This is a genomic window from Nissabacter sp. SGAir0207 (genome assembly GCF_005491205.1).
In the GTDB taxonomy this organism is placed as follows: domain Bacteria; phylum Pseudomonadota; class Gammaproteobacteria; order Enterobacterales; family Enterobacteriaceae; genus Chimaeribacter.
Map to the genome: position 1 here is coordinate 1 of NZ_CP028038.1, position 115,343 is coordinate 115,343.

Annotated in this window: 94 protein-coding genes and 10 pseudogenes (1 of these 104 running past the window's edge); 51 read left to right on the forward strand and 53 right to left on the reverse strand. The window is 50.1% G+C overall.

Annotation, left to right across the window (positions count from 1 at the left end; translation table 11 throughout):
- Together C1N62_RS20955 and C1N62_RS20960 are read left to right on the forward strand one after the other, a co-directional pair.
- Window positions 1–2,865: a conjugative transfer ATPase gene (locus tag C1N62_RS20955; protein WP_137765685.1), complete on the forward strand. Its 2,865-nt coding sequence runs from the start codon at window positions 1–3 to the stop codon at window positions 2,863–2,865.
- On the forward strand, window positions 2,862–3,257 hold the full coding sequence (locus C1N62_RS20960) for a hypothetical protein (RefSeq protein ID WP_137765686.1): 396 nt from the start codon (window positions 2,862–2,864) through the stop codon (window positions 3,255–3,257). The genes C1N62_RS20955 and C1N62_RS20960 overlap by 4 nt, the downstream gene beginning before the upstream one ends.
- A 159-nt stretch (window positions 3,258–3,416) precedes the next feature.
- On the opposite strand, the gene C1N62_RS20965 is transcribed toward C1N62_RS20960, so the two are convergent.
- Complete coding sequence (locus tag C1N62_RS20965; protein ID WP_137765687.1) at window positions 3,417–4,607, reverse strand: hypothetical protein; 1,191 nt, start codon at window positions 4,605–4,607, stop codon at window positions 3,417–3,419.
- A 339-nt stretch (window positions 4,608–4,946) separates the two neighbouring features.
- On the opposite strand from C1N62_RS20965, the gene C1N62_RS20970 reads away from it, so the two are divergent.
- The 5 genes and pseudogenes from C1N62_RS20970 (at window position 4,947) to C1N62_RS20990 (ending at window position 9,666) form a co-directional block, all read left to right on the forward strand.
- Window positions 4,947–5,342 carry a TIGR03757 family integrating conjugative element protein gene (locus tag C1N62_RS20970; protein WP_137765688.1) on the forward strand — a complete coding sequence of 132 codons (396 nt, stop codon included), beginning with the start codon at window positions 4,947–4,949 and terminating at the stop codon, window positions 5,340–5,342.
- Window positions 5,339–6,316: a TIGR03756 family integrating conjugative element protein gene (locus C1N62_RS20975; RefSeq protein ID WP_370465625.1), complete on the forward strand. Its 978-nt coding sequence runs from the start codon at window positions 5,339–5,341 to the stop codon at window positions 6,314–6,316. The genes C1N62_RS20970 and C1N62_RS20975 overlap by 4 nt, the downstream gene beginning before the upstream one ends.
- A gap of 8 nt (window positions 6,317–6,324) precedes the next feature.
- A complete protein-coding gene (locus C1N62_RS20980; protein ID WP_137765689.1) occupies window positions 6,325–7,779 on the forward strand; it encodes an integrating conjugative element protein in 1,455 nt (484 codons plus the stop codon).
- 14 nt (window positions 7,780–7,793) lie between these two features.
- A complete protein-coding gene (locus C1N62_RS20985; protein WP_240775848.1) occupies window positions 7,794–8,159 on the forward strand; it encodes a hypothetical protein in 366 nt (121 codons plus the stop codon).
- A pseudogene (locus C1N62_RS20990) lies at window positions 8,159–9,666 on the forward strand (conjugal transfer protein TraG N-terminal domain-containing protein). Before C1N62_RS20985 ends, C1N62_RS20990 begins: the two are co-directional and overlap by 1 nt.
- A gap of 31 nt (window positions 9,667–9,697) precedes the next feature.
- Here the strand turns inward: C1N62_RS20990 and C1N62_RS20995 are convergent.
- Window positions 9,698–10,105 (reverse strand): DUF3742 family protein, encoded by a 408-nt coding sequence (locus C1N62_RS20995; RefSeq protein WP_137765692.1) that lies wholly within the window; start codon window positions 10,103–10,105, stop codon window positions 9,698–9,700.
- A 464-nt stretch (window positions 10,106–10,569) separates the two neighbouring features.
- Here C1N62_RS20995 and C1N62_RS21000 point away from each other — a divergent pair, with 464 nt between their 5' ends.
- The 6 genes from C1N62_RS21000 to C1N62_RS21025 all read left to right on the forward strand — a co-directional run bounded on the left by C1N62_RS21000 (window position 10,570) and on the right by C1N62_RS21025 (window position 17,054).
- The gene (locus tag C1N62_RS21000; RefSeq protein WP_137765693.1) at window positions 10,570–11,127 is read left to right on the forward strand and encodes a hypothetical protein; all 558 of its coding nucleotides are present in this window, start codon (window positions 10,570–10,572) and stop codon (window positions 11,125–11,127) included.
- A 98-nt stretch (window positions 11,128–11,225) separates the two neighbouring features.
- Complete coding sequence (locus tag C1N62_RS21005; RefSeq protein ID WP_137765694.1) at window positions 11,226–11,948, forward strand: hypothetical protein; 723 nt, start codon at window positions 11,226–11,228, stop codon at window positions 11,946–11,948.
- A 424-nt stretch (window positions 11,949–12,372) separates the two neighbouring features.
- Window positions 12,373–13,542: an SAVED domain-containing protein gene (locus tag C1N62_RS21010; RefSeq protein ID WP_137765695.1), complete on the forward strand. Its 1,170-nt coding sequence runs from the start codon at window positions 12,373–12,375 to the stop codon at window positions 13,540–13,542.
- Window positions 13,539–14,789, forward strand: a complete 1,251-nt coding sequence (locus tag C1N62_RS21015) for a nucleotidyltransferase (RefSeq protein WP_137765696.1) — start codon at window positions 13,539–13,541, stop codon at window positions 14,787–14,789. Before C1N62_RS21010 ends, C1N62_RS21015 begins: the two co-directional genes overlap by 4 nt.
- Window positions 14,782–16,566, forward strand: coding sequence for a ThiF family adenylyltransferase (locus tag C1N62_RS21020; protein ID WP_137765697.1), 1,785 nt, complete (start codon window positions 14,782–14,784; stop codon window positions 16,564–16,566). Before C1N62_RS21015 ends, C1N62_RS21020 begins: the two co-directional genes overlap by 8 nt.
- Complete coding sequence (locus tag C1N62_RS21025; protein WP_137765698.1) at window positions 16,566–17,054, forward strand: Mov34/MPN/PAD-1 family protein; 489 nt, start codon at window positions 16,566–16,568, stop codon at window positions 17,052–17,054. Before C1N62_RS21020 ends, C1N62_RS21025 begins: the two co-directional genes overlap by 1 nt.
- A gap of 11 nt (window positions 17,055–17,065) precedes the next feature.
- Here C1N62_RS21025 and C1N62_RS21030 read toward each other — a convergent pair whose 3' ends face one another.
- The gene (locus C1N62_RS21030; protein WP_137765699.1) at window positions 17,066–17,611 is read right to left on the reverse strand and encodes a 3'-5' exonuclease; all 546 of its coding nucleotides are present in this window, start codon (window positions 17,609–17,611) and stop codon (window positions 17,066–17,068) included.
- Window positions 17,612–17,811: 200 nt separating this feature from the next.
- Here C1N62_RS21030 and C1N62_RS21035 point away from each other — a divergent pair, with 200 nt between their 5' ends.
- Window positions 17,812–18,396 carry a DUF2913 family protein gene (locus tag C1N62_RS21035; RefSeq protein WP_137765700.1) on the forward strand — a complete coding sequence of 195 codons (585 nt, stop codon included), beginning with the start codon at window positions 17,812–17,814 and terminating at the stop codon, window positions 18,394–18,396.
- A gap of 16 nt (window positions 18,397–18,412) precedes the next feature.
- Here C1N62_RS21035 and C1N62_RS23230 read toward each other — a convergent pair whose 3' ends face one another.
- The 11 genes and pseudogenes from C1N62_RS23230 to C1N62_RS21085 form a co-directional block, all read right to left on the reverse strand.
- A complete protein-coding gene (locus C1N62_RS23230) occupies window positions 18,413–18,553 on the reverse strand; it encodes a hypothetical protein (protein WP_168195923.1) in 141 nt (46 codons plus the stop codon).
- Window positions 18,554–18,708: 155 nt separating this feature from the next.
- Window positions 18,709–19,599, reverse strand: a pseudogene (locus tag C1N62_RS21040) (Rpn family recombination-promoting nuclease/putative transposase).
- A gap of 93 nt (window positions 19,600–19,692) precedes the next feature.
- A complete protein-coding gene (locus C1N62_RS21045) occupies window positions 19,693–20,466 on the reverse strand; it encodes a nucleotidyltransferase domain-containing protein (RefSeq protein ID WP_137765701.1) in 774 nt (257 codons plus the stop codon).
- A 138-nt stretch (window positions 20,467–20,604) separates the two neighbouring features.
- A complete protein-coding gene (locus C1N62_RS21050; protein ID WP_137765702.1) occupies window positions 20,605–21,636 on the reverse strand; it encodes a tyrosine-type recombinase/integrase in 1,032 nt (343 codons plus the stop codon).
- A 640-nt stretch (window positions 21,637–22,276) separates the two neighbouring features.
- A complete protein-coding gene (locus C1N62_RS21055; RefSeq protein ID WP_137765703.1) occupies window positions 22,277–23,161 on the reverse strand; it encodes a transcriptional regulator in 885 nt (294 codons plus the stop codon).
- 1,374 nt (window positions 23,162–24,535) lie between these two features.
- Window positions 24,536–26,689, reverse strand: coding sequence for a TonB-dependent siderophore receptor (locus tag C1N62_RS21060; RefSeq protein ID WP_137765704.1), 2,154 nt, complete (start codon window positions 26,687–26,689; stop codon window positions 24,536–24,538).
- Between the two features lie 251 nt (window positions 26,690–26,940).
- Entirely contained in the window at window positions 26,941–28,671 is a 1,731-nt protein-coding gene (locus C1N62_RS21065; RefSeq protein WP_137765705.1) for an ABC transporter ATP-binding protein, read from the reverse strand.
- Window positions 28,668–30,434 carry an ABC transporter ATP-binding protein gene (locus tag C1N62_RS21070; protein WP_137765706.1) on the reverse strand — a complete coding sequence of 589 codons (1,767 nt, stop codon included), beginning with the start codon at window positions 30,432–30,434 and terminating at the stop codon, window positions 28,668–28,670. Before C1N62_RS21070 ends, C1N62_RS21065 begins: the two co-directional genes overlap by 4 nt.
- Before the next feature lie 58 nt (window positions 30,435–30,492).
- The gene (locus tag C1N62_RS21075) at window positions 30,493–32,907 is read right to left on the reverse strand and encodes an ATP-binding cassette domain-containing protein (protein ID WP_137765707.1); all 2,415 of its coding nucleotides are present in this window, start codon (window positions 32,905–32,907) and stop codon (window positions 30,493–30,495) included.
- Entirely contained in the window at window positions 32,907–33,872 is a 966-nt protein-coding gene (locus C1N62_RS21080) for an ABC transporter permease (protein ID WP_137765708.1), read from the reverse strand. The genes C1N62_RS21075 and C1N62_RS21080 overlap by 1 nt, the downstream gene beginning before the upstream one ends.
- Window positions 33,869–35,413 (reverse strand): ABC transporter substrate-binding protein, encoded by a 1,545-nt coding sequence (locus tag C1N62_RS21085; protein WP_137765709.1) that lies wholly within the window; start codon window positions 35,411–35,413, stop codon window positions 33,869–33,871. Before C1N62_RS21085 ends, C1N62_RS21080 begins: the two co-directional genes overlap by 4 nt.
- Window positions 35,414–35,779: 366 nt before the next feature.
- Here C1N62_RS21085 and C1N62_RS23235 point away from each other — a divergent pair.
- Both C1N62_RS23235 and C1N62_RS21095 read left to right on the forward strand, forming a co-directional pair.
- Window positions 35,780–36,147, forward strand: a pseudogene (locus tag C1N62_RS23235) (TonB-dependent receptor plug domain-containing protein).
- 428 nt (window positions 36,148–36,575) lie between these two features.
- On the forward strand, window positions 36,576–36,800 hold the full coding sequence (locus tag C1N62_RS21095; protein WP_137765711.1) for a hypothetical protein: 225 nt from the start codon (window positions 36,576–36,578) through the stop codon (window positions 36,798–36,800).
- Between the two features lie 324 nt (window positions 36,801–37,124).
- Here the strand turns inward: C1N62_RS21095 and C1N62_RS21100 are convergent, their stop codons facing one another.
- From C1N62_RS21100 to C1N62_RS21115, 4 genes are all read right to left on the reverse strand, one after another.
- Window positions 37,125–38,159 carry a 2-keto-3-deoxygluconate permease gene (locus tag C1N62_RS21100; protein WP_137765712.1) on the reverse strand — a complete coding sequence of 345 codons (1,035 nt, stop codon included), beginning with the start codon at window positions 38,157–38,159 and terminating at the stop codon, window positions 37,125–37,127.
- A gap of 20 nt (window positions 38,160–38,179) precedes the next feature.
- Complete coding sequence (locus C1N62_RS21105) at window positions 38,180–39,025, reverse strand: fumarylacetoacetate hydrolase family protein (RefSeq protein ID WP_137765713.1); 846 nt, start codon at window positions 39,023–39,025, stop codon at window positions 38,180–38,182.
- A gap of 47 nt (window positions 39,026–39,072) precedes the next feature.
- Window positions 39,073–41,700 (reverse strand): UxaA family hydrolase, encoded by a 2,628-nt coding sequence (locus tag C1N62_RS21110; protein WP_137765714.1) that lies wholly within the window; start codon window positions 41,698–41,700, stop codon window positions 39,073–39,075.
- A gap of 97 nt (window positions 41,701–41,797) precedes the next feature.
- The gene (locus tag C1N62_RS21115) at window positions 41,798–42,523 is read right to left on the reverse strand and encodes a GntR family transcriptional regulator (RefSeq protein WP_137765715.1); all 726 of its coding nucleotides are present in this window, start codon (window positions 42,521–42,523) and stop codon (window positions 41,798–41,800) included.
- 742 nt (window positions 42,524–43,265) lie between these two features.
- On the opposite strand from C1N62_RS21115, the pseudogene C1N62_RS21120 reads away from it, so the two are divergent.
- Window positions 43,266–45,697: pseudogene (locus tag C1N62_RS21120) on the forward strand (membrane-bound PQQ-dependent dehydrogenase, glucose/quinate/shikimate family).
- Between the two features lie 80 nt (window positions 45,698–45,777).
- Here C1N62_RS21120 and C1N62_RS21125 read toward each other — a convergent pair.
- From C1N62_RS21125 to C1N62_RS21135, 3 genes are all read right to left on the reverse strand, one after another.
- Window positions 45,778–46,410 (reverse strand): GNAT family N-acetyltransferase, encoded by a 633-nt coding sequence (locus tag C1N62_RS21125; protein ID WP_137765716.1) that lies wholly within the window; start codon window positions 46,408–46,410, stop codon window positions 45,778–45,780.
- Window positions 46,411–46,478: 68 nt separating this feature from the next.
- On the reverse strand, window positions 46,479–47,405 hold the full coding sequence (locus C1N62_RS21130; protein ID WP_137765717.1) for a Kdo(2)-lipid IV(A) acyltransferase: 927 nt from the start codon (window positions 47,403–47,405) through the stop codon (window positions 46,479–46,481).
- 43 nt (window positions 47,406–47,448) lie between these two features.
- Window positions 47,449–47,715 (reverse strand): hypothetical protein, encoded by a 267-nt coding sequence (locus C1N62_RS21135; RefSeq protein WP_137765718.1) that lies wholly within the window; start codon window positions 47,713–47,715, stop codon window positions 47,449–47,451.
- A 386-nt stretch (window positions 47,716–48,101) separates the two neighbouring features.
- Here C1N62_RS21135 and C1N62_RS21140 point away from each other — a divergent pair, with 386 nt between their 5' ends.
- Window positions 48,102–49,184, forward strand: a complete 1,083-nt coding sequence (locus C1N62_RS21140; RefSeq protein ID WP_137765719.1) for a porin — start codon at window positions 48,102–48,104, stop codon at window positions 49,182–49,184.
- 49 nt (window positions 49,185–49,233) lie between these two features.
- Here C1N62_RS21140 and C1N62_RS21145 read toward each other — a convergent pair whose 3' ends face one another.
- The 6 genes from C1N62_RS21145 to C1N62_RS21170 form a co-directional block, all read right to left on the reverse strand.
- On the reverse strand, window positions 49,234–49,566 hold the full coding sequence (locus tag C1N62_RS21145) for a multidrug efflux SMR transporter (RefSeq protein ID WP_137765720.1): 333 nt from the start codon (window positions 49,564–49,566) through the stop codon (window positions 49,234–49,236).
- Between the two features lie 27 nt (window positions 49,567–49,593).
- Window positions 49,594–50,196: a hypothetical protein gene (locus tag C1N62_RS21150; protein WP_137765721.1), complete on the reverse strand. Its 603-nt coding sequence runs from the start codon at window positions 50,194–50,196 to the stop codon at window positions 49,594–49,596.
- Window positions 50,197–50,222: 26 nt separating this feature from the next.
- A complete protein-coding gene (locus tag C1N62_RS21155; RefSeq protein ID WP_137765722.1) occupies window positions 50,223–50,432 on the reverse strand; it encodes a hypothetical protein in 210 nt (69 codons plus the stop codon).
- Between the two features lie 219 nt (window positions 50,433–50,651).
- Complete coding sequence (locus C1N62_RS21160) at window positions 50,652–51,053, reverse strand: helix-turn-helix transcriptional regulator (protein WP_137765723.1); 402 nt, start codon at window positions 51,051–51,053, stop codon at window positions 50,652–50,654.
- A 50-nt stretch (window positions 51,054–51,103) separates the two neighbouring features.
- Window positions 51,104–54,196 carry an efflux RND transporter permease subunit gene (locus tag C1N62_RS21165; protein WP_137765724.1) on the reverse strand — a complete coding sequence of 1,031 codons (3,093 nt, stop codon included), beginning with the start codon at window positions 54,194–54,196 and terminating at the stop codon, window positions 51,104–51,106.
- A gap of 12 nt (window positions 54,197–54,208) precedes the next feature.
- A complete protein-coding gene (locus C1N62_RS21170) occupies window positions 54,209–55,312 on the reverse strand; it encodes an efflux RND transporter periplasmic adaptor subunit (protein WP_137765725.1) in 1,104 nt (367 codons plus the stop codon).
- Between the two features lie 365 nt (window positions 55,313–55,677).
- Here C1N62_RS21170 and bamA point away from each other — a divergent pair, with 365 nt between their 5' ends.
- From bamA to C1N62_RS21185, 3 genes are all read left to right on the forward strand, one after another.
- A complete protein-coding gene (bamA, locus tag C1N62_RS21175) occupies window positions 55,678–58,104 on the forward strand; it encodes an outer membrane protein assembly factor BamA (RefSeq protein ID WP_137765726.1) in 2,427 nt (808 codons plus the stop codon).
- 191 nt (window positions 58,105–58,295) lie between these two features.
- Window positions 58,296–58,997 carry a response regulator gene (locus tag C1N62_RS21180; RefSeq protein ID WP_137765780.1) on the forward strand — a complete coding sequence of 234 codons (702 nt, stop codon included), beginning with the start codon at window positions 58,296–58,298 and terminating at the stop codon, window positions 58,995–58,997.
- Window position 58,998: 1 nt separating this feature from the next.
- A complete protein-coding gene (locus C1N62_RS21185; RefSeq protein WP_168195925.1) occupies window positions 58,999–60,054 on the forward strand; it encodes an ATP-binding protein in 1,056 nt (351 codons plus the stop codon).
- A 115-nt stretch (window positions 60,055–60,169) separates the two neighbouring features.
- Here C1N62_RS21185 and arnF read toward each other — a convergent pair whose 3' ends face one another.
- From arnF to C1N62_RS21225, 8 genes are all read right to left on the reverse strand, one after another.
- Window positions 60,170–60,553 (reverse strand): 4-amino-4-deoxy-L-arabinose-phosphoundecaprenol flippase subunit ArnF, encoded by a 384-nt coding sequence (gene arnF / locus C1N62_RS21190; RefSeq protein WP_137765728.1) that lies wholly within the window; start codon window positions 60,551–60,553, stop codon window positions 60,170–60,172.
- Window positions 60,554–60,555: 2 nt separating this feature from the next.
- Window positions 60,556–60,870, reverse strand: coding sequence for a 4-amino-4-deoxy-L-arabinose-phosphoundecaprenol flippase subunit ArnE (gene arnE, locus C1N62_RS21195; protein WP_137765729.1), 315 nt, complete (start codon window positions 60,868–60,870; stop codon window positions 60,556–60,558).
- Window positions 60,867–62,504 (reverse strand): lipid IV(A) 4-amino-4-deoxy-L-arabinosyltransferase, encoded by a 1,638-nt coding sequence (gene arnT / locus C1N62_RS21200; protein ID WP_137765730.1) that lies wholly within the window; start codon window positions 62,502–62,504, stop codon window positions 60,867–60,869. The genes arnE and arnT overlap by 4 nt, the downstream gene beginning before the upstream one ends.
- Window positions 62,501–63,409: a 4-deoxy-4-formamido-L-arabinose-phosphoundecaprenol deformylase gene (gene arnD, locus C1N62_RS21205; RefSeq protein WP_137765731.1), complete on the reverse strand. Its 909-nt coding sequence runs from the start codon at window positions 63,407–63,409 to the stop codon at window positions 62,501–62,503. The genes arnT and arnD overlap by 4 nt, the downstream gene beginning before the upstream one ends.
- Window positions 63,406–65,388, reverse strand: a complete 1,983-nt coding sequence (arnA, locus tag C1N62_RS21210) for a bifunctional UDP-4-amino-4-deoxy-L-arabinose formyltransferase/UDP-glucuronic acid oxidase ArnA (protein ID WP_137765732.1) — start codon at window positions 65,386–65,388, stop codon at window positions 63,406–63,408. The genes arnD and arnA overlap by 4 nt, the downstream gene beginning before the upstream one ends.
- The gene (gene arnC, locus C1N62_RS21215) at window positions 65,385–66,371 is read right to left on the reverse strand and encodes an undecaprenyl-phosphate 4-deoxy-4-formamido-L-arabinose transferase (protein ID WP_137765733.1); all 987 of its coding nucleotides are present in this window, start codon (window positions 66,369–66,371) and stop codon (window positions 65,385–65,387) included. Before arnC ends, arnA begins: the two co-directional genes overlap by 4 nt.
- Before the next feature lie 5 nt (window positions 66,372–66,376).
- Window positions 66,377–67,513, reverse strand: a complete 1,137-nt coding sequence (arnB, locus tag C1N62_RS21220; RefSeq protein WP_137765734.1) for a UDP-4-amino-4-deoxy-L-arabinose aminotransferase — start codon at window positions 67,511–67,513, stop codon at window positions 66,377–66,379.
- Between the two features lie 253 nt (window positions 67,514–67,766).
- The gene (locus tag C1N62_RS21225) at window positions 67,767–69,512 is read right to left on the reverse strand and encodes a glycosyltransferase family 39 protein (protein ID WP_137765735.1); all 1,746 of its coding nucleotides are present in this window, start codon (window positions 69,510–69,512) and stop codon (window positions 67,767–67,769) included.
- A 204-nt stretch (window positions 69,513–69,716) separates the two neighbouring features.
- On the opposite strand from C1N62_RS21225, the gene C1N62_RS21230 reads away from it, so the two are divergent.
- A complete protein-coding gene (locus C1N62_RS21230; RefSeq protein WP_168195926.1) occupies window positions 69,717–70,658 on the forward strand; it encodes a formyltransferase family protein in 942 nt (313 codons plus the stop codon).
- 230 nt (window positions 70,659–70,888) lie between these two features.
- On the opposite strand, the gene C1N62_RS21235 is transcribed toward C1N62_RS21230, so the two are convergent.
- The 3 genes from C1N62_RS21235 to C1N62_RS21245 form a co-directional block, all read right to left on the reverse strand.
- Window positions 70,889–71,911, reverse strand: a complete 1,023-nt coding sequence (locus C1N62_RS21235; RefSeq protein ID WP_137765737.1) for a DNA helicase UvrD — start codon at window positions 71,909–71,911, stop codon at window positions 70,889–70,891.
- Complete coding sequence (locus C1N62_RS21240) at window positions 71,896–73,458, reverse strand: ATP-dependent endonuclease (RefSeq protein ID WP_137765738.1); 1,563 nt, start codon at window positions 73,456–73,458, stop codon at window positions 71,896–71,898. The genes C1N62_RS21235 and C1N62_RS21240 overlap by 16 nt, the downstream gene beginning before the upstream one ends.
- A gap of 1,129 nt (window positions 73,459–74,587) precedes the next feature.
- Window positions 74,588–75,463, reverse strand: a complete 876-nt coding sequence (locus tag C1N62_RS21245) for a RepB family plasmid replication initiator protein (RefSeq protein ID WP_240775844.1) — start codon at window positions 75,461–75,463, stop codon at window positions 74,588–74,590.
- Between the two features lie 1,459 nt (window positions 75,464–76,922).
- Here C1N62_RS21245 and C1N62_RS21250 point away from each other — a divergent pair.
- Window positions 76,923–77,621 carry an RES domain-containing protein gene (locus tag C1N62_RS21250; RefSeq protein ID WP_137765740.1) on the forward strand — a complete coding sequence of 233 codons (699 nt, stop codon included), beginning with the start codon at window positions 76,923–76,925 and terminating at the stop codon, window positions 77,619–77,621.
- A 48-nt stretch (window positions 77,622–77,669) separates the two neighbouring features.
- On the opposite strand, the gene C1N62_RS21255 is transcribed toward C1N62_RS21250, so the two are convergent.
- Both C1N62_RS21255 and C1N62_RS23240 read right to left on the reverse strand, forming a co-directional pair.
- Window positions 77,670–78,299, reverse strand: a complete 630-nt coding sequence (locus C1N62_RS21255; RefSeq protein WP_137765741.1) for a helix-turn-helix domain-containing protein — start codon at window positions 78,297–78,299, stop codon at window positions 77,670–77,672.
- A 141-nt stretch (window positions 78,300–78,440) separates the two neighbouring features.
- Window positions 78,441–78,803 carry a DUF2726 domain-containing protein gene (locus C1N62_RS23240; protein ID WP_168195927.1) on the reverse strand — a complete coding sequence of 121 codons (363 nt, stop codon included), beginning with the start codon at window positions 78,801–78,803 and terminating at the stop codon, window positions 78,441–78,443.
- A 698-nt stretch (window positions 78,804–79,501) separates the two neighbouring features.
- Between C1N62_RS23240 and C1N62_RS21265 the strand changes: the two genes are divergently transcribed.
- Genes C1N62_RS21265 through C1N62_RS21275 form a run of 3 tightly spaced genes read left to right on the forward strand, consistent with a single transcriptional unit; the run spans window position 79,502 to window position 81,834 of the window.
- A complete protein-coding gene (locus C1N62_RS21265; protein WP_240775845.1) occupies window positions 79,502–80,374 on the forward strand; it encodes a ParA family protein in 873 nt (290 codons plus the stop codon).
- Window positions 80,364–81,446 (forward strand): ParB/RepB/Spo0J family partition protein, encoded by a 1,083-nt coding sequence (locus C1N62_RS21270; RefSeq protein WP_137765744.1) that lies wholly within the window; start codon window positions 80,364–80,366, stop codon window positions 81,444–81,446. Before C1N62_RS21265 ends, C1N62_RS21270 begins: the two co-directional genes overlap by 11 nt.
- A gap of 58 nt (window positions 81,447–81,504) precedes the next feature.
- The gene (locus tag C1N62_RS21275) at window positions 81,505–81,834 is read left to right on the forward strand and encodes a hypothetical protein (protein WP_137765745.1); all 330 of its coding nucleotides are present in this window, start codon (window positions 81,505–81,507) and stop codon (window positions 81,832–81,834) included.
- A 59-nt stretch (window positions 81,835–81,893) separates the two neighbouring features.
- Here C1N62_RS21275 and umuC read toward each other — a convergent pair.
- Together umuC and C1N62_RS21285 are read right to left on the reverse strand one after the other, a co-directional pair.
- Window positions 81,894–83,086, reverse strand: a pseudogene (umuC, locus tag C1N62_RS21280) (translesion error-prone DNA polymerase V subunit UmuC); the annotation flags it as partial.
- Window positions 83,087–83,421: 335 nt separating this feature from the next.
- A pseudogene (locus C1N62_RS21285) lies at window positions 83,422–84,630 on the reverse strand (MFS transporter).
- A gap of 138 nt (window positions 84,631–84,768) precedes the next feature.
- Between C1N62_RS21285 and C1N62_RS21290 the strand changes: the two are divergent.
- Window positions 84,769–85,419, forward strand: coding sequence for a metalloregulator ArsR/SmtB family transcription factor (locus tag C1N62_RS21290; protein ID WP_137765746.1), 651 nt, complete (start codon window positions 84,769–84,771; stop codon window positions 85,417–85,419).
- Window positions 85,420–85,698: 279 nt separating this feature from the next.
- Here the strand turns inward: C1N62_RS21290 and umuD are convergent.
- Together umuD and C1N62_RS23245 are read right to left on the reverse strand one after the other, a co-directional pair.
- A pseudogene (gene umuD / locus C1N62_RS21295) lies at window positions 85,699–86,079 on the reverse strand (translesion error-prone DNA polymerase V autoproteolytic subunit).
- Between the two features lie 634 nt (window positions 86,080–86,713).
- Window positions 86,714–86,863: a hypothetical protein gene (locus tag C1N62_RS23245; RefSeq protein ID WP_168195928.1), complete on the reverse strand. Its 150-nt coding sequence runs from the start codon at window positions 86,861–86,863 to the stop codon at window positions 86,714–86,716.
- 304 nt (window positions 86,864–87,167) lie between these two features.
- Here C1N62_RS23245 and C1N62_RS21300 point away from each other — a divergent pair, with 304 nt between their 5' ends.
- The 17 genes and pseudogenes from C1N62_RS21300 (at window position 87,168) to C1N62_RS21380 (ending at window position 100,754) form a co-directional block, all read left to right on the forward strand.
- The gene (locus C1N62_RS21300) at window positions 87,168–87,731 is read left to right on the forward strand and encodes a single-stranded DNA-binding protein (protein ID WP_137765747.1); all 564 of its coding nucleotides are present in this window, start codon (window positions 87,168–87,170) and stop codon (window positions 87,729–87,731) included.
- 176 nt (window positions 87,732–87,907) lie between these two features.
- Window positions 87,908–88,447, forward strand: coding sequence for a conjugation system SOS inhibitor PsiB family protein (locus C1N62_RS21305; protein WP_137765748.1), 540 nt, complete (start codon window positions 87,908–87,910; stop codon window positions 88,445–88,447).
- 1,694 nt (window positions 88,448–90,141) lie between these two features.
- Window positions 90,142–90,936 carry an ATP-binding cassette domain-containing protein gene (locus C1N62_RS21310; RefSeq protein ID WP_240775846.1) on the forward strand — a complete coding sequence of 265 codons (795 nt, stop codon included), beginning with the start codon at window positions 90,142–90,144 and terminating at the stop codon, window positions 90,934–90,936.
- Between the two features lie 2 nt (window positions 90,937–90,938).
- A pseudogene (locus tag C1N62_RS23645) lies at window positions 90,939–91,436 on the forward strand (ATP-binding cassette domain-containing protein); the annotation flags it as partial.
- Between the two features lie 93 nt (window positions 91,437–91,529).
- Window positions 91,530–91,811: pseudogene (locus C1N62_RS23650) on the forward strand (DUF3577 domain-containing protein); the annotation flags it as partial.
- Between the two features lie 57 nt (window positions 91,812–91,868).
- Window positions 91,869–92,468 carry a single-stranded DNA-binding protein gene (locus C1N62_RS21325; RefSeq protein ID WP_137765750.1) on the forward strand — a complete coding sequence of 200 codons (600 nt, stop codon included), beginning with the start codon at window positions 91,869–91,871 and terminating at the stop codon, window positions 92,466–92,468.
- A gap of 62 nt (window positions 92,469–92,530) precedes the next feature.
- Window positions 92,531–92,773 carry a DUF4160 domain-containing protein gene (locus C1N62_RS21330; protein WP_137765751.1) on the forward strand — a complete coding sequence of 81 codons (243 nt, stop codon included), beginning with the start codon at window positions 92,531–92,533 and terminating at the stop codon, window positions 92,771–92,773.
- Window positions 92,757–93,005, forward strand: coding sequence for a DUF2442 domain-containing protein (locus tag C1N62_RS21335; protein ID WP_137765752.1), 249 nt, complete (start codon window positions 92,757–92,759; stop codon window positions 93,003–93,005). The genes C1N62_RS21330 and C1N62_RS21335 overlap by 17 nt, the downstream gene beginning before the upstream one ends.
- Before the next feature lie 130 nt (window positions 93,006–93,135).
- Window positions 93,136–93,783: a PilL N-terminal domain-containing protein gene (locus C1N62_RS21340; protein ID WP_137765753.1), complete on the forward strand. Its 648-nt coding sequence runs from the start codon at window positions 93,136–93,138 to the stop codon at window positions 93,781–93,783.
- Window positions 93,780–94,547 carry a DUF2275 domain-containing protein gene (locus tag C1N62_RS21345; RefSeq protein WP_137765754.1) on the forward strand — a complete coding sequence of 256 codons (768 nt, stop codon included), beginning with the start codon at window positions 93,780–93,782 and terminating at the stop codon, window positions 94,545–94,547. The genes C1N62_RS21340 and C1N62_RS21345 overlap by 4 nt, the downstream gene beginning before the upstream one ends.
- A 10-nt stretch (window positions 94,548–94,557) precedes the next feature.
- Window positions 94,558–95,283 carry a TIGR03759 family integrating conjugative element protein gene (locus C1N62_RS21350; protein WP_137765755.1) on the forward strand — a complete coding sequence of 242 codons (726 nt, stop codon included), beginning with the start codon at window positions 94,558–94,560 and terminating at the stop codon, window positions 95,281–95,283.
- Window positions 95,262–95,891, forward strand: coding sequence for a lytic transglycosylase domain-containing protein (locus tag C1N62_RS21355; RefSeq protein ID WP_137765756.1), 630 nt, complete (start codon window positions 95,262–95,264; stop codon window positions 95,889–95,891). Before C1N62_RS21350 ends, C1N62_RS21355 begins: the two co-directional genes overlap by 22 nt.
- Before the next feature lie 2 nt (window positions 95,892–95,893).
- Window positions 95,894–96,400, forward strand: coding sequence for an integrating conjugative element protein (locus tag C1N62_RS21360; protein ID WP_137765757.1), 507 nt, complete (start codon window positions 95,894–95,896; stop codon window positions 96,398–96,400).
- The gene (locus C1N62_RS21365; protein ID WP_137765758.1) at window positions 96,397–96,954 is read left to right on the forward strand and encodes a restriction endonuclease; all 558 of its coding nucleotides are present in this window, start codon (window positions 96,397–96,399) and stop codon (window positions 96,952–96,954) included. The genes C1N62_RS21360 and C1N62_RS21365 overlap by 4 nt, the downstream gene beginning before the upstream one ends.
- Entirely contained in the window at window positions 96,951–99,050 is a 2,100-nt protein-coding gene (traD, locus tag C1N62_RS21370; RefSeq protein WP_137765759.1) for a type IV conjugative transfer system coupling protein TraD, read from the forward strand. The genes C1N62_RS21365 and traD overlap by 4 nt, the downstream gene beginning before the upstream one ends.
- A complete protein-coding gene (locus tag C1N62_RS21375; protein ID WP_137765760.1) occupies window positions 99,043–99,816 on the forward strand; it encodes a TIGR03747 family integrating conjugative element membrane protein in 774 nt (257 codons plus the stop codon). The genes traD and C1N62_RS21375 overlap by 8 nt, the downstream gene beginning before the upstream one ends.
- Window positions 99,817–99,998: 182 nt before the next feature.
- On the forward strand, window positions 99,999–100,754 hold the full coding sequence (locus C1N62_RS21380) for an alpha/beta fold hydrolase (RefSeq protein WP_137765761.1): 756 nt from the start codon (window positions 99,999–100,001) through the stop codon (window positions 100,752–100,754).
- Between the two features lie 627 nt (window positions 100,755–101,381).
- Here the strand turns inward: C1N62_RS21380 and C1N62_RS21390 are convergent.
- The gene (locus C1N62_RS21390) at window positions 101,382–101,870 is read right to left on the reverse strand and encodes a DUF2938 family protein (protein ID WP_137765762.1); all 489 of its coding nucleotides are present in this window, start codon (window positions 101,868–101,870) and stop codon (window positions 101,382–101,384) included.
- Between the two features lie 73 nt (window positions 101,871–101,943).
- On the opposite strand from C1N62_RS21390, the gene C1N62_RS21395 reads away from it, so the two are divergent.
- A complete protein-coding gene (locus tag C1N62_RS21395) occupies window positions 101,944–102,342 on the forward strand; it encodes a helix-turn-helix domain-containing protein (protein WP_137765763.1) in 399 nt (132 codons plus the stop codon).
- A gap of 21 nt (window positions 102,343–102,363) precedes the next feature.
- Here C1N62_RS21395 and C1N62_RS21400 read toward each other — a convergent pair whose 3' ends face one another.
- Window positions 102,364–102,894 (reverse strand): GNAT family N-acetyltransferase, encoded by a 531-nt coding sequence (locus C1N62_RS21400; protein ID WP_137765764.1) that lies wholly within the window; start codon window positions 102,892–102,894, stop codon window positions 102,364–102,366.
- Window positions 102,895–103,509: 615 nt separating this feature from the next.
- On the opposite strand from C1N62_RS21400, the gene C1N62_RS21405 reads away from it, so the two are divergent.
- Together C1N62_RS21405 and C1N62_RS21410 are read left to right on the forward strand one after the other, a co-directional pair.
- Window positions 103,510–104,376, forward strand: a complete 867-nt coding sequence (locus C1N62_RS21405) for an AraC family transcriptional regulator (RefSeq protein WP_137765765.1) — start codon at window positions 103,510–103,512, stop codon at window positions 104,374–104,376.
- Window positions 104,377–104,456: 80 nt separating this feature from the next.
- Complete coding sequence (locus tag C1N62_RS21410) at window positions 104,457–105,107, forward strand: LysE family translocator (RefSeq protein WP_137765766.1); 651 nt, start codon at window positions 104,457–104,459, stop codon at window positions 105,105–105,107.
- A 198-nt stretch (window positions 105,108–105,305) separates the two neighbouring features.
- On the opposite strand, the gene C1N62_RS21415 is transcribed toward C1N62_RS21410, so the two are convergent.
- The 3 genes from C1N62_RS21415 to C1N62_RS21425 all read right to left on the reverse strand — a co-directional run bounded on the left by C1N62_RS21415 (window position 105,306) and on the right by C1N62_RS21425 (window position 107,580).
- Window positions 105,306–106,160 carry an NAD(P)-dependent oxidoreductase gene (locus C1N62_RS21415; RefSeq protein WP_137765767.1) on the reverse strand — a complete coding sequence of 285 codons (855 nt, stop codon included), beginning with the start codon at window positions 106,158–106,160 and terminating at the stop codon, window positions 105,306–105,308.
- A gap of 78 nt (window positions 106,161–106,238) precedes the next feature.
- Entirely contained in the window at window positions 106,239–107,249 is a 1,011-nt protein-coding gene (locus tag C1N62_RS21420; RefSeq protein WP_137765768.1) for an alpha/beta hydrolase, read from the reverse strand.
- A gap of 16 nt (window positions 107,250–107,265) precedes the next feature.
- The gene (locus C1N62_RS21425; RefSeq protein WP_370465622.1) at window positions 107,266–107,580 is read right to left on the reverse strand and encodes an EthD family reductase; all 315 of its coding nucleotides are present in this window, start codon (window positions 107,578–107,580) and stop codon (window positions 107,266–107,268) included.
- Window positions 107,581–107,812: 232 nt separating this feature from the next.
- Here C1N62_RS21425 and C1N62_RS21430 point away from each other — a divergent pair, with 232 nt between their 5' ends.
- Window positions 107,813–108,424 (forward strand): TetR/AcrR family transcriptional regulator, encoded by a 612-nt coding sequence (locus C1N62_RS21430; RefSeq protein ID WP_137765769.1) that lies wholly within the window; start codon window positions 107,813–107,815, stop codon window positions 108,422–108,424.
- 142 nt (window positions 108,425–108,566) lie between these two features.
- On the opposite strand, the gene C1N62_RS21435 is transcribed toward C1N62_RS21430, so the two are convergent.
- The 3 genes and pseudogenes from C1N62_RS21435 to C1N62_RS21445 all read right to left on the reverse strand — a co-directional run bounded on the left by C1N62_RS21435 (window position 108,567) and on the right by C1N62_RS21445 (window position 112,499).
- The gene (locus tag C1N62_RS21435; RefSeq protein WP_370465623.1) at window positions 108,567–109,529 is read right to left on the reverse strand and encodes an alpha/beta fold hydrolase; all 963 of its coding nucleotides are present in this window, start codon (window positions 109,527–109,529) and stop codon (window positions 108,567–108,569) included.
- Window positions 109,530–109,587: 58 nt separating this feature from the next.
- Window positions 109,588–110,792, reverse strand: a pseudogene (locus C1N62_RS21440) (MFS transporter).
- 618 nt (window positions 110,793–111,410) lie between these two features.
- Window positions 111,411–112,499: a Gfo/Idh/MocA family protein gene (locus C1N62_RS21445; RefSeq protein WP_137765770.1), complete on the reverse strand. Its 1,089-nt coding sequence runs from the start codon at window positions 112,497–112,499 to the stop codon at window positions 111,411–111,413.
- A 98-nt stretch (window positions 112,500–112,597) separates the two neighbouring features.
- Between C1N62_RS21445 and C1N62_RS21450 the strand changes: the two genes are divergently transcribed.
- Window positions 112,598–113,503, forward strand: coding sequence for a LysR family transcriptional regulator (locus C1N62_RS21450; RefSeq protein WP_137765771.1), 906 nt, complete (start codon window positions 112,598–112,600; stop codon window positions 113,501–113,503).
- A gap of 322 nt (window positions 113,504–113,825) precedes the next feature.
- On the opposite strand, the gene C1N62_RS21455 is transcribed toward C1N62_RS21450, so the two are convergent.
- The gene (locus C1N62_RS21455; protein ID WP_137765772.1) at window positions 113,826–114,491 is read right to left on the reverse strand and encodes an SOS response-associated peptidase family protein; all 666 of its coding nucleotides are present in this window, start codon (window positions 114,489–114,491) and stop codon (window positions 113,826–113,828) included.
- 379 nt (window positions 114,492–114,870) lie between these two features.
- Here C1N62_RS21455 and C1N62_RS21460 point away from each other — a divergent pair, with 379 nt between their 5' ends.
- Both C1N62_RS21460 and C1N62_RS21465 read left to right on the forward strand, forming a co-directional pair.
- Window positions 114,871–115,206, forward strand: a complete 336-nt coding sequence (locus tag C1N62_RS21460; protein WP_137765783.1) for an RAQPRD family integrative conjugative element protein — start codon at window positions 114,871–114,873, stop codon at window positions 115,204–115,206.
- Window positions 115,206–115,343, forward strand: partial view of a TIGR03758 family integrating conjugative element protein gene (locus C1N62_RS21465; RefSeq protein WP_137765773.1) — the 5' portion only. Its footprint extends 105 nt past the window's final position; the window shows 138 of its 243 coding nt (coding positions 1–138); it begins with the start codon at window positions 115,206–115,208; its stop codon lies off the right edge, out of view. Before C1N62_RS21460 ends, C1N62_RS21465 begins: the two co-directional genes overlap by 1 nt.

The window sequence follows — 115,343 nt, forward strand, 5'->3', positions numbered from 1 at the left end:
ATGTTCGGACTCTTTAAAAGGAAATCCCCTGAAAAAAACCGTCACTTAACTGACGTTTCTGGGCAGACCGGTCCGGAGCCCGTTGCCCGTCCCGGTAAAATGTCTCAGGCCGATGAAAAGCGCGTTTATTCACACAATCCGTCTATCGTTGATTATCTGCCGTGGGCAGAGTTTCTGGACGCGGAGCAGTGCCTGCTGCTTGATGATGGTTTCTCCGTGGGGGCCGTATATGAAGTGACGCCGGCGGCAACCGAAGGCCGTCCTGACGAGCGCCTGGAGCAGATCCGCGACGTGGTGGAAGATGCGCTGCAAGACAGCTTTGACGATCTGGCGAGCAATCCCTGGATCGTGCAGTTCTACTGTCAGGATGAGAATAACGTCGATGCCTACCTTGATCGGCTGCGCGGCTACGTCAGGCCGCACGCACAGGGCAGCGAGTTTACTGAGGCGTGGCTTAAGGAGACTGAGCAGCATATGCGAGGGATTGCGCGTCCTGAAGGTCTCTTTGAAGACAAGCTGATCACCGGCCAGCCGTGGCGCGGGCAGCAGCGGCGCACGCGCATGGTTATCTACCGCTGGGCGACAAAAAACAGCGCTGATTTAATGTCACCCATTGGCATGCTGAATCAGGCGTGTGAGCGCCTCTGCAGCGCCTTTTCCAGCGTGAACATCCACTGCAAGCGTCAGAACGGTCTGCAGGTTCACGCCTGGCTGCTGCGGATGTTTAATCCTGCGCCCGAGGGCATTAATAAAGAAGCGTTTTACCGCGCGGCGGCCTATGAAGACAGCCGCGACACGCCTGCCGGCATGATCCCCGTAGAGAATGATTTCGCCGAAACCCTGTTGTTCACACCGCCACGTTCTGACGTTGAGAACGGCGTGTGGTGGCTGGATAACATTGCCCATTCAGCCATTTCGGTGGAGCGCCTGCGCAAACCCCCTGAGCCTGGCACGCTCACCGGCGAAAAGAGCCGTGGTGAAAAGAAAATTAACGCGCTGATGGACACGTTCCCCGAAGGCACCATGCTGTGCATGACGGTTGTTGCAGAGCCGCAGGACACGCTGGAAGAGAAGTTTAACCGCCTGGCGAAAAACGCCATCGGCGAGAATACCGAGTCGGGGCGTGTCCGTCAGGACGTCGCGGCGGTCAAGGAGCTGCTGGGAAACCGCCACAAACTTTACCGCGCCGCCATCACCTTTGTGCTCCGGGCAAAAGACATGCCCGAAATGAACCGTAAGCGCATCGAGCTCAGCACCGTACTCCTGAACGAAGGGCTGCAGCCGGTGCGCGCTGAACATGAAACCGGCCCGCTTAACACCTGGCTGCGAGCGCTGCCTATGTGTTTTAACCCGCAGCACGACAAAAAAAACTGGTATACCCGCCTGACGTGGGTTCAGCACCTTGCCGGGCTGCTGCCCGTCACCGGCCGCGAAACCGGGACCGGCAACGCCGGATTCAGCTTTTTTAACCGTGGCGGCGACGTGCTTGATTTTGATCCCCTGAACAAGGATGACCGCTCTCAGAACGCGCACATGCTGCTGTTCGGACCGACCGGCGCAGGTAAGTCCGCTACTCTCTGCTCAATGCTCTGTCAGCTGATGGCCGTGCACCGCCCGCGTCTGTTCATCGCGGAAGCCGGTAACAGTTTCGGGCTGACCGCTGACTACTTTGAAAGTCTGGGCCTTACGGTCAACAAAGTCAGCGTCAAACCCGGCAGCGGCGTATCGCTGCCCCCCTTTGCTGATGCGCATAAGCTATTTGACGGCGATGCGCCCGCCCCGGCGATTGATGAGAGTGACCTGCCGGATATTGAAGACGATCCGGATGATGATGAAGAGAACGGTAAGCGCGATATTCTGGGCGAAATGGAAATTTCTGCCCGAATGATGATCACCGGCGGCGACCCGAAAGAAGACGCCGCGCTGAAGCGTGCCGACCGCGCCATGATCCGCGAAGCGCTGATTATGGCCGCGCGTGTAACCCTGGAGGAAGGCCGCCAGATGCTGCCGGGCGACCTGCAGAATGCGCTTAACGCCATTTCACTGGAGACTGAAAATGGCAGCGGGCAGGTACGTAATGAAACCCGCAGGGCAAAAGCGGCTGAAATGGCCGAATCCCTGGGCATGTTTACGCAGCAGGGGAGCTTTGAGGCCGAACTCTTTAACCAGGAGGGCTCTCTGTGGCCAGAGGCGGACGTTACGCTGATTGACCTGGCGCACCTTGCCCGTGAAGGGTACGAGGCGCAGATGGCGCTCACGATGGTGTCGCTGACCAACACCATCAACAACATTGCCGAACGTGACCAGTACCTTGAGCGCGACATTGTTTTTACCGTAGATGAGGCGCACGTTGTGACGGTTAACCCACTTCTCGCCCCCTATATGACCAAAGTGGTCAAGATGTGGCGTAAGCTTGGCGCATGGCTGTGGCTTGCCACACAGAACCTTGAGGATTACCCGAACGCGGCCGGCAAGATGCTGAATATGGCGGAGTGGTGGATCTGTCTGACGATGCCGAAAAAAGAGGTGGAGGATATTGCCCGCTTCCGGACGCTTTCAGAAGAGCAAAAAGCCGTGCTGCTTTCCGCCAGTAAGCTCTCACGGTGCTATACCGAAGGCGTGGTGCTCTCGAAGAAAATTGAAGCGCTGTTCCGCGCTGTTCCGCCCAGCCTTTACCTCGCGCTCGGGATGACGGAGAAAGAAGAGAAAGCCGAACGTAAAGCACTGATGCGTAAACATAATTGTTCTGAGCTGGATGCGGCTATTCTCGTAGCGAAAAAACTGGATCGTCTGCGTGGATTGATGGCGGAAGATGCGGCCGGGATGCCCGAACACAATGATAAGAGAGAGATGCTGACCGCATGATTAAGCTCAAGTATGCGCAACCTCTGACCCAGCGCCCTGCGCCGGACGAAACGCCAACCCCTGCTATGTTCAGCCTGCATCCGCAGGGTGAGCCCGCGATGACGGCAACGACGGCTGAGCGACTGACAGCAATGGAGAACGCGCTGAGATCAAGGCTGCAACCGCCGGTCACGATCACCTGTAACCCACATCGTATCGGTAAGAGCAGCTGCGTGTCGGTTCATCTTGAGGACAGCAGAGGCAAGCGTGCGGACATTCTGCTGACGCAGGAAGGTCGCGCCGGACTCCCACTGGATCACGAATTTGACTCGCCGCGCTGGCACGTAAACGTGCCTGACGCAGCAGATATGGTTTTCCTGACGCTATGGATCAACAACATTTTTTCTGACTGAGATCAAAGTCAGCAGTGAACCGGTCTAAGGGCCGGTTTTTTTTTCGTTTAATGATCTGAAAAACAGTGTGCACAGCGGCGGAATACGGGTTTTACGGAATGCCCTGACAGGGACGAAAAAACCGCCTTGCGGCGGTGACTTTTCCTGATTGGTTTACTGCTATCTCAACTGGTTGCAGTAAGTCATGTTTGAGAGATCCTGACAGCGGTAGATATTGGTCCGGTTCTGAACGGGAACGGAAACAGAAGGTTGAGTGTAGGATTGTGAACTCTGTAAGGCGTTACGCTGAAGCTGCTGAGCGGTCTGATTAAGCTGAGCAAAAGACGCATTCAGCGCATCAAGATTATTTTGCTGAATCTGCTGCTGACGTATTGCTGCCATGCGTTGGGCCTCAGCGTTAGCCAGTCGACTCTGTTGCTGATTCCTGAACGTCATAGCTGCACGCTCAAATTCGTCTTTCAAATAGCTGTACGGCATGTCATTACAAAATTCGTTGATATCCTCGCTATCGGATCTCTTACATAATGTAGCTTTAACCTTATCTATTTTGGGGAGTGCCTGATAATAGGCGGCGGGTGAAGATGCCAGCTTATTATCTACGCCATTGAGCTCATTAGTAATGAATGTATTAATACTTTCAGCATCTTCATAACGGCCATTCGCTAATGTAATGGTTCTTCCATCTGACATTTTCGCCCCTTCAAATAAAACCCGATCTGAGGAAACTATTTTTATCCCTTGGGCTATTTTATTGGTGTAATCATTTGTTGAAATAAAAGAAATTGCCTTTCCAGACGGATAGCGCTTTACATACATTGCGGAACCATCTATCTGGTTTCTTAAAAGAGTGTATTGAATGTTAGTATCAGATTTTTTAGTATAATAACCTTCTAGTGGGGCTGTATATCCATTAACACTGGTAAGATTCAGTAGCTTACCTTCCTCACCTTTATCGTTTGATAGACCAATAAAGTAAGACGAGTCCGTTAGGTTATGTTTATAATATACCTGATCATGTGAACCCGGTGTTATTAAAGTAACCATGTATAATTTTCCCATAGGGGGAGATGCCACAACTAAACCTAAACCAGATGCTGCTCCATTTACACATGACCCGTACCATTTTATATCATAAGCATTAGGATCTACTGTTGATAACCACTCTCCTTGCATGAAACACTCATCCTTTAAGTTCTTAGGCTGGAATTTCTTAATTTGCATTGTTGGCTTTATAACGTTTTCAGGAATATTATTAAAATCACTCACTAAATTTGCTGAATCATATTCAGGCATTTTATTAGCGCAGCCAGAAACTAAAATAGCCAATGAAAGGATAGCTAATTTTTTCACTGTATTTTCCATGTAGTTAGAGAAGAAGTTTCAAAGAACCAATTTATCACATAAGAATTTTCTTGGTTAGCTATTCTGCTTAAGCTAAAGATGTGATTTTCTAACGCCTCTGACTAAAGACAAATGTACTCAGTAAAAAGTACAGTTGCCGGTGTTCGCTTGGCATAAAACCACCCACATCGCTGGCTACCATGACTGTGATGACAATAAGCTGAGTCAACGTTAACTGCAGGTTGATCCGAGCCTGAGTAATTTTCAAAATCGGGAAAAGAGTTTACTGCTGAAAGCCTGACCACGCGATGCCACTCTGACGGCCTGTTACCGTAACGGAGATCCGCTATGCGACTCAGGCTATTACACACACTTTTCCTGTTTATACCGCTTCAGCTGATGGCCGGCACCGTTGTGTATACCGATGCTGAACATCCCCCTCAGAATCTGACTGATGACAGCTCGGTTGTCTGGCTTGATGGTCCCGAACGTCTGCAGGACTCCATTTTCGGCCAGCTGGCTGCCGATCCGCAGCTGGCCGCTCAGCAGGCCCGCGAAATCATTCAGTCGCCGCAGTGGCCCGGGCAGCAGGAGCAGATTGCTCAGGCATACCGGCAGGTTGTGCATGCCTGGGAGATCGGGCTGCATAAGTTCCCCGCCGTCGTTTTCGATGATCGGGATGTGGTTTATGGCACATCCGACGTTGCCCGGGCTGCCACGCTTCGCAGTCAGGGGGGTAAATGATGCGTTTATCACCCCGAACACACTTCAACGCCGCCGGTGTTGCCACCGTGCTGGTAGTAGCTGCAGCTCCGGCCACGGTATCTGCCATTAATACTGCCGGCATCATTGCCAGCGCCATCACCCAGGACTGCATCAGCTGGCGCGTCAGCGGCATCTGTTACTGGCTGATGTGTACGCCCTTTGGCTGTTCGGTGAAAACCTCCGTTAAGGTGACGCACTTCATTCCAGAAGTGGTGGTGTCCACCTACACCGGCCCGGGCGGGAATCCTTGGACAGAAATGGCGTTTATGAGCGGCGCGTCCGGTACAATCGATAACGCGCTGACCAGCGGAGCACCCGCCGGCGGCGGTAACGCCGCCGATATCAAGACTCCCGGGCAGCGCAAGTCGAACATCAAATTCAAGTACGCCGATGCGATCGGCCACCCTGCCACCTCCGTCATTGGCGGCAGCATTCCCGGTTACTCGTGCGATACCGCCGCCACGCCATTCAATCCCTACTTTCTGAGCACGCTGGATTCACTTGTCTGGCGATCGGGGTTGCCTGAATCGCTGTATCCCGAGGCGCTGGTTCCCGGCCAGCGCGAACTGGGCAGCCAGGTCAGCGCTAACATGTGGGGCAATATTTACCCCCGCTCCGGCTTCGTCAGCCAGACAGACGATGACAAAGCCTCCGCCGTGGTCGCGCAGCGGGTCGCCGACATTATCACCCGCTCCGGGCAGCCTCACGTTTATCAGGTACTGAAGGGCACGCACAAAGCCGGCTACTGGCCGCCAGGAGAGGTGAAAGAAAACACGGGCACGGCGAATCATAAATGGCAGCGCCTGTCGCCCACGCTTTCCGCTTCCTGCGCCGTCTTTCCGGACGGCGCGTATCCGATTGCTCAGGACGGCAACGAAGCCTATGCGCTATGGCAGCCCTACAGCTGCTGCAAGCGCCGCGGCCAGACCTTCCTCTATTCAACTGACTTCTGAGAGGCACAATGTCACCAGTTCAATTTAAATCTGCCGCGCTTGCGCTGTGCATCGCGTCCGCAGCGGCATCCGCGCAGGCGGCTGATGATAACCAGTCCGGCGCATTCGGTATTTCACTGCCCTCCGTGAACAACAGCGCCATAGGCTACGGCAAGGACGTCAGCGGCGCGGTCTCAGACAAGCTCTACTATACGCTCGGCGGCGGCTCTGTGATTTCGCAGCCGGCAACGCGCAGCAGCATGCGTAAGCTCGGCATGAATGTTGGCTGGAGCAGCGATCTGATGTGCGGCAACTTCGACCTGAAAACGACGGTCGGTAATCAGCTCAACGGGGTAACAAATGGCTTTAAAAACCTCATGGGCGACGTGGTGCAGAACGCCACCGGTGCCGTCGCCAGCCTGCCGGCAATGATTATCCAGCGTGCCAATCCCGGCCTGTACGACATGCTCACAAACGGCGTGCTGCAGGCAAACGTCTCTTTTGATAAAGCCCAGCTTAACTGCCAGAACATGTCGAAGCGCATGATGGATTTTGCCGGCAACAACAAATGGACGCAGGGTGCGGTAATGGATGAATACCGCTCGCTTGTTAACAGTGGAGACGCTGATGCTGTCCGCGTGAATAACTCAGCGGACAAGCTGCAGGGCAACTCAGGCCAGAACTGGATCGGCGGACAAAAACGGGGCGGTCAGGGGCAAAAGGCCATCCGGCCAACGCATGACTTAACGGCCGCAGGGTTCAATATGATGAACAGCCTGCCAGTATTGAGCTCTGACACGGTCAGCAGTAGCAGCTGTAACGGGGGAGCCTGCGGAAAATATGCGAGTGCTGAAGAAGCCGCTAAAGCCGTGGTTCAGGTTGTGGGAGACAGCTCCCTGCGCACCTGCAGCGATGCATCTCAGTGTACCAGCGGCGATGACGACCAGAAGCCGGGTGCCACTCAGGCCGGCACCGGCTTTGCGCCCATCCTGGAAGAGACCACCAAAGAGAATACCGAACAGCTGGTAAAACTCGTTAACGGCACCGAGCAGCCCAACGCGACGAACCTGGCAAAACTTAAAACAGGCAGTTTGCCCATCACTGCAGGTGTTATCAGAGCACTTCAGCGGGATCCTGACAACGCCGCCCTGACCGCCCGCCTCGCCGGCGAGCTGGCGATGGCGGATACGGTTGAAACCGCGCTGATTATGCGCCGCATGATAGTTACCGGCATGTCTGAGCCTAACGCTGCCGCGCAGAATGCGGCCATTGAGGAAGGCGATCGTCGCGTTGCGGCCATCGATCGCGAGATCACAGCTTTGCGAAATGAAATGGAGCTCAAGCGCGAGCTGTCCCGCAACTCCGTGCTCACCATTATCGATCGGGAAAACGGGCGCGTTAACAGTAACCCGCAGACGCAGAGCGATGACAGCACCGACAACCGTATTAACCGTCTGTCCGTTCCTGAGACGGAAAACAACTGATGAGAGCACAGCCTATGAAAACCGAAAACGGGGCGAAACGCGCCTCATTTTTCCGCCGGCACCCCGCGCTGTTTCGCGTGCTGTGTACTATTGGCGCTCTGCTGGCATTCCTGCTGGCCGGGCTCATCGTCGCGGACCGCGCTATTAAGGAACCTGTGCAGGCCGCTGCATTCCGTGACTGGATGGAGCAAGCCCGCTATGTCTGGCTGATATGGCGCCTGGCGGTTTATGGTGCGCTGGCGTGGGGTTTTGTGAAAGTTTTCCGGGCGCCAGGCTTCGGCCCGCAACACCGCCAGACGCTGATCCGCATTGCGGCTGTCAGCCTTATTTTTGCCGTTGTCTGTGAACTGGTGCTGCTCGGCGGCACGGGAGCGTCCTGATGCTGACTAACAGCTACCTGGAATATTTCCTTACCCTGCTCGGCTGGGTGGTTAACAACGGACTCTGGAATATTCTCATCACGACCGGCCTGTTTGCCGCGCCTGTGGCTTTCCGGCTTATCGGCATCTGGATGAAAGTGCGTGAAGAAGGTGAAGATGAGGGGAATAAAGGTGCCCTGTCCATACCCCGCATGGAGCACGCGGTTTACACGTCTTTTCTGGTGATGATTGCCTGCTGTATGCCGCTGATGAACGTCGATATGAGCACGATAAAATATGACACGTCGCGTGCGCAGAGCTGCGGGACGTGGACGCCAAAAGCGCCCGATGACACGGGATATTCACCGGTCATATCGAGCATTAACGATCAGACAGCTGCCGCGCCGGTCTGGTGGTATCTGATTCACAAGCTGGCAAAGGGCATTACCCAGGCGTCTGTTGCCACTATTCCCTGCCGTCCGGACATGCGTCAGCTCCGCTTCGAGGTGCAGCACACGCGGATTAACAACAAATCTCTCGCGGAGGAGCTGCAGGACTTTACCAACGACTGTTATTCGCTCGCGCTGTATATGTGGAAACGTCAGGATCAGGGGCAGACGAAAGACAAAGCCACGCTGCGTGATATTGAGTGGATAGGCAGCAAAACTTTCCTCAGTAATTATTACGGCAGCCTGCAATCGAAAACGCCCCGGGCTGAATTTGCCTGGAATGAAAGCCGCGACAGCGGAAGGCCGGATACAGGCCGGGGCGGCTATCCGACCTGCAGCGAGTGGTGGAATAAATCGGATACCGGGCTGGAGGCCCGCGTCGTCGATCAGGCGGACCCGGGGTTATGGACCCGTCTGACAGCTGCCATGAAAATGATCGGGGGCAACTCAGCGGACTATAAAGAGGCCATTATCCGTCGCCTGGTCAGCCCTGAGAGTCTGACCGTATCACAGGGCGGACACGTCTATGCCGGCTACGGAGGCAACGCCGATTTCACGCTTGATAACTCCGTAGCCCGCGTGGCTGCGATCGGCGGCACCGCGTTAGGCAGTCTGGCAGCGTTCCCGGCATTTGATGCCATGCGCCAGGCGCTGCCAATGGTCCAGGCCGTATTGCTCATGGCCGTAGTAGTGATTCTGCCGCTTATCCTGGCGTTCTCAGCCTATGAAATTAAGACAGTCATTACGCTCACGTTTGTGCTATTTGCGCTGAACTTCCTGACGTTCTGGTGGGAGCTTGCACGCTGGCTGGACAGCTGGCTGCTGACAGCGCTATACAGTTCTGATACTCACAGCAGCTTTAACATGGCGGGATTTCAGAACAGTTCGGATGACCTGATCATGAACTTTGTTATGGCCACGATGTTTTTGATACTGCCTGCAGTGTGGATGGGGGCGCTGTCATGGGCGGGCATTAGAATTGGGGGGCACTCGATGGGGCATTTAGAAATGGCACAGCTAAGGTCGAGCAGAGTGGGGGAGAAGCAGTTAATAAAATGAAAAACACCGTAAAAATGTAATGATATAATTAGCTTGGGGGCGGCTCAGTCCTCAAGCTTTATCCTCTTCCTCGTCATTAGAGCCAGCTGATGAAAGAATTGAATCATCAGCACCATAATAATAACCGTAACCATCACGACCATTTCTGTACTCAGGGCCGAACGAAGAGGTGGCTTCATCAGAAGCATTGGAAGCCGTGCTATTAAGTTGTATGTAGCGAACCATATACACAATCCCAGATACCAACAACATAGTCGCGCCCAGAGCGAATCCTGCAACGATGGCCAGCGTCATTAGTAAAAGAACAGAAAAGGGCACAACAGATTTTCCTATCGATGCAGGTATCTTTTTCCGGTCGGCCCAGGCGACGAAGCGATTATCAGCATCATAGTAGACACGAGATAAGCGCTTCCAGACAGATGCAGCTTTTGTTCCGCGAGCATATGCGGTTGAACTCATATGTACCTCAAATGAATTAGCTTTAAACTGACGATACCTAAAGTTCACCAGAATTGCACATTGAGTCAAACGACAAACTTGTAGTTACAACATACAATTAAGTATCACTTCAAAACGACGCCGAGCAGAACCTGAAGCCCCGCGCCCCTCTCAACCCAGACCTGCGCCGTACCTGCACCCCGTGCCCCCTCTGACCAGCCGCCGCCCGGCCCGGAGGGCCGGTAAGTCGTTTAAGGCTTTGGTTTGAATGATGTAACTACTGGGTTTTTCGTTGCTGTGAGTGTTGCCGCGGGTTCTTTCTTTCGTCTGCGACCGTCTGACTTCAGTCCGCCTGAAAGGTCGCTGCTTAAACGGCGGTCGGGCAGGATGGTGTCCCGATGGGGAGCCCGGGCAACGAACGGTGCTGTCATGGCGCCAGCCCGTAAAGTAGTATTAGACCACCTGAAAAAACTTTTGGATGCTCCGTGACTTTAGAAGCGGCCTATCTTGAACAGTCCACGCCCGGTCATGAAACGGAAGAGGTTAAGGTTATCGACCTGAATCCTTTTAACCTTGATGGAGAAAAGGACCGGAGGTTGCTGATCCGTAAGAACGGCGAGCCCGTTCTTCTTTTGCAGCTCTATATTCGTGCTGATGATGGATGGCTTATTGGCAGCGCCTTCTCTGAATTTCTCCTGAATGATACTCACATGGCCATCATCTGTGGCGATCACTTTCATATTTTTGATTTGGTCACACACTCTTTCAGGAGTCATCCTCTGGGAGATTACGCTGGCCACATTTATTCAGTCCCTGATGTCAATTCTGTAAGGCTGCACGAACGGATTCTGGTCGCCACCTACGCCCACGTTTTACTCATTGATATTCATGCGGGTATTGTGTGGAAATCCAATCGGTGCGCCATAGATGGCGTGGTCGTTTCATCAATAGAGAATGATATGGTGCTCGGTCAGGGTGAGTGGGATCCACCGGGAGGCTGGCGACCTTTTAAACTCAACCTCAGGACGGGTTTACCAATTTGAAGATGGGGATACTCGCGAAGGATTGTCCGAATCAGGGGCTTGATGTACGGCCCCTCATTGCAATATTTCCCAATTAAATTCAAGGTGTTATATCTCGCATGGCAACCAGATTTAAGAAGACCTCATGGGGTAAACAACTTCTATATGTATCGACCTTCGCAGGGGTGCTTATTATGGGCACGGCTTTGCTTTTTTCCCGGCTCATCGATGGCGCAGCTTTCGTGACGTTGATCATCGCAGGGGGACTTGGAGTATCAATATATGCATTGTTGCCTTCAATCGCCGAGTTCTCAATTGGTGGCAATACCGTTAAGTTTCAGGAAAAGTTAGACGAAGCGCAGCGAATAACAGATGAGCTTCGCAAGATACGGAATATAGCCGTCACTACGACGCTTCGGTCTCTTAAACTGAAGCCAGTATCAAATTTTATTCTTTATCAGAACATCATCGAATTCAGGAATGTTTATCAGGTCATCTCTGACACAGACATGTTTGCCGAAGAGTATCAGATGCTCGTCACCGAAACTGCACTAACTCTGCGAGAACATGTCGGGGGCTATATAGATCACGATTTACCCCATCAGGGTCCAAAATGGTTGGACTGGAAAGATGAAAGCATAAGGCAATACATATTGTCTCTTGAGAACAAGACCGACATCCCCCTCGGGGAGAAAATGAGCCTCCTGTTTGCTCAGCAGTACCTCCTACTTTCAGATTTTATCTATAAAGTTAATCAAGGTGAGCTGCCAGAGCTGAAAATTGTCAGTCAGGACGGCGAATGGAAAGTGATAATGAAAGGTTCCACCTGGAAGGAAGCGTGATCCGGAGAGCATAAAGTTGCTAACAGTAACGCTATTGGAACATTTCCTGCTGCGGGCAAGAGAGTTACGGCGCAATCCAAATAGCGCATGAGGTTATGAGCCTTCAATCCCTGAATCATTAGTTAAATTGGCAACTTCGCGGTAATGATGGTGCAAAGCCCGCTTAATCAACCATTGCACTTAGTATAATCAAGGTTTATTTTATAAAACCGATTACTTATTCTAAAAAAAACAACATATGCCAACCATCCTCTCATCGATCATCAATATTATGCTTTCTAGAGCCGTGTAATTGACTTAACTCAATACAATAACATCTTTTATTAAATTAACTTATGCATCCATTGAAAGTGATGAATTAAACACCACTTCAGATTTGCATTTAGTCGAACAGTATTTTCTTATTTCCTCTGGAGGCAATCGCTTGAGCGCAGAAGAATCCCCCAAGAAAAAAGGTGGAAGATATAACACCAAACCGGAAGTAAAACAGATGGTATGGGTAAAGATGGCAGGGCACTGCGAGCTTTGTGGAACAGACCTGACGCATGATTTTCGCGTGGGCACATCCATGCAGTGGGCCGAGGTAGCACATATACTGCCAGCCAGCCCCAAAGGGCCCAGAGGACGAGAAGAACATAGTGATGAACAGGCTAAAAATCTCACTAATGACTTCTCAAACCTGATGCTTTTGTGTCCAAATTGCCACGAAAAAATAGATCGCGACGACGAGGGATATCCTGAAGATGATTTGAGTGGTCTGCATGAAAGCTGTCTTGCACGAATACGCCTTGCGGCTTCTCAGCCTGCTGAAGGGCGGGCAATAGCGTTGATTGTTCAGAGTCAGCATTTAGCATCTACCAGTAATATCCCGGCAGGAGAATTGCTGACAGCGATGTCGTCCGAAGGGCTTACCGCGTTTGGTAGCCCAATCAACGTCACCTTCAGAGAACCTGGTTCCCGCGGCAGGGATGATATTTACTGGCAATTGATTAAGGACGATATCGATCAGAAGATTTCAGGGGAATTAGCCCGACGCGGAGGCAATTTCGGTGATATGCCGGCATTAGCCCTTGTGGGTCTTGCAGATATCCCTGCGCTGATCATGCTCGGACAAGCTATCGGAGACCGTTCTAACCGATATTTGTTTTCCAGAAGTCGCACGCACGGGCTTCACTGGCCATCGAAAGCTGCATCACCTCCTGATTACATCTTCGCTGCAGCTCCTTCGGGTGATGGGCCGTTGGCACTGGTTCTTTCGATATCGGCGACTATCCCTGAACGGGATATTGAAGCAGCGCTGCCGGGTGCACGAATTGCATCGCTCACGATTCCAGAGCCCTCTTATGCAATGGTTTCAAACCGCAATGTGATCAATGCATTCCGCGATGAACTTCAAAAGCATTTGAGCCAACTTGAAGCATCAACAGACCAGCCAATTAATTTATTTGCTGCGATCCCAGCAGCCCTTGCTATTGAATTCGGTGCTTTACTGACGACACAGCATCAGCATCCTTATGTGATTTTTGATAGAGATAATTCAGACCAGTTCAGGCCAATGCTGACCATCGGCCATCCTCAGGAGCCACAAAAATGAATAATGAAAAGACTACTAAACACAGCAGCTGGGAATTTTTCCTTCTTCGCGCAGCAAGAGCGATCTCGCTGACAGGCCCGCAATATATAAAAATCAATGACCGATACGAACAACTGCAGAAAATCCTTTCAGCTTCCAATGATCCTATTCTGCAGAAAGCACATATTTTTCCGCAGGGATCTATGCGCCTCAAAACCACCATCAACCCCGTGGCTGGCGCACCAGCAGACCTGGGTACAATTGATGCAGATGCCATCGTCTGGCTCCCTAATGCAAAAGGAGTATCAGCAGACACAGTTCTTGAAGCGATAGAAAAGCGGTTTCAGGAAGGCAGTCGGGTTCACGAGGACATACAGCCACTGCGAAGAGGGGTACGTATTGTTTATGCAGACCAGAGCCCTGGCTTTCACATCGACGTTACGCCGGCCCGACCTCGCAGCTGGAATGATGAAACTGACGGTCACGGCATGCTTGAAGTACCAGATAGAGAAACCGGGTGGAAAGCGAGCAGCCCTATCCCCTATGCAGACTGGCTCCATGATGCTTCCGAGTGTCAAATCATGCTTGAACATTACGTTGCGCTTAATAAAAGTCAGTCTGTTGCAGATTCCGCGACGATAGACCCGCTTCCCGAATATGAAGAATATCAGACGGAAGATCCGCTAAGAGCCAGCATTAAGCTTCTGAAGCGCCATCGAGATGAATGGGCTATTAGCACTAAAAATGAAAAATCGCGCCCAATTTCAGCTGTCATCACAACACTCGCTACTCATGCCTGGCTGAATGTAGCATCACAATCGCGGCAAAGGCCATTCACGCCACTTGAAGCCATTCTTGAAATCGTCAGAACAATGCCGGACTTCATTCAAAGCAATGGGCAGGAATACATGGTCTGCAATCCAGAGGATAGCGGCGAAAACTTTGCAGAAAAATGGAATCGACCCGGAGAAGGGACTGCATACCAAAGAGCGTTTTTTGAATGGCATAAAAGTGCCTGCCAGGCACTCAGCCTTGGGCTTGGAACTTATTCATCCGTCGAAACATTTGCTACGGCAGTTAAAGAAAGCTTCGGAATCGGGCGTTCATTTGTTGATGAAGTAAATGCCAGCATCCCCGCTAACTGGACCATGCCGGGCCGGCCTTCAGGTATGAACCGGAACTCGGCATCGATGGGGGCGCTGTTTGGAAGTGTGGCTGGAAGCGATCAATCTCAGGCTGATACGAAACCGGTAGGTCGACTTGGCTGATATTACAGATACAGATGATGCGGTTGCAGAGGGAATTGCCTCACTTGAGGCAATCCTAAACACAGGTCATGCTGCAGGTTTACTGCAGCAAACCAAAGCGCGCTCAGATGAAACCGTAGCGTACCGTTTCCCGCTTCCAACAGATTATCTGGGCATAGAAAGGGCTTTGCACATAGGATTTCCAAAGGGATTCCCATCAGCAGGTCTAAATCTGTATGTGGATCCCTCTCCCTGGCTTGTTTGGCCACACGCAACAAAAGCAGGTCTATGTCTTCACGGTTTTAAAGAAGAACCAGTGACAGGATCACCCGACACAGTCGTTCGCGACAGCATAAACCGGCTGAAGAGAATATTGTCTTTATCCATCCAGGGTGCAAACGCAGATGAGCGTAATCTCGAATTTCAGAATGAGATAACCTCTTACTGGATAAGACAACACGGTAGGTCTGTAAGGAATGTATTGCTCGTTGGACGACCAGAATCTGCTTCTGAACTATTCGCACTCAGTGATTCTCGATACATCGTTCCCTCAGGCCTGGAGTCAGTCTGGTTATCATCAGATATAAAAGCTCTTGGTTGCCATGCCCGCCGGATTATGGGAAGACAAGTCACAATTTGCTCTCCGCACGTAGGCGGTTTTTTTGTAAAACTCAAAAGTTATCCTGGACTCAGGTTTCCAGCGCCGGCAGAGCTGTTGTCGTGGATCCTTCCTCATGTATCTGAGGAGGATGCGAATAAACTTTCTACCTGGTTTAGCACCACTAGCGCACTTATTTCCAGATGGCTGATTATGGAGTTACCTGGCAAAGCCGGCGCGCCTTTATACACGCTGAATATTTTTGCAAGAGTAGATACCAGTCATCGTAGCCCAATCTTCGGTTCGCGCTCCGCACATCGAAAACCTTTGGCGATAGCCGGGCAACCTCCTGCAATTATCTATTCCTCCAGATTAAACGTCATTGACCGTGCAGATTTCTATGCGCGAGATTTAAGCGGCAGCATCAGAGGGCTGGAAGATGCACACGTAGTGTTCATCGGGTTAGGATCGCTGGGTGGGACTGTTGCATCGCAACTTGCAAGGTCGGGGCTTAAACATCTGACACTAATCGACCCAGATACTTTTGAGTCTGCAAACATGGGAAGGCATGTGCTTGGTATGGATGATTTAGGTAAATTCAAAGTCAACGCACTTAAAACCAAGCTCATGAGGGACCATCCAACTTCTGAGGTCACCGCTTTTAATACGTATGTGCAATTTGCTTTGGAAAACAAGCCTGATCTTCTTCAGAGTGCTGATTTAGTTATCATCACAACAGCGGATTGGGAGTCTGAAGCTAGTTTGTGGGAACTGAAAGCAAATGGTCAATCATGGGCATTGATTCAGGGATGGAGTGAACCTCATACGCTTGTGGGTCATGCATTAGCGTCACCACAAGGTGACTATGATGGCAGGCATTTATTCAGTGACAACGGCGACTTTAGTCACAAATATACAGAGTGGCCAGAAGGAGGTGTTGTTCCGCTACCTGCCTGTGGGGAAAGTTTCATTCCCGGGAATGCTGCGGGTATGAATATCATCGCAACAATGATAACGCAGGCATCGATTCAGTATCTGAACGGCATTAAAAAGGGGTCGCTTTGGTTAACGAGCATAAACTGTCCTGCTGATGCACAGGTGCAGGGTGGGACGTATATCGGCCCTGACTTACCGGCAGGAACCATTCAAACTGTTCTGGAGCGGGTTTGGCCCGAATCTAAACATGAGGATGGAAAATAATGGAGGTTACCTGGGGTTGGAAATGGCCCGAAGTTGAGGGCGTTTTACTGGTATCACGCTCCGCGGCTGATATTTTTCGCTGTAACCTGCAAAAAAGCGGGGAGCATGAGCGAGGGGGGCAGCTTTTCGTCGACCCCACTCATCCGGGAGGAATCATTTTGTCTCTTGCAACAGCACCACACAAAGCAGACAAAGCAGGGCGAACATGGCTTGAGTTAAACCCTGAACGCTGCAAGAAGGAGATTCAGGAAGCGAATGCTCTTGGGCTACGATTAATCGGATACTGGCATACGCATCCTCAGGTAATACCACAAATATCGGGGACAGATATTTCGAGTTTCTCCCGTTTTGCGCAACGTTACTCTAATGTACTTCCACATCCTGTCGCCATTATCGTTGGCACCTCTCAAGATACTTCAGGAGTTAAAGCCTGGTCATTCAGAGAGGGGGGATATATAGAAGCTGTCAGAATGGACTGTCCTATCTAGCAGGATCACGATTAACGGCCTGACCTCGCCAGTAACAAAGAAAAAAGTTCAGCCTGGAAACGGGCATCATCAAGCGCGTTATGTGTGGGCTGAGTGCGCGGTTCAAGAAGTGCAGACATATGCGATGATTTTGTTTCTGACCACGCGCACCCCATAGCCCCCATGTAGTAGGCTTTAATGTCTATAGCTGTGAAACCAAAGGGGTTATTGCCGATATACCTGTGAAAATAAAAATTTATAAATGACCAGTCAAATGGAGCATTCAGACCGACAAAAATGATTTTCCGATGTTGGGCATTTAGTGAGGCAAGCCAGTCTTTTAGCTTTAACATGGCCTGTTCTGGAGCAAGGCCGTCGTTCTGGAGTCGGTTGATATCAAGCCCTGTTACAGCCAGAGATTCAGCATCATGCTTCTCGCTATCTGGTTGTAGCTCAAGATACAGTGCATTCTGTGGGGCACTCACCAGACAAGCCCCAATAGACAGGAGGCTGTAAATGCCTGGGATAGGGCCTGACGTTTCAATATCAACTGACACATATATCTCGGAATTACTCATTGATATCCTCTGATAAAGAATTTGGTAATCGGGGAAGGTGCTGATCTTCCATCTAAGACTGAGTAATCATGTTAGTCAATGCTCTTAAAAGTTGATGAAATTACTTGCCCGGCAGATTACGATCCCCACGGGATAACATTCATTTACTGGAGCCGAGAGAAGTTGGTTTCAGCCAAGAATTATGATTAAACGAATTGTATATGGAAAATTCTAATCTTTACGTAGACCACCTTGCATGGTGTGGGCTCATTGCCTTAAATATGGCCCGCAGAGCCGGAACAGTTAATTCTCCCGCACAGGAGAACCTCTTTCTGTGCCGGTGGCTGGCCACCGCTGAAAAGAAGCGGCTGTTTCGCCGTGAACTGGCGAATGATATCCGGTGGTTGCTGAAAGAAGGCAGAGAAAAGGGGCTGCTGGCAGATTTACCCGGGAAACTGGAGTACCTCTGGCGCGCCAGCAGTGGTGACCTGCTGGAACAGAATGACCTGTTCAGGCTGCAGCACGTTATGCACGCGATTACTCTGACAGGCATTAACTACGGCGTGCTCAACGAAAGCGAGTGGGAAGGGCGTTATGCGGTAAAACTCAGTCCAACTATACCAGGGGTGTTTATCAGAAAAAGCGACCTGGATACGGGCTTTGGAGAGGATGGACGCCAGGTCAAAACACTGGCCGTACGGATCACCGCTGATATTCCAGCAGTTGATGCACTCCTTGCACGAGCTGGATGGCAACGGGAGTCAGACACTTCTGTTCCCCTTCTTCATCAACTGCGTGCATGCTGATCGAAACATAAATCAGTTATCGGTGAAGAATTCTGGCAAGAATCTCGTCTGACAGTCCGGTCAGCTCTTTAATGGCCTGAAGGGGATAACCGCTTTTAAGCATCTTGCCTGCGATTTCCAGCCTTTCTTCAAATTTACCTTCCTCGCGCCCTTTCATTTCACCGAGCTGCAGGCCTTACTGGCGACCGATTTCGATGCATTTCTGTTCCAGCTGCTGTGCAACTTTCACCAGTGCTCTCTCATGTTGCGGCACTTTCCGTGTCTGAAGAGCAGGAATACAATCAGTTTAAATTTTACCTCTGCTGGACTTAATTAATGTATGATTTTTGCCAGTTCTTCATCTGTGAGGCCAGTGATCTCCTTTATAAACTTTAATTCCATACCTTTTTTCAGAAGCTTATCTGCAATTTCCAGCTTGCCTTCCTGACGCCCTTTTTCAATACCTTTCTGTTCCAGCTGCTGTGCGATTGTCATCAGAGCCTCCTCATGCTGTGGCACTCTCTGCGCCAGATTACGTACAAAGGCTTCAGCGTCATCAGTTTCGCCTGCCTGTATGAGATAGTTTATCAGCGATACGAGTTGCTGTCCCGTCAGATGTCCAGTCAGCAGCGTGGCGGCAAGCCGGTCAAGAAGCGCCGACTAATCCCGGCGATGAATATGCTTCTGCAGCAGGGTCAGAGCCGCCATGCTGCGATGCGTCATTATCTCGTCGTCGGGGATGACAGTAACGTCGACCAGGGGAAAGGCCGTGCCGTACAACCTTGCAGCCATGTCCGGATCGCTAAACTCACGCAGCCAGTCTGTAGAATAAGGGTAAGGGCTGCGTCTGCCGGTATAAAACAGAACAGGTACTACAAGCGGCAGCTTTTTATTGCCCGCATCCAGATGTCGCTGCATAGCTGCTATAGCATAACGCATCAGGCGAAAAGCCATGTGCCGGTCAGGGGTAGACTGATGTTCAATAAGAACGTGAATGTAGCCGTCACCCTCTGTCGTTTTGACGCTATAGAGTACGTCACTGTAATAGGCTCGAAGATCTTCTTCCACAAAGCTGCCCGACTCAAGTTTGAGGGTGCTGAGATCACATATCGCACGAAACTCTGCGGGCACGTGGAGTTTGATAAAGTCGCGTGCAGTATCAGGGTGGGTAAGAAACGCCTTGAATGCCGCATCGTGCGGTACCGGCGTAGTTTTGTTGCTCATCGTTCTTTTTTTCCCGTTCCCCATGCGTTCTTACAGGCTGAGTTGATTTGTCTTCTGAAAACTTCACGCCTGACCCGTTGCATATTCAGGTTATCAACGCTGACGCGTATGGAATTCTGCATTAAGCCAGTAGGCAAAAGTCGTGATCCTGCTGGCAAAATTCAATATGTCGCCCTTTGGACGGTAACTGATGCTCAGCAGATAGTCCATTTCCTCAGTAAGGGCCGGGTACCTGTCACTAAATTTTTCACACAGATCTTCCAGGGTAACCGGCCAGTCCTGATCGTTCTCTTCACGGAGTATGTTTGTCGCACGAATGGCCTTACGTGCAGCCGACCGCTGCAGGGCATGACGCTGCGCGGTTTCCAGAGCCGGTTTCATCAGGGCAACGTAGCCATTCAGTACGGTCAGAAAATCACCGTTAACGGCGACGGCAATGTCCCTTGAGGGTCTGAAAGGTTTAAAGTGTTCTCGAAGGTCTTCACCATACAAGCAGATGCAGTGATGTTTCAGCCAGTAGCCCCAACGATTCGCACTGGCAGGCAACATCACTTCATCCAGCACGCCCGGGTCGATATCAACTTTACTGATGACTGAATATTGCTGTTCCAGCTCTGCCTTAAAAGCATGTATTTTGTCTGCTGTGGCGTCGTCGAGTTCCCGGGTGAATATCACCGTCAGATCCAGGTCGGATAACGCTTCTCTGCCTGTGCCATCAGCGAGGCTACCATACACATATATACTGTGGATCTGGTCAGGCATGCCTTTACTCAGCTGCTGCACCACGTCAGAAACTACTGGGGCGAAAGCAGGCTGAAAGCTGCTTAAGACAGGTTCGGTGATGAATCCGTTTTTATCAACCGCCATTCGTTCTCCTTCGTGCTATTAACGACATCCTCAACTGAAGCCAGCAGCGGTAGAAGAATAATACCAGCCGCATCAAAAGATTTCATTCAGGGTGAACGGCATACAGGTTCAGTCGGCGCCTGTGCAGAAGGTATCCTGCTAGTCATCATCACTTTCCATGAGCGCTACCATAGCTCCCTTATGAGCTTCCACCATTCTGATATAGCGCATTACCGTCTGGGTCTGGGTCCAGGTACCCTCCTGCATGATCTGCGCAATCGAGATGCCCTTTCTGGCCATATCCTGCGCGGCACCGACGCGCGCGCTGTGGCCACTCCAGCTGGAATAGCGTCCCTTGTTGGTTTTAAGGGGAGTTTTCGCACCCGCCTGAAGTCTGGCGCGCCGCCAGATATCTTCCAGGCAGGGTGCACTCATGGGTACTTCAGTGACTGAGATAATTTTGTTAGACCGGTGTATGGGGCAAAACAGAACCGCATCGGGTTCGTCGGCCAGACCCGCTGCGTGTATCCAGTCCATAAGCCGCTCAGATGAGCGTGAACTGAGTGCCTTAACGATCCCACCAGACTGCAGGATGGTTTTGGTCCAGCCCACGTCGAGGATAATGCGACCGTCGGCCGCGCGCGAGATATCCCGTACCCGCAGGCGGGACAGCTCACTCATACGCAGCAGGGTGCCGTAGGCCACGTGCATGAAGGCGAGATCCCGCAGATGCTGAAGCCGTGATGAATGCTTCCACGCAGCATCGAGACGATTCAGATCCGGGCGGCAGAAAGGCACTGCCTGCCCGGTGCGCTCGCCAGAGACAACGGCAGTACGGTTAATTTTCTTTTTGGCGCGAACCACGTCGGGCGATACCGTCGGCGGTACTAGTCCGGCGTTACGGTGTAACATAGACATAAGCGCGGCGTGCACCGATATCGTCGAAGTTGACCGGCCAATCGCCTGCAGGTGAAACAGGTAGTCCTGCATGTCCTCGGGCGACATGGGCAAAAATGAACGGCTGTTTTCCTGCGACCAGCGCCAGCAGACCCGCATCACGCTCAGCAGCTGGCGCCACGTGTTAGGCGAGAAGGCTTCGCGGTGACGGACGAACGCGGCCAGCTTCTTGGTAAGATCGTCACCGGCGCTGCCGCTGAGGGCCACACCGTTAAAACCGGAGAGTTCGTTCATGTCTGCTCAGTATTTGCCCGTTTTGATCACAGCATCGCTACGTGAATTCTGCAGAAAGAGCAGGGCACATGCCCGCCAGATTTCACGTAGCGCTGCCGGAGATTTAACCGCTTACGCCCGCAGCTTATCAGCAGGGCAGCATTCAGCTCTCGCCGTCTCGTATAAATGGCCATAAAGCTCAGGATCCGGCCCGGATCCGCATGATACAGGGGTTTCTGGCGTTTGTCTGGCCTTATATAAGCCTAATTATATAAGGTTAAAAGAGGTCAAATTCAATAAAACATTTTAGTGAGGTCAGGACAGACGTATTGTCGATGATAATAATTATATGGAATTAGAACATGATTTATGTTCGAAATTAATTTATGAGGAAGGGTACATACCGATAGAATTCTTTATTTATATGACTCAAGCAAGCTTTCCTATACTCTTCCCTAAAGAATACGTAATAGAGCGAACTTTGCGATTGACCTATAAATTTTGGCGGAAATTCTGAATGCCCCTTGAGCAACAGAGGCTATTAAGAAATGTATAAATTGATATGGCTGAATTTTAATTGAACAAGCATATTTTACTGATAAAATCGCACTTGTGTTATTTAATAAAACTCTTACACACCATCATGATGTCTAAGAAATAATCAAAATACTGTTCTTCCTGAAGGCAAAATCGCACACCACTGCTGCTTGTAACTCCAGGCCTCATTATAAGCGCCTAATGAGAAGACAAGATTCTTATTGCGTGATCTTGCTAGTTCCTTAGCTTGACTTATATTGCTCCAAAGCAGAAGACTTCCGATACCCAAATCCTTGAGTGAGGGGTTTAGACCGCCATTATAATCATCAATGTATATCCAATTTTGACATTCTACTATATAGTTTAAGTCAAAAGCGCAAGGTTCACCCTTGTGCAAGACAACATACCCAAAAATCATATCCCGGAAATTATCAAAGACATCATAAAGTACATCATAAGAAGGGCAATATACTGTTTCTTCCCAACGAAGGAGAAATAACTTTCGATAGATATTAACAAGTTCTGATGTTGTAAACAGTGAAAAATCTTTGACCTGCCCACCTGATGATATGAACCGTTTTAATTCACCGGAACGTTTCCTTACCGATTTAGAAGAAAAGTTATCTTTAACGTATGCAATCCTTTTCTTGAATTTTTTGTGACTAAAAGAATTAATGACATAATTATTAATTATTGGTGATATTCTCTTCACCTTAAAAGGCAAATATACCTTGCAGCCTTTTTTAATTGGATAAATTAAATCATCGAAAACAAAGGGAAGTTCCTTGTTTTTATAATCTCCTTTTCCTTCAATCAAAAAAAATGCCGCGATTGGCACATCACGATCAACTTTATAGTAATAATTTACTTTAACCCCATGCTTTTCTGATAGATAGGTTAACAACTTAGGATGAGTGCAAAAATTCCCTCCATACATATTAAATATAATGGTGTATTGATGAATATCGCAACTCATCCATCCAGATAACTTGAACCTAATATTAATCATGTGAATCCCAGAAGAAATAAAAAGCCGTTTTCAATTAATCCATCTAAGAAGGAATGAAAATCAAAAATTTTATATATTACCATCACATTAAACAAAACATAAACAGAATGGAAATTGTACATATTTATTAATCCCCGCCTTCAATTCCACACAATCTACACCTCTCATCAACACAAACTCCACATTAGAAATATAATTAAATAAGAAAATAATTATGCATGGTTGATTTTTTAAAAAAATAAAAATGAGTTGATTTCAATATTCCAGGTGGATTAGGATGCTTAACGAAATCAACTCATCGTAATGGCATAAAAATGAAATCAAAACCCAAAGATATCAAAATTATAATTCAGGAAACTATCACCGTATCAATAAGCATCACAATAGCTATAATATTTTTCATTATCTGGTTTCAATAACATTATTTCAGGCAACTTCACCCTTAAAATCCACGGCATTGATTTCATAAATAATTTTATTCAATGAAAGATATTGCTTAGCCAAACTGTATTTACTCATAAATGCAACCTTTATAAGCAGATTAAATTATTTAACATTTCCTCTCACGAACAATGTTCCTTTTTGTAAGGGGCTGGACAACGCCAGCTAAGGCTACCGCGATTATCGCGACAATCTCTAAACCGCTGAATAGTTGTTAAAAAGTAATCCTAAAGCTTCCGTCACTCCATAACTCCATAACTCCGTTAACCGGTGACTGCTTCTAATGGAGAGTGGTAAGGGAGGATTAGATGCCATCAGTTATGGTTATGGTGAGCAGGTGACAGCATCGTAAAGAATAAAATGCGGGCCTGCACAAGCTATTTAACATAAGATAGATTTAGCGCATTTCATTATCTATCTGATATTTATATAATTAAATTGAATCCTATTCCACATCAAGCATGCGACTCATGTTGGTATTCCGCGCTAAGCTCAGCGACTATCCGCATCCTGACAGTATGTATTTGCCCTACATTTCAATCTGACTTCGGTTATCACGTAGCACTGCAGATTGGCCGCCAGTGCCTTTTGAGACAGAGCTTACCGATCTGCCAAACTTATACGGGCAGCACAAATTACAGCAATGATGACACCGCGAATTGCCGGAACAAGAAGAAATGAGAACAGCCAGGCCCACCATTTTACCGACGAGCCTGGCTGTATCGCGATTGGCACCCGTATTCTTTGCCCGATCAACCGCAGAATTTTGATCGCGCCCGCAACCCGATTTCTTATTAAGATCTTTCTCAGGAAGTTATTTAATCGTATCAAGACTGTGTGTTCCTATGAAAACACACAGCTTGAGTGAGCATGTTGGGTTTGGAGACGACACATATCGCGTCGGCACCCAACAACTCGGCAACACCACCAAATTTAAAAATCCCAGCTAAGCTTCGCCATCACTGCCCGCTCTGAGCCATAGAAACAGCCTTGTGACGCGGTGAAGCAACTCGTGACGTACTGCCGATTAGTCAAATTCTGCGCGGTAACCTGCACCTTACCGCCTTGCAGGCTGTGCGCCAGATGGCCGAGATCGTAGTGCACCTCTGCATCCATCACGCCATACCCGGCAGTATTAAACTGATCATCCATGGTGCCGCCTTTGGTGCCGTTACTAAAGCGTCCACCGACCCCAGCCCCTAATCCAGCAACCACGCTGGTCGCGGGTGCTTCCCAGTTCAACCACAATGAGCCGAAACGAGTGGGAATACGCAGCGGCGTTCGGCCAATAACAGCCGGGTCGCTGTCCTGTACATACTGTACATCCTGCCATGTCATCGAACCGATGACACTGAACTGCTCTGTCAGGTTACCGCGCGCTTCTAACTCCAGTCCGCGCGAGCGAATTTTCCCACCCTGCACCGAATAGCCGGCATGAACCGGATCGGTGGTCAGCACTTTGTCCTGAGTAAGGTTAAACGCCGCGATAGAAAACAGCGCAGGCAGGGATTTTGGCTGATATTTAATGCCCGCTTCATACAGTTCACCGTGCGAAGGATCAAACGGTTGGCCGCTGCTGTTCACCGAGGTGGTTGGCTGGAAGGACTGCGCGTAAGTGAAGTAAGGGGCGATACCATTATCAAACAGGTAGTTAAGCCCAGCTCGCCAGGTTGTCGCCTCATCGCGCTGTTTAATATCGTCGCTGTCTCCCAGCAGATCGGTGGTGCGAATGCTCGACCAGTCATGGCGCACGCCGAAGGTGGCTCGCCACTGCTGATAACTCAGCTGATCCTGCGCATAAAGGCCGGTCTGGGTATTCATCACCCGGGTATTTTGATAATCCTGCAACCCACCATAAACCGCCTGACCGTAATGGGGATCGAAGATATCCAGTGGGCTGACAGTGCCATTGGCGTAGTTGGCGTGCCCGGTGAAGCGATCCCAGCTCATGCCCAGCAGCAACTGGTGATCGATGTCGCCAGTGCTGAAGTGCCCGTGCAGCTGATTATCCAGATTAAGCGTATTGAAATGCTCATTTGACGCCGCGATGGTCCGACTAATGGTGCGTTGATCCGGCTCCAGACCAGCAAAAATCACTGCATTGTAGTTTGAGGTCTGTTCGCTGTAACGCCCGTTAAGGCTGAAAAACCAGTCATCATTAAAGTAGTGATCGGCACTATAGCCAACAGCCGCCTGTTTACGTGAGAAGGTGTTGTGATCAGGTTCCCCCGGATAGGCATCTGTCGGCAATTTACCGTTAGGATTTGGTTGTGCCGTGCCGGCCACCGGCAGCGAGGTTTGCGCGCCCATTTTAGGGTCGTTCTGCACGCGGGCGTACAGCGTCAGGCGGTTGTAGTAGTCTGGCTGGAACGTCACCGATGGCGCTAACGCCCAGCGTCGCATCTCCGTGCCACGCTCTTGTCCTTCACGGGTGGTGGCCGTACCGACAATACGATACAGCACAGTGCCCTCATCATTGGCTTTACCGCCGAGATCAAATGAACCGCGCTGATACTGATGATTACCCGCTTCCAGTTCAACATGATGAATGCTTTCCGCCGTCGGCAGCTTACTCTGCATGGCAATAATCCCACCAGGACTGGCAAGACCATACAGCACTGAGGCGGGTCCCCGTACCACGCTGATATTTTCTAGCAGGAAAGGATCGACCTGCTGGAAGCCATACACAAGCCCGTTGTTCATACGCAGGCCATCGAGAAACTGATCGTTAAAGCCGGTGGAGCCGTAGTTAAAACCGCGAATCGAGAACTGGTCAAACGCGCTGACGCCGCCCCACTGTTCAGCGGCTACGCCTGGCGTATAACGAAGCGCTTCGTTGAGGGAACGCACATTCTGTGCATCCATTTGCTGGCGTGTAATCACCGAGATCGACTGTGGCGTTTCGAGCAGCGGCGTATCGGTTTTAGTGGCACTTTTGCTACGTGTTGCCACCAGTCCGCTATTGTCTGATGACGCTGCAGTCACGCTAAGCGTCTCTTCTGCCTTTGCTTGTGTTGCCATTAATATTGCCATTAACGCCAGACTGAGTGGCTTCAGCGCTGCCAATCCTTTTACCCTGTTGTGCATAACGTCCCAAACTCCCTGAGAGGTGAAATGATTCTTATTTGGATATGTTATAACATAACATTTAAATCGCGATAATGAATTCCGCTTTTCTGGCTCTGATTAATGGAGATTGGGATTAGAAGAGGAGTTGTGAAACGGAAGGTTTGGCTGACGGCACAAAAAATCAGTGTGGTTAAGCCGGAACCCAGAGGTATATCAGGTTCCGGCCTGAACAATCCTGCAATCGCTGACCTTACTTGGGGTAGCGAGGGTTACACCTCGCTACCCTGCTGCGCCTGAACTAAAGCGCGATAATGCCCGTTTTCAAGTGCCATCAGCGTCGCATGATCGCCGCACTCCACACAGCGTCCCCGATCGACATAAGCGATTTGATCGGCAGCGCGTATGGTTGAGAGGCGGTGTGCGACAATCACCACTGTCTTATCCGCCACCAGCGCATTAATCGCCTGCTGCACCTGATATTCCGATTCGCTATCGAGAGAGGACGTTGGTTCATCCAGCAACACCACTGGCGCATCTTTCAGAATGGCGCGCGCAATTGCCACCCGCTGCCTCTCCCCGCCGGATAACGCGCTGCCAGCCTCACCCACGCATGTGCTATAACCGTGCGGCAATTTTTCGATGACGTGATGAATATGCGCCTTACGTGCAGCGTTAATCACCTCTTCCTCTGATGCGTGCGGTTTACCCAGAGCAATATTATTGAACAGCGTATCATCCATCAGCCAAACGTCCTGAAACACCACCGAGATCTGCGCCAGCAGTTGCTCAGTTGAAATATGGCGCAACTCTGCGCCGCCCAGTTGAATACTGCCCTGTTGCGGATCGGCAAAACGGCTCATCAATCGGGTCAGCGTCGTTTTCCCGCCGCCGGAAGGTCCGACTAATGCGGTCAGTGATTTCTCCGGGATGCGCAGCGTCAAATCCTTGATTGCTGGCTGTATTTGCTGATGATAGTGGAACCCCAGATTTTGCAGTTCAATCGCAAAGTGTCCTGGCAGCTGCGCCGGCAGTTGCGTGGTCTGCTCAGCTTCCGCCAGTAGCGCATTCACCCGTACCAGGGCGGCGTCAGCCAGTTCAAACAGGCGAACCATAGCAAGTCCCAGTGTAAGTGGCTCAACCATTTGCGCGACCAGCACCGCCAGGCACAGCAACGAAGCCAGCGGCAGTTGCTGGCTGGCGCATAACCAGATCCCCAGCGCGATGGTTGCCACTAAGGTGAGCTGAATAATCAGTTGAGCCCTGCCGATAAGCCACGCTGTGCCGCCGGTCTGATGCTGCACCTGATGCTGATGAGTAAACACCTGACGTAAACATGGGGCCTGAGCGCCCGCTCGCCCGCTGGCGCGCAACATCGCCTGCCCCTGCACATATTCTACGATGGCGGCGCTGGCAGCGGCATCGGCTTCGTCAACGCGCTGAAAGTCCTGACTGGCTTCGCGCCGCACCCTCAGCATCATGGGTAATACCAGCAAACAGCCCGCCAGTAACAGCACACCTAAACGCCAGTCGAGCGTGAAAATCAGCAATAACAGCACCGCTGGCACCACCATTAGCTGAATCGCAAGCGTCGCCAGTGAGGAGAGTGCGGTGGCGGCAAAAGTCACGTTGTTACCAAGGATCGTCGCCAGATCGCCGCTTTTCCGCTGCGCCAGCCGCTCCAACGGCATAGCGCGCAACCGCTCAGCCAGACGCAGACGCAGCGCTTCAGTCACCCGATGCCAGTAGTCATACACAAACGCCATTTCACGCCAGCGCATAAAACCTTCCACAACCAGCAGGGCCGTGAGCACCAGAAGCCAGTTGACTATCTCACCGATCGGTAGCGTGCCGGGTGAAAGCAGCAGGGAAAATAGCGGCAGCGTAATTATCCAGCCTGCCGCCTGTAAAATTGCCGCCGTCACGGCATACAGCAGGGTCCTGCGAAAAGGTGCAGCGTAGTCGCCTGCAACCAGAATCATGTTGTGATATGTGCGAATCATGCCGTCACCTCACGCTGTAAGGTCCACTGGCTGGCAAGCTGATGGTGCTGCCACAGCTGGGCGTAATGCCCGTTTTGACTTAACAGCGCCGCATGACGGCCCTTTTCCACCACCTGGCCTTCATGCATCACCACAATCACATCGGCTTCAACCACGTTCTGCAGGCGATGGGCGATGGTGATCACAATGCAGTTCGGTGATAACTGCGCCAGCGCCTGTTGGATGCGCCGCTCATTATGCGCATCCAGATATGACGTCGCTTCATCCATCACCAGAATCGGCGCATCGGTAAGCAACGCTCGCGCCAGGGTAACACGCTGGCGTTGACCGCCGGATAGCGTACTGCCGCGCTCGCCGATAGGCGTGTTAAGTCCCTGTGGCAACAGGGTGACAATCTCTGTTACCCCAGTTGCAGCCATCACACGCTGTAAAGCTGCCTCACTGGCCTCCGGCGCGGCCAGTCGCAGATTCTCCTCCAGCGTGCCGCTGATCAAAAACGGCTCCTGTAACACCAGCGCCATCTGCTGCAACAGCACGTCACTGCGCATCTGGCGGATATCGCAGCTGCCCAGCGTAATCTCGCCGTCAGTAACATCGTAAAAGCGCGGGATCAACCGTGCCAGCGTCGATTTCCCCGATCCAGAGGCACCGACAATGGCGCAATGTGTGCCGGGCGTCAGCGTTAAGGTAACATCCCGCAAGGCGGGCCGTGACAGGCCGGGGTAGCTAAAGCTGACATGTTTAAGACTCAGCGTGTGGCCCTCAGGCATCCGCGGTTGCAGTGGCTCGGGTAATATCGGCTGTGCCAGCACGTCGCTGATACGTCGCGAGGCGGCTCCGGCATCATTCAGATAGTTCGCCAGATGCACCAACGGTTCCAGCGCCTTAACCGGCAAAGTCCCCACCATCAAGGCGAGCAACCATTGCGCCAGCGTAATCTGCCCCGTTGCATACAACGCCAGCCCCGCCACCATCAACACTGTGGCGGTGGGCAACGCGGCACCCACCAGACGGTTGATTTTCCACGGCAGTTTACTGCCTGCCATCCAGGCCTCCACTGCCTGCGTGAACTGCTGTAGCCGCGCGCTAAAGCGCTGCCAGCCTGCCGCACCGTTATCAAACGTGCGCATCACCGCCATGCCCTGCACCAGCTCAATCACCCCGGCATTCACCGCTTCACTGGCTTCATTGTAACGCGCACGCTGCTGCGGATTTTCCCGCGCCATCAGCGCCATACAGACGAGGCTGATCGGCAGTAACAGCAGCGCCACCAGCGCCAACCGCCACTGCACTACGGCTAACAGCAGCAGCGCCGCGAGCGGCTGGCTGAGGCTGGCACCGACAAACGGCACCGCGTCAGCGACGGCGATATGCAGCGCTTTCACATCATCCTGGATGATTTTTCGCAGTCGCCCGCTGCCCCAACTCTGCACCACGCCGAGCGGTACGCGGCTCAGATGTTCTACCAGTTGCTCACGCAGCGCTTCCTCCAACTGGTAGCTCGCCTCATGCGCCCGCTCTTCCGCCTGGAGACGCAGATAAAATGCCAGCGTAATTGCCAGCGCGCTGCCCCCCAGCGCGATGATGGTTGAGGACAAGAGCTGCGATGTGTGCAGCAACGGCGTGATCGCCCATGCCAGCAGCGCCATGCCGCTGACATTCAGCAATCCTGCGACGACGCCACAGCCAAGGGCCAGACGCAGCGCGCGTGCCACCTGCGGCACGCGCGCAACTAACTGACCAGGTTCACCCAGTAGTTTCATTTCAGTCCCTTATTCACTAGATGTTTTACGGCCTGTGTATTTGGTGTATCAATGCAAGTCAAATTGATGGAGGAGAGCATTGCGGTGCGTCCATTGTAAGTTTTGTTGCTGAAACTAACTGTTGCGTGACCTTGTGCGCGGGCCGCTCCAGCAGCTGAAAAACGGGCCCCTGCTCTACCACCTTTCCGTGATCAATGACCATCAATGTGCCGCCTAGCTGTGCGGGAAGAGTCAGGTCATGGGTGACGATGAGTAAGGCAATACCCCGTTCGCGCTGCAAACGTCGCAAGAGTTTGATCAGTTCAAGACGCGTGGGACCATCTACCGCGCTGGTGACTTCATCGCATAACAAAATATCAGGTCGAACGATCAGCGCGCGTGCCAACGCGACTCGTTGCTGTTGCCCACCGGAAAGTGTGCTGATTGTCCGCGAGAGAAGATGCGTTTCAAGACCGACCTGCCGTAGTACTTCATGAAGCCGTTGCTCTCGCTGTTCTACAGTTAGTTTCGGGACATTAAGACGTAGCGGTCTGAGCAGTAACGCGCGTACACGATAAAAAGGATTTAACGCACTGGCGGGATTTTGCGCAACATATTGCATCTTTGATTTCTGCACGCGGCTGCGCTGGTGAATGTTCAAAGGCAACGCGGCGTCATGCAGGGTTAACACGCCGCTGGCGGCGGGTTGCAAACCCGCTATTGCGCACAACAAGGTGGTTTTACCTCCGCCGGAACGGCCAGCAATGCTGAGTGTCTCACCCCGCCCTAGCGAAAAATGCAGCGGCATGAGTGTCAATTTGCCTGCGAAGCTAACACTGACCTTGCTGCCTGACAGCAGAGGGCCAGTACCCGATTTCTCCGTCTGGTTAAGTATTCGTGGCTGCCACGCTTCAAGTAACCTTTGCCCTGCAGGTGTGCGGGGAGCTTGTAAAAACGTCTGAGTCTGTTGCTGTTCGATCGCTTCTCCCTGCGACATGACCACGATCCGATCCGCTATCTGGCTGGCCTGGGGTAAATCATGGGCGATAAACAGTACGCTCATACTATGCGCCCGCGCCGTGGAGGCAATCCAGCGCAGCAGCGCTTGTGTGCTGACGCTATCCAGTGCGCTGGTGGGTTCATCCATCAGCAATAAGGCTGGGTAGCCGAGCATCGCGGCCACCACCATGACGCGCTGGCGCTGTCCACCTGAGATCTGATGAGGATAGCGCTGTAAAAATTCCTCACCATCAGGTAATCCCAGCTCTTTAAAATGAGCGGCCACCTGTTGTTTACGCTGTTGCGCGGGTAGTCCGCGCCGCGCCGCCATAATGCGCAGGTAAGTCTCGATCGTTTGTGAAGGCATCATGCTCAGACGCGGATCCTGCGGCACGAACCCTGTTTTCTGTGACCTCAACTGTCTCAGTGCGCGATCGTGCAATGAAAACAACGCACGACCTGCGAGCCTGACATCGCCTTCTATGCCTGCCGCTGTCGCTGGAAAATGTCCCAGTGCAGCACGCAGTAACGTGCTCTTACCGCTGCCTGATGCCCCCACCAGTGCAACGATTTCGCCGGTTTTAACCTGAAGTGAAAGTGAGTTAATCAACGTCTGCTTGGGCAACTTCAAACTAAAATGTTTGATCTCCAGCGCCATACTGACATCGCCAGTGGCGTCAGAGAGCGATGAGACTGGCAGCTTTTTTTTCCTGCGCGAAGGGGTATAAAGCCCATCCAGACTCAGGTTGAGTGGAATAAGGAGTAACAATATTGCGGCGATGGGCGCCAGCGTTGCCCAGGGTTGAAACGACAATCCCTGACGGTTTTCCATGATCATCAGGCCCCAGTCTGCCTCGGGCTGTTGTGCGGCCAGCCCGAGAAAACTGGCCGTCGCCAATATAAAGATAGCGGCCAGCAGACGAATGCCAATATCGGCACTAAACAAGGGCAACAGATTCGGCGCGATCTCCCGGAGGATAATCGACATTAATGATTCACCGCGACAGCGCGCCATATCGACGTAATCCTGCTGCAACTGCTGCAGTGTCGCCGCGCGAACTAGACGGAAGATATCGGGAAACATCACCAAGATTGCGGCTATCACCGCCGCCAGATAACCTCGCCCACTGACTGTCACCACCAGCGTTAGCAACAACAATCCCGGAACACTCAGTAAGACATCCGCGATAACGATCAGCACGCGATCAAGCCAACGTCCCTGAAGTGCGGCTATCATTCCCAGCAAACCGCCGGCTAACCACGCAAGGAGTACGCTTGAACAGGCCAGCACCATCAGCTGCTGGCCCCCGCTCATTAAGCGACTGAAAACATCTGCCCCGAGATAATCTGTACCCATCCAGTCGGTTGGGTTGGGCGGTGCAAAGGGCATATCGCGGATTTCGTCGATTGCATACGGCGCAAGCCAGGGTCCCACAACGCTAAGGAGTGCCATGAGCAGAAACAAGCCAATACCGACATATTGTTTTTTGCTCATCAATGCTTTCCTTGCCCGGCCGCTGGGTTGAGCAGCGCCGTCAGACTATCAGCCAGTAGGTTCAGGAGCACCGTCAGCGTACAAATCACCATTGCAATGCCCATCACCACTGGTGTATCGCGTGACAAGGTGGCATTAAGCAATGCCGCCGCCAACCCAGGCCAGCCAAACAGCGTCTCGGCAATCAAGGCGCCGCCAAACAGATAGGCGATGTAGCGTGCCAGGACAGGCAAACTGTGCCCTAGCGCATCCGGCAGGACCCAGTGCAATACCACTCGCGCCTCAGCCACACCATTCAGGCGGGCGCATTCGCAGGCAACAGACTGTGAGGCACGGAGCACTCCGAGACGGATGAGCTTGATATTTTGCGCCAGCGAAACGCTAAGCAGGGTCAGAACGGGCAAAGTAAATAGCGCCCACTGTGACCAAAGCGATTGGGTTGGTACAACGAGCGATAACGCGGGCAACCAGTGCAGCGTCAATGCAAATACCATGACCAGCAGCGTGCCGGTGACGAATTCAGGAAGCGCCACTAACCCGAGAGACAGCAGGCTAATCAGCCTGTCTGCAACACTGCCGGGGTGAAGCCCGCAATACACGCCTACAGTCACCGCTATCACCACCAGCAATACGCTGGCAGTGGCACCCAAAGCCAGCGAAAATCGCCCGCGTTCCCACAGCAGTTGACTGACCGAGCGACCATTTATATAACTGGTTCCCCAGTCGCCCCGCAGCACGCCATTCACCCAGTACAGATAACGCGTGGTAAGAGGTTTATCCAGCCCGAGTTGCGTGCGTAGTGTCTTCACCTGTTCAAGATTGCCGTTGCCAGCAAGGCGCTGAGTCGCGGCATCGCCCTTAACCAGCGACACTGCGCTAAAAATAATGACCGAGAGCAGCCATAGCGTGAACAGCGCTTGTCCAGCGCGCAACAGCATCCGTGTCACGGTAACCCTGAGTATCATGCTGGACGTATCCACGCATCACGTAACAGGGGATAATCGAAGAATCCAGCAGCTCTGATACCAAACACCTGCGACGAAGACGCGGCGATGGAGGGAATGCGCGCAAAAATGGCATCCCCGCCCTGTTGCCACAAGTAGTGCTGAACGTCCGCCACACGCTGGCGTAACGCATCACCGCGAGCTGCCTGCATAGCGTTCATCAGAGCATCAAGCTGCGGTGTAGCGGGACCGGTAAATGACCAGGGAGCTGATGAGCCATAGTAGAACGGCAGCGCAACGGGTAAAGGCATCGGACGATAAAGATTGGTTTGTAAGGGCGTGTTGAGTAGCAGGTTAAAGTCACTGTAGTAATCCGCAGCAGGTACACGGTCCAGCTTAAGATCAAAGTCCGCTGCTTTTGCCTGGCGCAATAGCAGCGTGGCGCTTTCCGCAGTGCCGTATTCATAATCGCTGGTGCGAATCGCCGTGTTAACCGATTTGAGCCCCGCCTTTTGCAACAGTGAATGGGCACGTTCAGGATCGTAGGCACGTACGGGCAAATCGGCCGCGAACCAGGGTTGACCAGCACCCAGCGCATCATTAGCCACTTCGCCTAATCCCATGGTCACAGCCCGCACCATCATGTCGCGGTCAATGCCGTATTTCAGCGCTTCCACCACCTCAGGCTGATTAAACGGGGCTTTGCTGAGATTCATACTCAACGCCAGATTGCTCATTTCCGCTTTTGACGAATGCCAGAGTTTGATGGACGGATTGCCCTGTTCTGCTCTGGCCGTTAACAGCGCCATGCCGCCAGCATAGTCGAACTGCCCCGCCTTCAGACCATTCAGGCGTGCAGCCGTATCGCTAACAGCGAAGAGCTGAATTTCATCCAGCCAGGGTCCGCCATGTTCTGCGTCCCAATAATCGCGGCGTGCCTGCAAGACACTTTTATCCTGTGTCCAGGATTTTAATGTGTAGGGGCCGCTACCAATGGCTGACGTAAAATCTTGCGTATTTTCTGGAAAAATAAACACAGACTGAGCCAGTAATAAATCGAAGGACCCTACTGGTTTATGCAACTGCAACGTCAGGGTGTAATCATCCTCGATCCGGGACGAAGCGAGATCCAGCGGTTTAAGCCAGCCGCTTTGGCTGCCGGGCTGACTCATCCAGGTACGCAGACTAAACATCACATCTTTAGCGGTGAGTTTTCGTCCATCACTAAAGGTGACACCCTGCCGCAGTTTTATCGTCCAACGGGTGGCGTCACTGTTGGTATCGGCAGACTCCATCAGGCGCCAGACGATACGTTCATTATCTATCTCCGCTAATGAATCCCACACTAAACGTGCGCGTACATAGTCAATATTGCTGTTGGTCGATCGCAGTACATGGGTGGAATCATTGCTGGAACCCGCGAAGGCTGCTCGCAATATTCCGCCTCTTTTCGGCCGAAGTTCCTTAGCCCAGGATGGCATGAAAAAACCGCTACTTAACGCAACACCCGCGCCAATTCCTATTGTTTTTATCAGTTTTCTTCTGGTTAAACCCTGGTGCATTCGCTCACCTCTCCCTCAACGAAATCCTTGAAATCCTGCTTCATTATCGATCCATGCATATGTTATAACATTACACTTCTATCAATACTATTGATAATCATTCTCAAAATAAACATTGAGAAAACCTTTTGATTGTTATCGTGCAGAGGATTGCTATGGAACGCATCACGACATATTCGGCAGGAAAAAATCACACAACGCGCCGCAACGGGCCTTTCACTTGCAGTATGTTACCTCGTGCTGCAAAGTGCCTGGGCACAGCAAAATAATTCAACGTTGACCGTGATAGCACAAAGCCAGCAATAACATGGCAGTAAGTTGTGTGCGGTGGAAAGCAGCAGCGCTACCAAAACCGCCACTCCGCCAGTGGAGACGCTGCAGTCTGTTTCTGTCATCACCCGGCTGCAAAGGGATGATCAAAACACGCGAAGCCTGAACCAAGCGCTGCGCTACACGCCAGGTGTGGCTGCGGAGCAGTGGGGGGCACCGCCTTTGATCAGTTCACTATTCGTGGGTTTAACTACGGTGATACGGGGTATTCCAATGTATTACAGAACGGTCAGCGCAATACCAATGGCCTGCTGTTTGGTGTGCAACAGGTTGATCCTTTACTGCAGGAACAAGTCGATGTGTTACGTGGTACCGCTTCTGTTATCTTTGATCTTTCCAATCCTGGCGGTGTGGTCGCTTTAATCAGCAAGTTGCCCACGCACGCGACTATTCGTCATATCTAAGTAGAGGGTGGTACCGATAATTATGGTCGGATTGAACTGGATTACGGTGGCGCAATCAATGAAATCAGCAGCGTGTTTTATCGTGTCGTTGCAGCAGGTCATCTGGCAGATGGCATTCAGCAAGGAACTAAACTGCTGCCCCCTCCATCACGTTCAATCTTGGATGACAACAACGGCCTGACGCTCAATTCCTGTTTCCAGTACGGCCCTAATCTTAGTGCCATCACCTCATAGCCATCTTATGGACGGTATTAACCAATCCAAACGGCAAACTGCCGCTGGATGCCAATCCCGGTGAGCCAAACCACAATACCTTCAGCCGCAGACAATCGTCGGTCGGTTACAGCTATATCCATAGCTTTAACGAAGATTGGTTAACGCTGTTAAAGGGCCGCGATTTCGGCGAAACTTCCAAATATGATGCGGTGATGATGTCGACACTCAATGGCGATATGCATACCACCAGCCGTAACACTGCCGTATCCGATGAGCATTTCAGCTCGCTTAACTTTGACAACCAGATCCATGATTTCCTCGATACGGGTTCAATAAGTTATGAACTGCTGACGGAAGTCAGTGTTGAACACATGCTTGGCCACACTAATTACGGTAGCGGAAGCGTCTCATCACTGGATATCTATCATCCCACTTAGATTGTGGCCGAGTTCGATCCTACCTCTTGGTGGCCGATTACCGCATTGCCGTACGCCGAATTATCAACCCACCCAAATTGTAACCGCCGTGGCCATATTGCCATCTCCGCTTTATCACTCTTCAATGCACGGTAAAATACGCCCGCCCCGCGCTCCTGTCCTAATCACCATAATCCAGATATTTCAGCCTGATTTTTATGACAGAGATTTGGGTGGCCCTCCAGGATGTTCGGGCCAAATAAAATGTCACCTTTTGCTCTATATCCGCCAATCGCTGCCCATCAGCCCTTGATAACCAGTTACCCTCAATTATATTTGCTCGCATCATCCGTGGGGTTTGAATACCTTTTCGCGCAGCGCATCCGTTTCATGCTCTTCAGATTGTACGCTAACCTCATCTTTGCCTTTCATCGTGCCATATCGATTGGCGACAAACATCGTCAGTGGTGGCACCAGCAGCGTAGTAACTATCACCGAGGCGGCAACAAGAATGGTCGCACTCGCGGCGGCATCGGCATATACCGGATTTGCCGCCGCAACGATCGCTGGCACGCCCGCCGCATTACCGGCCGTGGATGCCGCGGCCACCCCTGCTACGCCAGTACCACCTGTGGCGCGATCTATAAGGAATAAAGCACCACCTGACACCACCACCACCATCACGCCAATACCTAATCCCAGCAATCCGGCGCTCCAGACTTTGGTCAGATCCAGACTGGCACCAATACCAAACGCGAAAAAGGGGATCAGCCCGTCAGTAACCTTGCTCAGAAATGCACGCATTTCCGCATCAAAATTGCCGAGCATAATGCCGATCAGCAACGGCAAAATCGCCCCCAGCATGGTCTGCCATGGAAAGCCCGCTAACCCAGCCAGACCAAGTGTAACCATAGTCAGAAATGGTCCCGATTCAAGCGTCATAATGCTGAATGCGCCAATATCCCGCGCGCTGCCGTATTGCCCCATCAGCGCACAGTAAAGCCCGCCGTTGGTGTCATTCAATGAAGCCACCAGCGCAAGGGTCGATAAGCCAGCAAATATACCGCCCGCTATCGGTTGTTCACCGAGAAAATGGCCAGCGATTATGCCGACCAGCGCGGCAATACCAATTTTGGTCAAGAACAGACTGCCGCCTTTTTTCAGGATATAGGTCGTGGCCTTGATATTGATGCTGGCACCCACACAGACAAAAAATACCGCCATGATCGGCATGCTGCCAGTGAATAATGCCCCGGTGAAAGAGCCAAAAAAGGACGGCGTTTGCGGTAAAAAGGTGTGCAGCAATGCACCTAGCAGCAACGGCACCACCATCATGCCGCCCGGCACACGTTCAATCGTTCTTTTAATCGGAATATTCATGACCATCACTCCCAGTAAGATTAACGCGCCACTACCCGCTGACGCAGTTCGCCAATACCGGCGATCGAACTGACCACCGTGCTGCCCGGTTGCAGATATTCTGCCGGCTGGCGGGCGAAGCCCACCCCGGAAGGCGTACCTGTGAAGATCAGATCCCCGGGCATGAGCGTAACGACGTCACTCAAGATGGCGATGATGTCTGCCACCGAAAAAATCATCTCATTCAGCGTGCCGCTCTGTTTAACCACGCCGTCAACGATACAGGTTATGGCAGCCCCGCCTGGCAGCTCATCCGGCGTCACCAGCCACGGGCCAACGGGTGAGAATCCTTTGAAGGATTTTGCTAGTCCCCACTGCGCGCTCTGCCCGGCAAACTGGACTTTGCGGTCCGAGAAGTCCTGTCCGACCGCGTAACCGGCAACGTAATCAAGCGCGGCTTCACGCGAGACGTGCCGTGCTTCACGCCCGATCGCTACCACCAGCTCGACTTCCCAATCGATGTGGCTGTGCTGCGCTGGCACCGCCAGGTTACCTACCGGATTCGCCAGACTGCTGGCCCATTTTGGAAACACCGGCGGAAAGCTTTTCTCACTCTGCAAGCCGGTTTCTCGTGCATGTTCGTGGTAGTTGAGGCCGATAGCGAAGATCTGTGCGGGCTGCGGCGAAATCAGTCCCAGCTCCTCATCGCTAAAGCTGAAGGTTTCGGTTGGCTGATGGCGACTCGCCCAGTGACAAAACGCCGCCCAGTGCGGGAAAAGATCCGCCATGCGGGGTCCAAACTGCCCGTCGCTCTCGGCAGCAATGCGCCATGCGCAACCGGCGCTCACAACAACACAGGCGTGATCATTGATAGTGGCAACTTTCATAAAGTCCTCTCGGTGGTAGGTCGCTGATGTGGTGCAGCTGGGTTAAGTCAGAGCGAAACGCCGTAACGTCCGCGTGAGATTTGGAATCCGACATTCGCTGCCGGGCGCTGCTGCGGAAGCCAGCTACCGGCCAGACAGCCGGCGATCTGCTCAAGCAGCTGCGGCAGCGCTTGTTCACTCAGAACGCAATCAAAATGGGGAGCCGCACCCGCAATTAGCTGTTCACTGGCGCAGAGTTGCAGAGTGGGAATAAAACGATGAGGTTGCAGCGGCGTTCTGGCCGAGAGCGCGATTAACGCGCGGCAGCCGGTGGCGCCGAGGCCGGTGGCAATTTCAAGCCAGTCGCTGCTGCTGGTGTCCATCACATGCAGCCCGGCCTGATGGATCGCACCGGAATAGGCCACGGTGGGTGCAAAGGTTAACGCACCCGTCTCGGCTAAAAACGCGGGATGCTGTAATAGCGCATCGCCCGCGGCGATCACCACGCCTACACCTCTGGCTAGCAACTGAGTAAACAGCTTCGACAGCACCTTAGCCTGGTTATCATTGAGTTTAATGAGCTGAGAAGCAAAGCCGATCAGCAGCGGAGAGGCCTGGCTGGCGTGCTGCTGTGGCGCATGCTCAACCGCCTGCATCACGTGCTGAGTGACGCGCTGTATGCCGCCTTCCTGCTGAATGCTGGCCCAGGCAAACAGGCTGCTATCGACACCGCGTTCAACCAGTTTCTGGCGGAAGAAATCGTTATGGGTTTTCTCGCAACCATGCTCAAGGAACACACATGAGTGAACCAGCGGATGGGTGGCATAACCAATTAAGGTATTGCAGAAAATCACCTCCGCATCGCCACCCGAAACGGCGCAGCCTTCGGTGTGCGGCAACGCCACAACCTCGCTGGCGACACGGCGTTGATGGTTAAGCTGATAGGCAATCTGTTCAGCCACCTGGCCCGAGCAGAGGCTGGTGGGCAAAATCATCGCCACCGACGCCACGCTGCGGCCCGTGACTTGCTGCGCCAGAGCATTCTGATTGGCGGGAACCAGTGGCGCACCGCTGCCAAACCCGACTTGTCCGTTAGCCTGTGCGGCATTAAAGCTGGTGGGGAAATAGGCATCGCGCCAGATCTGCGTCTGATATTGGCCGGTATATTCGCCTTTCGAACGCTGGCCGGATGCCGTCTGGCGTAGCAGCGAAAACAGGCGATCGGCGGAGTGATCGAAGGATTCCCCGCTCAGCACCTGCCCGGCGTCAAAATCCATGTCGCTTTCCAGCAACTGGAAACGTTCGTGCGTGGTGACGATTTTCAGCGTCGGGACAAACGGAAAGTTGGTGATTGAGCCGTTGCCGGTGGTAAACAGAATCAGATTAGCGCCCGCCGCGACCTGGCCGGCAATACTTTCGAGATCGTTGCCAGGGCTATCCATAAAGTAATAGCCAGGCTGATGCATCGGTTCGCCGTACTCAATAATGTGATCGATATAGGTGGCGGGATCTTTTTTACGCGCAGCACCAATCGATTTCAGCGTGATGTTGTACAAACCGCGATAGAGATTACCGCCGGACACATTGCCCTCAGCGGTATGACCATGCGCCGCCGCGTAATCCTTAAAGCGCTGCTGCATTGCCAGCCAGCGGTCAAACACCTGCTGACTGGCGACCCGTTGCAACACATACTGCTCCGCGCCAATCAGTTCATCGGTTTCGGCCAGATTGGCGCTGCCGCCACAGCGAATCAGCTGCTGCACGCAGCGGCCCAGCACCTGATTGGCCGTCACGCCGGAAAAAGCATCCGAACCGCCGCATTGCAATCCAAGGCGCAGTCCGCTTAACGGTGCGCGACGGCGCTGACATGCCTGCACCTCGGGGATCAGCGCTTCTGCCTGCGCCACCAGTTCGGTTATCGCTTCACCCGGCAGCAGCTGATGAAAGTCCACGCGATATTCAGCAGCGGGCAAATCGCGCGATGCCAGCGCCTGCTCGATCTCGGCAAAATCGATGCGGGAATCCGCCGCGTTAACCAAAATAGCCGCGCCAACGTTCGGGTTGGTGGCGAATCCCGCCAGAGTGCGCAGCAGCAGCGCCCGATTGTTCGGTTGATGCAGCCCGCCACCTTCGGTGTGCACAATGGCGACCACCCCGTCGAACGCGCCGCTGGCAGGCCAGCGTGGCTGCAACTGTTTGCACGCCGCTAACACTGCGGCGCGCGCTTGTGAAGTGACGCCAATCAGCACCAGATAATTGCGCGTTCCCCAGCCACGCTGGTCGCCACGGAATACGCCGTCAAAACCGGCCTCATCCACAAAATCGACCTGATTGCGGCCAAACTGCGGACGATCCGGCAGGATTTGCTCGCTGACCGTGTCGCGGTCGCTGAAGTTGACGACCAGGCTGCTGTCATAATCCTCGGGATGGCGAATACGCAGCACATCTTTAGCGAACTGGTTACAGATATAGTCGCCAGGCTGGATGTCACGCAGCGCCGTGCCAAAAGGCAAGTCCCAGCTAATTAACGCTTCTCCCTCGGCAATAGGTTTCACACACAGACGATGCCCCGGCAGAATACGCTGCCGGTTAAGCAGCGCCTGCCCATCCAGCGCGATTGATTCCCCTTTAGCAAGGTTGCGGGTAACGATAGCGACATTGTCATTGGCTGAGGCCAGTAAATATTGAGAAGTCATGGCAGCACCTTAGGTTGTTCCTGAAGGCTTTCCACAGAACCACTAAATCTGAGAAGCACGTTGGTATAGTTATTTTTACCGCTGCGGCAGCGCAGGATTAATCAAGGAAAATTAATCCTCGCACCATCATGCACGAGCCGTTGATCAAGGCTGGAACATAGTGCGGGTCAATCTCATGCAACACCCCCAGTGCCGTGCTGGCGTAATGTTCCATCAGCCTGCGCACCGCTGCCGCGCGGTCGCCCGCTTCGCAGGCTTGCTGCAGCGCCAGATGGTCTTCAGCGCCTTTGTTCCAGTGTTCGTTTGAATCCCCCAGATAGAAGCGACGATAGCGTTCGGCATGATCGAACAGATGGGTTATCTGCAAATCAATCCGGCGGCTAGTCCCCAGCACCAGCCCGAGATGAAAGATGCGATGCAGACGTGACCAGGTTTCAACATCGTGCGCGTCTTCCGCCGTGCGCATCTCCAGCAGCGTGGCGCACGAGTTGCTGAGAAATTCTTCATCCATCGCCGTGATGCGGGTATGCAGTGCCAGCGCTTCCAGCATGATGCGTTGTGCATACAGAGAGTCGAGATCTTCAGCCGTCAATCCCGCGACCGTCACGCGACGATTAAACTGCACCGTGGTCAGCCCCTCATATTCCAGCAGTCGCACCGCTTCGCGTAATGGCGTGCGACTGATTCCCAGCTCGCGCGCCAACTGCACCTGGCTGAAACTGTCTAAGGCTTTAAGCTGGTTAGTCAGAATCGCTTTACGAAGCCGATCGCGAGCGTACTCCACTAACTCATTAGGCTTTTCATCTGAATCGATCATCGTCATCTCCCGTTCAATACTTAAACTGAATACAGTTAAGTTAAAAACACGTCAATAATGAGGTCTTGAACTGTGATAAACGACAACAAAACCGCTATCTGTATGCAGAAATATGTGATCGGGCCATAGCTTTAAGTTTCATTATGAGTTCGGAACAGCGTGAGATTGGAAACTGTATGCAGTGTATGAATTTAAAGGATTGCATCGATGTGGATTTTAATGAGGGCTTAACGTCAGCATGAGTCAGAGAGGAGAACTGTAAAAAATGTGCCATTGAGTTCACACCCTTCAGGTGTCTAAAAAGGGACACAAAAGGCTTGAGTGATCATTGGAGGTGGTTGCCTTACACGGTAACGGCCACTTCCTGGCTGGGTTTTAATAATTTATGACATGAATGACATGGAGTTGTTTATGTGTACAGTGGACTTACTGAGTACCCTGCCACTTCAAGCAGACTGTATCAATATTAGAAACATAAAGGCATGTGCAGGAATAACTGCCTAAACACGGGGCATTTTCTACACGCAATCTACACATAAAAAACAACCTGACATGAAAAGCCAGATTTATAAGTTAATTCAATATTAAAAAAGGAAATTTTCAATCCTTCTCTGTTCATTACATATTTTATTATTTTATTTTCAAATATATCCTACCTGTGTTTTTTAAGGCCTGAAGATAACCTTAAAAATTATGTGTGCATTCACAAATATGAAAATGCGTTAAATCACTGAATTCTGGGAATTATATGGTTGATAAACAACACTTTAAAATATCCACTATGACTCTGTGGCTTCTGGGCTCGGTTATAACATTAATGGGATGTTTTCTAACTTATTATGGCTGGGTGCTAGTAAACCTTGACGGAAGCTTTTACTTTCTGATTGCGGGTATTGGACTGATCATTTCGGGCGTGCAACTCGCGCGCAAGCGCTTAAGTGGCGCTATTATCTACGGGATATTGCTTGTATCAACTTTCATCTGGGCCATTGCCGATAGTGGATTCGATTTCTGGCCTCTTGTCTCTCGACTCCTGACGTTCATTGGATTTGGAATACTTGTTGCCCTTTCCATACCTGCACTGCTCACCAAAACCGGTAGGAAGCCAAACTGGAAACTGGCTGGTTCCATTTCAGCGCTTCTGTCCATCATCTTCATCGCCTTTATAGGTGGCATGTTTGTGCCTCACGACCCTGTAAGTGCTTCTGAAGATATCTCCCTTCCCTTAACGAAAGTAAAGCCCGGTGAAGAACAGGTCAACTGGGACCATTATGGCAACACGTCGGGCGGTACGCGCTTTGTCGCACTGGATCAAATCACCCGCGACAATGTGAAGGACCTGCAGGTTGCATGGACCTACCGCACCGGGGATATCCCGGTCAGCCCGAACGGCGGCGGAGCGGAAGATCAGCAGACGCCTTTGCAAATCGGCAATCGCCTCTATTTATGTACCCCGCACAACAACGTGATTGCTGTTGATGCCACCACAGGCAAAGAGCTGTGGAAAACGGAAATCAACGCTAAGCAGAAAAAATGGATGCGTTGTCGCGGATTGGCCTACTTCGATGCCCAGGCACCGTTGCAGCAGCCTGATTTACCGGATTCCACACCGGTGAAAACCGTGTCCGTTGCAGCAAATGCACAGTGCCAGCGTCGTATTCTGATGAACAGCGTGACGCCAGAACTGATTGCGCTGGATGCGGATACCGGTGAGTTCTGCCATGACTTCGGCAATAACGGCCGTGTCAGCCTGAGCGACCATATGGGCAAGGGCGCGGACAAAGGCGAATACTATCCTACCTCTGCGCCAACGCTGGCGGGGACGACCGTGGTCATTGGCGGTCGCGTCGCGGATAATGTGGCGACCGATATGCCAGGCGGAGTGGTGCGCGGATTTGATGTGATCACCGGCCAACTGCGCTGGGCGTTTGATCCAGGCAACCCTGAAAAGAAACAGGCGCCCGCCGAGGGTCAGACTTACGCACGCTCGACACCCAACGTGTGGGCGCCGATGTCCTACGATAGCCATTCAAACACCGTTTATATGCCAACCGGCAGCGCGGCGGTCGATTTATGGGGCGTGAAACACAACCCGCTGGATCGCAAGTTTGGCGCATCGATGGTGGCCGTCGATGCCAGTACCGGCCGGGTGAAATGGGTTTATCAGACGGTTCATAACGATCTGTGGGACTTTGATGTGCCGATGCAGCCCTCTTTCTCTGATTTCCCAGGGCCTGATGGCAAAACAACACCGGCATTAATCTTCGGCACCAAATCGGGCCAGCTTTTTGTACTGGATCGCGCCACTGGTAAACCGTTGACCAAAGTAGAAGAGCGCCCGGTGACTCAGGGTCAGATCCCAGATGAGAATTACTCCCCGACGCAACCCTTCTCTGTCGGCATGCCAACCATTGGCGCTGATGTATTAAAAGAGTCGGATATGTGGGGCGCCACGCCGTTCGATCAGCTGATGTGTCGTATTCAGTTTAAATCGAAACGATACAACGGACTCTTCACCCCGCCAGGTACCGACGCTTCACTTAACCTGCCGGGCTCGCTGGGTGGCATGAACTGGGGGGACTGTCGATTGATCCCGTCAATCAATACCTGTTTATTAACGATATGCGCGTGGGTCTGGAAGTGCAGTTGATTCCGGCATCACCGGAGATTCAGGGCGCGAAAAATGATGGCAACGAAGCCGCGGCAATCAGCCGTCCCCTGCCGTTAGCAGGGACGCCGTATGCCATTAATGCCAAAGTGCGCTTTATGTCACCGCTGGAGATCCCTTGCCAGAAGCCACCGTTCGGCACGCTGACCGCGGTTGACTTGAAAACGCAGAAAATTGCCTGGCAGGTGCCCGTCGGTACCGTACAGGATACCGGTCCCTTCGGCGTGAAAATCGGCCTGCCGATGCCAATTGGTATGCCAACCATTGGCGGTACGCTCGCGACTCAGGGCGGTTTAGTGTTTATCGCCTCAACGCAGGACTACTATCTGCGCGGCTTCGATACTTCAACCGGTAAAGAAGTGTGGAAAGCACGCCTGCCGGTGGGCAGCCAGGGCACGCCAATCAGCTATAAGTCACCGGTGGATGGCAAGCAGTACCTGCTTATCTCTGCGGGCGGTGCGAGAAATTCCCCAGACCGGGGAGACTATGTCATTGCCTACAAACTACCCTGATATTAGCTAAGTCTTGCAACCGTCATTCATCATGATTGGCGGTTGCATTCTAATTAACCACAATCCCACCTTCTTGATTGTTATAGTTCCTCCACCTTACCTGCATACAAATAGTATTTTTCACTATTATCTGGGTCGTTGCTTCCCCAGTCGAAAACACCTGAAAATACGCGTTTCAGACCTTTTCTTTCATAAAATGAAATATCAGACGCACTGTCTGAAAATAAATAAAATGACTGCACGCTATTTTGTTTAAAATAAGAAATCATTAGATTGTACAGTTTGGAACCAATGCCACAGCCTTTATTACCAGTTTTAACCACCAGCACATTAACTACAGCCTCAAATGTCACATCTGCAGCCAGTAGCATATTCTCACTAAGAACTCTTGTTTTCATAAACTGCCTGAATATATGAGAATGTGCGTTATCGTCAGAAATAAATGACATTAGCGATAAAATTTGCTTTTTACGTAAAAATGATTTTGAGTTAGCATCATTGACGAGACTACACCCTGAAATGCCGACAACCTCATCATCTTTTAACGCAAGAGTTACATTTGAAGACTCGGATAACATATCAGCAAGAAAGTACTCAGCCATCAAATATGCATATCCCTCAGGTACCCATGATTCAAAACCCCAAGTGTCAATAATAATGGTTAGAATTTGATTATAATATTTCGTATCGAAAGGCTGAAAAGATAATTGCATTAGAATACCTAATTATATTTAGTAATAATTCGGAGGTAGATAGTAAATTATTAGTTAATTGCACACGGTTACTTGTAACGTTCATGTACCCCCTCTGGACGCGTTTTAAATCTTCTGTGCAACCACATATATTGATCTGGGGAAAGTAATACTGCGTCCTCAATGCTTTTGTTGATATAAGCAGCTGTCTCCTGCTTACTGTGGATGGGCATGTTAGCGGAAATGTCTGGCATGATGATTAATTCATAACCTCCGCCATCATGACGACGTCTGGGTACAAAGGGTATAACGGCAGGTTGTGTACTGCGAATCAACATATAGCTTCCAGTTGTTGTCGCAGCTTGCTTTACAGCAAAGAAGGGTGCAAACACGCTATTTTTCGGACCGTAATCATGATCAGGTGCATACCAAAGAATTTCACCCCTGCTTAAACTTTTTAACATACCTTTCAGATCACTACGATCAAGCATAGTTTTATTGGACCGCATTCGTCCCCATGTCTGCAACCAGTCCAGAAGAGCATTATTGTTAGGCCGATATACTCCGATTCCGGAATTCAAAATCCCGAAAATTCTGGCTCCAAGTTCCAGTGTCAAAAAGTGCATCCCTATTAGCAAAACACCTTTCTTTGAGTCCAAAGCGTTTTGCATGTGTTCATATCCGGTAATTGAAAACCACTTACGCACACGCCAGTCTGGCCAAAACCATGCCATACCCGTCTCCATGATTCCCATTCCTACAGATTCAAAATTACTGATCAATAGATCATTTCTTTCAAAAGATGTCAGGTGAGGAAAACATAATTGAAGATTTCTTTCAGCAACTTTTCTTCGTTTTCTTAAAAACATCATAGATGCTCGCCCAAATGATTTCCCAATCTTTTCAATTAGTGGGTAAGGTAGCAGAACGAAAATCCATAAAATAATAATTGCAATCCACCCCAGCCAGTAACGTGGTGAGAGTAGCTTAATTGAGAATGAAGGTATCTTTTTCATGTTATTATCCGTGCATGGGCATTAATTAATTCAATGCTAAAAGTTATTTTTTTAAACTCCAGGATTTGGGAGATTTCACACTTACGATTAAGAGCTGATAGATCATTTTGGTTTCTTCATCAGATGCATTTTTTCTTAGTGCCTCAAGAATACTGATCGTATTCTTTTTATTAGGCATTATGCCACTAGTGATCATTGTGACAAAAGCAGAGCCCACAGCCTCATCGACAGATGAAGGCGACGCATTTTGCGTATTGAAATGATTTTTGATCAGATCTTCAGTTGAACTTGCTGATGAAAATAAAGTCATATTCTACCTCCCGTTTTACATCCTATTATATCTCTGGACGCATGCAGAACTAGCTTAAACCCACGCAAATCCATCTAATCGCAACACTAATTTCAGAATGTTTCAATACTTTTCCCGCATGACATTTAAATGTAAAAAGTCCATGTTTTAATTTATCTTACTACCTCAGAGCCATGACGTAGCACTTAATGCTTCAAAATGAAACAAAAGCAATCATATGCACTGCCATGGCGCGCCATAGCAAGGAATGCCACTCAATTAAGCTATTGTTTGCGAGATTATGATTTGTTAATAGTTAAGCCAGCATTCATTTGAACTTATTTGAATCTGGGAATTTAAGTTCCTTTGAGTGAAGCAGAGGCAAACCTTAATTTTAGAGAAGAATCATGAAAATAAAACTCATAGCTGCACTGGTAGCACTGACTTCCCTTAACTCAGCTAACGCTGCAGAAATTTATAATAAAGATGGCAACAAGCTCGATGTATACGGTAAAGCTGTCGCTCGCCATTATTTCAGCCAGAACGAAAGTGTAGATGGAGACAACACTTACGTTCGTTTTGGTTTTAAAGGCGAAACACAGATTTCCAATGAACTGACCGGGTATGGTCAGTGGGAGTACAACGTTCAGGCGAATAATTCAGAAGGCGGTAGCGATGCTCAAAAGGGCAACAAAACCCGTCTTGGATTTGCAGGACTTAAGTGGGGTAACTACGGCTCTTTAGATTATGGTCGTAATTTCGGTGTCGTATTTGACGTCGCCTCAGTTACAGATACACCTGTGATTTTCGATGATCAGACTTTTAGTAATACTGATAACTTCCTGACCGGCCGTGGCAATGGTTTCCTCACCTACCGTAACCGCAACTTCTTTGGCGCAGTGGATGGCCTCAACTTTGCACTCCAGTACCAGGGTGAAAACAGCGCTAACACTAACAATGGTGCTAACCGCGACATCATGCGTTCAAACGGTGACGGATATGGTGCGTCTGTTTCATATGACATTGGCTATGACATCACGGTGCTGGGAGCATATGCGAGTTCCAAACGTACCGATGCTCAGAACAGCCTCTTCTTTGGTGAAGGAAAGCGCGCAGATATCTGGGCTGGCGGTCTAAAATACGATGATGGCAGTCTGTATCTTGCAGCAACCTATGCTCAGGCACACAACCTCACGCCAATTCGGTCTTTGGGATACGCAAATAAATCTGAGAACCTTGAACTGGTAGCACGTTACACGTTTGAAAACGGCATCGTCCCAGGCGTTGGCTATTTCCGTTCAAAAGGAAAAGATATCGAAGTTGTAGGCGATCAGGATCTTCTGAATTATTGGGATTTCTCTTTGAGCTACTATTTCAACAAAAATATGTCTGTATACGTGGATTATAAGCTGAATCGCGTTAACAAAGATAACGTATTGGGTATCGCTCACGATGACCAGACTGGTTTAGGCCTGACTTACCAGTTCTAAAATATAAAAAAAAGGCCTGTTTCAGGCCTTTTTTTCTTTGCCCAAACATTTATCGGCCTACCGTATCAGATAGAGCTTGCATCATGATGACACCGACAAGGATGAATGCCATACCACCTACCGCAAAGACATCAAGCTTCTGTCCATAGACAAAATAGGAAGCGATAGCTACTAACACAATCCCTAAGCCTGCCCAGGTAGCGTAGGCAACGCCCACCGGAATAGTTTGAACGACTATCGAAAGTAACCAAATGGCTGTACCATACCCCAGTATTACGAGAGCGACAGGGATAGGCTTTGTAAGGCCTGAAACGGCTTTAAGGGACGTTGTCGCTACAACTTCAGCAATGATGGCTAGACACAAGAAAATGTAGCCTTGCATAAAAAATCTCCTTAGTAATTAATGTATTTAAATACTGAAAACCTTTCTCTCAGATATGCCTGAGGTCACCACCTCTTTATCATTGCATGAAAAAATCTGATATAAATCCAAACGTTCCTCTTGCAACTCTCCTTCATAATGGGAAATAAAGAAATCTTTAAATTTCTCTTCGTCAAAAAGGCAGCTATTTGTCAAAACGTCGAAGGTGATCTCGCTGTACCTTAATTCCAGGCCAGATGAACTGAAACCAGACATCTTGTAAATTTCTTTATTTACAATCCTTGACGCATTGTTGTCGAATCGCTCACCTTCACGAGGAAGGGCTGCAACTAGAGGTTTATCCTTTAGCAATTTACTGACATCACGAAGCGCTATCGTCATTCCAGCTTTATTTACAAAGCCAGGTATAAAACCTATATTGTAAAGGTAGTAAAAAGCATTATGCTCATACACTAAGCAAAGGCCTCTACTTCTGCCATTATCATGGATTAAAAATGATAACAACTCCCCAGATACAATTTGTTCGATTATTTCATCTAAATCGGGCATATGGCTTTTTTCATACACCTTTTTATAAACTTCTTTAAATACCTCAATTTGGCTGAAGTTCATATTTGACACAATATTCATATAAAATTATTTTCCTTCCAGCCCAGTCAAAATCTTTTGGTTCTAGATAAAAAATGCCATTCAATTATTTGAATGGTGAACTTCATAAGTAGAAAGGCGATGACAATCACACCGACTACTGAAACAGGCTTACTGCCAAATTTAATCATTGCTATGCTGAGCAGAAAAAATGCAGCATCCATAACAATGCTCAAACCCTTTTCAGATAAAAAAGATAAAATCAATTTGTCAATCATATTATCCTCTTTAGGGAAATTGCCAGTCCGGGTAAAAGATTATTCATCTCCAACCTGACTACCAATTATAATCAATTTGATAAACCAACGTTCCGAATAAATCCGGGAATCCACACAACCTCAACATAAGCGCCAAAAAATTACATATTAGTCGTAATAAGAACACTAACAGAGACAATCGAAATCAAATCCAGAAAAATCGATAGTCGAATAAACCTCTTACGCCATCAATTTCTGCGCGTCATTATTTATCCTTGGGACTTTATACTCTTTTAACAATTTATACCGGTCAGATGAATTCATGTTTCTGAACCAACCAGGTGAGATACCAAAGTAACGTTTGAAGGCTCTGGTATAGGTTTGCTGCGACTCATAACCATACAGTAAGGCTACAAACAAAATCGTGTTGTCTTTATCTAACAGGTCGTGCGCACTGGCATGCATTTTCCTGTGCTTGATATACTCGCCAAGACTTATCCCTGTATGTTCCTTGAATATTCTCTGTAAATGCCACTTCGAATAACCTGAGAATTCCGCTATGTCGTCAAGCCTGTAGCCGTCTAGTGAAAAAGTATCAACAGCTTCAATTATCTTTTTAAGTACAGACTTTCTTAGACTCATATCAATACCTTTTTAAAAAAAACAGGTGGCTATTTAGCCACCTGCATTCATTACTTTTTGAATCTTTTCACGAGATTCATAACCGAGAAATAGAAAACAGGAACAAAAAATATTGCGAAAAACGTACCTGTTAACATGCCACCAAACACACCAGTTCCGATTGAGCGTTGCGTTTCTGAACTGGCGCCAGAAGCAATCACAAGCGGCACTACACCTAATGTAAATGCAAACGAAGTCATTAATATGGGCCTTAAACGCATTTTAGCGGCTTCAACGATCGCTTGAGTAATTGACTGACCTTGTTCATGCAGTTGTTTTGCGAATTCAACAATCAGAATTGCATTCTTAGCTGACAATCCCATGATGGTTATCATTCCGACTTTAAAGAAAACGTCATTAGGCATTTCACGAAGAATAACAGCGCCTACCGCTCCGATAAGTCCCAGTGGGACAACCATCATAACTGCAAAAGGCACTGACCAACTGTTGTACAAGGCAGCCAGAACAAGGAAAATAACCAGCACTGACAACATCATGAGCATTGATGCTTCCGAAGCTGACTGTTTTTCCTGTAAAGACAATTGCGTCCATTCCACTGCAAATCCTTTCGGCAGTTCTGCGGCGATCGACTCCATTGCTGCCATAGCATCGCCTGTAGAATATCCTTCAGCGGGATATCCGCTGATCTTCAACGCAGGATATCCCTGATAGCGGACCATCTGAACGGGAGACGTTACCCAGGAGAATGATACAAACTCTGATAGCGGCACCATGCCACCTTCACTGTTACGAACATAGAGCTTAGAAATGTCCTGCAACTGCATCCTGAAATCTGCATCGGCCTGGATGATAACCTGCTGCAAACGGCCCTTATTCGGATAATCATTAACGTAGGATGAACCCAGTAGGCCGGAGATAATCTCAGTTATGTTTGAGTAAGGAACGCCCATAATCAACGCTTTTTTTCTGTCTATCCGGACATCAACCATTTGCCCGTCAGGCAAACCATCAACGTAGACTCCCTGAAGGGCTTTGTTTTCTGCAGCGAGTTGTAAAAGCTTATCGCGAGCTTTTGAAAGAGCTTCATAACCCTGATTTGATCTGTCCTGCAATCGAAGAGTGAACCCTGAGGAGTTACCGAGTTCATCTATAGCCGGAGGCAGCAGACTCATGGTAGTACCATCAGGATGCTTTGACATTTGTTCCTGTAAAGCCTCAGCCTCGGATGAGGAGGTTGCATCTCCGCGATTGTCCCAGTCTTTAAGCATGGTAAATGCCATGGCAGAGTTCGGGCCAGACCCTGCAAAACTGAACCCGAGGATCGATATATTTCCCTTAGTGGCCGGTCTGTGCATCACCTCTTGCTCAAAGGTTTTTACTGTCGACAAGGTTCTCTCTGCAGTGGCCGCAGAGGGAAGCTCAAATGAGGTTATGAAGTAACCCTGATCTTCTTCGGGCAAGAAAGATGTCGGCAGTTGATTAAGACCTAAAACCAGCGCGACACAAAGCGCTGCGTAAACGATAAAGCTGCGGGCTGTTCTTTTAAGAAGCTTCGTTACGCCATTTTCATAACGTCCGGTCAGCTTATCGAAAGATCTGTTAAACCACCCAAAGAAGCCACGTTTATGCGAACCATGCTGCGACACTGGTTTTAGCAGAGTTGCGCACAGCGCAGGAGTCAGGCTAAGCGCAAGGAAGGCTGAAATAAGGATTGAAACAGCCATCGAAAGGGTAAATTGCCTGTAAATCTCCCCCACGGATCCGCTGGCCAGTCCCATTGGTATAAACACGGCACAAAGCACCAGGGTAATGCCTATGACAGCTCCGGTTATTTCCTTCATGGCTTTTTCTGTCGCGTCTTTCGGAGACAGACCTTCTTCCGCCATTATTCTTTCAACGTTCTCTACGACAACAATGGCGTCATCAACGATGATCCCAATTGCCAAAACCATGCCGAACATAGTCAGGACATTGATTGAATAACCTGCAATGAGCATAACGGTAAAAGTGCCCAAAAGCGCTATAGGGGCCACTATCGCCGGAATGAAGGTGTACCTGACATTCTGCAGAAAAAGATACATCACGATGAACACAAGGATCATTGCTTCGATAAACGTGTGAAGAACTTTCTCTACCGAGATTTTTACAAAGGGCGACGTATCGAAAGGAACGGTATATTGCATTCCTTCAGGCATTGTTGATTTGAGTTCGGCAAGCCTGGCCTTAACTGCCTCCGCGGTTTTAAGAGCATTAGCACCCGGGGCAAGTTGAATGCCTGCCGCCGTTGAAGATTCTCCATTTTCGCGCGTGCTGAAACTATAGCTTTCAGACCCTATCTCTACTTTTGCCACGTCAGACAGCAGCACACGTGATCCATCGGTGTTAGTTTTGAGGATGATATCTCTGAACTCATCAACGGACTGCAACTGCCCGCGGATCGTTAATTGATAGCTGACCTGCTGTCCTTTTTTGGCAGGTTCATCTCCCAATCGCCCTGGAGTGACAAGGCTGTTCTGCGCGGTAATGGCCTGCTGAACATCGTCCATACTCAGGCCATATTTGATAAGTCTGACTGGATTAATCCAGACCCGCATCGCTTTTTCAGCACCAAATACCTGAATTTTACCCACGCCCGGGATACGCTTTAGCTCTTCCCTGAGATTACGTGTGAAGTAATCGCTTAGATCTGCCGAGTTGTATTTATCCCCCTCAGACGTCAGACCCACCACCATCAAAAAGCTTGATGACGTGGCTTCTACGTTGAGACCGTTTTGCCGCACCGTTTCAGGCAATCTGGATTCAATCACTTTTATTTTGTTTTGAAGGTCAACCTGCGCGAGCTCAGGATCAGTGCCATTTTCGAATGTTGCGGTTATTGTTCCCGTTCCGCTGGTGTCACTTGATGACTCGAAATAAAGTAAATTTTTAACGCCTGAAAGTTCACGTTCAATCAGAGAAATGACGCTCTCATTCATAGCCTGCGGTGTAGAACCCGGGTAATTGACTGAGATACTGACAGAGGGTGGTGCTATTGATGGATAGCGGGCAATCGGGAGCTTGGGAATAGCAATGGCGCCTGCCAGTACAATAAAAATAGCAACGACCCAGGCAAAGACCGGACGTTGTATGAAAAAATTAGGCATCGCTGACTCTACTTATTGAGGTAACAGATGAACAGTGGCGCCATCAGACAGTTTGTCCTGGCCCTGGATGATGAGTTTATCTCCGGCATTTAGTCCCGTAAGGGCAACAAAATTGCCGTCCGCAGCCGGCCTGACGCTGATTTTTTTCCGGCTTGCAGTATTATCCCGATCCACAATCCACACCTCCGCACCCTGACCAGTAATGGTAACTGCTTGCCCGGAGACTAGAATTGCATCCTGCCTGGTGAAAACCGGTATGAGCGCTTCAACAAAGCTTCCCGGTAAAAGCACTTTGTTCTTATTATCTGCTTCCGCGCGAATAATCGTGTCACCCGTAGCCTTATCCACGGTAATTCCTGAAAAAAGCACCTTTCCTTTGATTAGGTTTTTTCCAGATTCGTCAGAATCAATGTCAATTTCTGCTCCTCGGGTCATGGTATCGCTTGACTCTGCCTTATCGGCATGAGGCAGCCTGATGTCTACATAAACTTTATCGATTTGCTGAACAGTCGCCATTGGTGACGTGTCACCGGTATTGACCAGTGCTCCTACTGTCACCCTGTTCTCATCAATACGCCCTTTAATAGGGGATCTAACGGTTGCATATCCTAAGTCGAGTTTTTTACGCTCAAGTGCCGCTTCGGCTACGCTTATCTGAGCCTTCGCTTCATCTGCAGCTGAGCGGCTATCATCATAATCCTGCATGCTGACAGCGCCGGTCTGGATGAGTTTTCTCATACGCTCAGATTTATTTCTTAACGCGCGCTCGGTAGCACGTGCTCGTTCAAGATCAGCTAAAGCGCTTTTTACATCAGCTTCAAAAGGCTGACTGTCTATCTGGAAGAGTGCTTGACCAGGAAGGACCTCACTACCCTGAGTGAAATACATTTTCTTGATGATCCCGCCCACCTGAGGTCTGATTTCAGCATTTTCGACAGATAAAACTCGCCCTGGCAGAGATCGGGTGATGGTAACTGGCTGTGGGCGCAACTCCTCGAATCTGATATTCACAGGTTCAGGCTGCTGTGCCGCTGTTTGATCAGATTCGTCATGGCATCCGTTTAGCACAGGCAATAAAGCCACAATCATCATCAAGGAGATATTTTTTTTATACATATGAATTACCGCGGCACATAATTAGGGTTCGACAAGATACAGTCTTTTTTTGTACAGCATATGGAGAATATATGGAGGGTGTATGGAGAGGGATGATTTTTTAAGGTACAAGCATCGCAAAAATCCTAACTTAAAAGCATAACCCCTTAACCATTAAATTAATTGTGTAAAAATGTAAGTACTTAGTTTTGATATTTGATGATTTGATAACCAATCTCAGTTGTTAAGGCCAAAATCATTTCAAAATATTACAAAAGTGGAGCCGCGCTTCGAGTTAGCCTCTTTATCCGCGAGCCTCAGGATGATAACGAACAGAGTTATAAATAGAATCGCTGGTTAGATTGATACCAGACTGATGGAATATTATGCTTTTTGCCAGAAAGAAATATTTAGCGCTGTTGATGCTTTGCGCACCAGGGGCACATGCTTCATTTGATGTCAAAATCAATGATATTAAAGTCTTAGGATTACATCGTGTAAGCCTCGGCTCTGTACTCCTTTCAACTCCGGTCAAGCCTGGAGATACCGTCACTTCATCAGATATCCAGGAAACCGTTAGGTCCTTGTTCGCGACCGGAAACTTTGAGGACATCCAGATTCTTGAAGATAACTCAGATCTGATTATCAAGGTAAAAGAACGACCAACCGTGGCATCATTGAGTTTTAGCGGTAATAAAGCCATTAAAAATGACATGCTGGAGAAAAATCTCGACGCGCAGGGTGTCAGAGTCGGTGAGTCGCTGGATAATACTAACATCGTAAAAATTGAAAAAGAGCTTGAGGACTTTTACTACAGCGTTGGTAAATACTCAGCAAGTGTAAAAGCAGTTGTTACTCCCCTTCCCCGGAATAGGGTTGATTTAAGATTTGAGTTTCAGGAAGGCACTTCTGCCCTGATTAAACAGATCAACATAATAGGCAATAAAAGCTTCAAGAGTGATGAACTCATCTCACTTTTATCCCTACGTGATTCTTTACCATGGTGGAACGTAGCTGGTGATAAAAAATACCAGAAACAAAAGTTAGCCGGAGATTTGGAGACACTAAGAAGCTTTTATCTTGATCAGGGATATGCAAAATTTGCCATAACTTCTACGCAGGTATCCCTGACGCCGGATAAAAAGAATATTTATATCACAGTAAATATCAATGAGGGTGGAAGATATAAGTTTTCTCAGGTTAGCCTTGATGGCGATTTTGCAGGATACGAAAGTAATATTCGCAGGCTTAACACAATTAAATCTGGCGAGTATTATAGCCAGAAAAAAATTACAGACATGGAAAAACAGATTCGGGATGAACTCAGCAAGCATGGTTATGCCTATCCTCAGGTCGTAACCGAGCCTCGATTCGATAAAAGCGGAGACGCGGTGGCATTGGCCGTTCACGTCTCCGCCGGTAAACGTTTCTATGTCCGTGGCGTCCGTTTTACTGGTAATGATATAACCAGCGATAGAGTGCTTAGACGTGAAATGCGTCAGACCGAAGGGGGATGGCTTGAAAGTGATAAAGTTGAGCAGGGTCGCCAGCGTCTGAGCCGAACCGGTTATTTCGAGAACGTAGAAGTCGATACGCAGCGCGTACCAGGTAGCAGCGATCAGGTTGATTTGGTCTACAAAGTAAAAGAACGCAACACGGGTTCGTTTAACTTTGGTCTGGGCTATGGCACTGACAGTGGTATCAGTTATCAGGTCAGTGTCAGTCAGGATAACTGGCTTGGCACAGGTAATACCGTCAGCTTCTCAGGCGTAAAAAACAGCTATCAATCTTATATAGATATTGCTGGCACAGACCCTTATTTCACCGTTGATGGTGTTAGCCTCGGTGGCCGCCTGTTTTATAACAACTATAAAGCAGACAAAAATTACCTCTCTGAATATAAACAGACTTCTTACGGAACAGGTCTGACCCTTGGATTCCCTGTCAGCGAAAACAGCAGGCTAAACTCTGGTCTGGATTTTGTTCATAACTCCCTTTCTGATATGCGACCTCAGGTAGCCACATGGAACTATTTGAAAGGCCAGGGGGTACTGCCGTCCGTTTCACCTGGTGACGAGCACAATAAGGCCGAAACTCAGGCCAATGATTTCCTGTTCACCTTGGGATGGAATTACAACACCCTTGATCGCGGATTTTTCCCTACTGCTGGCACTCTTTTTAATACCAGCGCAAAGGTTACGGTACCGGGGTCAGATAATGAATATTACAAGTTAAGTGCAGATTACAGCCGTTACAGTCCATTAACTGACGATCATGACTGGGTTCTTATGACCAGAGCGCGCGTAGGCTACTCTGCTGGCCTGGGCGGTAAGCAAGTACCTTTCTATGATACTTTCCGTGCCGGTGGATCCAGTTCAGTCAGGGGATTTTCTTCAAACAGCATTGGTCCGAAGGCTGCATATTACGACTGCTCAGGAACAGAAACGGACTACAGTCAGTGTAGCGTTAAGAACTCTGACGATGCAGTTGGCGGAAATGTCATGACTACGGCGAGTGTGGAGCTTATTTTCCCGACACCATTTGTCGGAAATCGCTACGCAGACGCTCTAAGAACATCCGTTTTCATGGATGCAGGTACCGTATGGGATACTTCATGGAAAAACACTCCTGCTACCGAAATGGCAGGCATTCCTGATTACAGTAAACCCGGCGATTTCCGCTTGTCTGCAGGCATATCGCTTCAGTGGCAGTCTCCACTTGGCCCACTGGTATTCTCTTACGCCTTGCCTCTTAAAAAGTTTAGCGGAGACCGCACCGAACAGTTCCAGTTCAACATTGGTAAGACGTTCTAATCTCGTTTGAGCCGCAGAGTATCTGGCATCAGCCTGTACTCTGCGATTTGCACTGTTTAGTGCCCAAGCAAGGGCCTGAACTGGCATAATACGGCATACATTAAGCAGGCCTGCTGCAAAGAGGATACATGTCTCATTTTGCAGGCAAGTTCCTTTTCAAAGATAATTTCATAAACTCATGGGAGTTTTACATGACTCATCAACAGCTCACTGTGCTGGTTGCCGAAGATGACCCGGCCATAACTAAAATCGTCACTGCCTATCTTGAAAAGGACGGCTTCAGTGTTTTGACGGCGGAGAATGGAGAACAGGCGTTAACAATGTTCAGTCAGCATCTGCCTGGGTTTGTGATTTTAGATATCAACATGCCTAAAAAAAATGGCTGGGAAGTCCTTTCCGCAATTAAGAAAATCAGTGACGTGCCTGTACTGATGTTAACGGCGCTGGATACGGACATCGATAAGGTTTTTGCCTTGCGCACGGGAGCTGACGATTATGTGGTGAAACCCTTTAATCCTTCAGAGCTTCTGGCGCGAGTACACGTTATTCTCAGGAGAATGAATCATTACCACCTAAATGACAGCCTGATGGTTTATAAAACAAAAAATATTGAAGTGAATGTCAGTGAGCACCAGGTATTTATTGGTGAGTCCATGCATGACATCTCGGGTTATCTGACAACAACTGAATTCCGGGTTCTTTTGCATCTTATTCGTTTTCCAAAACGGGTATTCACTCGCAGGGAACTTATGGAAGCTTGCCTTCCCGAGGGGGAGGTAAATGATAGAACAGTGGATAGTCATATCAGCAAGCTAAGGAAAAAACTCGATGCGGCGGGTCTTAAGTTTGTTCCTGAGAGCATACGGGGCTTCGGCTACAGGCTTGGAGATTAATATGAGAAAAATTTCCAGGAAGAGCCTGACGCGCAGGCTGTCTGATATGACAGCCTTTATTGCATTCATGGCCCTTATACTTTCCACACTGGTGTATTACGTTGCTGCACTAATATTTCCCTCTACGACCGACGGTGAATCACTAATACCCAGCCTGAACGATACGTTGCAGTTGATTTTTTCTACTCTTCTCGCTGTTGCATTTTCGATGTACTGCTCATGGCGATTTGCGCAAAACCTTATCAGGCCATTAAAAACAATTGCCTTCAGCGCAAGGGAGATTGCTGAGGGAAATCTAGCCTCACGCGCAGATCATTCAGGCATTTATTTTACTGAGCTTAATGATTTAATAGATGATTTTAATGTGATGGCTTCCAGACTGGAAGTTATGTCGAAAGACATGAAGCAGTGGAATGCGGCTATAGCGCATGAACTCAGGACTCCGGTCACGGTGTTAAAAGGTGGGGTACAGGCTATCTCTGAAGGAGTAATGCCTGCAGACACAGTAAATTTAGATGCATTAATGAAACAGATAGACGGGCTTTCCCTGCTTATTAACGATCTTCGTGTAGTGAGCCTCGCTGACTCTGGCCAGTTGATTTTGTACCGTGAAGAAGTTGATTTATATGAGGAAATTAAATCCGTTACTGCTCCGTTGATCCCCACATTCAGTCAAAAGAAAAAGATCCTTGTAGTCAACGGATACCCTTTAACATGTTTCATTGACGCAGCGAGAATCAGGCAAGCCGTCCTTGCCTTGCTGAACAACTGCCTTGTTTATTCAAATCCGGGAACTATATCCATCAGATGTGAACCAACATCTGATAAGCAACTTGTAATTTCGATTGAAGATGAAGGGCCTGGAATTCCAGCTAGTGAGCAGGAAAAAATCTTTGATATGTTTACGCGTGGCAGTAATGCCGCTGACGTAATCTCATCTTCAGGTCTCGGGCTATCGGTTGTCAGGGCCATAGTGCAGGCTCACGGTGGTAAGGTGACATGCCAGAATAATCGCTTAGGTGGTGCAAAGTTTACGATAACCCTCATCAACGCCTGAGAATTTTCATTCCCCTCTTACTGAATTGCAGCTGAGGTTCCGAAACAGCGGTGGCGTAATAATATGCCACCGTGAACCTTCCTTTAACTGCGCTGCAGGATTGTTCAACTTTATTTCAGCCATTCTGTTTTGCTTCATTTGGTGACTTCACGATCAGATAAACGCCTACAACGATCATCACTACACCAGGTAAACTGCCCCACTGAAAGCGTTCATGGTTTAAAGGCAGAACCAGAGCAAATCCCCAAACCAGTATGTAACTCAGGCTCAGAACAGGATACGCACGGCTCAGAGGCAGGTGTCTCAGAGCTGTCATCCAGCAAATCATTGAAAGTAAGTACCCTGCCAAGCCGGTTACTAAAAGCAGCAATAGCGGTATCGACATTGCTGCCAGAGCCGACAAGGTAAATGCATGCAGCTGTGAGGCAGCACCTCGCAACGCCAGTTGCGATGCGGTAACCAGTAATACGCTGCAAATAGCCCAGCAATACCCTCTCATTCTTAGCTCCCCATAACGATCACGCCTGAAACAATCAGAAGCGTACCAATAATTTGCATACCGCTAAGTCGTTCACCCCATATCCAGCGCGCGCCCAGCGCAACAAAAATAAAGTTAAGGCTAAGCATTGGATAAGCAACGCTAACAGGCATTTGTTGTAAAACGACCAGCCATAACAGCATGCCTATGCCAAGAATGATGACGCTGACAATCATCCAGAAAAGATAACCTCGCCTGTGAAGCTGAAGGGCAGCCTGTTTCTGGCACAGCTGCCCCATCGATGTGATTATGCATACCAGAATGACCAAACCCGTCATGGCAGAGCACCATAGAATAAGTAGAGCATGCGTCCTTCGTGATAAGTTATTTCTGCCGGCGGCATATTCTTTGGCACTGACTCATCTTTGCCCAGCATTAACACTACGGAGATATTACCATTCTTACGATGCTGCAAAATCCAATCAACGATCTGCGCATCGCTGATAAAGCGTTTTTTGTCATCGGGATAGCTGAGACCGTACTTTAGTTCGCCTTCCTGATGATAAAAATAGATATCGCTTCGCTCCATTCTCCAGGCGATAGCCGACCCCACGCCAGTGCTGTTGGTGGCGATATAGCGACTTTCTCCCAGATTGCTTGCTATATGTTCAATAAACCTTCCAGGCCGTTTGGTGTTACTTATGCCGTCTGGTATCGCATAACCGAGCCCCAAGGCAAGAACCAGTGGACAGAAGGCTGCTCTAAGCCAGTTTCCGTTTAATGACAATAAACCTGCTAAAGCCCATCCCATAAATATCAGCGCTGCCATCAACACCTTACTTATCTCTTGAGGGGCATATATAGGCTTATGGGCTATTCCCCATGGTGCAATTATAAAAAGTACAGCCAGGGCAGCCATTGAGCCAAACCCAATATTAATCCAGGCATTGATTTTCAGCGTGCGACTTTTGGTCCGGGCAAGCTCAACACCGTACTGAGCCATCAGCATAGCCATTGGAGCAAAACAGGGAAGGATGTACGTGGGCAACTTTCCTTTAGCAATGCTGAAAAATACTAAGGGAATTATTGCCCAGCTCAATAAATAGGTATTTGCAGAAGATTGACAGCCTTTCCTAATGGCGCCAGGGAGTAATGCCAGCCATGGAAGCGATCCTGCCAGCAGTATAGGCAGGTAGTACCAGAAGGGAGCTTTATGCTGGGCATTATCTTCTGCGAAGCGTTGGATATGTTCAACCCAGAAAAAGTAATTCCAGAAATCAGGTTGCTCATGATGAATAGCGATAGCCCAAGGAGCACACGTTAGTCCGGCACTTATTACTGCAACAGGTCCGTATATCAGCAACTGCGTGAACCGTTTCTGCATAACCATCCAGGGGAAGATAACCAGAGCCGGAACGGCCAGCGCCAGAAATCCTTTGGTCATGAATCCGAGACCACAGAAAAAACCAAATAAAGCATATCGGCAGATGGCCTGGCGACGCCCCTGAGCTTCGGTTGCGAACCAATAGCTGCTCATTGCAGCTGTCATCCACAATGTCAGCATCGGATCCAGCACAGCGTAAGTTCCTATGCCGTATACAAGCAAAGAGGTCAAATAGATGATAACTGCAGCAATTGCAGCATTCCGGGTCATGCCGATGCGGGCAGAAAGCCAGTAGAGCATTAATGCACTGAGCATAGTGGAGAATACTGAGCCAAACCGCACCGCAAAGTTGCTGTGACCAAACAGCAACTGACCTATATTATTGATCCAATATCCGCCAACAGGCTTCTCAAAATACCTCAGGTCAAAAAAATGAGGCGAAATCCAGCTGCCATGCTCTATCATCTCTCTGCTGATCTCGGCATAACGTGTTTCATCTGGCTGCCACAAGCCACGAAATTCAAGCGGCAGTAGATAGTAAAGAGCTAACAAACCAATCAGTAAGCAGGAGTTTTTCATCGCACTCATCCCTGCGCCTCCTGACCTAACAGCTGCTGACATCCAAGCCAGCCTTCACGGCCTTCAATCTTTCCACGAACTATTTTACCTTTTGGCAGGGTATCCAGATTTTGAGGTAAAAGCTGGCTTAACGGTACAAACTGGATGCCATGCTGCTTAGCGCGCTGTAACAGTTGCCGAAACTGCTCCAGGCCTGAGATTCCCTCCACTTCAGCGTGAATCGTGTAAACAGGCACGCCCGGGTCATTGAGCATTCTTTCAAGAATGAAGCCGTTGTAGTCAGCAGCGCGAACCTTGCTGCCTACGACTTCATCCCATGTTGGAAGCGTAACGGGTATCTGCACAGTACCTGTCTGACCGTCTGGTAAAACGGGCAGGAAAGGCATCGTGCCGCGACAGTCACTGTTATAGTGAAAACCAAAGGATTGTTTGGCCTTAACGACACGGCCATCAGCACGCCAGCCTGCTACAGCTGAACAAGTTACAACTCTTTCAAGGATTTGGCTTAATGCATCAAATCCCTGCCATATTTGGTTATTAAGCTTGTCTGCCGACCACACGCCCGCCCAGGTTTGCCAGGCAAAGTGATCCCAGGCGTGCAGACCGACTTCGTGATGGTCAGCGGTAGCACTAATGATCTCCCCAAGGCCGCGACCAATCTCGCGCCCTTGCCAGGCTGTACCTGCCAGTAAAATATCCCAGCCGTAGAGTGATGTTGCGCGTGAGCGCAGCATTTTCCACAAGAAGCGCGGTTTCATCAGGCGCCACAAGTGGCGCCCCATGTTATCCGGACCTACGCTAAAAAAATAACTGGCATGAATATCATATTCTTTCATGAGCTCAACCAGTGCAGGTACACCCCTAGAGGTTCCTCGCCAGGTATCGACATCAACCCGAAGCCCTACGACTCTCATTGTTCGGCATCCTGAAATTCAACCGAACGCAGGAAGAAATCCAGCGTGTTGTCGATCGTGGTATCCATCTCAATGGCCGGCGCCCAGTCCAGCAGGCGACGTGCATTTTTGATTGACGGTTTACGATGCTCAACGTCCTGGTACCCCTTTCCGTAATAGCTGCTGCTCTCTACTTCGCGGAAGCCTGCAAACGGCGGGAATTGGTCGCGCAGCGGATGACGTTCAAAGCTTGCCAGCAGGCGTTCAGCCAGCTCTTTGATGCTCGCCTCGTTTTCCGGGTTGCCGATGTTGACGATCTGGCCGTCACAGTTGCTGTTTTTGTTCTCAATGATGCGGAACAACGCTTCGATACCATCGCGAATGTCAGTGAAGCAACGCTTCTGTGCACCACCGTCGATCAACTTGATCGGCGAACCTTCAACCAGATTGAGGATCAGTTGGGTGATTGCACGGGAGCTACCAATACGCGCAGCGTTCAGGTTATCGAGACGCGGGCCCATCCAGTTGAAGGGACGGAACAGCGTGAAGCGCAGACCTTCTTTTTCGCCGTACGCCCAGATCACGCGGTCCAGCAGTTGTTTGGAAACCGAATAGATCCAGCGCTGTTTGTTGATCGGCCCCACCACCAGATTGGAGTGATCTTCATCGAAGTGTGTATCAGTGCACATGCCGTACACTTCTGAAGTGGATGGGAAGATGATGCGCTTTTTGTATTTTACGCAATCGCGGATGATCTTGAGGTTCTCTTCAAAATCGAGTTCGAACACGCGAAGCGGGTTGCGGGTGTATTCAATTGGCGTAGCAATCGCCACCAGTGGCAACACCACGTCACATTTTTTGATGTGGTACTCGATCCACTCTGAGTGAATGCTGATATCACCTTCAACAAAGTGGAAGCGCGGCTGATCGAGGAAACGGCTGATGGCATCGGTGCCAATATCCAGGCCGTAAACTTCAAAGTTGTCATCCCGCAGCAAACGTTCGGTCAAGTGGTTACCGATAAATCCGTTTACACCCAGAATCAACACACGTGTGCGACGTTTAACGGCTGCAACCGGCTGAGAGTACAACAGTGCGCCCGGCACCATTCCCAGGCTCTGCGCCAGCTGGCTGCCGTTCATATAGACGCCATTTTCACTTTGTCCGGTCACCACTTCCAGCGCGCCTTCTCCGCAGGCAATCAGGAAAGGTTCAACGGAAATCACTGTGCCTGGCTTGGCTTTTGGCGCATCAGCATGTACGCGCCCTTTCCACACCACAAACTTCACGGTGCCGGCGAAGGCAAATGCGCCCGGCCATGGTTCGGTGACCGCACGGACCAGGTTGTTGATTGACTGTGCAGATTGCTCCCACAGAATGCGGCCGTCTTCTGGAGTACGGCGGCCGACCACGGTAGCCTGGCTGTGATCCTGAGGAACTGCCGCAATTTCACCACGTTTCATCGCTGGCAGTGCCTGCTCCAGCAGTTGTTTAGCACAGGCTGTCAGTTTGCGATGCAGAGTTAAGGCGTTGTCTTGTTCATCAATGGCGACACGTTGCTGTGCCACGATATCGCCCGCATCTGCGCGTTTCACCATGCGGTGCAGTGTCACACCGGTTTCGGTCTCACCATTCACCAGTGCCCAGTTCAACGGTGCGCGCCCACGGTATTTAGGCAGCAGTGAACCGTGCAGGTTGAAAGCACCCAGACGGGCGCTGCTCAGGATGCTGTCGTTGAGCAGGTTGCGATAATAGAAGGAGAAAATGTAATCCGGCGCCATGGTTTTAATGCGATCGACCCACAGCGGATGGTTGGCATCTTCAGGCGCATACACCGGGATACCCTGCTCAGCCGCCAGACGGGCGACTGAACCAAAGAAGTGATTTTCGTTAGCAGAATCAGCGTGAGTAAAGATCGCACTGATTTCAAAACCCGCATTTAACAGCGCAGTAATACCTGCACAGCCCATATCGTGATAGGCGAAGACGATAGTTTTCATTGCTCAATTTCCTGTACAGAGGAGGTATCTTTCTGCGAGTTAATAACACGTTGAATGAAGTAGCGCGGACGAGCGCGTACGTCGTTGTAAATTCGGCCGATGTATTCGCCGAGTAAGCCCATACCGATAAACTGCGCGCCGACAAAAATAAACAGCACCGCAAACAGCATGAACACCCCGTCTCCGGCCCAGTCGGCGCCGAGGAACAGACGCAACACAATCAGCACCAGTGAGAAGGCAAAACCGGCCAGCGCGATCAGGCTGCCGACGATACTCAGCAGGCGCAGTGGCGTGGTGGTCAGGCATGTCACCAGGTCGTACATCAGGTTAATCAGCTTCATAAAGCTGTACTTCGAGTCACCAAATTCACGCTCGGCATGGGCGACAGGCAGCTCGATAGTGCGGCGCGCGAAGGTGTTCGCAAGGATAGGAATAAAAGTACTGCGCTCGTGACAGTTGAGCATGGCATCGACAATGTGACGGCGATAAGCACGTAACATGCAGCCATAGTCACCCATCGCTTTACCGGTGACGCGTTGAATCAGCTGGTTAATGGTGCGGGAAGCGCGGCGACGGAACCAACTGTCCTGACGATTTTGACGCACAGTACCGACCACGTCATACCCCTGCTGAGCTGCTTGCACCAGATTGGGGATCTCTTCGGGTGGATTCTGCAAATCCGCATCCAGTGTGATAATCAGGTCGCCTGATACATGGCTAAAACCCGCCATGATTGCCGAGTGTTGTCCATAGTTGCGGTTCAGCAATACGCCGACCACATGGCTGCCCGGCATATCAGCGGCATCGGCGATCATCTCACCTGAGCGGTCGCTACTGCCGTCATCCACCAGCAAAATCTCATAATCGAGGTTCAGCACAGCACATGCCGCATCGGTGCGACGCACCAACTCTGGCAGGCTCTCCTCTTCGTTGTAAACCGGGATCACCACGGAGACTTTACGAATATCTTTTTCTTCGAGCATGTCAATCAAACTCCAGCGATATGACGTAATGCGCCGATCACGCGGCTGACGTCGTCATTGCTCATATCTGGGAAAAGCGGTATTGAGCAGATGCGATCGCTATTCCATTCCGTGTTGGGCAGGGAAAGTTGCGGATAACGTTCGCGGTAATATTTGTGGGTATGTGCCGCGCGGAAATGCAAACCGGTGCCGATGTCTTCTGCTTTCAGCGTTTCCATCAGCGCGTCACGACTTAAACCGCAGGAGGCTTCATCGACTCGGATGATAAACAGATGCCAGGCATGTTGATGAGACCATTCAGGCTGAGCGAGTGGTAAGAAGGGTGTATCCGCCAGCTCGGTCAGATAACGCTGTGCAATCTCAGCACGACGCGTATTAATGGCAGCCAGCTTGTTTAACTGCACCAGCGCAATCGCTGCGCTGATATCTGGCAAGTTGTATTTGAAACCCGGCATTACCACTTCAGCCTGCGGTTTGCGCCCGTAGGTATGGCGGTCATAGGCGTCCACACCCAAACCATGGAATTTCAGGCTGCGCATACGATCGGCAAGTTCAGCGTCGTCGGTGACGATCAAACCGCCCTCTGCACAGGTCATATTCTTGATGGCATGGAAGGAGAAAATGGCCGTACCTTGCTGGCCAACGTGCTGACCTTTGTAGTAACAACCTGCGGCATGCGCAGCATCTTCTATGACTGCAATGCCGTGGCGCTCGCCGATAGCGCGAATCGCATCAATATCTGCAGGAGCGCCGGCATAATGCACCGGAATAATGGCGCGGGTGCGAGGGGTAATCGCTGCTTCAATGTGCTCAGGGGTGACCATCAGCGTATCGCGATCAATATCAATCATCACCGGAGTAGCACCGAGCAAAGTGATCATATTTATGGTCGAGACCCAGGTCAGCGAAGGTGTGATCACTTCATCACCCGGCTGAATATTCAGTGCCATAAGTGCAACGTGCATACCCGCTGTGGCAGAGCTGACGGCAATCGCGTGCTGATTACCGGTGAGTTTACAGAACGCGGTTTCAAGTTCTGCATTTTGAGCCCCAGTCGTTATCCATCCTGAAGCAAATACTCGCTCAACGGCAACAAGCTCCTCTTCACCCAACGATGGGCGTGAAAAAGGCAAAAAAGTCATGAAAATCCTTACCTAAAATAAACTGTTAAAGTCTTTATCCGAAGCAATTCTGTTTCGATAAATTCGATGGTTTTAATTTAATGATCCTGACATTGTCGCCATAAAACATAAACGATTCCTAAACGTCTTTTCCTGACCAACAGGAATCCATGTAACTCTGCGACTAATTTTCATTTTGAAACAATTATTGTTTTTTGTTCTTAACAACACCTTCACACTGTAAAATCACTCAAAATGAATAAATTTTTTAATTTCAATGCGTCTTAAAAACTTCATAAAACTCATCTTCCTCACCTGGCCTGCTCCCACTCCAGATGAGGTCATGAAAACTCTTTTTCTCTGTAGTTGTCTTACCTTGTCTTAGTAGGTAGTGACAGCTTTCATTTAAAGAACCATTTTCGACCCTGCTTGTCTTTATGCCGGTGTAATAATGAAGCATTGCCCTTTGCGGCTCGCCAAGTCCCTGACTAATTACGCACTCGCCTTTAGGCACAATCATATTAATCTGACTAAAAACATCAGAATAACGTTTAGAATAATCAATTAAAGGAAGACCAAGAGTCATAATGATTGACCATATAATTGTCATTAAACACGAAAAATAGAACACAGTAGGTGTTTTTGATGAGTCGGTTTTCATTATTACAATCAACACAGCAAGGGGAGCCGCAAGTGAAATAATTACAAGAAGTGGGTTAATATCTGAATCGTATCCTGGTACAAAATAGTTAACAAACTCCCTTAAAGGCGAAAATGCGAATGGAAGGTTAACCAACAAGCCAATAAAGATAAGGAATAATATTAATGAAAAAGAAAGCCCCTTCAGGAAAGAGGAGAACGAAGGAATTACAGAAATTGGCACGGCTGCTGCCGCAATAACTGACAGTGGAAGTAATAATGGAAGCGCATACAGTTCACGCGCATCGCTTGAAAGGGAGAGTGTAAAAAAAGTTACCATAAAGAAGATCAGGCTTACACTGATACCATCCCGGAGAACTTTTCGGTTTTTGGTTAAAAAGTAAAGTAAGCACATCGGCAGCGCCGGGAAAGCATACCAGGATAGTGTATAAAGATAGAATAAATGCCCCTTTTTGGGACCCAGATTATTCGTACCCAGGAAGCGCCCCAGGTTGTTGTCCCAGAACCAGAGGTGCAGAAGTTCTGGGGAACGATGCCATAGCGCTAAAATCCAGGGGAAAGAAAGCAGCATTGTTACAGCCAAAGCGATCAGAATCGAATTTATAAAGCTTTTTTTTCTGTAACTGCCTAATATAAATAAACAAAGCGCAGCGCTGAGATACAACAGGCCGGGCCCCAGAAGCCCTTTTGACATCATGCCAAGTGCTGCCCCGATCCCCATCACAACTCCACCAGCTATGAAACGCCTGCGCGATAAAATGAGCCCGTATAAACCGAACGAGCATCCTGCTACTAAAGCAGTGTCGGTTATCATCTGGTGCATTCGGACAGCCACACCTAAGCAGGAAATAAAAATAAGTATTCCCCAACGGCCGTAACCCTTGCCCAGAGTATCTCTGACTGAAAGGGCAATCATTGAACTAGTTATAACTATAAAAAAACCCGACGTTAAGCGAGCCGCATCTGGAAGAGATAATAAAGGATGTAGCAGGCCCATAAATACGGCAGCAACAATGTAATAGATCGGAGGCTTTTCCATGAACGGTTCACCCGCAAGCATAGGTACAACCCAGTCGCCGGTTTCATAAATGTTCAATATTAACCCAAATGAATAAGCTTCATCTGGCTTCCATGGCTCATGACCTATAAGTCCGGGAATGGTCCAAAAAAACAAAAGTAGTGCCATGTAACTGAAATGTATATTTCCAAAAGAAAACGTCTTATTTTTTTGTTTTTCTTCTAAGTCAGAAGTAGATCTATTCTTAAACTGCATTTTAAGCGTTTTACAGGCCAAGCATGCAACATAATAACTGACTCTTAAACTATCGTTGTAAAATGCTCGAATTTTTCGATACTGCAACTTTCTTCTCCTGCTTACGAAGATAAACAAAAGCTCAATAGTATATCGAACTCCGTTATGAGTTTAGAAAGGAGTGTAGCTACTGGTATCAAGTGTTGCGATTGGATGGAAACGCGGTCTAGGGATACGATTTTATATTGACATGTTCTTGCCGACCAATAGTATCAAAAGACTTTTATAATCTTTTACAACATGAAGGTTTCAATGAAAGCACCTCAAAAAGTCAAACCCACTGTTATATTATTCGGATACCATGATATGGGTTATGCTGGACTATCCGCATTAATTAAAAGCGGCTATAATGTTGTTTCGGTTTTCACTCATAAGGATAGTAACAATGAAAATGTGTTTTTTAAATCTGTCACAGATCTCGCTGACAAACATAAAATCCCGGTCTTTCGGCCCGAGGATGTTAATGAACCCTCCTGGGTAATTAAAATAAATGATCTTTCTCCTGATTATATAATAACCCTTTCTTACAGGCATTATCTTTCGAATGAGATAGTTAAGGCTGCTAAATTCGGTGCGTATAACGTCCATGCATCTTTGCTTCCTGCACACAGAGGGCGCTCTCATCTTAACTGGTCAATAATTAAAGGTGATGAAGAAAGTGGAATTACTTTGCATGAAATAAATAATATTCCCGATGCTGGGCCGATTTATGCACAGACGAAAGTGTCCATTAGCAATGATGATACGGCGCATACTCTTCACAGGAAAATTACGGAACTTGCCAGTACACTCCTTCCGGTGTGGTTCACCGAACTCTATGAAGGGAATCTTACCGGACTTGATCAGGATGAGAGTCAGGCGAGCAGTTATGGTTTGCGAAGACCCGAGGATGGACATATCGACTGGCGTTCAAACGCAAACGACATACGCAATCTGGTACGTGCCCTGTCCTTCCCATGGCCAGGGGCATTCACTGACTCTGAGGGGAAAAAACTCATCATCTGGAAATGCAACGTACTACCCAGTGAACAGTCATTTATACCAGGAACTGTAATTTCCATTGCACCACTAAGGGTTGCATGTGGTAAGGACATACTTGAGATAGACGATTTCTCACTGACAAAATGTCCTGAACCCGGTTATTCAAGAAAAATCACCGGGTCAGACATAATCGTGGGCATGATATTACGTTGAGAAACATGAAACGCTTACCGTCAATTTTTTACAGTGAATCGCCACGGATAATCTAGACACTTCCGAGCCATTGATAATAACGGTTTTCGTATTCTGCCGGTGGCAACTTGATGTACAACTATATGGGCACATCACGGAGCAGGCGTTAAACCGCCTGCTGGGCATACTATTTCCATGATTCTAATTGAAGCCTGCTTCTTTCTCAGCGCTGAGTTATGTACATCAAGCGCTCACACCCGGTGCGCCCGCAGAAGCGATTCCGGGACAAAGTAAATATTACCGCGCGCTCGCGAACAGGCCACATAAAGCTTGTTACGAGATGAAGGGGGAAGTGCGTTCAGGGTACCTTCATTAAGACGACGCCAGTGGTCAATACCCAGCACGATACAGACGTCCTGGTAATGATCGAGACCCTTGCTCAGACCCCAGTTTATTGAATGACAGCCGTATCGGTGGTGCTCGCGATAAAAGAGCTTGATGACGCCTTGATCTGCGTGCAAAGCGGTTGCCCGTGCCGCATCGGTTACGGTTTCAATCAGGGTTTCCCGTCGGATCTGTGCTTCGATCGGAATATTCAGATGCGTGGTGATAAAATTACAGACCGTTTCCGAGCAACGCCACGTTTTGCTGAGCGTATAATGGTCGGGCAGCACCCCGGCAGCGCGGAAATGGCTCTCATATCTGCCAATATTATCGTGTAGGGTCGCGTTGGTGTTACCGTCCCGGCTGGTGTCGAAAGTATGCTGGTAAAAATCTCCCGCCATCAGAATGGAGACGTTAGCCGCGCATAGCTCCATCAAAAAGTTAAAATCGTGACCAGCAAAATCCTGTACTTCATCAATCAGCAACTGATCATAAAACCTAGCAAGCCTTGTGCGGATAGCAGGAAGCATTTCTTTCTGCATAAGCATCAGAGCAAGGCGGCGATGGTAAAGCCTGCCACCAGAATCCTGAAAATGTCGCGGGTTGCTCCGAGGAACTCTCTGGGGCGGGTCGGAGAAACTTAAGCCCCGCGTACTGAGCTGCTGTTGCAGAAAGGGCCGACAGCAGAAGCCGTGCAGGAATTCAAACCATGTCATCACCCGGATCCCTTCCGGTACATAGCCAAATTTTCTGACGATCTGCGTGAGTAGATGCCTTTCATTATTATTTGTGTGTGCCAGAATCAAAGCGCGGCTATCTATCTGAAGCTGCTCCTTTAGCAAGGTGGTTTTGCCTGAGCCGGCCACGGCAAATACTACGCGCTTATCCATTCGATCGCCTCACAAACATAGGCGGGTACAGAAAGCTCATCACCATGCTCCTGCAGTAACCTGAAAGCCGCTTCCGTTTTATTGGACAGCATATATTTCTGCACAGTGAGCCGGCGCTGGGGGCTCCCAAAGATTGCATCACACAGTAATGTATTGTCTTCGTACAGGCTGATTTCGAAAGTGTAACGACGGTTATCGGGGTCAGCAAACACCCTCGTATTCGCGCCGAGTACCTGTTCATAGCGTTCAACACAATTCTGCTGGTAATCACCGTCATTGTCACGAAGCGCTGCGACACGGTTTCCAAGGAATTGGGCCAGTTCAAGATAGCGCCTGAAACTCGTACCGCCAATGGCAATGACATGTACGTTGTCGTCTTCCGGCAATCTCCCAGTCAGAGACTGATAAAAAGCTTCTATCAGGATAAATTCAGCATCACCCTCAACCAACAATACCCGCCCCGCCAGCGCAAACTCCAGCACATTATTATCCGGCGCCTTGATAAAAAACTGAGCCGTCTCTTCTGACAAATCCCGCAGCCACACCGGGCGGGTTTTTCCGAGCAGAATGGCGGTACGTAAATCCAGACGTGACGAAATGTGGCTGCTGTGCGTGGCCACGAACAGTTGAGTTTGCCTTTCTGCCGCGAGTTGACTGACCAGCTTTTTCATACTCGTATGGCTGAGATGATTTTCAGGCTCCTCAAGCAGCAACGCATGCAACTCGCCCTGCTGCTCTCGCCTGCGCAATGCAAATTCGGTTTTGATAAAACATTGCCTTCCCTTCCCGCGATTTCGTATCGATATGCCGTCCTCGGTGATATCCAGATTGGCTTCCAACCCCGTACGTATGCCGGACCTGACGCTGAACTGATAGTCGTCCAGCCCTTCATTTACCCGGGAAAGATTCTGGTCTCGAAACTGATTTTTCTGCTGGCGCCACTGATTCTCCAGCCGGTACCGCTCCTCTACTGGAACGTTAACGCCATATACCGCGCGGGTGTATTCCTGAGCCGCGTGATCGCTATCTATACGGGCGCTGTCGAGCATGAGGTAGCGCATAAATCGCCTGAACCCAGTGAAGTGGTTACCTGAAAAAGTTGTGAACTTGACGGAATAGTATTCGTAGGGGAAGTTTGAGGGATCCTGCTCCAGCACGTGCCGAATATCCTGGCCATATTCAACAAGCATCGGGGCAATGTGCATACGAAGCCCGTCAGCATCTCTTTCAGTAAGGTTCTGTCTGCCACGCAGCTCAGGGTCATTGCCGTCAGTGAGAAAAACGTCAGCTATGAGCTCAGGTAGCAGCTCGGCGCTTCGGATACCGTTCTGAAATGCCGTTACGGCACTCTGTGATAGCAGTGACTCTATTCCCAGGCTTTCTACACGGTGACGGCTATCACTTAACACCAGATCCAAAGCCAGCAAAATAGTGCTCTTTCCGGACTCATTATCACCAATCAGCACGTTTTTCCCTGGCTGAAAATCCAACGTTAATGAAGAAAACTTTCTAAAGTTTTTGAGCATTAGTCGCGTGATACTAGGCATATCGTCTTCCTTTAATCACCTTAAAGTAGAGATGCTGGGCGAAAGGTGTCGTCTTGTTCCCGTTGCATGCATGACGAACCCCGGTGGCGCGTTGAGCAGAGCTGAAACCTGCATCTTGGTTGAAAATTCAGATAAAGATAGAGCCACAGGATTCCCTCCAGTTAGATGACTAACAGCGCCATGCAACTTTAGCCGCAAGAGTTGTTTGGATTTCTGCAACACTATGGGTCAGTAAAGTGCACAAAAATGTTAAACATCACCTTTTGCCTGGTTGGGGATCCAAAGAGATCCTAAAAATGATCGTTAAGAACGTTTATTCATTATCGCCCTAGAAGGATCGGAATGTTCGCTTAAATACCCGGTACAGTGGATGGGTGAAAAGATTCAGCCCGGTATAGTGGAGCAGCTTGATGTGAATGCCCGGTACAGTGGATCACAATGGACACAGGTTTACCCGTTACAATGGATCATTACTCAGGGCCAGGCTGGTTACTCAAAGCATTTCATGACGTTGTCACTTATTCAGGAATTACAAATCAGCATCAGTTATCTGCTCCACTGTGGCGGGTAGCTGCAAAATTTTATTGCCTGCTGATGAAGTTAGTCAGGTTAAGCTACCCGGTATAGTGGACATAAACGTTTTCCTGCAACACCCGGTACAGTGGATCAGGGTCATCTGAGGTTACCCGGCACAGTGTATTCAGAGTCACATAACATTACCCGCTACAGTGGATGACGTTAATGGCAGACTACCCGGCACAGTGGATTTTGTCGTGATGTTAGTTTAACTGAACGATAAAAAACTCAGAAAATAATGGGTGAAAAATGATAGTAAGTGCAAACTTACAAATTATTAGAGAACAATGATATCGCCGGGATTACTGCATTTGGACTTCTAAGTATGCACATAACAAAGGCACTTAGTTCAGTCAGATCTCAACGCGAAATGCACCTAATCCACTATAACGGGGAGTTGAACCCTTCTGACTGCGGCAATGGGCCTAGAAGTTGGAGGCAAAATGAGCGGATGGAGAAAAGAGATGGATATCCATTATACCGGGGGTGTCCTGAGCATCCACTGCATAGGGTAGCTAACCCGGTATAGTGGATATCCACTGCACCGGGCAGGTCACAACTTTGGATTACGTTTGAGGATGTTAAGGACGTAATCGCTACCTTCTTTTTCAATGGAATATTCGAGGAAGCCAATGTCATTGAGCTGTTGTAACGCTTTCTTAATCGTGGCGTTCTGATTCCCCAAGTGCGATGTCAGTTGCAGACGCTCACGCAAACGATCAAAACCAATTCGGTAGAAGTTAGGGGGTAGTTCAGCAAGGTATAGATACAATGCCTGTGCAGATTCCTTTCGTGACAGCACCTGTAATGCTTTCAAATAGAGACGTGTTTTGCCATCTACCCGGTACAGTGTATTGAGCTTCTGATTGGGCTTTATGAAAATTTTACCCGTGCTGCTATCGTAGTAGGTCGACTCAACAAGGTGCATGTTGATTGTGATACGATCGTCTGTGCCGGGTACAGCCTTCACAAAGCTGATGTTGGTACGCGCGATACGCGTCAGAGAGGCGTCGAATCGTTCTTTAAGCTGCCTATCGATGCGTTTAGTATCAAAGCCGCAGTATTTGGCAAAGTCCGCGAAATTGAGCTCCAGATGATGATCCTTATCCATCTTCTTGGTGGAAAGGGCATAAACAATACCGACCCAGACTTTGAAATCTGTGTCCATATCGAGTCTGGGGCCATAAATTTGAATCTGGTTATATCCCTCACCCTCTACAATGGATAATCTGGACAGGGAGTCAGTCGCATCAACGCTGTGGTTCTTGCGTCCCCCCTTCCCGGTGGATTTGAGAGTGGGCACAAAGACGCCGAGCCGGAGTAAAACTTTTGGCTGGATCGTCTGACGAAGATTTGGGATCAGATGTATAACTTCACCTGAATCTTTCATTTCTTCGTTGATTACTAACCCTAAATTACTGTTATCCATAGATATTCATCATTTTTGACCAGTGGGGATAAGATCTTTATAGTACCCGTCATAGTGGATCAATACTACCCGCTACAGTGTACTATTTCCCCGGTACAGTGGATCATTTACCCGGTATAGTGTATCGGCTACCCTTTACAGTGTATTCAGATCCTCTGAGAGCCGCGAAATCAGTGGGTTAGCAAGGATCCTATTCTTTATTGATCTCAAATTGATCCTATTATGATCTTATTATTTGATCTATCCGGTGGATAAGTTCAGCAGGAAGAGGGGTTCCCCTGGCAAAGCAGCTTGGCTGGCCAATGCAACATACGATAATCAAACATGTAATTAGCAGAACGCTGCTCTACGCTGTTAGAACTCAAGTAAGACACGCAAGCCATTACTAGCATAAGAGCGTTTTGGATCCACCCCACTTATCTATTTCAAAGGCCACAACACTTACATGTGGGTTATGATCGTGAGACTTTCTGCTTGTCCACGTTTCTGGTTATACGAGATAAAGCTTGAGAAACGATCCGTGCCGGATCTTCTTTAGATTGTTTTCGGTTAGCATACGGGAAGAGACGATCAATACCATCAAACGACGTAGCTCAAAAGTTTAAGGACTTATGCTTGCTGAATGACTCAGAATTCACACAGCGACGTTTGTCTAAGAATGCAACAGAATTGGGGCAGAAAGGGCCTTGCGTCACGTTAACTGATAGCCACATTTGGCATGTATGCCCCACATACACTCTTTCGCCTGACTTAACCTTGCTGAGTGATGTACAAGCTATCAGCGGCCATTATTTGATTATTGCGGGGATTCCCAAAATACTTCACAACGCATTGCCCAAGGTTTTCGTTAGGAGCTCTGACCGGCACAAGGGAGCATCGCTTTTTTCTGCTGTCCGTAGCATCCCCTTGTATTCTTTCACGTGATAATTGCATGATTAAGCAGACTGTCACTCCGCTCACTGGCTGGCAACACAAAACGTATCTGATCACCTCTCTGCTTAGCTCACGCTTATCAAGTTCTGCGAAAATGCACCGCTCAGCCTGGATCCGTTCTGCTGCTATCTGAGCTTTATTTCGAAACTTAATTGTGCACCCAAACACGTCATCGTGATGCATTGAGATGATCTCATTTAACTAAGGGTTGATGACATTCATTCCCTGTAAATGTCAGCCGGCAGGTATCACGGAGATCTATGAATTTCACCTGAATGATACGTCCGATTTCAGGGGGAACAGCGGTCACCTCACAAACAGCGAACCGGTTACGGGAATGCAAGATTTCTTATAGATAATTTAGGTAAATCAGTCTGTTGTTCTCATTTCTTTCTGAACCTAAGATGTAACTGCCGGATTGCCGGTAAGTGGAATGCGGGCAAGCACGCAGACCTATCCATCGTCCATATCCCACCAATGGTGCAATTATGGTTAAAGAATCGATTCAGAAAGACAGGGGAATTAAATGGTCAACAAGAAGAAAGAAAATGGAGACTCCATTGATGATCAGCTGAATAAGCTTGAAGCAAACAACCGCATTCCGTTTGACCTGCGCGCGGCTAAAACTCCGCAGCGCCGCTGGCAGAAGAAGGCTTACCCATCAGGTGTGAACTATGCCTGCCCGGAAGATCCTAAAGAGATGGGCCGCTACAACGACCCTACCAGCCGTACGGGAGTCTGCTACACGGCAGACTTTGCAGCCGCTGCAATTGCGGAATCGCTTGGTCGCATCTACCAGCGTAACCCGGATGAGTTTATCCTGGGGATGGGTGATATTGAGAAAGCCCGTATTCACTCGCTTGAAACGACACGGGAAACCAAAGTCGTCAATATAGTCAGGCTACAGGCACTGCTCCATTTCACGGCCGATCAGGTTATGGGTGGAGACTACAGTATCACTCAGGGTATAACGAACTGGGCAGCGAACACTCCCGGGCTCGATTATGATGGTATCGCTTATCCTTCCAGGCACTTTGGTGCGGGGATGTGCACGGCTTACTGGATACGTGAGGGAGAGTCTGATCCCTTAGCCGATGTGGCGAATAGCCCAGCGGACAAATATCTGGACACGGCAAAAGAAAACTTTCCTCAGAACTGGGAGGAAGAAGACATTACCGGGTTTGAAATCGTGACGGAAACGTTGAATTACAGCGTGAGTAGTTAAGCAGGATACGTTGCAAAGGCCCCTGAACGGGGCCTTTTTTATTAGTGATTAGTGTGCAGTCTGGCTGCCAAAAAGTTTTGCCTGGCGCCTTATCTCGGTCATATGCTCTTCTGATGTCCCGTACTTCCTCAGGGCATCAGTGACGCTGAGCTGGGGCTCATTGTCAAAAAAGAAAATTGCCGTCAGGAATGACGTCTTGGTAACCGGGCTGATGTCTCCGAGCAGTTCCAGAATCTCATCAAATCCAGCTATAAGCTTGTTTCCGTCGAACTGAAACAGTGGAAACTTAAACTCCCCGCCTGCTTTAACGGCAAGCAGTTTGTTAGCCTTTAACCTGTTATTAATGGTCTGCCTGCTGACACCAAGAATTTCGGCCGCCTTACTGGCCCGGCAGGTGCCACCCAGATCGTTCAGCCGCTCTGCAAACCGGACAGCGCTGTCATTCAGATGACTGATACGGCGCTTATCTCGCGCAGACATCTCTGAAACGCGATCCAGCTGGGTTTCAAACATCAGTTTGACCAGCTCGCTGTCGGTCATTTTCAGCGCACGCGTCAGACTCTTCTTTTGGGTCAGTGCGGCAACCAGCTCGGCCGATAGCATATTCATACGCTCGATAATTGCAGCCTGATCATCTGAAAGTGGTTTGCGCGGCTCAGTGATAGTCATTGTGTTCATAAGCACCTCTCTTTGACACTTAATTTATTACACCATAGGTAAAGTGTCAAATTAGAGTATGAAATTACTCGTCTTTTCACTTGCATAACTTACTGCCACATTTATATGTGAATGACTTGCATCAAAGTAGCGAATCATTTCTCACGCAGCTGTGTCAGATATACGCTCACCAATCGCAATGACATCACCCTGAGTATACTTTTCAGGCAACTCGATGAAGGATATACCAGCGCTCTGACATGCTTCACGTTTCACTGCGTCACGAACCCTGGCATCCCTCTGAAAATGCCCGCTTCCATGGTATTCAACAACTACAACAGGATGACCAAAGCGATCAATGATGACAAAGTCAGCACGCTTGCTGTTAATTGCCAGGTATGCCGCCTTATTGTCTGACCCCAGTATTTCTCCGAGAGACACCTGAGCAAAAACACGAAACGCGGGAAAGGTCATTGAAAGAAGAGCTTCAAGCTGGCAATAAACGGCATACTCACTTTTATTCATCAAAGTTCGCTTGCGAAACTCGCTGCTTCTAACCGTAGCCAGCTGCCGCTTTGCCGTATTATCTTCCTTAACTGCAACAGTGTCTGGACGGTATCCGTTTCCTCCAGGTTGTGACCTGCTTTTCTCAAATCTGTATCCCGTGCGCTTTCGTTGGTTCTTTCCACCAGAAAAGAGATATCCCACAACGCACGCGACCACTACTAGCCAGAAAAAAACATCTATTGATCTGCATCCTTCAGAATAAAAAACGCAGATTAACATGTTGTAAACTCTCGTCAGGCTAAATCAGAATTAGCCCACACACACTTTATGTGCAGGTATCTGCCCTCCCCCGCCCTGCCCTCTGACATTACAGAAAAGTGGCGCAAATAATAGAGGTTAAGTTATTGCTGGTGGATGAAGGATTTTCAGACTCACATCAAAGCCCTTACCCTTTCGCCAGAATCACTTCCATTTGTTTATTCTTCTCATTTCGCATGCGAAATCCCCTGCTGTGGTTTCTCGTCAAAGAAGTGTTGATTATTGCGATTGCGCCTCAGCTTGTTGAGATTTCGCATGCGAAATCTCAATATATAGAGAATCAAAGTTGATTCTCTATGGCAGGCCAGGCATACTGCTCGAAACGAACGACAGTACAGTCAAAATAAGGCTGAAGATGTCATCATCAATTTCGCATGCGAAATATCAGAGGCTTTCAGATGGTTGATAAACACGCAGGAAAGGTCATCATCATTGGCAATCAAAAAGGCGGCGTGGTCAAGACGCAGTCAACTAATGAGATATCCTACAACATGCAGCAAATGGGCAAAAAAACGCTCATGATTGATTTTGACAGTACGTCCGGATTAACAGAGCGTACCTTCCCGGGGGAATTACCTCTGACGATTGACCGCGATCCCATGGGAAACAGCTTCTCGCCGGGGAGTGCACATGCATTTCAGCTTTTCTTTACGGATACCGAAATCAAGCCAGAAGTCCTGCCGGACGGACGTCATATCTTTGGCTCAACGAATGAAATCGGTGAAATAAACTATCGCCCGCAGGACTGCGTTTTTGACTTCAAAGAGCGTATTGATGCGCTTCGCGAACAATATGATTTCATCTTTATTGACTCAGCCCCGGATTACAACAACCTGCTGATTGCCTCTCATGTGGTTGGCGATTACCTGTTGATCCCGACACTCCTTGAAAAAGGGTCGCGAATTGGCGTTGGAAAACAACTGAACTACATGCAGCGCATAAAGAAGAACTATAATCCCGGACTGCAATTCCTCGGAACCTACATCACGCAGGCTGGCGTTCAGAGTTACAGCCAGCCACTTCTGGATGGTTACCTCTCACCTGTTGAAACAGAAAACCTGAGGCGGCTTTACGAGATCCTCCAGGAGCGTAACTATTCCGAGGATAAGGTACTGACCCTTATTTCCTGGGTCAAAAATCTGGCCAAGGAAGCAATAGAGCTTGCCATGACTATCCGCGAATACTCTCCAGCAAGTAAACCTGCAGTTCAGTATCAGGAACTGACATCAAAAATTCTTCGTTTGATTGAGGAGGATACGCATGGCAAGTAAATTTCAGCGTCGTCTTGATGAGCAGAAAAAGTCTGCATCCGCGCCGGCTTCCATGCCTGAAGTTGCCACAGTGGTAGCAAGGCGCGAAGCTCCTGCCCCCGCCGGAAATGAGGAAGCCTTCCGGCTTCGCAATGAGCTGGCTCGCCCATCCATGGAGCCATCGGGTCAGATCGTAAGGGTAAAAGCGGAAGAGATATATGAGGTAGAACAGGTACGCCCTGAAGAAGACTTCGATGAAGAGGTGCTGGTAGGCATGGTGGACTCACTGTCTGAGCTGGGCAACCTTACGCCGCCTCGTTGCTTCCCTAAGGATCGTCAGGGTTATCGCGTCTGGTTTGGAGCCACCCGCGTCAGATCGATGAAGCGTCGTGGTGACGAGTACATTGATATCTATGTTGGCACGCCGCCGCGCGATGACCGTCAGCGCATTATGGGGCAGCTGATTGAGAACCTGCAGCAGTCAGGACTGAAACCACTCGCCACAGCCTTAGCGTTTGAAAAACTCAAAAATGAGCATGGTATGAGTGGCGAGGATATTGCCAGAGCGCTTGGTAAACCCACGGCCTTCGTCAGCAAGCATATGCGCATTGGCTCTGCGCCTGAAAAAATTCGCTTTCTTGTTCGGAGTAAAAAATTGTCTGACGTTGAGCTGATTTATAATCTGATACAGCTCAATGAAGCCAGCACTCAGTCTGCTGATGAAATTATTTCAAAAATCCAGAACGGTAAGACTGTCACCCGTGCACAGGTAAAAAAGGAACTCTCCCTTTTAAAGGGCACCGGTAAGAACAAGGGGTCTTTAACCGAATCCCTGCAGGAGAAGATTTCGCATGCGAAATCTCATGGCAGTGAGTCAGCCGCTTCAGGTTCTGATTTAAGCAACAGAGAATCCTTTGTTTCTCAGCCTGACGGCCTTAAAGGTGTGCTGAAGGCAGTAATTTCTTATCGGGGTCAGGACGGTATTCTTCTGCTGGACATCATGCCTGATAAATACGGTATGGTCTGGATTGAGAGTTTTGAAGGCAAGAAGTGCGTCCCAGCCAGTGAGATTACATTGCTGGGATTACGCTGAAAACCTCTGAGCATTGAATGTCAGTGAGTTTTTACCAGTTTTAAAGTGGATGCAATTAATGACCTTTACTGAACTGGATGTCCACATCGCCGAAACAGGCAGGCGTTCGCTGGCTACACGTTTAGTCTTTGCGTTGGCGGATTGTCTTGATGCCAGAATACAGGGTATTGATCTCGACGATTTTGAACAGCTCAGCGGATATACGCGTACCAATATCCGAGCTGCAGCGTCTTCACTTAAAGACGCTGGCGTCATTGATATTATTTACTATCGAGAATCAGACGATGGTAGTGGCCGCAGTGTCCTGGCTGAGAGCGTTGGCAACCGATGGGTAAAACAGCACTACAGGCTTAGCCGAAGCATTGTTGAGTTATTCAAGCGAAGCTGAAATTTCGCATGCGAAATTACCACTGGCACATTTCGCATGCGAAACCTTGTACCGGCAAGTCAGCATACACGTGCCACAGGAATTTCCTTCCAGTTTGTTGTCCACGCTTTACTGAGCATTTGACGTTTCATCCGCCATTCAGGCTGAATGCCCTTTCCCGCAAAACCAATACTGTACCGTCCTGATCGGTTCATTGAGTCCATCAGGCTCATCATAGCCTCACTTCCGGGGCGCGGAACTTCATCATCAAAAAGGTTCAGCTGTACTACGGTGTTCGGCCGCAGCTCATTGAGCATGATTCCAGCTTTAGCGTAGCGGAACCCCGGGCACCACATAGTATCCAGAGACTTCACCGCCGTATCAATAATGCTGCGCGTGTCTTGCGTACCTACGCGTAATCTCACAAATGCCGTGTTGCCGTAACCGGGCTGCCCGGAATCAAATGGCGAGGTACGTATAAAGACCGACATGTGATGACAATACTGGCGGTCCTCACGCAGTTTTTCCCCCACGCGCTCGGCATAAGCACAGATTGCCTGCCGCATAGCGTCATACTTTGTGACCCGTTCTCCAAAGCTGCTACTCACAACTATTTGCTGTTTTGGCGGAGGCGCATCTGCCATCAGTATGCAGGACTCGCCATTCAGTTCCCGCTTCGTTCGCTCCAGTACCACGTCAAAGTTTTTGCGGATGAAGACTGAAGAAGAGCGAGCCAGGTCCAGTGCTGTTTTAATGCCAAGCAGTTGTAGGTTCCTCTCAATCCTTGAACCTACGCCCCAGATCTCCCCTACGGGTTGTCGCGAGAGAAGCGCTCTAGTGCGATCATGATTATTCGGTGTCAGTGCCAGCACGCCGCCGAACTGTTGATATTCCTTGCCAGCCCACTGTGGAGACTTCGCCAGCGTCTAGGTGGGTCCAAGTCCGACCCCAACGGTCAGGCCGGTGCAGGCTTTTACGTGTGCGCGGATCATGCGGCCAAAATCTTCATAAGGTATGGTCATCTCCATACCTGAGCAGTCACAAAACCCTTCGTCTACTGAATATACTTCAAGACGCGGCACCATCTCTTCAATACATGACATCACCCTTGTGCTCATGGAGTGACACAACGCGTAATTGCTCGAGAAGAAACGTATAACTTCCGGAAAGCGCTGATTTTTGATCCTGAACCAAGGTTCGCCCATTTCACATATTTTTTGGCCTCTTTACTGCGGGCAATCACACACCCGTCATTATATCTGAATGCCACTAACAGTTAGTTATATTTAAAACAATGATTTAAATAGATGTTTAACCGCTAACTTTTTCTATGTGTTAGTTCTCGGTGGGATGATTTAGTTAGTAACTTTTAGAATGAATCCGGCGAGAAGCACTTTCAAATAGGTGAATGCTCAGTCAACGTCCGTTGTGTGCCAAAAGCGGAAGTTAGCATTGGAGTGAGGTTCGTACACGAGCAGGACACGCTAATGTGATATTTCCGATTCAACTGCGAGACACATTAATTAGCCGGGAACAATAACAGCCTGCCAGCTTCATATTATAAACCCGCCTATAAAGCGGGCTTTTACTGCAAGTCAGTCACAGAGTTCATCTGCCTATCGCATTTGCCTTTTTACCTTCCGCAGCCCGGTTTCGGATGGCAAGCCAGAGCAGCGCTAAGGCAGCGACTGCAAGCCACGGAATAAGCATCTCGTTAAGCTTTTACCATCCAAGTAGTTCAAGCAACGCGCCTGCGCTGAGCGAACAGGCCAGACCTACCGCAAAAATGGTCATATCATTGATGGCCTGAGCAGCGCCTTTTTCCGAGGGGCGAAACGTTGTTGTAACCAGTGCAGTGCCGCCTATATAGAGGAAGTTCCAGCCCAGACCAACGAAAACGAGCGCACCGGCAAAAGAGTAAAATCCGGTGCCGGTCAGGGCCAGACCTATATGGCATATGTAGAGGAAAATGCCCGTCAGCATTATCCGGATACTGCCAAAGCGTCCAATGAGTTTGCCCGTAAAGAAAGACGGCAGGAACATCCCCAGAACGTGCAGCTGAATAACGGTAGACGTCTCTGAAAGAGAGTGAGCATGATGGGACATTGCAAGTGGCGTAGCTGTCATGGCGAGGATCATAATGCCGTAGCCAGTGGCAGCGCCAAAGAGGGCGGTCAGGTAAGCAGGCTGAGTGATGACCTTTTACCAGGGGCGGGCAGGAACCTGTTCGACAGCTTTTTCTACACTGACCGGCACGTGAAGCCGGGAGAGAATGAATACGGCAACTGCTGATATTGCAGCAAGTATGATGAACGAACCCAGGTACTGAGGCGTCAGTATGTTACTGCCCATCCGGGCCAGTAACGGGCCGGCAAGTGCAGCGACTATACCGCCCGCCATGACAAGCGAGATGGCCCGGGGCCGGAATGTATCGCTGGAAACCTCGCTGGCCGCAAAGCGGTAAAACTGCGCAAAAGACTGGTAGACCCCGACCATGTAAGTCCCGATACAGAGCAGAACAAATGAAGAGGTGATAATCCCTGCGCCGGCAATAGCACCGCCTGCTATGCCAGCCGCAGCTCCGGCACAAAATCCCGTTTTACGCCCTACTCTGGTCATCCACATTGAAGCCGGAAACGTGGCTGAAGCCGTTCCGAGAAACATGGCAGCTATGGGCGCTGTCGCTAACCCCGGGGACGGAGCAAGAAGTCCGCCCGCAAGGCCGCCGATGGTCATTACAAGTACAGAAACGGTCTGAAAGATGGCCTGGGCACTTGCCAGTATGAGCACCTGCCAGTACATATTTTTATTCGACATCGAGTTTCCTGTATAACGGTGAGTTAATCCGGTCGGCAGGCCACAACTTTTTCCCTGGTTGTGCCACTGCCGAAAAGCAGTATCATTAAAACATTCAATTGAATGATTGAATGTTCCCGTTAACCGGTCATAGAGTCAATGAATCAGCCTGAAAAATTTTTGTATACGCACCTGGGTGAGCTGGCAAAACTGCTGGGACACGCTTCAAGGATTGAAATACTTGACCACCTTGCCGGGGGTGAACTGTCGGTTGAGATGCTGTCTGCGCTGACGGGCATGTCGGCTGCTAGCACCTCGCAGCATCTGCAAAACCTCCGCAGGGGTAACTTTGTCATGTCCCGTCGGGAAGGTAAGCACATTATCTACCGTCTGGGTGACGGCCCGGTAAGAAGCGTTATTGCCAGCCTGCGCTGCTTTGCTGAGTTCAATAATGACGTCATTCGCAATATCACTGCGGACTACCAGAGTAACCATAACTGTCTGGAAGCCGTCAGCCGGGAAGAATTGCTGAGCCGTCTTGAGGCCGGTAGCGTGACTCTCCTGGATGTACGCCCGGAAGATGAATATATTGGTGGACACCTTCCCGGGGCATTGAATATCCCGCTTAAAGAACTTGAGTCCAGGCTGGCTGAGCTGCCAAGTGACAGTGAGATAGTCGCTTACTGTCGCGGCCCCCACTGTATTTTGTCCGTTGAAGCTGTGGAATATCTTCGCCGGCAGGGCTATCGCATTCGTCGTTTTGATGAAGGTTATCCGGAATGGGTCGCATCAGGTCTGCATACCGAATAGCTTAGATAATACCTTTCCCGGCAGGCCCCGCTGGGGGTTTTGCTACAGAGCTATCCTGACGTAGTATCCTTGACCGCGCTTTTATGGGTGTCCGCTGATCGCTCATAGCGGACTATTTAATTCTTAAAACCTGAAGAATTGAACGTACTAAACTAACTAACACTTCTCACCATTCAGATCATTGTTCGAAAGAATGGCTACAGGTGCGTTTTTCAGATCAGGCCGGAAACTTTTTCCGCGCTGGCATAAAAGCTGTTTACATCGATGAGCCCGAACATGTCAGTTTCTTCCACGTGGGGTATGCACGAAGTGTGCCACAACGCCAAAAATTTCCAGCGTGTCGTGATCGGGAATAATAACGGGATAGGCAGGATTCATCGGCTGAAGTACCGGCCCTTTGGGCGTCAGCATAAGGCGCTTAACCGTAAACTCGCCGTAAAGTTCTGCAATAACGACATCACCGTGCTGTGGCTTAAGCGAGCGGTCCACAATCAGCAGATAACCATTATAAAGTCCAATGTCCTGCATGCTGTTGCCCTGCGCGCGCAGGAAGAAGGTGCTTGCCATGTGAGCGATAAGATGCTCGTTGAGGTCCAGCTCCTGCTAAGCATAGTCCTGGCAGGGTGAAGGGAACCCGCAGGGAACGCGCTCCAGAAAAATGGGCCTGAAGCTGAGTGGCGGGTTGCCGCCGGGTTAATCAAGTTAAAAGCGTTAAACATGAGCAATAGTCTCTTCAATAATACTGTATTTATTTGCAGTGGTATTAACTGGCTTTGAACGCGACGCAAGATGCCGCGGGCAGGGGAGGGCGGTCAAAACTGTCGGTTCGTAGATTTTTCAGGCGAAATAGTAAAGTGGCTGTTCATAAAACAATCACACGTCTATGAACGCCTGGCCACGCGGGCTGACGCAATCTATCCACAGCTTTAGCTACCAAGTGTGCAGTGCTGATGTGGATAACGGAATACCGCAGGCGCAGTGGGCGGGAAGTCTGAACAACCCCGTTAAACGGTTTATCAAGGAGCTCCCGGGAAATACTGATTAACCTGCCGTCCCGCCGACCGGTAACTGATAGCAGAATTTCAGACATCTGGCTTGCTGGCGCTTCTCCGAAAAAGCCCCTGGAGGGTTTTTAACCTTATTTGCTTCTGTATGATTAGCGTTCGTTTTCAGGAAGCTTTTGCATAAGGAGCATGAATTGAAGTCTACTCGCCTGACTCATCCCGCTTTATTGCCCCGGTTGTTGCCCTTTCTAATGCAGATGCGCCTGAACCCGGACGGCTGAGCCGCACAACTAAATACGTTGAAGATCCACTGCAGAACAGCAGCCTTCTAAATGCAGGTGCAAACCACGATGTCCTGAATCCGTCATCGCTCTGAGGCGCAACGTCGTTTCGCTGCCGCTCAGTCGGCGTTGCAGATGCATCGTGCTCTGGCTTTCCATCTGATATCTCCCTTTAAGCCCTGTCGCCGGGGCTGAGACAAGCACAGTTGACGTGGACGTCCAGGGTGAAATAAACGCCGGTGAAATTTATTTCCGGCCACTGCGTTAGACCTTAAAAATTTCCCCTCCGCCCCGGACGACGGCCGTCATCCGCACTGGTTTACGCCCTGCGGCGAAGTATCTCAAACGGGTGATGTAAAAACCGGTGGAAAGTTCCAGCCGAATTCCACAAAACGTCAACACCGCGGCTCCCGAAACTCAACAGGTGATGGGGTGAAAAACAAACCCATACAGGAGAACGATTATGGCTTCACGAGGCGTAAACAAAGTCATTCTGGTAGGCAATCTTGGACAGGGCCCTGAAGTTCACTACATGCCAAACGGTGGCGCGGTCACGAACATTACCTTGGCCACGTCGGAAACCTGGCGCGACAAGCAGACCGGTGAAAACAAAGAAATCACGGAGTGGCACCGCGTGGTGCTGTTCGGAAAGCTTGCCGAAGTGGCGGGAGAATATCTGCGTAAGGGTTCGCAGGTCTATATTGAGGGCCAGTTGCGCACGCGAAAATGGCAGGGTACGGATGGCCAGGATAAATACACAACGGAAGTGGTGGTAAACGTCGGAGGCACAATGCAGATGCTGGGCGGGCGCGGCGGCGGCGCAAGTGATGCGCAGGACGTAAATCAGTCTGGTGAACAGTCCGGGCAGCCCGCAGCGACTCAGCAGAGCTCAGGCAGAAAGGGGAGGGGAGGCAAAGGCGGCAGAGCACATACTTCACCGTCCCAGTCAGATCCTTCCGGGCAAACACCTTCGCAGGGAGGTTATCCACCTCCGCCCGATTATTTTGATGATCCTATACCGTTCTGACCCGATGGGTCTGACAAGGCAAAGCCCTTAAATGCCCGGTCTTTCAGGTCAGCAAATTAACCGCAGCTTGAGCCAGATAAGCAAGTGTGAGGCGCGCGGAACCCATAAATGAGTGCTCTGTGCAGGGCTGCAATCCCGCACAGAGCGAGACAAACAAACCCGGTGAGGGATGAGATATGTCTGTTTTGAAGTTTAAAGAACTGCCATCCGACATTAAGCGCTCAGCCTACTTTGGCCGTCAGGCAGGCGGAAACATGAGCCAACGCAGTGGCGAAATGACCCGTGATGAATCCTTCACGCTGGCACGGCTGCAGCAGTTTTCACTCTTTGATTATGAGTCCTATTGCGCGCGAGGCGAGGAATTCCGGCATCGCCTGTCCGGAGCCGTGCTGCACGCGTTGAAGCTTCCTGACGTCTGGCGAACGGATTGCGAGAGCAGGGCAGAATGGGGAGGTGTTTTTCCGGTCCATCTTCGGCTGATACATCGTAAAAATAAGCATGTAGTGATTGACATTCTAAGCCCAGGCGGCGAATCACCTTTCTGGCATGGGCTGATGTGGCTAAATCCGGATCATACAGGTCTGTATTTCTGGAATAGTGAGTTGCTGGAAATCGAAACTATTGGTCAATTACTAAAGCGTATTGATGCAATGGTTCGTGCGGGCTACGCGGTCGGTGATATCTCTGGAGCTCTGCGTCAAGAAGGAATTAACTAATGCAAGATACCCTCATCTCGCCTTTAGCCGAATCCAAAAAATGCCGGAATAAGGCAGGTGTGGCTTCTCATGTACTGCTGGTTCATACAGACCGTGCAGCTGGTATTAAGCGGACTTGCTACCCGTTGCGGACTTAACGTGTATATTCTGTAGTAATTTTTTCTTAAATATCGCTCAAATCATACAGACAGTTGATTAAGTCAGATATCTATCTAACCGATGATGCCTTTTGAAATTCCAGAATAAACACTGATCTCATTCTTAGGCCGGCTTGCTGGTAAAAGAAACGTTTTGCCAGCAAGCGGCCATATGTGAAGCTGAAACAACTCGCGCATGGCAGACCCCGGCAACCTATCGCCGATGGTTTTCAGGATGGCAGGAAGGGCGAACGCTGTGAATGACTTGCTAAAAATGATTTGGGTTTCGAATATGAGAGCTTCTGAATAGCCAACGGTGATTAGTTAAATTCTGGTTAGTATATATACACTGGTCTACTAATTTATATTTATCTGAATTTATACAAGATAATTGTTTCTCCTGTATATCAGTCAATATAACGAGGGGCAGGTAACTTATCATAGCTGAAGCGACCCGGCTTATTCTTTAGCTAATGAAGATACAGCTATGATGCCCTTAAGGTACGGTTTTTCCTGGTTTTTTATTAGAAGATTACTTGAATGATGATCCAATCGAGGTAATTGTTGATCTATGGTTTGATAACTAAAGTTCAAAACTTCCTTGCAGACATCTAAGCAGGATTTATATTGATAAATGTGTGTATAAAATCATTGACACCAAAATATTAAATTTCATAACTTTGAGATCGAAAATACTTTTTAATATAAAGCTTTTCCTTATTGCTCTATATCTTTAGCAGTTCGTACTGTTTGTCCAATACATTGCCGTGTGGCAACAATTCCAGTCATATCATCGGTTCAGTAAGCACCTTCATTGCTTCCAAGATTCGCTCAATTGTGCTGTCAAATCCCCATCAGGTTTAATTACTGCCGGATAGAAAATGCATGCTCCTATCAATTAAATAATCTTGAACACAACCACTCGCCGCATTTTTGGATCTAACCTATGACCTAAGGCACTTACCAGCAAGATGGCGCCACTGTAAAGTTATTATGCGGTTACGTAAATTATGGGTTTTTTAATAATTTTAGTTGGTTAGCACCTTTTGCACAACGCGAAAAATCATGTCTAGTATTTTCTAATCGTCAAGCAATGATGTTTGATAGAGTGAAACTTGAATTTTTTCCGCTTACTATCGCTTCCCCGATGGTATGCGGTTTTTTTTGGCTATGGCGGGCGAAAATGCCTACGCTTTTGATAGTATTTTTCTAAAGCTGCATCAGCATTTGCCGTTTGGAAATAACCTTCTATTATGTGAACTATCTCATACTTTATATGGGATTCTACACAGCACGTTAGGTACGAGAGAACCTATTATTTCTCTCAACTTGCCCACTTTCAGTGGGCCTTTTTAAGCGAATGTGCAACAAGGATAAAAACCTAAGGACTAAGTGATTTGCGTTAGTCTTTCTCCTACACTCACCCCAAATTTAAATTACAGACCTTAAAATCCTGTCGCCTGCAGTTTTGACTAATGATTTAAACATTTTGCAGTGTGCTGCTACATTTTGTTATGTTATTACATATCTTAATGCGCATTGACGATGTTGAACCCCATGTTGAAAGCCGCACCTGTTCTTGAAGTCGAGAATCTGACCTTGACGCTCAATGGTAAAACAATCATCCGCGATCTCTCGTTCTCACTGCTGCATGGTGAGCGTGTTTGCTTGCTTGGCGCGTCCGGCTGCGGCAAATCCTTTACCGCTCGTGCCATCACTGGTACGTTACCGGCGCAAACAATTATAGACGGCGTGATTCGCGTTAACGGCGTGAACGTAACACGAAAAAATGCACTGGTGCGTGCGCCTAAGAGTAGAGTTGCAGCGGTATTCCAGGATTCATCCGTGGCGCTTAATCCACTGGTGCGCATTGGAAAACAGCTGGCGCTGGTTAATCGCGTCTTGCCAGCAGATACCCGTGACCGCCTGCTGCACGGCGTTGGCTTATCCGATATCCCCGACCTAATGCAACGCTTTCCCGCCGAGATTTCTGGTGGCCAGCTCCAGCGTTTGTGCATGGTGCTGGCTACCCTGACGAAAAGCAATGTGCTGGTAGCGGATGAACCCACCACCGCGCTGGATGTCCTCGCCCAGCAGCAGGTTATCAATCTGTTGCTGCAACGTAGCGTGCAGCCAGATGCACCCGCGCTGCTGTTTATTACCCACGATATCGGCGTCGCCGCGCAAATTTGTCAGCGCGCGATAGTCATGGCAGACGGTGAATTAGTGGAATCTGCGCCACTGCGGCAGCTATTACGCACGCCCGTGCATCCTTACACGCGTCAGCTGATTGCTGCCGCAACAGAAAATGGCAACCTGATGTCACCGGATAACACGCGGATGGCCGTCTAATGATGCGCTTAGATACTGATGCAGCCGAGTTTATTCGTGCCGGAAATCTCAGTCGGCGTTACGTGCAGTCCGCGCGTCTCTGGCAAAAACCGCGACCTGGTTCGCTGGCTTTAAATCAGGTGAGTTTCTCCTGCCAGCGTCATGAACGCATTGGCCTGATTGGCGCGTCCGGTAGCGGCAAGTCAACTCTACTGCGCATTCTTCTGGGACTGGATGCTGCGGATAGCGGCGAAGTGTTCTGCGAAGGACACAGCGTGCAACCGGCTTCCGTGCGCGCGCTGCGCTGGTATCGTCGACGCGTGCAGTACATTCCGCAAGATCCCGCTGCATCGCTGGCACCGCATCAAACAGTCGCACAGATAATTGCTGAGCCGCTGCTGCAGTTAACAACACAATCGGCCAGCGATGCTTTGCTGCGTGATGCGTTGGAACAGGTGGAACTGAGCGCGAAGTTGTTGCATCAGCCAGCGGGCTTCCTTTCCGGCGGTCAAGCGCAGCGTGTCGCCATCGCCCGTGCCCTGGCGCTGAAACCCGCCTTTCTACTCGCAGATGAACCGGTTAGCGGCCTTGATCTTCCTCTGAAGGCACAAATCGGCAAAGAAGCCAGCAGCCTCATTAACCGTTGCCAGAAAGCGGTAGATGAGGATAAGAAAGTGCTGATTGGCTTTGTTCTGAGCAACCCATCAACGGACATTTTTCAGCTGAAAAATGGTGAGCACGCAGGTGAAAGCCGCGTCAGTCTGAAAGCCCGCCTAATCAAAGTGGACTGGATCAAGATAGGCCAGGACATGGTCTTCAAGACTGAACGCGCCGAACCGCAGCAAGCACAGAGCGCCGCTTCCCAGCAGCAATCCTACGCAGAAAACTCATTCTGATTGTTCACCACAGCCTGCTCTCTTCTGAGCAGGCTTTCACTCATAAGGAGCATTCTTATGTCCTCACGTGGCGTAAACAAAGTCATTCTCGTTGGCAATCTCGGTCAGGATCCGGAAATCCGCTACATGCTTGGCGGCGGCGCTGTCGCTAACATTTCACTGGCAACGTCGGAGTCATGGCGTGATAAGCAGACCGGCGAAAATCGTGAAATTACCGAATGGCATCGCGTTGTGCTGTTTGGCAAGCTGGCAGAAGTCGCCGGCGAATACCTTCGCAAAGGTTCTCAGGTCTATATTGAGGGTCAGCTGCGCACCCGCAAGTGGCAGGATCAGAGCGGACAGGACAAATACTCGACGGAAATCGTCGTGAACGTTGGCGGCACCCTGCAGATGCTGGGTGGCCGCACACAAAACAGCGACCAGCAGCAATACAGTGGTAACCGGGGGCAGCCACCTTCACAGCCAGATCCCGCTCCACAACAGAAACACAGTGGAAATAACGGGAAAGGTAATCGTGGTTCGCAGCGTAACAATGGCGCTCAGCCCGCGCCTCAGCAACCAGCGGCACAGTCGCAACCTGCCGGAGAATGGGATGATGACATACCGTTCCTGGGACACGGTTACGGCATGGCAAAACACGCGTCATCCTCTCTCTGACTCTTCGCTGCGTTTTGACCGCTGCACTAAATTTCACCATAATCTTTTAAAGGTTACTGACGATGCCTGCCATACTATGGCTGAACGGTTTTCGGTTCTTTTTCTACTCTAACGAAGGTAATCCGCGCGAACCTGCTCACATTCATGTGATAAAGGCCGTTACAGAAGCAAAATTCTGGCGGGAGCCGGTTGTAAAACTGGCAAGTAACGATGGATTTGACTCACGGACGGTAAAAGAGCTGATGACAGTGATAAGGCAACACCAAACCATGCTTCTGGAGACCTGGAATGATTATTTCAGCTAAGAACGTTCGGTTCGATCATCATATTATGTGGGTCGAACTCTCAGACGAGCGGATAATCGGCGTACCGCTTTCATGGTTTCCCCGGCTTCGCAATGCGTCCGCCGAACAGCTGAAAGATTACGAACTGTACCCCCGTGGTATCCACTGGGACGCACTGGACGAAGATATCTCAATCGATGGCCTGCTACAGGGACGCGGTGATGTAACGCACCCGCCTCATCAGGTCGCCTGAAGGTGCTGATTAAAAAACGCTGACTCCGGTCGGCGTTTTTTTTTGAAAACGCAAAAAGAGTTGTTGATAGAAGCACGCTGAAGAGTTGCGCACAGTGAAGCCTGTTCTCACTGTACAGGAACTTTTTCATATGAAATTTAACGCCGTCTTTGCCGCTTTACCGCTTGCACTGCTGGCGGGGTGCATTCAGCAGCCCCAGAAGCTGCAGGAGCGTGCTCCCTCCGAACCGGTTCCGCCGGTCAGCGTTTCCCGCAATATTCAGACACCTGCTGATGATGTATACGCGCGTACGCCTGAAGTGGTTCGCTACGATCGTTACCTGCTGGTCAGCACGGATCCGCAGGCCGTGCAGCGCGACCCCCTCTCACAGATTATTGACGTCCGCATCCCCTCTTCAGTGCAGCCAACCGTGGCTGACGCCATGCGCTATGCCCTGAAGCAGTCCGGCTACTCGCTTTGTCAGACCGGTCCGGCTAACGGCGTGTTGTACCGTCAGCCGCTGCCGGCCGTCCAGTTTCAGCTCGGCCCGATGCGCCTTCGCACCGCGCTGCAGGTGCTGGCGGGCCCGGCATGGGAGCTTGAAGTGGATGACGTACAGCGAGTGGTCTGCCACAGCCTGCGTGCCGGTTATCAGCTGCCCGTGACACAGCTGCCGCCGCGTCCTGCCAGCGCCTACGCACCGGCTGCTGGCACTCCATCTTCTGCCAGTTCCTCTCAGGTGATCGCGCCTCGTCCCATTCAGGCCCAGCCTGGTCACGGAGGGTGGCTGACAAAGTGACCACAGAAACATCCTTCCTTCACGAAAACGGTGATGACGTTGCTCCGTTATCAGGCGGCAGGTTCAGCGCCGTAAAACGTCGGCTGTCGGCTATAGGACTGACCACGCTTTCGGTTGCCGCACTGGGTCTCGCATTCATATCGCTTCGCGCCGGTGTGTCGCAGGAAAAACGTCTCAGCTACGTCGAGAAGCAGCAAAACGTGGTTTACACCCAGGCACTGGCTAAAACCGATCTTGAACCACTCCAGGCCAACATCAGCACGCAGGCCGAGGCGATTAAAAGGCAGCAGGTTCAGCTCGATGCGGTCCGTAAATCGCTCGAAGCCTGGTCTGCCAAAGGCTTATCTGAAGCAGTCGAACAGGTTCGCCATTCGATCGATGAGCTGAATGATTCGCAGACTGCACTGCAGAGCCGTCAGGCTGCAATGGAACAGTCAGTTACCGCACTGCAGCACCCGCTACAGAAAGCGCAGCAGGCCACAGCTGAACCCAAAGCGGCAACACCTGTAAAAAAGCCAGCACCCGCTAAGCAGCACCCGGCAGTCAAAACCGTGGCCCGCAAAGCACCATTCGTACTGACCGGCGTTGAAAAGCGGGGCACGGAGTCGTTTGCGGCCATTGCGCCGACGGGATTCAGCTCGCTGGCTGAAATCCGCCTGATCGGCGAAGGCCAGACCGTTAATGGCTGGACACTTGTTCACGCCGGCTACGGCCAGGCGCAATTTCGCGTGAACGGTCGCTTAACGACTCTCAACGTTCGCTAACGGAGGCGATATGAAGCTAAAAATAGCCAATCTTGCAGTGATTATGCTTTGCTGCTCCGCGCAGGCCAGCGTTCAGGTTCAGAATTCCAGAGGCGAACCGGTGGATGCGCCGGCGCAGAGCGTGCAGCAAAGCAGCGTGCAGGATCTGAAGCAACAAGCCGGTCAGTGGGGGCTGAGCCAGGACGATTATCAGCGCTATCAGTCCCTGATGAACGGTCCGCGCGGTATTCAGTCACCGGGTCTGGATCCGCTGTCAACGCTGGGTATTGAGGCGCGTAGCCAGGCCGAGCGTCGTCAGTATGCTGAGAAGTGGGTAAAGGAAGAGTTTGCGCGTACGCAAAAAGAGCTGGATTTCCAGCGCGAAGTCACCGCCGCATGGAAGCGGCTCTATCCGGAAACGCTTGCGGTCAATATGGGCAACGCAGCCGGCATTGCGCACGACACCGGCGGGCGGCTGGCGCTGTTCGTTAAATCAGCGGGCTGCGGGCAGTGTGACGCCCGGCTGGCAGCGGTATTAGCTGATAACAGGCCGGTTGATATCTACCTTGTAGACAGCCAGGGCGATGACGGGAAGCTTCGCGGCTGGGCAAAAGACCATCACATTCCGCTGGACAGGGTGCGCAGCCGTCAGATCACGCTGAATCACGACGGCGGTCGCTGGATGCGGTTCGGTAACGGCATCATGCCGGTGGTTCTGCAGCAGGGGGAAGACGGATGGCAACTCGCCGCATTCTGACCGGAGCGGCGTTACTGCTGCTTTCACATACCACGTTTGCCGGGGGCAAACAGACCGTTCCGGAGGGTTACGTGCGCGTGGCGCACGCGCACAGCGTGCCGCCGGAATCGCTCTACTCCGTCAGCCTGCAGGAATCATCGCGCAGGCTGCCGCAGGGCGAACGCCCGTGGCCGTGGACCCTCAACGTCGCGGGTAAGGGCTATCGCTATAAAACCCGTCTTGAAGCCTGGCAGGCGCTGCAGGTGTTCATGAAAACGAACTCACTGAAGCGCATCGATGTCGGTATTGCTCAGGTCAATCTCGGCTGGAACGGCCAGCGCTTCACGTCAACCTGGGAGGCGCTGGATCCTTACGTGAATCTGAACGCCGCTGCCGCCATCCTGCGCGAGTGCTGGGACCGGAAACCCGGCAGCTGGCTCGATGCAGCCGGTTGTTATCACCATCCCGCAGGCGGCGCACCCGCTGCCCGCTATCGCGCTTTCGTTAAAAGCAAGCTCGCCATGCTCCAGTCCTCGCCGCATTTGCCGGCGGCTACCGCAGTTGAACAGACAGCGTCCGCATCGGTGCCGGATAACGGCCTCGTCTGGATAGATCCACGGAGTCAGTGATCATGAATCTGAAAAAACTCATCGTTACCGCATTTATCGCCTTTTCGCCTGCCGCACTGGCGGAGCTCAACGTCATTGCAGACCTGGGCGGGCAGAACACGCAGGCTATTTTCGAGGCCGTAAACCGCCAGAATACCCCGCCTGCGCCTGCTGCGGCTCCTGAACAGGGCGAAGCGGCCATGCTGCCCGTTATTACGCTAAAACTTTCCCCCGGTAACGTGACTCCCCGGGCGCTGCAGCTGCCGGGTATCGGCGCGCTGTTTATCATGGGTGATGACAGCTATTCACGGCAGTGGCTGCAGCAGAACGCACAGCAGCTTTCGGCCAGAAATGCAGCCGGCCTCGTTGTGAACGTTGAAAGTCTGGAATCGCTGAAATCTCTGCGCGGTCTCGCACCCGGTCTTCAGCTGGCGCCCTCATCGGGATCTGAACTTGCCCGCCGCCTGCAGCTGACGCATTACCCCGTACTTATCACGGACAGCGGCCTGTCTCAGGAGGTAGGGCCGTGATATCCGCTCCTTACGTCGCTGAACTGCTGATGGCAAACCCGGTCCTGCTGGCCGTGATTATCTTTCTGATCTGGCGCTTTCGTCGTGAGTCGGTCAGCGAGCGGCGGCACCGCCGGTATCGCGCAACGGCAGAGCGCGTCTATACCCGCCTTCGCCAGCTCAGCGGAGACGGGCAGCGCATGAGCTATCTGCGCAAGATTAATCCCTACGTCTTTGAGGAGTTACTGCTGCTGGCATTTGTGCGTCAGGGCTATGCCGTACAGCGCAATGCGTCATACAGCGGCGACGGCGGCCTGGACGGACGGGTACACATAAACGGCGAGTGCTGGCTGATTCAGGCTAAGCGCTACAGCCGGGCGATAACGCCGTCGCACGTTCAGGACTTTGACGCGCTGCTGACGCGCATGGGGCAGCGTGGCCTGTTTATTCATACCGGCCGGACGGGCCAGAAAAGCAGGACTGTCAGCAGCGGTTCACAGCAACTGATGATTATCAGCGGACAACGCCTTCTGGCTCTGCTGGCAGGTAAACCCTTTAAGGAGTTTTCTTTGTGAGTGATAAATACGTAATTGAAGCCCTTCTGCGCCCGGCTGTGGAGCTGAATACTGCGGTCGCAGCGGGCACTGCCGCCATCGTCTGCGTGACAGCGCCCTGGGCAGTAGCCCTGGCACCCTCCGTCAGCTACGTTACCGCCGGCGGATTCGCCGTGCTTTCTGCCATACGCGCGCGTCAGGGAATGCAGGTCATTCGCTATCGCCGCAACCTTCGCCGTTTACCGCGCTATGTGATGACGTCAAAACAGATCCCCGTCAGTAAACGCCGGCTTTTTCTGGGCCGTGGGTTTCGCTGGACCCAGAAACACACCCAGCGCCTGCGCGATACGCTGCGCCCGGAAGTGGCCCACTACCTGAAGCCGTCGAGGCTGTATCAGCTTGCCCGCCAGTTAGAGGAAGCGACGGAAAACAGTTTACCGGCGATCGGCAGGCTGCTCAGTGCCGATACGCCCGTCAATCCGGTTCGCCCGCTTCCCCCGGTTGGCGGAAATCCAGCCGTACACGGCATTGAACCGGATGAAACTGACGTCACGCTCGATCTACGTGAGCGTGTCGGCCACACGGTTGTTTACGGTACAACCCGCGTGGGCAAAACCCGCCTCGCTGAGCTGTTAATCACTCAGGATATACGCCGTGGAGACGTCACCATTGTGTTTGATCCGAAAGGCGATGCGGACCTGCTGAAAAGGGTCTGGGCGGAAGCCCACCGGGCAGGCCGGGGCGATGAGCTGACCGTTTTCCATCTTGGCTGGCCTGATATTTCCGCGCGGTATAACGCCGTAGGGCGCTTTGGGCGCGTATCGGAAGTCGCAACCCGCGTTGCCGGCCAGCTCAGCGGTGAAGGTAACAGCGCAGCGTTTCGTGAGTTTGCCTGGCGGTTCGTGAATATCGTTGCGCGTGCGCTGGTTGCTCTCGGGGAACGCCCGGATTACACGCTCATCACCCGCTACGTGAACAACATCGCCGATCTGTATCTGCGTTATGCCGAAAAAATTATTACCGAGAAGCTGCCCGAACTGCGCGGTCAGATCGAGAATAACGCCAACGCATTCAGTGAAGACGACGTGCCGCGCAACATGCAGGGGCAGCCTGAAGCTATCCGTATCTGGGCCGTTGAAGTGGCGCTGAGTTCTGACGCAGGAAACGCGCTGTATGACCCGATACTTGACGGACTGCGCTCTGCCGTACGCTATGACCGCACCTACTTTGACAAAATCGTGGCGTCACTGCTGCCGCTGCTGGAAAAACTGACCACCGGTAAAACGGCGGAGCTGCTGTCTCCCGATTATCTGAATATGGAAGATCCGCGCCCTATTTTTGACTGGGAGCAGGTTATCCGTAAAAAAGGCATCGTTTACGTGGGGCTTGATGCGCTCAGCGACAGCGAGGTTGCCAGCGCCGTAGGTAACAGCATGTTTGCCGATCTGGTGAGCGTGGCCGGTCACATCTACAAGCACGGTATCAACGGCGGCCTGCCGGGTTCAAAAGAGGGCAAAGACCCTATTAACCTGCACTGCGATGAATTCAACGAACTGATGGGAAATGAGTTTATCCCACTTATCAATAAAGGCGGCGGGGCAGGCATGCAGGTGACGGCCTACACGCAGACCTCATCTGATATTGAAGCCCGTATCGGGAGCGCGGCAAAAACCTCTCAGGTTCAGGGTAACTTTAACAACCTGATCATGCTGCGCGTGCGAGAAAACCGGACGGCAGAGCTGCTGACCTCACAGCTGCCGCAGGTTGAAATCTACAGCAAAACGCTGGTCTCAGGTCATCAGGATTCAGCTGACGTCACCGTCAATCACGATTTTACCTCCAGCACTCAGGATCGCGTCGGCACCATTAAAGTGCCACTGCTTGAGCCTGCCGACATTGTCACACTGCCTAAAGGTCAGGCGTTTGCGTTGCTTGAGGGCGGCCAGCTCTGGAAAATTCGTATGCCGCTGCCAGCGGGCGATGCAGGTGACGTGCATATGCCTGAGAACATCGCGCGTCTTGCAGAAGAGATGCGCCGGAATTACCACAGCAGTGAAGGGTGGTGGGACAGCCGCAGTTCAGCAGCAGCGCCAGTGAAGGGAGGTAACAATGGCTGAGGCACGTCGTACCGCACCGCAGCAATATCCGCAGCAGAACCCCGCGCAACCGCGGGAGCACGGCCTGCTCTACAACCTGGTCTGGGGCTGGCCGTGGAAACTAGTTGGCGTGATCCTGGCTTCACTGATGGTGAGCCTTGTCATTGAATATGTCGGGATTGCGTTCTTCTGGCCTGAAATGGGGGCAGCGCACAGCCAGGCGGTGATGAATACCGAGTTTGGCTATCTGTCTTCTGATTTTACCCAAAGCCTGCTGCTTTCCGAGCCGGCTGCAACAGTGACGCGCTGGATAACGGATGCCTGGCAGTGGGCGTTTGTGGACAGTGGGATCATCGGCTGGATACAGCAGACATATCAGGCAGAGATGAACAGCGGCAATGAGGTATCGCGCAATCTTAAAGGTGCCAGCAGTTGGATGGGGAATTATCTGCAGCAGTACATGCTGGCAACGGTATATGTCTCTATCGTGACGCTGATCCGCGTCACGATCATTGCACTTTCCGTACCGCTGTTCGTACTGGTTATATGCGTTGCCGTGGTTGAAGGGCTTGGCCGACGTGATTTACGACGGTTTGGTGCTGGTTATGAGTCGTCTTTTCTGTATCACCGCGCGAAAAGGCTGATTAAGCCGGCTGTATATCTTCCGGTGATGGCCTACCTCTCCTGGCCTTCAGCAGTCTATCCAAACCTTCTGCTGCTGCCCGCAGCGTTAATGCTGGGACTTACCATTACGGTTACAACAGCATCGTTCAAAAAATATCTTTAGTCGCCTATGACCAAAGCCTGTGTAATGCAGGCTTTAGTTATTTACGCCGCCGCAGTCGATTAAATCTGGATCGGATTGGACGCCTGCTATGAGCGAGGAGCTGCCGTTATGCGATTAGTCGTTGAGCTGCTTGCCTAAAGACATGTATGCTTTCTGTACACTCTAAATTTAAAGGGACACATATGCCATCTACGTTAGGCTCACCTCAGTTGTCATATATTGCTGAAGGAAAAGGCTCACTGATTATAATGCTTCATGGCCTTCTAATGGACGGAAAATCTTGGCGAAATAATGGATTGATCTCCTTATTTAGTCCATTTTTTTACGTTGTTTGTCCGGACCTTTTAGGCCACGGCGAAAGCGTAAAACCGTCAGTGCCAGAATTATATACACAACAAAATCAGGCTTTATCCATTGTGAAAATTATGGATGAGCTGGGCTATGAGAAAGCGCATGTTATTGGATATTCCTCTGGCGCATGGGCAGCATTAGGGCTGCTAAACCACTATCCGGAACGGCTGCATTCTGTCGTTTTAGGCGGATGGGATTTAAAGAATGGCCTTCCGGAAACGCCTGAAGGCAAACTTAGTTTTGATATGTTTATGTCTTATGCAAGAAGCACAGCACCAGAACTTGTCTCTGGGCTTTCGCTAGATGATCAAGAAAGTGTCAGATGCTTTTTCAATGAATTAAGAAAGTATTCTGAAAAAAAAGAAGCTTTATTTCCTTATAAGACACCAATTTTACTTTGGGCCGGAGCCAACGACCCTTATAACTCTCCTATGGCTGAAATAGCGCAACAATATGGTTTATTGATGACCCTTGGAAAAGGAGATCATTTGAGTGAATTTAACAAGCCTGACAAAGCATCAATAAATGAAATTTTTAAATTTATTGAAACGCATGAGGGTTCAATATCACCTTTCACTTGTTCTTAAAAATATAAATTATGATAGCTGGCGTGATGTCCACTTTTGGCACAAAGCAGACTGGAACCGGGCTTTTTCAGTCCCCTGTGAGCGAGGAGGGGACTGAATGAATCTGTACGACATACTGATTTCCTCGCCTTAGCAGGCAGGTTGCTGACAAGGGATACCCGCTCTGACGCCTGTCAAAACTTAATCCTTACAAACCGCATATCACTTGCCGGAAAAATTTTAGCGGGCGGAAAGCCAGACGGTGCGTTCATTACTCTGTTTACCTTCAACGCTTTGCCGGATTAGTTTGAATCCGTATTCTTTCATCAATGAAACAGACTCAGCGGCAAACAGACCGTCGTGAGCAAGGGGTTCGTCCTGAAATGCGCGCGCCGCACTGCTTACATTGTCTGGTTTTTACCTGATGACGCTCAAACAAACTGCGGCTGACTCTTATCATCCGGATGACCATTCCGGTTACCAGGCAAGCAAAGCCCGTGAGCAACAGGGTGATCATCGCGGGTGAGCGTAAGCTCTCTTCCAGATGAAACAGGAAGTAAGCATAAATACATAGCGACAGAATAAAGGCGCACGTATCCAGGCCGGCATGCACTGACCTGTTTTCCCTCATAAAAGCCCCCATCATCCTCAGTCCAGCGAAACCAGAATGCATGCCGTGAGATAAAGCCCGGCACTATAAACCAGATGCGTGATAACACTTAGCTGGCGCGCCAGCCATGGCCTCGGTGTGTTTGACGCCGCAATGCCAAATCCGAAAGCCGGCTGTAAAATCAGCCAGGGCGCTGACAGCGTAAGCAAACCCGTCAGCAGCGCCGTTGAAAAGGAGGGCGTTTGCAGCCAGTCTGTTGCGTCAAGCGTAAACGGTAGTAAAGCAAAAAGCATTCCTGTCAGATAATGAAACGCCCATCCTGTAAACGTCTCTCCGGCTCTTGCTTTTGTTGAGGCGATCGTCTGATGCCGGAACTTTCCGTAAGGAAACCATAAAATCCAGCGCCCTACCAAAGCATAATTGAGCGTTGGTAAATTCAGTACGCGTTTCAGAAAGAGTGACCACAGGTCCATTAACAGGGTAGCGCCAGTCCCTGTTATCGCCATAAAAACAGCAATTTCCCTCATGTTTTTCGTTTTCCTTTTGCAGTCATGTTAAGCTGATACCAGTATGCAACTTAAAGTCTGGTTTAAGTCAACAATGAAAGAACTCGATATTGGTGAAGTCGCAAAGCGTTCTGGCATTCAGCCATCAACGTTACGTTTTTACGAAAAGAAAGGTCTCATCCGCCCGGTTGGTCGTAATGGGCTGAGAAGGCAGTATCATGAAAGCGTACTGGACAGGCTGCAGTTAATCGTACTGGGACAGGCCGCTGGATTCTCATTGCAGGAAATCGCAGAGATATTAACGCCGGGAAGCGTTGGCGATGCCAGTCACGACCGGTTCAGTCGCAGGGCAAAGGAGATTGACGCAACCATCCGCAAGCTCCGAATTCTGAGCCAGGGGCTGAAACATATTGCCTACTGCACGGCGCCGCAGCATACCGAATGTGCTGAGTTCAAAAAGATTGTCGGGCGGGGGCTGAGGCTTATTAAATAAACCTCATGCTTTATGTTTTCATCAGGTAAATTCTGCGCTCAGAAGCCCGAATACCCAGTCATCCTGCCAGGCGCCCCCCAGAAAATAATTCTCCCGTAGCGTTCCTTCCTGCTGAAAGCCGACTTTCAGTAAGGTTCTGCGCGAGGCTTCATTCCCGGCCGTAACCGTAGCGGTTAATTTGCGATAACCCTGGCCATTAAAAGCAAAACGAGCAATGTCGCGCAGAGATTCGCTGCCAATGCCTTTACCGTGAAAACCGGCATCAAGGATAAAACCAGTTTCAGCGATGTCATTACCGCGGTCCACAAATCCGGTTACGCCAACCGGCGTAAGGGTGTTTTTCAGGCAGATAATCAGGCACAGCCAGTGCGGACAGCCTTTTTGCCACGGTTGCAGACGCGGCTCAAACGACTGGGCGCGGATATCTTCTTCGGTTCGCGCATCGTTAATAAAATGCATTACATTCCGATCCTGATTAAGGGTGCGGAAAAAATGCCAGTCAGATTGCAGAAGATAACGGTAAGCCAGCCTGTCCGAATGAATATTAAGCATTAGTTAAAAGAGAATATTTTCAGAATATAGTTAAGATGCTGATTCATCTTGTGTTTGTCAATCGTGCTCTTTTCTCTGCTCAGAGAGTAATAATTAATCGCTTTTGTATTAACGGCACTATGCATGAGCAACCAGGCAAAAAATTCGTTCCCCGGTACGCAGGATTAATAGCTGGTCATGCAGGATCCTTGCCGGTGTGCATTATATGAGCTAGTCTGCGTGAAATCAGGCCGGTTTTATTTCAGGCTGGGATATATCAGCTGTTCTGCCTTCATCACCAGTAAACCCAGACATGGCGGGTATACCGGTAAGTCTGTTCTGCAGAATAAGGTGGGGCTATCGAAATGATGGGGTCTGGGCGGACTTCAGCCCGATGCAGAAATGATAGCGATACGGTTTGCCCCACAGCCAGATTAAAAGACAAAGCGACATCTGAAACGCGCTGGCTGAGCCTCTCTGTCAATTTCTGGTTTTATCAGGCACATTATATGCTGTAAGCGAAAAGAGGACGTAACACTGGCTGCTCGCGCTTCTTCTCTGAAATTTAAGGCAACCTGTCTGACTTCCCGCCATACTGGCATAATCAGGGTAATGGGTATCAGGACAGATAAAGATATGCTTAAAGGGACCTCTCACCTCATAACGGATTTGCTGAAGCACGATAGCAAAACTATACCTGCTCAATTCTGGCGAGATCCGGCGATCAGTTATGCAGAAAGCCGCCGCGCCTGCTGCAGCCGCACCTGCTATAAGCCGCACAGTCATCCCACATTTTCCATTGGCGCAGTCGATGCAGGCGGAAGTATTTTTACAGGAGCAGCAGCCGGTCCTTGTTATTTGCGACCTGGAATGATGGTTTTTATTCCGGCCAGCTCTGTCCATGCGTGTAATCCCCTGCCCGATCAGAGCTGGAGCTATCAGATGCTGCATCTGGATGCCAGATGGCTGAAGGCTTTAATTGCTGAAGTAAATAATATACCCGGTGATTTCATCAGTGACAGAGAGATCCGGCTGATTGATGATAAAGAGATTTATGCCCGCTTTTGTACGCTGAATACCGTCCTGTTTTCAGATGCCGGCACAGAAGATAAAAGTGCTGCCCTGATCGAGTTCATTGGCGACTGTTACTGCGAGAACAACAAGGTCAGAACATTTCAGGCGCTATCGTCTTGCGACAGTCCGGCAATAAAAAAACTAACTGATGCACTGCTGCAAACGGAACGGCAGCCATGGGCATTAGCAGAATTAGCGGACATTTCTGGCATGAGTCGGTATCAACTAATCAGACTGTTTCGCGCTGAAACCGGTATGACGCCACATGCCTGGCAGCTTAATGCTCGCGTTAATCAGGCGCGCCGCTGGCTTCAGTCAGGCTATGAAATAACGGACATCGCTTACCGGCTGGGTTTCGCTGACCAAAGTCATTTCCAGCGCGTATTTAAGGCCCATACAGGTGTAACGCCTGGCTCCTATCGGGCGTGAGTAAACTGCAATTTTATTCAATACAATCTTTTGCCGGGCCTGCACTCTGTTAAGAAATTTATTAACAGGGTAATAGCGTAATGGAACAGTTTTTATTCGTGGCAGCGGCACATTTTCTGGCACTGTTGTCCCCAGGACCGGATTTTTTTCTGGTTGCACGTACCTCTGTCAAATCCGGCTGGCATCATGCAGCAAAGGTTTGTCTGGGAATAGCGATGGCAAACGGGCTGTTCATCTTTGCTGCTTTTAGCGGCATAACTCTTTTCCGCGCTGGCAGTATCAGTTTTACAGTTATACAACTGGCTGGCTGTCTCTATTTACTTTATGTCGGCCAGCTTTTTATCCGCTTTGCGGGTAGAGGTACCATAACTGAAAATCAGGTTAGTGAAAACAGCTGCCCTGCAGAGCCTTCCGCTATATCACATTCTTATCGTGGATTCAGCATGGGTTTTTTGTCAGGGATCCTTAATCCTAAAAATGCGCTTTTCTATGCCAGTCTGGCGACATTAATAAACGGGCCCCAGGTTGTAGCAAGTGTCAAAGTCTTATATGGCGCATGGATGTTCAGTATCGTGTTACTGTGGGATTTACTTATCGCTATGTTCGTTGGCAACCAGCGGGTACTGCGTCACTTTTCGCATATTTTACCCTGGGTGGAGCGCATTTCAGGTGTAATTCTGATCGGGCTGGCTCTCAGTGTCATATCGATGAATGTTATCGCGCTGAGTTAAAACCATTCTGCTGTCTTATGTACTGGCTGAATAACAGAAAACAGGATTGGTGTCTGGGTCCGTTTCTGGCACGACTCGGACGCTTGTTTAAGGTCCTCTATGAGCGAACAGCGGACATTAATAGGTACAGGAATTGTGGGCTAAGAAGTATCCGGCATGTCAGCCCCGGATTTTAAATTTCCACAAGCCTGACTCAGACTATATGACCGAAAAACGAATTGTGTAATCCGCCATTACTGACCAGTCTCTGTTGCCGCCTCCTGCATCTACCGCTTTATGCATTTGCTGATGAACTGCCTGAAGCATCGGCAACTCTGCACGAGACGCTTCTGCAGCCTGCTTAGCCAGACGCAGGTCCTTGAGGCCGAGAGACGCTTTGAAGCCGGGTTCATACACATTGGCGGCTATGTTGCGCGAATAAATCTGATAGCTACGACTGCCAAACAGCGTATTGAGAATAAGATCAAAGAATCGTTCGCGATCCAGTCCATTGGCTTCGGTGAGTACAACAGCTTCAGCCATAGCCTCAATGGCCATGGTGATCATCATGTTGCATGCGATTTTTGCAGCATGCGCCGCGGCAGGTGTTGTACCTATATTCCAGATACGTTTACTGATAACGTTAAGCACCTGTTCTGATTTTTTCAGCGCCTCAGTCGAGCCGGCAGCCAGCACGTTAAGCCCTCCCTGAGCAGCGACATCCGGTCTGCCGAGCACCGGTGCCGCAATCCAGCTAATATTGGCTTTGCGATGATGTTCATCTAATTCATGTGAGAAGCTGACGGAAATAGTCGAAACAACAATATGGATCAGAGTTGGATTTGCCTGACGTAGCAGATCGCGTTCGAGCAATACGTCCCGTATTGCCGCGTCGTCAGAAAGTAGCGTTAACGTGATATCGCCCTGCATTGCCTGCTGTGGTGAAGCTACTGCTGTAACGCCCTCAACATTTCGACCAGAGCGGCTCCATGAAATAACCGTATGACCCGCGGCTATTAAATTTCCGGCAATAGCGCTACCCATGGCACCCAGCCCGATAATACCAATATTCATAGCTTTACTCCTGCAGGGCGCCGACGTTAAATCAGCGCACAAATATTTTTTCTGAATCCGATTTTAATAACTCTAAAATCAGTCTGTTACTGGCATATTCATGTTGATCCATTCCAGAATAGGAGCAAGTGCCTCATCGGAGTTCTTTTCATAAATGAGCCCATGACCATTTCCAAAAACGCCATGGTCAGGCAAATGAAGCAGCTCGGCTGAAGCCCCGGCAGCATTAAGAAATTCAGCGGTTGGAGGACTTGCGACTGCGAAATCAGAGGCTTCTGCCGTGACAATCAGAATCGGCTTTTCTGCCAGTGAAGGCAGGCGGTAACTGCCCGGTTCAGCCTGTTGTAGGTCGCTGGCATGTTTAAACGGTGGATCAAATTTTAATGGCGCCGCTGCAGGCCCCCAGCTCATTATTCCGATGTTCGGTATACTGGCAAAGGGAGGGCCCATAGGTTCAACAGCCACGATCATTTTTACCTGGTCCGGACAACGATCTGCGGTCAGCCAGCCATCCGGGCCGGAAGCTGAGTGCGTGACCAGAATAGCGGGCCCGATACGGTTCAGAAGGGCTGCCATCCTGTCTGCGTCCATGGTCTGAGAAAGTGCCAAATCAGCAGGCAGAGGGCCATAGCCTGCAATAAACTCATCCATTGAATCTGCATCATCTTCAGCGAAAGGCCACTGAGTATGTCGCTCATTTGTGCCGGGAAAGTAAATCTGCTGACCACCTTCATAGGAGAAAGCGGGGCCCATCTTGCCCGTCGTTTCGACGTGGAAGGGTGAGCGCCCGTGACCGGGTCTATCTATGACCAGTACCGCGAAGCCATCCTCAACAAATCGCTGCGCCCAGCCGGGTCTCCCATCTGGCGTATCAAACCATTCGGTGCCCTGGAAGCCACCGCCATGCATAAGCACTACCGGATAAGGACGAGTGATTTCTTTTGGTGCTTCCCATTCAACGTACATCGGCCCTCGCTGATAGGTCAGTCCGTTTTGTTCAATGCGCTCGCCGGGGATCCAGAAATGCCCCCGACGAACCGAGCGTACCGGTGCATTAACCCACGGAGTAAAGTCAGTCTTTTGCTGCACAAAGTGTTCCTTGTTTTTATAGCGGAATGCCGCGTAAACGAACCGGGTTGATATCAGTAAAATGAGCTAAGTCATTCATTACTTCTGCCGCCTCTGATGAGGAAAATGCAGTATGAATAGCCGCTTCATCGCGAAATATGCACTCGCAGATAACCAAAGTGCCGGGTTGTGAGATTTCCGGATAGAAGACTGAAACGCTTGTTAAGCCATACTGAGTAAAGGACTTTGTTACCAGGGGCAGATGACGGTTTGCGTAGTAGGCGCGATCAAAATAAGAGTTCAGGTTGCCCTGATAGGTAACATAGAGGATTACCGGTTCCATCGGTTTCATCTTTTAAGCCTGTCGGTTAGTGTTTGTTCCTGATTACAGAATTAATATGTATCGATTGGTATTTAATTAGGCGTGATTAGGCTCGGCGCAAAATCACAAGCGGTTTAATGCGTAAAAATGCAATGATAGTTAATGTACCGATCGGTATGTTATTGGCTCGAATTGGCTTTGTCAACTGGATATGTATCGATTAGTATGTAATATAAATTAAGCATGAATAAGGGGGGACGTTATGAAAGCTGCGGGAAGGCCAAGAACTTTCGACAGAGATGAGGCTGTCGAAAAGGCAATGTACTTGTTCTGGCAATACGGTTATGAGTCGACATCACTCGCCGTGTTAAAAGCAGGAATAAGTACCGGAATTTCCTCACCCAGCTTCTATGCAGCCTTCGGTTCAAAAGAGGAACTGTACCGGGAATGCATACAGCGCTACCTCTCAACCTTTGGGCAGGTCACTCAACCTCTCTGGGATAACACCATCCCCGCACGGGAATCTCTGGAATCTACGTTGAGACTATCGGCAAGAATGCAATGCGAGCCCGGGCATCCTTCGGGTTGTATGATAGGTTTGGGTGCAATGAGTGCAACCTCCACAGAAAATGCAGTCGTTGCTGAACCTCTTGCCCGCTCCCGTGAGCGTACCCGGGAAGGCATCTTTGCAACGGTTCAGCGTGGAGTCAATACGGGAGAGCTCAGGGCAGACACCGATATCGACGCTCTGGCATCGACTTTCAGTACATTTCTCTTCGGCTTGTCCATTCAGGCGCGGGACGGCGCAACGTCAGAGCAACTGAATGGCGCAGTCTCGTTGATGATGCACCTGTGGAGCCAGCATTCGGCTTAAACTTTGTGTCGTTGGCAGCCCACGCGGTTAATTATCAACGTTGGCGTACTTTCAATTCAGCAAAAAAGCCATGAGTTCATGGCTTTTACATGATGTTCAGGCATGTGTTAACAGCAACACTTCATCCTGGCTGTTAATCTAATTATCTATTAATAAAACTGAGTACCAGCGGGTTAAGTTGTTGCGGACACTCTTCCGGTAGCCAGTGTCCGCAATCAGGCAAGACATGTCCTTCAACTCGTGTCGCGTAATTTTTCATCTGGTCTGCCTGAAACTGGCCCATACCACCATGTCCGCCACCACCAATCGCCATGACCGGCATAGTAAGTTTTGTTTCTGACAGCTTTTTGTTTTGTCCAATGGATGTATTCAGTGCACGGTAATATTCAAAGGAGGCGGTCAGCGTATGCGGCTTTGCATAAGACGTTGCATACATATCCAGCAGCGCTGGCGTAAAAACCGCCTTATGAGTCGCGTGCTCCATGATAAAATGGGTCAGAAAAAGTTTTTCATGCCCTTTTATCAGTGTTTCCGCCAGCTTATTTTTGGCGGCAAAAAAGCTGAAATGCCAAACCAGAGACTCGCCCTCCAGTGAGAAGGCCGGGAAATCATACATGCGCTTATCCGGGATTGGCGCTTCCATATAGACAAGTTTACTGATCCTGTCCTGATGGCTGGCGGCCATTGGGTATGTGCTCCAGATACCGATATCGTGAGCTACCAGCGTGAACTTTTCTCCCGGGCTCAAAGAGTCAGCCAGTTTATAAAAATACTGCGAAACATCTTCTCCACTGTAAGAGGTGGCAGGAGGCTGTGACAGTCCCAGACCGGGCAGATCGACTGCAACAACAGTGTGATTTTTAGCCAGCTCAGGCATCAGCTGGTGCCATTCGTACCATGACTGTCCGAATCCATGTACCAGATAAACCAAAGGACCTTTTCCGCCCTGCACATAATGCAGCTTAATGCCGTCCACCGTTTTAACTTCGCTGCTGAACCCCTGAGGGATCGGAAACTCATCGGTCGTTGCCGCTGCCTGAGACAGGCCAGAAATCATCGCTGAACTAAGCAGGGCTCCGGTCAGCATCTTTTCTAAAAACGTCATGTTTAACTCTAGTCAGAGAGATTGAAAACAGGAAGAAATGCCCTGTTTATAATTATTTTCAGTTGTTAACAGGTGTGCCGGTACGGACATCTGCACGCGGGAATCCATACTCAGCGTGTACAGCAATCGTGAGGGCGACCAGCAGCAAGACCACGAGAACCCAGGGAAAGGAGCCGGCGCCAAATTGCTTCAGAAGAACCCCGCCCGTGAGCCCGCCCAGGGCAATCGCGGTGTTCCACGTCACCACATTCATTGACAGGGCCACATCTGCCTGTTCGCCTGCAGCATTTGCCAGAGCGGTCTGCAGGAGCGTTGCAGCACCGCCAAACGTCAGCCCCCAAACGGCCACGCCGCAGAAGATAACGGCAGGGCCGGGGGTGACGAGACCAAAAGTAAGCGAGACAACTGTAAAGACTGACAGAGACAACACCACCGCCTTACGCAGGTGTGTATCAATTACCCTGCCCGTAAAGAATATTCCGCACAGGGCAGCGATACCGAATGTCAGCAGCACCACATCAGTGCTGCCCGCAAGGCCTGCAGGGGTTATAAAAGGAGCGATGTAGGTGTAGAGGATATTGTGTGCCAGCATCCAGGTCAGGACGACACCCAGTACAGATGACACTCCCGGGATACGTAGCACTGAACTGAGCGGCACCTTTTTCCCGGAAGGCTGGCCCGGATAATCCGGTACTGCCAGAAGTATCCAGACCAGAAGAATGACTGACATTACTGACATGACTATAAAAGTGAGTCGCCATCCCAGTAATGCCCCCATCCAGGTGCCGGCAGGTACGCCAAGAGACAACGCCAGGGAGTGCCCACCATGGCAATGGCCAGAGCCCGCCCGTGCAGAGAAGAAATGACCATTCTTCGTGCATATCCTGCGATCAGGCTCCAGGCCAGTCCCGCTGAGGCGCCGGCAAGAAACCGTGCAACCATCGTCACTAAAAGATGGGAGGAAAGGGCCGTGAGCGTATTGAAAAGCAAAAAACCGCAGACCGTGCTCAGGAGAACGACCCGCCGTGGCCAGGTTCTGGTGATGATGGTCAGGGGGCTCGCTGCCAGCAGAGACCCGGCCGCATAAGCTGTGACAAGCTGCCCGGCCATGGATGAAGAAATTTCGAGGCCTGCACTGATTTCAGTCAGCAAGCCAGCAGGTATTGTTTCTGTCAGGATGCAGATAAATCCTGTCATAGCCAACGCCAGCAGCGCCAGCACGGGTAATTGTTGAGCTTCAGTTTCTCGATGCCGTACTTTCATATTCCAGCCTGGTAGTAAGTTCAGAGCTTGCCTTGCCGCCACTGCGGGGCAATGACACGTACAGCACACTCTATTATGTACCGATTGATATATATTGTGGTGTCAGCTAACGCCTTGTCAAACTAATATGTATCAGTTGGTATGAATCAGTGTTTTTGAGGATGTGAGGATATCTCTGAAGAAATCTGGAGCGGGATGAAGCGGTGACGAGACTACTCGTTCTTTCTGATAAAAAGGCTATGACTCGATTTCGTTGGCTGAGCTAAACGCAGCTATTGAAGAATGCGCTAATGCTTTTCGGGCATTCAGGGCGCTTCGGTTTCTAAAAGTCCCGTTTAATGAAACGGTGAATGGGTTAATAAAAACTCATGTTCAGGAAATACGCTCGCTGTGGAATACGCAGTGGCACTCACCATCACGCTTATCAGCTTTGATCAAAACAGACGTAAACCGTCGGAAGCTTTCCGACGGTTTACGCTGAAAGTCACAGTCAACTGACTAAAAAGGGATTGCTGTCGACGATATAGACAGCATGCCGAAGTCGGTACAAAACTACCCCACATTCTCTTCTGCGTAATGTGCAATCATAATCCCTTTCGTCAGGTAGCTGCTCCTCTTTCAGGATTGTGGCCATGCCTTAACTGCCTGATTTGTCTTTTGCACAGGACTGGCGAGAATGTCTTCTGTAAGTTGAGTAAGGCGCACCGCATGATCGAAATCCGGAACCGTCGATGTTCCCCTGAGAATGTCATCACGCAGCGCAAGATAGGTGCCCGCGACGTTTATACCACCTTCGGATATCTCATTCAGGCTATATTCACCCGCACAATGAGGCTCTCCATTGTAAAGCAAGCGGAGACGTGAAGACTGCACTCCCCTGGGAGCCCCCCCTTCGAGGCGCAGCGTGCCGTTTTCTCCGATCATTTCCAGGTAAAATGGCGTCGAATGTTTGTGGCCGCCTCCCACTTCCAGATTAAAAGACACACCAGATGCCAGCAGGCCCTGCATCAGAAGATGATCGAATGTGCGCCGGGCTGAAGGTTGTCGCGGGTCGCCCATCTGAATCTCCGGATATTGCCGCGAGGGCAGCGCAGCCATAGATGCCAGAGGGCCACCCAGCGCCAGTACCAGGTCAAGGGTATGTGCTCCCTGAATTGTGACAAGGTTGGCAAAGTGAGCCGGCTCTTCCAGGTAAGCAAACTGAACAGGCACGTCCGGCCCGAAGCCTGCGGTAGTGGAATAAGTTCTTATGCTCAACAGGCGTCCAATGGCACCATCAGCCAGGAGATGCTGTGCCAGTCGAACGGCCGGGCTGCCCCGAAGTTGCAAGCCTATCGCATGCCTGATGCCTGCCTTGCGAGCGGCATTGGCAATTTCCCGGGCATCATGGATATTTACTGCTAAAGGCCATTCGGAATAAACATGCTTACCCGCAGCAATGGCGGCCAGCAAAAGCTCACGATGGTCAGGCACACGCGTGGCGACGGTTACAATGTCAATCTCAGGGTCCTGTATCAGTTCGGCACCACTGCCGTAACCTTTTGTAAGGCCAAAAGCACGTGCGGCCTCACCTGCAGTTTCCTGACGAGAGGTCGCTACCGCGATGAGTTGCATACCCTGAATCGCCTGAATGGCTGGAATGTGCGCCTCGGCTGCCCAGCCACCTGTTAAATTAACCCCGATGATCCCGACTTTGAGTTCTGCCATAAGTAACTCCTTTAACGTTGTCTTAAAAACAGCTTACTTCAACCAACTGGTTTCATTAAGATGCAGAAAATTCAAATAGCTGAAACCAGGAGTTTCAAATGATTGATCGGTTCACCAGCATGTCGGTATTCGTTAAAGTCTGTGAACTCGGCACTTTCAGCGCGGCTGGAACGGTACTGGGCCTTTCTTCTCAAATGGTGGGTAAGCATGTGAAGGCCCTTGAAGCGCGGCTGGGGGCTCAACTAATCAGGCGCTCAACGCGGCGCCAGAGCCTTACGGAAGTGGGGCAGATGTTTTACGACCAATGCCTGATCGTTCTGGCTGACTTAAAAGATGCCGAAACGGTGACAGAGAAGATGAACGCAGCACCTCAGGGACACCTGCGTATCAGCGCACCGGTAGGTTTTGGCAGTTGCTTGCTCGCGCCCGCGTTAATGCAGTTCATGGAAATCTATAACAAGATTGAAATCGAGCTGGTGATAACCGATCGCTTCGTCGACCTGTTGCATGAAGGATTCGATGCAGTGCTTCGCCTCGGGCCATTTGCCGACAGCTCGCTGGCCGTCCGTTACATCAGTCAGCATCGGCAGGTGCTGTGCGCTTCTCCCGACTACCTGGCACGCTTCGGTACTCCTGAAAAGCCAGGTGATTTAAAGGACCACGATTGCCTGAGCTATTTAAATGCGTCGGGTCTGCCCTATACACAGTGGCTGTTCAGTAAAGATGGTCAGGAAGAGGCCATTCGGGTACAAAGCCGCTTCCGGGTTAATGACGGGCGTGTGCTTGCGGAAGCCGCCGTGGCAGGGCGCGGTATTATTCTCCAGCCTGAAGCGGTGCTACGTAAATATTTGGATAGTGGAGAACTGGTGTCGCTGTTAGAGGAATATACGGCCCCCATACGCGATATGGCACTTATCTTTTCCGCGGCACATCCCCAGACACCCAAGATGCGGGCACTAATCGATTTCATCGTCGCGAGATTTCCGATAACGCTTCAGGCATAGCGAACAAGATTAGTAGACCATCTGTCGCACGTGGTGGTGTCATTTGCATAGACACCCAAATGAAATTCGCCGCAGTAGAGTAAAACCCTGTTCAAGCGTATCGCGCTGACGGGCGAACAACTTGAATCTTTGCTGCTCATTAATTGGACAAAAAGTGTAAAGCTCCGGCTGTGATAACATTTCTCAAATGAGCGATCCATCAATTCATTTAGATGCACCTTAAATCCCGATATTAATGAATCGGGGCAGTATTGATGTCCGCTTTTGGCACAAAGCTGACTGATTTTCAGCCTGATTTCTGCTGTGAGCGAAAACATGTGAGTTATATCTTTTCAATCAGCTCTTCGCCCTGATGACGTGGCATATTTACCTTCGTTGATACGGGGTGCCATTTGAATGTGCTTTCTGGTAAGGCTGCGTCATGCGCGATTTCACCTGCGCGTTCGAGTGTGGTATCACCACTGAGCCACTCCCTCACTGCTGACGCCTTCAGCACCAGCGGCCTACGGTCATGAATGTCCACCATGCCCTTGTTACTGGCTGAGGTGACAATCAGAAAACCTTCATGCCCGTGCGGATCGTTATAGGGCGCTTTGCCGATGGCGGCAAAAAACAGCGGGTCATGCGTTTTATGATAGATGAAGTAGGGCTGTTTCCTTTCTTCTTCCTTCACCCACTCAAACCATCCATCGGCAAACACCACGGCGCGGCCGTGGTTCCATAGCGGCTTAAACATACGGCTCGAAGCGGCGGTTTCTCCGCGCGCATTGATGAGCGGTGGCTTGTCCCACCATTCAGGTCCGTAACCCCAGTACACCGGATCTATTTTCAGTTCGCCGTCGCGTTCGCTCAGCAGTAGCACGTGGGTGCCGGGCGCTACGTTGTAACGGCCGATGGGTTCCGGATCATGCACGTAATCACTGTCGGCTGCGCCAAGGGCGTCAAAGTAAACGTCCCGGCTCTGATACTGCGCAAACCTTCCGCACATAGTGTCTCCCTCCCTTTTTACAGGATACCTGTTAACGCACGCTGTGCCTGGTTTTACTCATCTATCAATATTAGTCGGCCAAACCGCTGATTAAATTCTTCGTTCAAGGATTTAATTTAATATCTTACGCTGCTTTCCCGCTATCAGAGCTGGACGAAGGCAACTGAAACTTGTTTTCAGATGCCGGTCGTCAGCAGGCAAGGCGCACAGCGCCGCGTCAGAGCAATTTAATAGTTACAACAAACAATACCATTTGAACCAACTTACTTCGGCATTAGCGCTGCTCTCTAAATTTTTATTTTCCCAAAAAGAGTTAACGGCTGAACCCGGCCGCCAGATTTCGCATGCTTACCGCACTCAACAACCACTGGAGGTGCATATGAAATCTCTTCGTCTGGCAACACAACTTCTGTTATGCGGCGGTGTGCTGGGCCTGACCTTTCTCGCGTCCTCTCCGGCGTCTGCATCTGAGAAAGACGAGCTGGCATCCGCGCAGCGAATGATCGTTCAGGTTCAGGCTTCGCTGGAACGGGCGCGGGTTGCCGCAGCACAGGCTGATCCGTCGGAGCGTGGCCGCTATTTCTTCGATTACCAGCGTGCTAATGCCGATTTGAAAACCATCAGCGCCGGCATTGATCGTTATCTGGAACCAACGCGTGCCCAGCCGCGCGATTTGTCTGGCGTGGCAGGAAATTATCGCCGGGAGCGTCCCTGATGGCGATGACCGCTGCACAGGAAGCTGCCTTTAAAGCGGGTTCCGGAAACGTGGAACCCAATCTGCTGCACCTGCTCTGTCTCGGGCTGCTGATCGGCTTCCTCTTCTTCTGGGCAGCATGGGCAATCGTGGATGTC

Bases quoted from the DNA above. Each gene is read 5' to 3' on its own strand.
- C1N62_RS20955 (WP_137765685.1), top strand. From the start codon at position 1: ATGTTCGGACTCTTTAAAAGGAAATCCCCTGAAAAAAACCGTCACTTA.
- C1N62_RS20960 (WP_137765686.1), top strand. From the start codon at position 2,862: ATGATTAAGCTCAAGTATGCGCAACCTCTGACCCAGCGCCCTGCGCCG.
- C1N62_RS20970 (WP_137765688.1), top strand. From the start codon at position 4,947: ATGCGACTCAGGCTATTACACACACTTTTCCTGTTTATACCGCTTCAG.
- C1N62_RS20975 (WP_370465625.1), top strand. From the start codon at position 5,339: ATGATGCGTTTATCACCCCGAACACACTTCAACGCCGCCGGTGTTGCC.
- C1N62_RS20980 (WP_137765689.1), top strand. From the start codon at position 6,325: ATGTCACCAGTTCAATTTAAATCTGCCGCGCTTGCGCTGTGCATCGCG.
- C1N62_RS20985 (WP_240775848.1), top strand. From the start codon at position 7,794: ATGAAAACCGAAAACGGGGCGAAACGCGCCTCATTTTTCCGCCGGCAC.
- C1N62_RS20995 (WP_137765692.1), bottom strand. From the start codon at position 10,105: ATGAGTTCAACCGCATATGCTCGCGGAACAAAAGCTGCATCTGTCTGG.
- C1N62_RS21005 (WP_137765694.1), top strand. From the start codon at position 11,226: ATGGCAACCAGATTTAAGAAGACCTCATGGGGTAAACAACTTCTATAT.
- C1N62_RS21015 (WP_137765696.1), top strand. From the start codon at position 13,539: ATGAATAATGAAAAGACTACTAAACACAGCAGCTGGGAATTTTTCCTT.
- C1N62_RS21025 (WP_137765698.1), top strand. From the start codon at position 16,566: ATGGAGGTTACCTGGGGTTGGAAATGGCCCGAAGTTGAGGGCGTTTTA.
- C1N62_RS21030 (WP_137765699.1), bottom strand. From the start codon at position 17,611: ATGAGTAATTCCGAGATATATGTGTCAGTTGATATTGAAACGTCAGGC.
- C1N62_RS21035 (WP_137765700.1), top strand. From the start codon at position 17,812: ATGGAAAATTCTAATCTTTACGTAGACCACCTTGCATGGTGTGGGCTC.
- C1N62_RS23230 (WP_168195923.1), bottom strand. From the start codon at position 18,553: ATGAAAGGGCGCGAGGAAGGTAAATTTGAAGAAAGGCTGGAAATCGCA.
- C1N62_RS21045 (WP_137765701.1), bottom strand. From the start codon at position 20,466: ATGGCGGTTGATAAAAACGGATTCATCACCGAACCTGTCTTAAGCAGC.
- C1N62_RS21050 (WP_137765702.1), bottom strand. From the start codon at position 21,636: ATGAACGAACTCTCCGGTTTTAACGGTGTGGCCCTCAGCGGCAGCGCC.
- C1N62_RS21055 (WP_137765703.1), bottom strand. From the start codon at position 23,161: ATGATTAATATTAGGTTCAAGTTATCTGGATGGATGAGTTGCGATATT.
- C1N62_RS21060 (WP_137765704.1), bottom strand. From the start codon at position 26,689: ATGCACAACAGGGTAAAAGGATTGGCAGCGCTGAAGCCACTCAGTCTG.
- C1N62_RS21065 (WP_137765705.1), bottom strand. From the start codon at position 28,671: ATGATTCGCACATATCACAACATGATTCTGGTTGCAGGCGACTACGCT.
- C1N62_RS21070 (WP_137765706.1), bottom strand. From the start codon at position 30,434: ATGAAACTACTGGGTGAACCTGGTCAGTTAGTTGCGCGCGTGCCGCAG.
- C1N62_RS21075 (WP_137765707.1), bottom strand. From the start codon at position 32,907: ATGAGCAAAAAACAATATGTCGGTATTGGCTTGTTTCTGCTCATGGCA.
- C1N62_RS21080 (WP_137765708.1), bottom strand. From the start codon at position 33,872: ATGATACTCAGGGTTACCGTGACACGGATGCTGTTGCGCGCTGGACAA.
- C1N62_RS21085 (WP_137765709.1), bottom strand. From the start codon at position 35,413: ATGCACCAGGGTTTAACCAGAAGAAAACTGATAAAAACAATAGGAATT.
- C1N62_RS21095 (WP_137765711.1), top strand. From the start codon at position 36,576: ATGATGTCGACACTCAATGGCGATATGCATACCACCAGCCGTAACACT.
- C1N62_RS21100 (WP_137765712.1), bottom strand. From the start codon at position 38,159: ATGAATATTCCGATTAAAAGAACGATTGAACGTGTGCCGGGCGGCATG.
- C1N62_RS21105 (WP_137765713.1), bottom strand. From the start codon at position 39,025: ATGAAAGTTGCCACTATCAATGATCACGCCTGTGTTGTTGTGAGCGCC.
- C1N62_RS21110 (WP_137765714.1), bottom strand. From the start codon at position 41,700: ATGACTTCTCAATATTTACTGGCCTCAGCCAATGACAATGTCGCTATC.
- C1N62_RS21115 (WP_137765715.1), bottom strand. From the start codon at position 42,523: ATGACGATGATCGATTCAGATGAAAAGCCTAATGAGTTAGTGGAGTAC.
- C1N62_RS21125 (WP_137765716.1), bottom strand. From the start codon at position 46,410: ATGCAATTATCTTTTCAGCCTTTCGATACGAAATATTATAATCAAATT.
- C1N62_RS21130 (WP_137765717.1), bottom strand. From the start codon at position 47,405: ATGAAAAAGATACCTTCATTCTCAATTAAGCTACTCTCACCACGTTAC.
- C1N62_RS21135 (WP_137765718.1), bottom strand. From the start codon at position 47,715: ATGACTTTATTTTCATCAGCAAGTTCAACTGAAGATCTGATCAAAAAT.
- C1N62_RS21140 (WP_137765719.1), top strand. From the start codon at position 48,102: ATGAAAATAAAACTCATAGCTGCACTGGTAGCACTGACTTCCCTTAAC.
- C1N62_RS21145 (WP_137765720.1), bottom strand. From the start codon at position 49,566: ATGCAAGGCTACATTTTCTTGTGTCTAGCCATCATTGCTGAAGTTGTA.
- C1N62_RS21150 (WP_137765721.1), bottom strand. From the start codon at position 50,196: ATGAATATTGTGTCAAATATGAACTTCAGCCAAATTGAGGTATTTAAA.
- C1N62_RS21155 (WP_137765722.1), bottom strand. From the start codon at position 50,432: ATGATTGACAAATTGATTTTATCTTTTTTATCTGAAAAGGGTTTGAGC.
- C1N62_RS21160 (WP_137765723.1), bottom strand. From the start codon at position 51,053: ATGAGTCTAAGAAAGTCTGTACTTAAAAAGATAATTGAAGCTGTTGAT.
- C1N62_RS21165 (WP_137765724.1), bottom strand. From the start codon at position 54,196: ATGCCTAATTTTTTCATACAACGTCCGGTCTTTGCCTGGGTCGTTGCT.
- C1N62_RS21170 (WP_137765725.1), bottom strand. From the start codon at position 55,312: ATGTATAAAAAAAATATCTCCTTGATGATGATTGTGGCTTTATTGCCT.
- bamA (WP_137765726.1), top strand. From the start codon at position 55,678: ATGCTTTTTGCCAGAAAGAAATATTTAGCGCTGTTGATGCTTTGCGCA.
- C1N62_RS21180 (WP_137765780.1), top strand. From the start codon at position 58,296: ATGACTCATCAACAGCTCACTGTGCTGGTTGCCGAAGATGACCCGGCC.
- C1N62_RS21185 (WP_168195925.1), top strand. From the start codon at position 58,999: ATGAGAAAAATTTCCAGGAAGAGCCTGACGCGCAGGCTGTCTGATATG.
- arnF (WP_137765728.1), bottom strand. From the start codon at position 60,553: ATGAGAGGGTATTGCTGGGCTATTTGCAGCGTATTACTGGTTACCGCA.
- arnE (WP_137765729.1), bottom strand. From the start codon at position 60,870: ATGACGGGTTTGGTCATTCTGGTATGCATAATCACATCGATGGGGCAG.
- arnT (WP_137765730.1), bottom strand. From the start codon at position 62,504: ATGAGTGCGATGAAAAACTCCTGCTTACTGATTGGTTTGTTAGCTCTT.
- arnD (WP_137765731.1), bottom strand. From the start codon at position 63,409: ATGAGAGTCGTAGGGCTTCGGGTTGATGTCGATACCTGGCGAGGAACC.
- arnA (WP_137765732.1), bottom strand. From the start codon at position 65,388: ATGAAAACTATCGTCTTCGCCTATCACGATATGGGCTGTGCAGGTATT.
- arnC (WP_137765733.1), bottom strand. From the start codon at position 66,371: ATGCTCGAAGAAAAAGATATTCGTAAAGTCTCCGTGGTGATCCCGGTT.
- arnB (WP_137765734.1), bottom strand. From the start codon at position 67,513: ATGACTTTTTTGCCTTTTTCACGCCCATCGTTGGGTGAAGAGGAGCTT.
- C1N62_RS21230 (WP_168195926.1), top strand. From the start codon at position 69,717: ATGAAAGCACCTCAAAAAGTCAAACCCACTGTTATATTATTCGGATAC.
- C1N62_RS21235 (WP_137765737.1), bottom strand. From the start codon at position 71,911: ATGGATAAGCGCGTAGTATTTGCCGTGGCCGGCTCAGGCAAAACCACC.
- C1N62_RS21240 (WP_137765738.1), bottom strand. From the start codon at position 73,458: ATGCCTAGTATCACGCGACTAATGCTCAAAAACTTTAGAAAGTTTTCT.
- C1N62_RS21245 (WP_240775844.1), bottom strand. From the start codon at position 75,463: ATGGATAACAGTAATTTAGGGTTAGTAATCAACGAAGAAATGAAAGAT.
- C1N62_RS21250 (WP_137765740.1), top strand. From the start codon at position 76,923: ATGGTCAACAAGAAGAAAGAAAATGGAGACTCCATTGATGATCAGCTG.
- C1N62_RS21255 (WP_137765741.1), bottom strand. From the start codon at position 78,299: ATGAACACAATGACTATCACTGAGCCGCGCAAACCACTTTCAGATGAT.
- C1N62_RS23240 (WP_168195927.1), bottom strand. From the start codon at position 78,803: ATGAATAAAAGTGAGTATGCCGTTTATTGCCAGCTTGAAGCTCTTCTT.
- C1N62_RS21265 (WP_240775845.1), top strand. From the start codon at position 79,502: ATGGTTGATAAACACGCAGGAAAGGTCATCATCATTGGCAATCAAAAA.
- C1N62_RS21270 (WP_137765744.1), top strand. From the start codon at position 80,364: ATGGCAAGTAAATTTCAGCGTCGTCTTGATGAGCAGAAAAAGTCTGCA.
- C1N62_RS21275 (WP_137765745.1), top strand. From the start codon at position 81,505: ATGACCTTTACTGAACTGGATGTCCACATCGCCGAAACAGGCAGGCGT.
- C1N62_RS21290 (WP_137765746.1), top strand. From the start codon at position 84,769: ATGAATCAGCCTGAAAAATTTTTGTATACGCACCTGGGTGAGCTGGCA.
- C1N62_RS23245 (WP_168195928.1), bottom strand. From the start codon at position 86,863: ATGGAAAGCCAGAGCACGATGCATCTGCAACGCCGACTGAGCGGCAGC.
- C1N62_RS21300 (WP_137765747.1), top strand. From the start codon at position 87,168: ATGGCTTCACGAGGCGTAAACAAAGTCATTCTGGTAGGCAATCTTGGA.
- C1N62_RS21305 (WP_137765748.1), top strand. From the start codon at position 87,908: ATGTCTGTTTTGAAGTTTAAAGAACTGCCATCCGACATTAAGCGCTCA.
- C1N62_RS21310 (WP_240775846.1), top strand. From the start codon at position 90,142: ATGTTGAAAGCCGCACCTGTTCTTGAAGTCGAGAATCTGACCTTGACG.
- C1N62_RS21325 (WP_137765750.1), top strand. From the start codon at position 91,869: ATGTCCTCACGTGGCGTAAACAAAGTCATTCTCGTTGGCAATCTCGGT.
- C1N62_RS21330 (WP_137765751.1), top strand. From the start codon at position 92,531: ATGCCTGCCATACTATGGCTGAACGGTTTTCGGTTCTTTTTCTACTCT.
- C1N62_RS21335 (WP_137765752.1), top strand. From the start codon at position 92,757: ATGATTATTTCAGCTAAGAACGTTCGGTTCGATCATCATATTATGTGG.
- C1N62_RS21340 (WP_137765753.1), top strand. From the start codon at position 93,136: ATGAAATTTAACGCCGTCTTTGCCGCTTTACCGCTTGCACTGCTGGCG.
- C1N62_RS21350 (WP_137765755.1), top strand. From the start codon at position 94,558: ATGAAGCTAAAAATAGCCAATCTTGCAGTGATTATGCTTTGCTGCTCC.
- C1N62_RS21355 (WP_137765756.1), top strand. From the start codon at position 95,262: ATGGCAACTCGCCGCATTCTGACCGGAGCGGCGTTACTGCTGCTTTCA.
- C1N62_RS21360 (WP_137765757.1), top strand. From the start codon at position 95,894: ATGAATCTGAAAAAACTCATCGTTACCGCATTTATCGCCTTTTCGCCT.
- C1N62_RS21375 (WP_137765760.1), top strand. From the start codon at position 99,043: ATGGCTGAGGCACGTCGTACCGCACCGCAGCAATATCCGCAGCAGAAC.
- C1N62_RS21380 (WP_137765761.1), top strand. From the start codon at position 99,999: ATGCCATCTACGTTAGGCTCACCTCAGTTGTCATATATTGCTGAAGGA.
- C1N62_RS21390 (WP_137765762.1), bottom strand. From the start codon at position 101,870: ATGAGGGAAATTGCTGTTTTTATGGCGATAACAGGGACTGGCGCTACC.
- C1N62_RS21395 (WP_137765763.1), top strand. From the start codon at position 101,944: ATGAAAGAACTCGATATTGGTGAAGTCGCAAAGCGTTCTGGCATTCAG.
- C1N62_RS21400 (WP_137765764.1), bottom strand. From the start codon at position 102,894: ATGCTTAATATTCATTCGGACAGGCTGGCTTACCGTTATCTTCTGCAA.
- C1N62_RS21405 (WP_137765765.1), top strand. From the start codon at position 103,510: ATGCTTAAAGGGACCTCTCACCTCATAACGGATTTGCTGAAGCACGAT.
- C1N62_RS21410 (WP_137765766.1), top strand. From the start codon at position 104,457: ATGGAACAGTTTTTATTCGTGGCAGCGGCACATTTTCTGGCACTGTTG.
- C1N62_RS21415 (WP_137765767.1), bottom strand. From the start codon at position 106,160: ATGAATATTGGTATTATCGGGCTGGGTGCCATGGGTAGCGCTATTGCC.
- C1N62_RS21425 (WP_370465622.1), bottom strand. From the start codon at position 107,580: ATGAAACCGATGGAACCGGTAATCCTCTATGTTACCTATCAGGGCAAC.
- C1N62_RS21430 (WP_137765769.1), top strand. From the start codon at position 107,813: ATGAAAGCTGCGGGAAGGCCAAGAACTTTCGACAGAGATGAGGCTGTC.
- C1N62_RS21435 (WP_370465623.1), bottom strand. From the start codon at position 109,529: ATGACGTTTTTAGAAAAGATGCTGACCGGAGCCCTGCTTAGTTCAGCG.
- C1N62_RS21445 (WP_137765770.1), bottom strand. From the start codon at position 112,499: ATGGCAGAACTCAAAGTCGGGATCATCGGGGTTAATTTAACAGGTGGC.
- C1N62_RS21450 (WP_137765771.1), top strand. From the start codon at position 112,598: ATGATTGATCGGTTCACCAGCATGTCGGTATTCGTTAAAGTCTGTGAA.
- C1N62_RS21455 (WP_137765772.1), bottom strand. From the start codon at position 114,491: ATGTGCGGAAGGTTTGCGCAGTATCAGAGCCGGGACGTTTACTTTGAC.
- C1N62_RS21460 (WP_137765783.1), top strand. From the start codon at position 114,871: ATGAAATCTCTTCGTCTGGCAACACAACTTCTGTTATGCGGCGGTGTG.